Origin of the sequence: Acidovorax sp. GBBC 1281 (genome assembly GCF_028473645.1) — a bacterium.
In the GTDB taxonomy this organism is placed as follows: Bacteria; Pseudomonadota; Gammaproteobacteria; order Burkholderiales; family Burkholderiaceae_C; genus Paracidovorax.
In genome coordinates this window covers 1,233,186-1,346,666 of record NZ_CP097269.1, presented here as the reverse complement: position 1 = coordinate 1,346,666, position 113,481 = coordinate 1,233,186, and the positions used below count along the sequence as shown (strand labels likewise).

98 protein-coding genes and 4 pseudogenes (1 of these 102 cut by a window edge) are annotated in these 113,481 nt (G+C 67.7%); 43 read left to right on the top strand and 59 right to left on the bottom strand.

All coding sequences use genetic code 11. The annotated features are described in order from the left end of the window. The 23 genes from M5C96_RS06085 to M5C96_RS05975 all read right to left on the bottom strand — a co-directional run. On the bottom strand, positions 1-1,827 hold the 5' portion of the coding sequence (locus tag M5C96_RS06085) for a DUF3300 domain-containing protein (protein WP_272567888.1). It extends 69 nt beyond the left edge of the window; the window shows 1,827 of its 1,896 coding nt (coding positions 1-1,827); it begins with the start codon at positions 1,825-1,827; the stop codon falls past the left edge of the window. Positions 1,828-2,261: 434 nt separating this feature from the next. Continuing rightward, positions 2,262-3,425: a beta-N-acetylhexosaminidase gene (nagZ, locus tag M5C96_RS06080; protein WP_272567887.1), complete on the bottom strand. Its 1,164-nt coding sequence runs from the start codon at positions 3,423-3,425 to the stop codon at positions 2,262-2,264. 60 nt (positions 3,426-3,485) lie between these two features. After that, positions 3,486-3,878, bottom strand: a complete 393-nt coding sequence (gene acpS / locus M5C96_RS06075; protein ID WP_272567886.1) for a holo-ACP synthase — start codon at positions 3,876-3,878, stop codon at positions 3,486-3,488. A 57-nt stretch (positions 3,879-3,935) separates the two neighbouring features. After that, positions 3,936-4,715 (bottom strand): pyridoxine 5'-phosphate synthase, encoded by a 780-nt coding sequence (locus tag M5C96_RS06070; protein WP_272567885.1) that lies wholly within the window; start codon positions 4,713-4,715, stop codon positions 3,936-3,938. Next, positions 4,712-5,491, bottom strand: coding sequence for a DNA repair protein RecO (recO, locus tag M5C96_RS06065; protein ID WP_272567883.1), 780 nt, complete (start codon positions 5,489-5,491; stop codon positions 4,712-4,714). Before recO ends, M5C96_RS06070 begins: the two co-directional genes overlap by 4 nt. A gap of 146 nt (positions 5,492-5,637) precedes the next feature. Continuing rightward, positions 5,638-6,654, bottom strand: a complete 1,017-nt coding sequence (gene era / locus M5C96_RS06060) for a GTPase Era (protein WP_272567881.1) — start codon at positions 6,652-6,654, stop codon at positions 5,638-5,640. Next, on the bottom strand, positions 6,651-7,334 hold the full coding sequence (rnc, locus tag M5C96_RS06055) for a ribonuclease III (RefSeq protein WP_272567880.1): 684 nt from the start codon (positions 7,332-7,334) through the stop codon (positions 6,651-6,653). The genes era and rnc overlap by 4 nt, the downstream gene beginning before the upstream one ends. 3 nt (positions 7,335-7,337) lie before the next feature. After that, complete coding sequence (locus M5C96_RS06050; protein WP_272567877.1) at positions 7,338-7,703, bottom strand: DUF4845 domain-containing protein; 366 nt, start codon at positions 7,701-7,703, stop codon at positions 7,338-7,340. 53 nt (positions 7,704-7,756) lie between these two features. Beyond that, positions 7,757-8,731, bottom strand: coding sequence for a signal peptidase I (lepB, locus tag M5C96_RS06045; RefSeq protein WP_272567875.1), 975 nt, complete (start codon positions 8,729-8,731; stop codon positions 7,757-7,759). Position 8,732: 1 nt separating this feature from the next. After that, on the bottom strand, positions 8,733-10,541 hold the full coding sequence (lepA, locus tag M5C96_RS06040) for a translation elongation factor 4 (RefSeq protein WP_272567874.1): 1,809 nt from the start codon (positions 10,539-10,541) through the stop codon (positions 8,733-8,735). A 452-nt stretch (positions 10,542-10,993) separates the two neighbouring features. Next, complete coding sequence (locus tag M5C96_RS06035) at positions 10,994-12,475, bottom strand: DegQ family serine endoprotease (RefSeq protein ID WP_442867363.1); 1,482 nt, start codon at positions 12,473-12,475, stop codon at positions 10,994-10,996. A gap of 144 nt (positions 12,476-12,619) precedes the next feature. Next, positions 12,620-13,666, bottom strand: a complete 1,047-nt coding sequence (locus tag M5C96_RS06030; protein WP_272567873.1) for a MucB/RseB C-terminal domain-containing protein — start codon at positions 13,664-13,666, stop codon at positions 12,620-12,622. A 70-nt stretch (positions 13,667-13,736) separates the two neighbouring features. Next, positions 13,737-14,360, bottom strand: a complete 624-nt coding sequence (locus M5C96_RS06025; RefSeq protein WP_272567872.1) for a sigma-E factor negative regulatory protein — start codon at positions 14,358-14,360, stop codon at positions 13,737-13,739. 53 nt (positions 14,361-14,413) lie between these two features. Beyond that, positions 14,414-15,040: an RNA polymerase sigma factor RpoE gene (gene rpoE, locus M5C96_RS06020; protein WP_272567871.1), complete on the bottom strand. Its 627-nt coding sequence runs from the start codon at positions 15,038-15,040 to the stop codon at positions 14,414-14,416. 10 nt (positions 15,041-15,050) lie between these two features. Further along, the gene (locus M5C96_RS06015; protein WP_272567869.1) at positions 15,051-15,548 is read right to left on the bottom strand and encodes a hypothetical protein; all 498 of its coding nucleotides are present in this window, start codon (positions 15,546-15,548) and stop codon (positions 15,051-15,053) included. A gap of 54 nt (positions 15,549-15,602) precedes the next feature. Then, the gene (gene fabF / locus M5C96_RS06010; RefSeq protein ID WP_272567867.1) at positions 15,603-16,847 is read right to left on the bottom strand and encodes a beta-ketoacyl-ACP synthase II; all 1,245 of its coding nucleotides are present in this window, start codon (positions 16,845-16,847) and stop codon (positions 15,603-15,605) included. A 40-nt stretch (positions 16,848-16,887) separates the two neighbouring features. Further along, positions 16,888-17,127, bottom strand: coding sequence for an acyl carrier protein (gene acpP / locus M5C96_RS06005; protein WP_003058049.1), 240 nt, complete (start codon positions 17,125-17,127; stop codon positions 16,888-16,890). Positions 17,128-17,230: 103 nt separating this feature from the next. After that, positions 17,231-17,983, bottom strand: coding sequence for a 3-oxoacyl-ACP reductase FabG (gene fabG / locus M5C96_RS06000; protein ID WP_272567866.1), 753 nt, complete (start codon positions 17,981-17,983; stop codon positions 17,231-17,233). Beyond that, positions 17,980-18,939 (bottom strand): ACP S-malonyltransferase, encoded by a 960-nt coding sequence (gene fabD / locus M5C96_RS05995; RefSeq protein WP_272567864.1) that lies wholly within the window; start codon positions 18,937-18,939, stop codon positions 17,980-17,982. The genes fabG and fabD overlap by 4 nt, the downstream gene beginning before the upstream one ends. 50 nt (positions 18,940-18,989) lie before the next feature. Next, entirely contained in the window at positions 18,990-19,967 is a 978-nt protein-coding gene (locus M5C96_RS05990; protein ID WP_272567863.1) for a beta-ketoacyl-ACP synthase III, read from the bottom strand. Next, complete coding sequence (gene plsX, locus M5C96_RS05985; protein WP_272567862.1) at positions 19,967-21,019, bottom strand: phosphate acyltransferase PlsX; 1,053 nt, start codon at positions 21,017-21,019, stop codon at positions 19,967-19,969. Before plsX ends, M5C96_RS05990 begins: the two co-directional genes overlap by 1 nt. 108 nt (positions 21,020-21,127) lie before the next feature. Further along, entirely contained in the window at positions 21,128-21,310 is a 183-nt protein-coding gene (rpmF, locus tag M5C96_RS05980) for a 50S ribosomal protein L32 (protein WP_092744121.1), read from the bottom strand. A 98-nt stretch (positions 21,311-21,408) separates the two neighbouring features. After that, positions 21,409-21,960 (bottom strand): YceD family protein, encoded by a 552-nt coding sequence (locus M5C96_RS05975; RefSeq protein WP_272567859.1) that lies wholly within the window; start codon positions 21,958-21,960, stop codon positions 21,409-21,411. Positions 21,961-21,985: 25 nt separating this feature from the next. Between M5C96_RS05975 and M5C96_RS05970 the strand changes: the two genes are divergently transcribed. Then, positions 21,986-22,585, top strand: a complete 600-nt coding sequence (locus M5C96_RS05970) for a Maf family nucleotide pyrophosphatase (protein ID WP_272567857.1) — start codon at positions 21,986-21,988, stop codon at positions 22,583-22,585. Next, positions 22,582-23,361, top strand: a complete 780-nt coding sequence (locus M5C96_RS05965; RefSeq protein WP_272567855.1) for an SAM-dependent methyltransferase — start codon at positions 22,582-22,584, stop codon at positions 23,359-23,361. The genes M5C96_RS05970 and M5C96_RS05965 overlap by 4 nt, the downstream gene beginning before the upstream one ends. A gap of 93 nt (positions 23,362-23,454) precedes the next feature. On the opposite strand, the gene M5C96_RS05960 is transcribed toward M5C96_RS05965, so the two are convergent. The 5 genes from M5C96_RS05960 to M5C96_RS05940 all read right to left on the bottom strand — a co-directional run bounded on the left by M5C96_RS05960 (position 23,455) and on the right by M5C96_RS05940 (position 27,195). Further along, entirely contained in the window at positions 23,455-24,492 is a 1,038-nt protein-coding gene (locus tag M5C96_RS05960; protein WP_272567854.1) for a S49 family peptidase, read from the bottom strand. A 3-nt stretch (positions 24,493-24,495) separates the two neighbouring features. Further along, positions 24,496-24,870 carry a Rieske (2Fe-2S) protein gene (locus M5C96_RS05955; RefSeq protein WP_272567853.1) on the bottom strand — a complete coding sequence of 125 codons (375 nt, stop codon included), beginning with the start codon at positions 24,868-24,870 and terminating at the stop codon, positions 24,496-24,498. A 41-nt stretch (positions 24,871-24,911) separates the two neighbouring features. Then, the gene (locus M5C96_RS05950; protein WP_272567852.1) at positions 24,912-25,580 is read right to left on the bottom strand and encodes an HAD family hydrolase; all 669 of its coding nucleotides are present in this window, start codon (positions 25,578-25,580) and stop codon (positions 24,912-24,914) included. Positions 25,581-25,585: 5 nt separating this feature from the next. Then, positions 25,586-26,599 (bottom strand): RluA family pseudouridine synthase, encoded by a 1,014-nt coding sequence (locus M5C96_RS05945; protein WP_272567850.1) that lies wholly within the window; start codon positions 26,597-26,599, stop codon positions 25,586-25,588. A gap of 407 nt (positions 26,600-27,006) precedes the next feature. Then, positions 27,007-27,195, bottom strand: coding sequence for a hypothetical protein (locus M5C96_RS05940; protein WP_272567848.1), 189 nt, complete (start codon positions 27,193-27,195; stop codon positions 27,007-27,009). On the opposite strand from M5C96_RS05940, the gene M5C96_RS05935 reads away from it, so the two are divergent. The 4 genes from M5C96_RS05935 to queF all read left to right on the top strand — a co-directional run bounded on the left by M5C96_RS05935 (position 27,179) and on the right by queF (position 33,211). Further along, complete coding sequence (locus M5C96_RS05935; protein WP_272567846.1) at positions 27,179-30,418, top strand: Rne/Rng family ribonuclease; 3,240 nt, start codon at positions 27,179-27,181, stop codon at positions 30,416-30,418. The two genes, M5C96_RS05940 and M5C96_RS05935, sit on opposite strands and share 17 nt — an antisense overlap. 114 nt (positions 30,419-30,532) lie before the next feature. Further along, on the top strand, positions 30,533-31,309 hold the full coding sequence (yaaA, locus tag M5C96_RS05930; protein ID WP_272567843.1) for a peroxide stress protein YaaA: 777 nt from the start codon (positions 30,533-30,535) through the stop codon (positions 31,307-31,309). An 86-nt stretch (positions 31,310-31,395) separates the two neighbouring features. Next, entirely contained in the window at positions 31,396-32,292 is an 897-nt protein-coding gene (locus tag M5C96_RS05925; RefSeq protein ID WP_272567842.1) for a 2OG-Fe(II) oxygenase, read from the top strand. Positions 32,293-32,365: 73 nt separating this feature from the next. Then, entirely contained in the window at positions 32,366-33,211 is an 846-nt protein-coding gene (gene queF / locus M5C96_RS05920; protein WP_272567840.1) for an NADPH-dependent 7-cyano-7-deazaguanine reductase QueF, read from the top strand. A gap of 45 nt (positions 33,212-33,256) precedes the next feature. On the opposite strand, the gene M5C96_RS05915 is transcribed toward queF, so the two are convergent. Both M5C96_RS05915 and murJ read right to left on the bottom strand, forming a co-directional pair. Next, positions 33,257-34,111, bottom strand: a complete 855-nt coding sequence (locus tag M5C96_RS05915) for a SirB1 family protein (RefSeq protein ID WP_272567838.1) — start codon at positions 34,109-34,111, stop codon at positions 33,257-33,259. 73 nt (positions 34,112-34,184) lie between these two features. Then, positions 34,185-35,750, bottom strand: a complete 1,566-nt coding sequence (gene murJ, locus M5C96_RS05910) for a murein biosynthesis integral membrane protein MurJ (protein ID WP_272567837.1) — start codon at positions 35,748-35,750, stop codon at positions 34,185-34,187. A gap of 180 nt (positions 35,751-35,930) precedes the next feature. On the opposite strand from murJ, the gene rpsT reads away from it, so the two are divergent. After that, positions 35,931-36,230, top strand: a complete 300-nt coding sequence (gene rpsT, locus M5C96_RS05905; protein ID WP_272551520.1) for a 30S ribosomal protein S20 — start codon at positions 35,931-35,933, stop codon at positions 36,228-36,230. A 197-nt stretch (positions 36,231-36,427) separates the two neighbouring features. Here rpsT and M5C96_RS05900 read toward each other — a convergent pair whose 3' ends face one another. Next, the gene (locus M5C96_RS05900; RefSeq protein ID WP_272569877.1) at positions 36,428-36,697 is read right to left on the bottom strand and encodes a hypothetical protein; all 270 of its coding nucleotides are present in this window, start codon (positions 36,695-36,697) and stop codon (positions 36,428-36,430) included. Here M5C96_RS05900 and mqo point away from each other — a divergent pair. Beyond that, positions 36,579-38,250, top strand: a pseudogene (gene mqo, locus M5C96_RS05895) (malate dehydrogenase (quinone)). The gene M5C96_RS05900 and the pseudogene mqo sit on opposite strands and share 119 nt — an antisense overlap. A 252-nt stretch (positions 38,251-38,502) precedes the next feature. On the opposite strand, the gene M5C96_RS05890 reads toward mqo, so the two are convergent. After that, positions 38,503-38,835 carry a DUF3579 domain-containing protein gene (locus tag M5C96_RS05890; RefSeq protein WP_272567835.1) on the bottom strand — a complete coding sequence of 111 codons (333 nt, stop codon included), beginning with the start codon at positions 38,833-38,835 and terminating at the stop codon, positions 38,503-38,505. A 254-nt stretch (positions 38,836-39,089) separates the two neighbouring features. Between M5C96_RS05890 and M5C96_RS05885 the strand changes: the two genes are divergently transcribed. The 6 genes from M5C96_RS05885 to M5C96_RS05860 all read left to right on the top strand — a co-directional run bounded on the left by M5C96_RS05885 (position 39,090) and on the right by M5C96_RS05860 (position 43,670). After that, complete coding sequence (locus M5C96_RS05885; protein WP_272567833.1) at positions 39,090-40,286, top strand: aspartate aminotransferase family protein; 1,197 nt, start codon at positions 39,090-39,092, stop codon at positions 40,284-40,286. A gap of 10 nt (positions 40,287-40,296) precedes the next feature. After that, positions 40,297-41,220 carry an ornithine carbamoyltransferase gene (argF, locus tag M5C96_RS05880; RefSeq protein ID WP_272567832.1) on the top strand — a complete coding sequence of 308 codons (924 nt, stop codon included), beginning with the start codon at positions 40,297-40,299 and terminating at the stop codon, positions 41,218-41,220. 43 nt (positions 41,221-41,263) lie between these two features. Beyond that, positions 41,264-41,935 (top strand): HD domain-containing protein, encoded by a 672-nt coding sequence (locus tag M5C96_RS05875; RefSeq protein ID WP_272567830.1) that lies wholly within the window; start codon positions 41,264-41,266, stop codon positions 41,933-41,935. Positions 41,936-42,045: 110 nt separating this feature from the next. After that, positions 42,046-42,696, top strand: a complete 651-nt coding sequence (locus M5C96_RS05870; protein ID WP_272567829.1) for a peptidoglycan recognition protein family protein — start codon at positions 42,046-42,048, stop codon at positions 42,694-42,696. Beyond that, on the top strand, positions 42,693-43,154 hold the full coding sequence (locus tag M5C96_RS05865; protein ID WP_272567826.1) for a hypothetical protein: 462 nt from the start codon (positions 42,693-42,695) through the stop codon (positions 43,152-43,154). The genes M5C96_RS05870 and M5C96_RS05865 overlap by 4 nt, the downstream gene beginning before the upstream one ends. A gap of 90 nt (positions 43,155-43,244) precedes the next feature. Beyond that, positions 43,245-43,670 (top strand): DUF4087 domain-containing protein, encoded by a 426-nt coding sequence (locus tag M5C96_RS05860; protein ID WP_272567825.1) that lies wholly within the window; start codon positions 43,245-43,247, stop codon positions 43,668-43,670. A 29-nt stretch (positions 43,671-43,699) separates the two neighbouring features. Here the strand turns inward: M5C96_RS05860 and M5C96_RS05855 are convergent, their stop codons facing one another. From M5C96_RS05855 to M5C96_RS05845, 3 genes are read right to left on the bottom strand one after another with little or no spacing between them, the layout of a single operon-like run. After that, positions 43,700-43,939 carry a hypothetical protein gene (locus tag M5C96_RS05855; RefSeq protein ID WP_272567823.1) on the bottom strand — a complete coding sequence of 80 codons (240 nt, stop codon included), beginning with the start codon at positions 43,937-43,939 and terminating at the stop codon, positions 43,700-43,702. Positions 43,940-43,943: 4 nt separating this feature from the next. Further along, entirely contained in the window at positions 43,944-45,830 is a 1,887-nt protein-coding gene (gene feoB / locus M5C96_RS05850; RefSeq protein WP_272567822.1) for a ferrous iron transporter B, read from the bottom strand. Then, complete coding sequence (locus M5C96_RS05845) at positions 45,827-46,141, bottom strand: FeoA family protein (protein ID WP_272551506.1); 315 nt, start codon at positions 46,139-46,141, stop codon at positions 45,827-45,829. Before M5C96_RS05845 ends, feoB begins: the two co-directional genes overlap by 4 nt. 152 nt (positions 46,142-46,293) lie before the next feature. On the opposite strand from M5C96_RS05845, the pseudogene M5C96_RS05840 reads away from it, so the two are divergent. Next, a pseudogene (locus tag M5C96_RS05840) lies at positions 46,294-46,622 on the top strand (YkgJ family cysteine cluster protein). 41 nt (positions 46,623-46,663) lie between these two features. Here the strand turns inward: M5C96_RS05840 and M5C96_RS05835 are convergent. Further along, entirely contained in the window at positions 46,664-47,140 is a 477-nt protein-coding gene (locus M5C96_RS05835; protein WP_272551503.1) for an Lrp/AsnC family transcriptional regulator, read from the bottom strand. A gap of 104 nt (positions 47,141-47,244) precedes the next feature. Here M5C96_RS05835 and kynB point away from each other — a divergent pair, with 104 nt between their 5' ends. The 3 genes from kynB to kynA are packed head-to-tail and all read left to right on the top strand — an operon-like array spanning position 47,245 to position 50,131. Next, positions 47,245-47,886, top strand: a complete 642-nt coding sequence (gene kynB / locus M5C96_RS05830) for an arylformamidase (RefSeq protein WP_284424317.1) — start codon at positions 47,245-47,247, stop codon at positions 47,884-47,886. A gap of 46 nt (positions 47,887-47,932) precedes the next feature. Then, the gene (gene kynU, locus M5C96_RS05825; protein ID WP_272567818.1) at positions 47,933-49,240 is read left to right on the top strand and encodes a kynureninase; all 1,308 of its coding nucleotides are present in this window, start codon (positions 47,933-47,935) and stop codon (positions 49,238-49,240) included. A 3-nt stretch (positions 49,241-49,243) separates the two neighbouring features. Beyond that, the gene (gene kynA / locus M5C96_RS05820; RefSeq protein ID WP_272567816.1) at positions 49,244-50,131 is read left to right on the top strand and encodes a tryptophan 2,3-dioxygenase; all 888 of its coding nucleotides are present in this window, start codon (positions 49,244-49,246) and stop codon (positions 50,129-50,131) included. 40 nt (positions 50,132-50,171) lie between these two features. Here kynA and M5C96_RS05815 read toward each other — a convergent pair whose 3' ends face one another. The 9 genes from M5C96_RS05815 to M5C96_RS05775 form a co-directional block, all read right to left on the bottom strand. Beyond that, positions 50,172-51,173 carry a 2-hydroxyacid dehydrogenase gene (locus tag M5C96_RS05815; RefSeq protein ID WP_272567814.1) on the bottom strand — a complete coding sequence of 334 codons (1,002 nt, stop codon included), beginning with the start codon at positions 51,171-51,173 and terminating at the stop codon, positions 50,172-50,174. A 61-nt stretch (positions 51,174-51,234) separates the two neighbouring features. Then, positions 51,235-53,694, bottom strand: coding sequence for a penicillin acylase family protein (locus M5C96_RS05810; protein ID WP_272567812.1), 2,460 nt, complete (start codon positions 53,692-53,694; stop codon positions 51,235-51,237). Between the two features lie 107 nt (positions 53,695-53,801). After that, positions 53,802-54,857 carry an adenosine deaminase gene (locus tag M5C96_RS05805; protein ID WP_272567810.1) on the bottom strand — a complete coding sequence of 352 codons (1,056 nt, stop codon included), beginning with the start codon at positions 54,855-54,857 and terminating at the stop codon, positions 53,802-53,804. A 153-nt stretch (positions 54,858-55,010) separates the two neighbouring features. After that, entirely contained in the window at positions 55,011-56,177 is a 1,167-nt protein-coding gene (locus tag M5C96_RS05800; protein WP_272567809.1) for a BMP family ABC transporter substrate-binding protein, read from the bottom strand. 88 nt (positions 56,178-56,265) lie between these two features. Continuing rightward, a complete protein-coding gene (locus M5C96_RS05795) occupies positions 56,266-57,186 on the bottom strand; it encodes an ABC transporter permease (protein WP_272567808.1) in 921 nt (306 codons plus the stop codon). Then, positions 57,187-58,260 (bottom strand): ABC transporter permease, encoded by a 1,074-nt coding sequence (locus tag M5C96_RS05790; protein WP_272567806.1) that lies wholly within the window; start codon positions 58,258-58,260, stop codon positions 57,187-57,189. After that, a complete protein-coding gene (locus M5C96_RS05785; protein WP_272567804.1) occupies positions 58,247-59,848 on the bottom strand; it encodes an ABC transporter ATP-binding protein in 1,602 nt (533 codons plus the stop codon). The genes M5C96_RS05790 and M5C96_RS05785 overlap by 14 nt, the downstream gene beginning before the upstream one ends. 79 nt (positions 59,849-59,927) lie before the next feature. Next, complete coding sequence (locus tag M5C96_RS05780; protein WP_272567801.1) at positions 59,928-60,860, bottom strand: LysR family transcriptional regulator; 933 nt, start codon at positions 60,858-60,860, stop codon at positions 59,928-59,930. Positions 60,861-61,020: 160 nt separating this feature from the next. Then, entirely contained in the window at positions 61,021-61,659 is a 639-nt protein-coding gene (locus M5C96_RS05775) for a flavin reductase family protein (RefSeq protein WP_272567798.1), read from the bottom strand. A gap of 238 nt (positions 61,660-61,897) precedes the next feature. Here M5C96_RS05775 and xdhA point away from each other — a divergent pair, with 238 nt between their 5' ends. After that, the gene (gene xdhA / locus M5C96_RS05770) at positions 61,898-63,433 is read left to right on the top strand and encodes a xanthine dehydrogenase small subunit (RefSeq protein WP_272567795.1); all 1,536 of its coding nucleotides are present in this window, start codon (positions 61,898-61,900) and stop codon (positions 63,431-63,433) included. Then, entirely contained in the window at positions 63,430-65,874 is a 2,445-nt protein-coding gene (gene xdhB, locus M5C96_RS05765) for a xanthine dehydrogenase molybdopterin binding subunit (protein ID WP_272567793.1), read from the top strand. The genes xdhA and xdhB overlap by 4 nt, the downstream gene beginning before the upstream one ends. Here the strand turns inward: xdhB and M5C96_RS05760 are convergent. The 4 genes from M5C96_RS05760 to M5C96_RS05745 form a co-directional block, all read right to left on the bottom strand. After that, positions 65,862-68,000, bottom strand: coding sequence for a TonB-dependent receptor (locus M5C96_RS05760; RefSeq protein ID WP_272567791.1), 2,139 nt, complete (start codon positions 67,998-68,000; stop codon positions 65,862-65,864). The genes xdhB and M5C96_RS05760 overlap by 13 nt on opposite strands. A gap of 111 nt (positions 68,001-68,111) precedes the next feature. Then, a complete protein-coding gene (locus M5C96_RS05755) occupies positions 68,112-68,510 on the bottom strand; it encodes a hypothetical protein (RefSeq protein WP_442867362.1) in 399 nt (132 codons plus the stop codon). A gap of 79 nt (positions 68,511-68,589) precedes the next feature. Then, entirely contained in the window at positions 68,590-70,695 is a 2,106-nt protein-coding gene (locus M5C96_RS05750; RefSeq protein ID WP_272567789.1) for a sensor domain-containing diguanylate cyclase, read from the bottom strand. Between the two features lie 252 nt (positions 70,696-70,947). Then, the gene (locus M5C96_RS05745; protein ID WP_272567788.1) at positions 70,948-71,571 is read right to left on the bottom strand and encodes a Crp/Fnr family transcriptional regulator; all 624 of its coding nucleotides are present in this window, start codon (positions 71,569-71,571) and stop codon (positions 70,948-70,950) included. A gap of 253 nt (positions 71,572-71,824) precedes the next feature. Between M5C96_RS05745 and M5C96_RS05740 the strand changes: the two genes are divergently transcribed. Next, a complete protein-coding gene (locus tag M5C96_RS05740) occupies positions 71,825-72,853 on the top strand; it encodes a porin (protein ID WP_272567786.1) in 1,029 nt (342 codons plus the stop codon). 88 nt (positions 72,854-72,941) lie between these two features. Here the strand turns inward: M5C96_RS05740 and M5C96_RS05735 are convergent, their stop codons facing one another. Both M5C96_RS05735 and M5C96_RS05730 read right to left on the bottom strand, forming a co-directional pair. Next, a complete protein-coding gene (locus M5C96_RS05735; RefSeq protein WP_442867361.1) occupies positions 72,942-74,408 on the bottom strand; it encodes an aminotransferase class V-fold PLP-dependent enzyme in 1,467 nt (488 codons plus the stop codon). A 40-nt stretch (positions 74,409-74,448) separates the two neighbouring features. Continuing rightward, a complete protein-coding gene (locus tag M5C96_RS05730; RefSeq protein ID WP_272567784.1) occupies positions 74,449-74,919 on the bottom strand; it encodes a Rid family detoxifying hydrolase in 471 nt (156 codons plus the stop codon). Between the two features lie 590 nt (positions 74,920-75,509). On the opposite strand from M5C96_RS05730, the gene M5C96_RS05725 reads away from it, so the two are divergent. The 3 genes from M5C96_RS05725 (at position 75,510) to M5C96_RS05715 (ending at position 79,604) form a co-directional block, all read left to right on the top strand. Continuing rightward, positions 75,510-76,910, top strand: coding sequence for a cache domain-containing protein (locus M5C96_RS05725; protein ID WP_272567783.1), 1,401 nt, complete (start codon positions 75,510-75,512; stop codon positions 76,908-76,910). Beyond that, positions 76,907-77,557: a response regulator gene (locus M5C96_RS05720; RefSeq protein WP_272567781.1), complete on the top strand. Its 651-nt coding sequence runs from the start codon at positions 76,907-76,909 to the stop codon at positions 77,555-77,557. Before M5C96_RS05725 ends, M5C96_RS05720 begins: the two co-directional genes overlap by 4 nt. Before the next feature lie 94 nt (positions 77,558-77,651). Then, positions 77,652-79,604: a phosphodiesterase gene (locus M5C96_RS05715; protein ID WP_272567779.1), complete on the top strand. Its 1,953-nt coding sequence runs from the start codon at positions 77,652-77,654 to the stop codon at positions 79,602-79,604. A 17-nt stretch (positions 79,605-79,621) separates the two neighbouring features. On the opposite strand, the gene M5C96_RS05710 is transcribed toward M5C96_RS05715, so the two are convergent. Both M5C96_RS05710 and xdhC read right to left on the bottom strand, forming a co-directional pair. Continuing rightward, on the bottom strand, positions 79,622-80,872 hold the full coding sequence (locus M5C96_RS05710) for a urate hydroxylase PuuD (RefSeq protein ID WP_272567778.1): 1,251 nt from the start codon (positions 80,870-80,872) through the stop codon (positions 79,622-79,624). 222 nt (positions 80,873-81,094) lie between these two features. After that, positions 81,095-81,937, bottom strand: a complete 843-nt coding sequence (xdhC, locus tag M5C96_RS05705) for a xanthine dehydrogenase accessory protein XdhC (RefSeq protein WP_272567776.1) — start codon at positions 81,935-81,937, stop codon at positions 81,095-81,097. 144 nt (positions 81,938-82,081) lie between these two features. On the opposite strand from xdhC, the gene M5C96_RS05700 reads away from it, so the two are divergent. Next, positions 82,082-82,570 (top strand): hypothetical protein, encoded by a 489-nt coding sequence (locus tag M5C96_RS05700; RefSeq protein WP_272569618.1) that lies wholly within the window; start codon positions 82,082-82,084, stop codon positions 82,568-82,570. Positions 82,571-82,607: 37 nt separating this feature from the next. Here M5C96_RS05700 and uraH read toward each other — a convergent pair whose 3' ends face one another. Further along, a complete protein-coding gene (gene uraH, locus M5C96_RS05695; protein ID WP_272567775.1) occupies positions 82,608-82,958 on the bottom strand; it encodes a hydroxyisourate hydrolase in 351 nt (116 codons plus the stop codon). Positions 82,959-83,231: 273 nt separating this feature from the next. On the opposite strand from uraH, the gene M5C96_RS05690 reads away from it, so the two are divergent. Beyond that, positions 83,232-83,666, top strand: a complete 435-nt coding sequence (locus M5C96_RS05690; RefSeq protein ID WP_272567773.1) for a VirK family protein — start codon at positions 83,232-83,234, stop codon at positions 83,664-83,666. 142 nt (positions 83,667-83,808) lie between these two features. Here the strand turns inward: M5C96_RS05690 and M5C96_RS05685 are convergent, their stop codons facing one another. Then, a complete protein-coding gene (locus tag M5C96_RS05685) occupies positions 83,809-85,296 on the bottom strand; it encodes a cellulase family glycosylhydrolase (protein ID WP_272567770.1) in 1,488 nt (495 codons plus the stop codon). A 252-nt stretch (positions 85,297-85,548) separates the two neighbouring features. Here M5C96_RS05685 and ggt point away from each other — a divergent pair, with 252 nt between their 5' ends. Next, positions 85,549-87,360 (top strand): gamma-glutamyltransferase, encoded by a 1,812-nt coding sequence (ggt, locus tag M5C96_RS05680; protein ID WP_272567769.1) that lies wholly within the window; start codon positions 85,549-85,551, stop codon positions 87,358-87,360. Positions 87,361-87,502: 142 nt separating this feature from the next. Here ggt and M5C96_RS05675 read toward each other — a convergent pair whose 3' ends face one another. Further along, the gene (locus M5C96_RS05675) at positions 87,503-88,861 is read right to left on the bottom strand and encodes a glycerate kinase type-2 family protein (RefSeq protein ID WP_272567768.1); all 1,359 of its coding nucleotides are present in this window, start codon (positions 88,859-88,861) and stop codon (positions 87,503-87,505) included. Positions 88,862-88,945: 84 nt separating this feature from the next. Between M5C96_RS05675 and M5C96_RS05670 the strand changes: the two genes are divergently transcribed. From M5C96_RS05670 to M5C96_RS05640, 7 genes and pseudogenes are all read left to right on the top strand, one after another. Further along, positions 88,946-89,611 (top strand): GntR family transcriptional regulator, encoded by a 666-nt coding sequence (locus M5C96_RS05670; protein WP_272567766.1) that lies wholly within the window; start codon positions 88,946-88,948, stop codon positions 89,609-89,611. Positions 89,612-89,618: 7 nt separating this feature from the next. After that, the gene (gene puuE, locus M5C96_RS05665; RefSeq protein ID WP_272567764.1) at positions 89,619-90,602 is read left to right on the top strand and encodes an allantoinase PuuE; all 984 of its coding nucleotides are present in this window, start codon (positions 89,619-89,621) and stop codon (positions 90,600-90,602) included. A 5-nt stretch (positions 90,603-90,607) separates the two neighbouring features. After that, positions 90,608-92,383, top strand: a complete 1,776-nt coding sequence (uraD, locus tag M5C96_RS05660; protein WP_272567763.1) for a 2-oxo-4-hydroxy-4-carboxy-5-ureidoimidazoline decarboxylase — start codon at positions 90,608-90,610, stop codon at positions 92,381-92,383. Beyond that, positions 92,380-93,624, top strand: coding sequence for a M20 family metallopeptidase (locus M5C96_RS05655; protein ID WP_272567762.1), 1,245 nt, complete (start codon positions 92,380-92,382; stop codon positions 93,622-93,624). The genes uraD and M5C96_RS05655 overlap by 4 nt, the downstream gene beginning before the upstream one ends. A 212-nt stretch (positions 93,625-93,836) precedes the next feature. Then, positions 93,837-93,938 (top strand): annotated as a pseudogene (locus tag M5C96_RS05650) (IS5/IS1182 family transposase); the annotation flags it as partial. Positions 93,939-94,005: 67 nt separating this feature from the next. Continuing rightward, on the top strand, positions 94,006-95,100 hold the full coding sequence (locus M5C96_RS05645) for an IS630 family transposase (protein ID WP_272563777.1): 1,095 nt from the start codon (positions 94,006-94,008) through the stop codon (positions 95,098-95,100). Then, positions 95,097-95,948 (top strand): annotated as a pseudogene (locus tag M5C96_RS05640) (IS5 family transposase); the annotation flags it as partial. The gene M5C96_RS05645 and the pseudogene M5C96_RS05640, both read left to right, overlap by 4 nt. Before the next feature lie 18 nt (positions 95,949-95,966). On the opposite strand, the gene M5C96_RS05635 reads toward M5C96_RS05640, so the two are convergent. Further along, positions 95,967-96,242, bottom strand: a complete 276-nt coding sequence (locus M5C96_RS05635) for a hypothetical protein (RefSeq protein WP_336297883.1) — start codon at positions 96,240-96,242, stop codon at positions 95,967-95,969. A 74-nt stretch (positions 96,243-96,316) separates the two neighbouring features. Here M5C96_RS05635 and M5C96_RS05630 point away from each other — a divergent pair, with 74 nt between their 5' ends. The 6 genes from M5C96_RS05630 to M5C96_RS05605 all read left to right on the top strand — a co-directional run bounded on the left by M5C96_RS05630 (position 96,317) and on the right by M5C96_RS05605 (position 105,472). Next, the gene (locus M5C96_RS05630) at positions 96,317-97,402 is read left to right on the top strand and encodes an IS5 family transposase (protein WP_272569564.1); all 1,086 of its coding nucleotides are present in this window, start codon (positions 96,317-96,319) and stop codon (positions 97,400-97,402) included. A gap of 140 nt (positions 97,403-97,542) precedes the next feature. Next, positions 97,543-99,324, top strand: coding sequence for a methyl-accepting chemotaxis protein (locus tag M5C96_RS05625; RefSeq protein WP_336297900.1), 1,782 nt, complete (start codon positions 97,543-97,545; stop codon positions 99,322-99,324). A gap of 32 nt (positions 99,325-99,356) precedes the next feature. Further along, positions 99,357-100,052: a GntR family transcriptional regulator gene (locus M5C96_RS05620; protein ID WP_272567760.1), complete on the top strand. Its 696-nt coding sequence runs from the start codon at positions 99,357-99,359 to the stop codon at positions 100,050-100,052. 145 nt (positions 100,053-100,197) lie between these two features. Beyond that, positions 100,198-100,851 (top strand): TetR/AcrR family transcriptional regulator, encoded by a 654-nt coding sequence (locus M5C96_RS05615; RefSeq protein ID WP_272567759.1) that lies wholly within the window; start codon positions 100,198-100,200, stop codon positions 100,849-100,851. A 394-nt stretch (positions 100,852-101,245) separates the two neighbouring features. After that, positions 101,246-103,012 (top strand): methyl-accepting chemotaxis protein, encoded by a 1,767-nt coding sequence (locus tag M5C96_RS05610; protein WP_272567758.1) that lies wholly within the window; start codon positions 101,246-101,248, stop codon positions 103,010-103,012. A gap of 159 nt (positions 103,013-103,171) precedes the next feature. Beyond that, positions 103,172-105,472 carry an NADP-dependent malic enzyme gene (locus M5C96_RS05605; RefSeq protein WP_272567756.1) on the top strand — a complete coding sequence of 767 codons (2,301 nt, stop codon included), beginning with the start codon at positions 103,172-103,174 and terminating at the stop codon, positions 105,470-105,472. 3,353 nt (positions 105,473-108,825) lie between these two features. Here M5C96_RS05605 and M5C96_RS05600 read toward each other — a convergent pair. After that, positions 108,826-109,590, bottom strand: coding sequence for a M91 family zinc metallopeptidase (locus tag M5C96_RS05600; protein WP_272567755.1), 765 nt, complete (start codon positions 109,588-109,590; stop codon positions 108,826-108,828). A gap of 284 nt (positions 109,591-109,874) precedes the next feature. On the opposite strand from M5C96_RS05600, the gene M5C96_RS05595 reads away from it, so the two are divergent. The 3 genes from M5C96_RS05595 (at position 109,875) to M5C96_RS05585 (ending at position 112,654) form a co-directional block, all read left to right on the top strand. Continuing rightward, a complete protein-coding gene (locus tag M5C96_RS05595) occupies positions 109,875-110,906 on the top strand; it encodes an ABC transporter substrate-binding protein (protein WP_272567753.1) in 1,032 nt (343 codons plus the stop codon). A gap of 150 nt (positions 110,907-111,056) precedes the next feature. Continuing rightward, complete coding sequence (locus tag M5C96_RS05590) at positions 111,057-111,881, top strand: ABC transporter ATP-binding protein (protein WP_272567752.1); 825 nt, start codon at positions 111,057-111,059, stop codon at positions 111,879-111,881. Next, positions 111,878-112,654: an ABC transporter permease gene (locus tag M5C96_RS05585; RefSeq protein WP_272567750.1), complete on the top strand. Its 777-nt coding sequence runs from the start codon at positions 111,878-111,880 to the stop codon at positions 112,652-112,654. The genes M5C96_RS05590 and M5C96_RS05585 overlap by 4 nt, the downstream gene beginning before the upstream one ends. Before the next feature lie 75 nt (positions 112,655-112,729). Here M5C96_RS05585 and M5C96_RS05580 read toward each other — a convergent pair whose 3' ends face one another. Further along, entirely contained in the window at positions 112,730-113,347 is a 618-nt protein-coding gene (locus M5C96_RS05580) for a hypothetical protein (RefSeq protein ID WP_272567748.1), read from the bottom strand. Between the last annotated feature and the right edge of the window lie 134 nt (positions 113,348-113,481).

The window sequence follows — 113,481 nt, the reverse complement described above, 5'->3', positions numbered from 1 at the left end:
CGCTGGCGCCGGCGAGGAATGGGGCGGCTGCACGGCGACAGGTCGGGGTGCGGCCGGCTCGTGCGGCATCGCAGGCATGGGCCTCTGCATGGCGGGTGGCGGCATGCTGTGAGTGGCACGTTCCGCCGCGCCCTGAGCCGGCCCTTGCGGCGCCATGTGCTGAACATGCTCGGGCCTCGGCACGGCCCGCTGCGCCTGTGCCTGTGCCTGTGCCTGTGCCTGTGCCTGTGCCTGTGCCTGTGCCTGTGCCTGTGCCTGTGCCCCGGGACCAGCCCCCATCTGTACGCGAGGATTCTCCCGGTGGGGCTCCCGGCTCGAAGCGCCCGGCACCGCCCCTGGTGCGACCAGTGCGTGCGGCGCCATCCCTTCCGGCCTGTTGGACGGCAACGCCACCTCGCGATGCGGCTGTGCTGCCCCGGGCACTGCCCGCGGGTCTTCAGCATGGGTCTGCATTGGGGGTTGGCCAGGAACGCTGGGCAGCGCTGCCCGCGAAGCCTGCACACGCTCCTCCGCACGCCCAGCGTTCTGGAATTCACGCGCCCCCTGGGGTCGCTGCGGAGGCACCATGGCCTGCGGCGATGGCATCACAGCGGACTGGCCTGGCGGCACAAGATGCCGGTCCTGGCCCGGAGCGTGCGGCAGCATGGCCGCCTGCGCCATGGCGTGGTGGTCGCGGTCCGGCGGGACGCGCGATGCCATCGGATTCATGGCCGGCATCGAAGCGGCCAGCGCTGTCGGCATCGCGGCCGCCACGGCCGCAGGACGGCCGCCGTCCGGTGCACGCTCGTAGATGTTGTTCGCGGTGACGCGGTTGTGGATGTTCTCCACCACCGTGCGGGACTGCGAGATGTAGGTGTTGCCCCGGTACACCACGGCGGGACGCACCACCGGCGGCGGCGGCAAGGGCGCGCCCTGGACCCAGGCCGCGCGCTCCGGTGGCCGACCCCAGTTGACGCCCCAGGCATCCCAGCCCCAGTGGTGGTGGTGCGATGCGACCGCGCCCACCAGCACGCCGGCGCCGAAGGCCAGCGCGCCCACGGCCACGGGGTCGGGCCCCACGGCCACCCCCGACGAATAGACCGGTGCGGGCGCGGCCCAGCGATAGCTCGAGTACAGCGGCACGGGCGTGCCATAGACCACCTGCGGGTCATAGCGCGGCACGTACACCGCCTGGATGTCGGCCGGTTCGATCGAGATGTAGGTGGGCGGCGGCACCACCACCGTGGGCCCGCTATACACGGCCACGGGTTGCTGCAGGTCCGCCGGCGGCGGTGGGCTCGGCAACGCGGCCGTGACGGTCTCCACGCGCAGGTGCGGCGAGCTTTTGAGCGTGCCCGCCTTGCTGGCGCGCGAGCGCATGACCTGGATGGCATTCATCACGTCCGTCGGGTCGTTGTAGTAGGCCTTGCCCAGCGCCACCGTCCAGGGCAGGTTGGAGGCCATCTGCTCCAGCACGTTCGGGAAGGCCGTCAGCGATTTGATGCTCGGGTCCCACGGTTGCTGGTCTACCGCATCCGTCAGCGCGGCGGCCTTCAGCGACGGGTTTTGCCCCAGCCAGGTTTCCGCGGCCGTGACCTGGTCGGGGTAGGTCGCACCGGCCAGCACCTGCGCCACCAGCTTGTCCGGATACAGCGCGATGGGCGCGACCATCTGGTAGAGCGCATCCGCGCTGGGCGGCGTGTAGCGGACGGCCACGGGCGCGGCCTCCGGCGCCGGTGCAGCCGCGGGCGCTGCAGCGGCGGATGGCGCGGGCGGCGGCACCCTCGGAGAAGCGTTCTGGCGATTGCAGGCGGTCAGGGCACAAACGGCGATGAGCGACAGCGCCATGCCGCGCGATGCACGCCGCAGACCCGCAGCGCGGAGGGGTCTGGGCGCGGTCGCCGCCGGTTGGAGCGGCGAGGCGGCGTGGGTTGGGGAAGCACGGGGGTCTGCAAGGGGCGCCATGGTTTTTCTCCTGAACCATCCACCGTGGGCCGGTGCGAAAACCCGGTCCGGCGTGCGTCGGCACCTCGTCGGCAGATGGTCTCTTCAGAACGGCACGTTATGCCTCGCGTTGACCGCCAGTTGTAGGCCAATGTTCGTCACGCGCTGTCGGCCCTCGCCCTGGTCCCAGTCACTGCGAAGGCTGGAAACAGCGTTTTTCGCAGTTAATGGCATTGCGGGAGGCGACTTTTCCCCGTTGAAGGCACCCAGCCAGCCACCGAACGCAGCGGTGGGCCGCACAACGATTGGTTACCAATGCGCCGAAAAACCCGCCCCGCTCACGGCAACAGTTCGAGCGCCTGCAGGTAGGCGGGCTGCAGCATCAGTTCGTCCCACGGCTGGGGCAGCGTTTCCGGCAGCAGCGCCACGCGGCGGGATTCGCTGTCGGGGCTGGCATGCCAGCGGCCATCGTCACGGGCCTGCTGCAATCCCGCCAGCAGTTCGTCCAGCGCTTCGCCTTGGCGGTCGCCCTCGCCCACGAGGCTCTGGTTGCACAGCAGCACCAGGTCGCAGCCCGCATCGAGCGCCGCCACGGCCGCATCGGTGTAGCTCACCGTCTGGCCGTCGATGCGGCGCGCGCCTTCCATGCTCAGGTCGTCGCTGAAGACCGCCCCGTCGAAACGCAGTTGCTGGCGCAGGATGTCCTGCAGCCAGCGCCGCGAAAAACCCGCCGGCCGGCTGTCCACCTTGGGGTAGATCACGTGGGCAGGCATCACGCTGGTGAGCGTGCTCGACAGCCAGGGGTACGGCGCCGCGTCGTCAGCCAGCAGGGCTTTCAGGCTGCGCGGGTCCACGGGAATGTCCGTGTGCGAATCGGCGCGAACGAAGCCATGCCCCGGAAAATGCTTGCCGCAATTGGCCATGCCCGCCTGCAGCAGGCCGTGCATGAGGCTCTTGGCCAACAGGGCCACCACGCGTGGATCGCGGTGGAAGGCCCGGTCGCCGATCACGCTGCTGCGGGAAACACCAGGCCGCTGCACGCGTCCCGCGCTGCCTCGGGGCGCCTCATCGGACCAGTCCAGGTCCAGCACCGGCGTGAAGCTGAAGTCCACGCCGCATGACCGCAGCTCGCTGCCCAGCACGTAGCCGGCGGCGGTCGCCGCATTGGTGGCGCGCAGCGCGCCGCTGCCGGGCACGGCCTTGGCGCCCCGGCCGTCGCCCTGCATCCACAGCTCGCCGAACGCCCGCATGGGTGGCAGCTGGGTGAAGCCATCGCTGCGAAAGCGCTGCACGCGGCCGCCTTCGTGGTCCACGCAGATCAGCAGATCGTCCCGCACGGCCTTGATGGCGCTGGTGAGCGCCAGCAGCTGCGCGCGGTCCTGCCAGTTGCGCGTGAACAGGATCACGCCGCCGGTGAGCGGGTGCGCCAGGCGGCGGCGGTCCGCCGCGGTGAGTTCGGTGCCGGCAACGTCGAGGATGAGGGGGGCGTGTTCGAAAGTCATGGCCAGGGGTTCACTCACTTTTTAATAGCAATCCAGGCAATACCGCATTGCGGTGGGGCCTTAGTTCTTTTCAACCACGCAAAAGCTCGCCGCGTAGTCGGATTCGTCGGTCACGCTCAGGTGGCACTGCAGGCCCTGGGCCTCGAACCATTCCTTGAGCGCGCCGTGCAGCACGATCACCGGCTGCCCGCTGGGCAGCTTGGCCACCTCGCAGTGCCGCCAGGTCATAGGCATGCGCATCCCCATGCCGATGGCCTTGCTGAAAGCCTCCTTGGCCGAGAACCGGGTGGCAAGGTAGCGCACGCCGCGTTCGGGCCAGCGCGCGCCGCGCTCGCGCCAGGTGGACAGCTCGCCCTCGGCCAGCACCTTCTCGGCGAAGCGATCGCCGTGGCGCTCCAGGCTGGCGCGAATGCGGCGGATGTCGCAGATGTCGGTGCCGATGCCGTAGATCATGTTTCAGGGTCCAATCTGCCTCCAAGGCATGAAAATCGCCGGCATATTGCTATCAAATCAGGAGCAATTTGCCGCCATGCCTTCGTCGATGCAGCGCTGGTAGGCCTGCACCGTGGCGGCATAGCCCAATTCCAGCGCATCGGCGATGAGCGCGTGCCCGATGGACACCTCCAGCAGTCCCGGCACGCCCTGCACGAAGGCGGCCAGGTTGTCGCGGTTCAGGTCGTGCCCGGCGTTCACGCCCAGGCCGGCATCCAGGGCGGCCTGGGCCGCCACGCGGTAGCGCTCCAGTTCGGCGGCCTGGCGCCCGGTGCCCCAGGCGGCGGCATAGGGCTCGGTGTACAGCTCCACGCGGTCGGCGCCCACGGCGCGGGCGGCGGCCATCTGGGCGGGCAGCGGGTCCATGAACAGGCTCACGCGCACGCCCAGTCGGCGGCATTCGGAGATCAGCGGCGCCAGCCGATCGGCATCCTGCGGAAAGCTCCAGCCGTGGTCGCTGGTGAACTGGTCTTCGCTGTCGGGCACGAAGGTGGCCTGCTGCGGCCGCACCTCGCGGATGAAATCCATGAGGTTCTGCGACGGGTTGCCCTCGATGTTGAATTCGCGGTCGGGCCAGTCCTTCATCAGCGCGGCCAGGTCGTGCACGTCGCCCGCGCGGATGTGGCGCTCGTCCGGCCGCGGATGCACCGTGATGCCCTGGGCGCCCGCCTGCAGGCACAGCAGCGAAGCGCGCGTGACGCTGGGAATGCCCAGGTGGCGCGTGTTGCGCACCAGGGCCACCTTGTTGACGTTGACCGACAGGGCGGTGCGGGCGGAAGCGGCGGAGGAAAGGGTCATAGCGATTGCAGGTCCATCATGAGCTGGCGCGTGCGCAGCACCGGGCTGCCGCAATGGTATTGCAGCAGCGTGCGCAACTGGGGTTTGAGTTCGGCCGCCATCGGCGTGCCGGCCTGGGCGATCACGCGCAGCGTGGCGGTGTAGCTCGCGCCCTCGCCCGCCTCCAGCGCGCGCTGCAGCGCCAGCCACTGCGCGCCGGCCAGCGTGGCCCGGTCGGTGGCCGTCGCGGCGCGCAGCCCGGCCTCGGGCACCAGCGTGTACCGGGTGGGTGGCTGCAAGGGCGACAGCGTGACCGTTTCGGCCCCCAGGCTGGGCAGCAGTCCGATCTCGCGCAGCAGCAGCAGTTCGAAGCTGCGCAGCACGGGTTCGAGCGCATCGCCGTGCTCGCTGCCGAGCACCCGCACCACGCCGGCATAAGCGTCGAACAGGGGCGCATGGGCATCCTCGCGGGCCATCAGGCGCATCAGCAGTTCGTTGAGGTACAGGCCCGACAGCAGCGCATCGCCCGTGGGCATGACGTGCCCGCCCACCCACTCCGCGCCCTTGAGCGCATGGATCTCGCCCTGTCCGTCGCCCGACAGGGTGTAGTTGACCCGCAGTGGTTGCAGCGGCAGCAGCACGGGGCGAAAGTTGGAGGTGGGCTTCTTGGCGCCCTTGGCGACCAGCGCGACCCGGCCATGGTGCCGCGTGAACACGTCCAGGATCAGGCTGGACTCGCTCCAGTCGTAGCGGTGCAGCACATAGGCGGGTTCGTCGGCAATACGGCGCACAGCCATGGTTTGCTATTCTTTCAATAGCGACCAGTGCTTGATGGACAAGCGCTGGATGAGGGTTTTCTTTGGGTCGGGCACCCGGCACACGGGTGCGCCGAGCCCCGGGGTGGCCCACGGCGCCGCGGCCGCCGAAGCAGCGCAGGGTCGATTCACTCGTAGCCGAACGAGCGCACGCGCGCTTCGTCGTCGGCCCAGCCCGAACGCACCTTGACCCAGATCTCGATGAACACCTTGGCGTCCATGAGCTTTTCCAGCTCCTGCCGCGCCTCGGTGCCGATGCGCTTGAGGCGCTCGCCCTTCTCGCCGATCACCATGGCCTTGTGGCCGTCGCGCTCCACCACGATGGTGGCGGCGATGCGGATCATGCGGCTCTTGGTCTTGCCCTTTTCTTCCTCGAACTTGTCGATGACGACGGTCGAGGTGTAGGGCAACTCGTCCCCCGTGAAGCGGAACAGCTTCTCGCGCACCGTCTCCGAGGCCAGGAACTTCTCGCTGCGGTCGGTCAGCTCGTCCTCGGCATACCACCAGGCCTGCTCGGGCAGGTACTTGGCGCAGATGCCGAACAGGCGCTCGATATCGCCCTTGTTCTTGGCCGACATGGGCACGAACTCGGCGAACGGATGGCGCTCCTGCATGCCCTTGAGCCACGGCGCGATTTCCGCGCGGCGGTGCACCGTATCGAGTTTGTTGGCGATCAGCAGCGTGGGGATGCCGGGCTTGAACAGCGACAGCACCTTGGCATCGGCCAGCGTGAAGCTGCCGGCCTCGACCACGAAAAGAATCAGGTCCACATCGCCGATGGCGCCCATCACCGTCTTGTTGAGCGACTTGTTGAGCGCTGTGCTGTGCTTGGTCTGGAAGCCCGGCGTGTCGACGAACACGAACTGCGTCTGCTCCATCGTGCGGATGCCGGTGATCCGGTGGCGCGTGGTCTGCGCCTTGCGCGAGGTGATGCTGATCTTCTGCCCCACCAGCGCATTGAGCAGCGTGGACTTGCCCACATTGGGCTTGCCCACGATGGCGATCAGACCGCAACGCTGGCCGGTGGCATCTGCCGGGGCGCTGGCCGGCTTGGCGGCTGCCAGCATCGCTTCCAGGTCATTTTGGCCGCCAGCGCTAGGTTCATCTGCGCCACCAGCTACATTTTTTGTAGCATCTTCATTCATGGATTCTTCGCTTTCAATAGGACCAGCATGGCCGCCGCCGCCGCCTGCTCGCCTGCCCGGCGTGAGCCGCCGATGCCGCGCTCGGTCAGGCCCAGTTCGGAGATTTCGCACTCCACATCGAAGGTCTGGCGGTGTGCAGCCCCCACCGTACCCACCACCCGGTACTGCGGTAACTTCATTTTGCGACCCTGCAGCCACTCCTGCAACGCGGTTTTGGGGTCCTTGGCGGCCGCCTCCATCTGCGGGTTGATCTCCACGCCCTGGAAGAGCCGGTGCACCAGGGCCTCGGCCTGCAGGTACCCGGCATCGAGGTACGCCGCGCCGATGAGCGCCTCCAGCGCGTCGGCCAGGATGGATGGCCGCAGCTTGCCGCCCGATTTGGCCTCGCCCTCGCCCAGGCGCAGCACGTCGGGCAGCTTCAGGCGCAATGCCAGTTCATGGAGGGTTTCCTGCCGGACCAGGTTGGCCCGCACCCGGGACAGATCGCCTTCGGGCAGATCGCGCAGGCGCTGGTACAGCAGGCTGGACACCGCCAGGCTGAGGACGGAATCGCCCAGAAATTCCAGGCGCTCGTTGTGGTCGGCGGAAAAGCTGCGGTGCGTGATGGCGCGCTGCAGCAGCGAAGGATCGGAGAAAGCATGCTGCAGGCGGTCCTGCAGTGCGGAAAGGCTGGGTTGCACCGACTACTTGGTCTGTTCTTGGAATCGATACACGAGATAGGCCGGGCCGGCCAGGGCGATCTCGCGCGAGTAGCTGAAGGACACGACGATCTTCTCGTTGCGCTTGGTCACCTCGAGGTCCTTGCCCTGGACCGAACTGATGTTGTCGATCGACGCGGCACGGTCGAAGATGGCTCGCACGTCCGGCACCGAACCGCCTTCCCGCGCGGCCTTGTTGGCGGCCTTGCTGATGGCCTGGTACTCCAGAAAGATCGGCACCGACTGCCCGCCGATGGCAAAGGCGGCCACGGCCAGCAGGCCGATGAAAATCAGTCCGATGAACGACAGGCCGCGCTGGCGCGCGCGGCTGGCGGTACGGTGCAATGCCATGGTGATCTACCCCTCTTTGGTATTGGCGGTGGTGAAACGTGCGAAGCCGATGCTCAGCGGAACGGGCCGATGCGCTTGAGGTTGCCGAAGTTCATCCAGACGAAGAAGGCCTTGCCCACGATGTTGGCGTCCGGCACGAAGCCCCAGTAGCGCGAATCGAGGGAGTTGTCCCGGTTGTCGCCCATCATGAAATACTGGCCCTCGGGCACCTTGCACAACACACCCTCGACGCTGTAGCGGCAGTTCTGGCGGTTCGCGAAATCGCTGGCGCCCTGGACGAAGGCCGGCACGTCGGGGTTGTTGATCATGCGGTGGCGGTGGTCGCCCAGCTGCTCTTCGAACTGCTTGAAGTAGCGCATCGTGTCTTCGTCGAAGAAGTCCGGCACGGCGGAGGTTTCCACCACCTGTCCGTTCACCGTGAGGCGCTTGTTCAGGTAGGCCACTTCGTCGCCCGGCACGCCCACCACGCGCTTGATGTAGTCCATGCTGGGCTGGGGCGGGTAGCGGAACACCATCACATCGCCGCGCTGGGGCGCGTTGCCCTGCGTGAGCTTGGTGTTGATGACGGGCAGGCGGATACCGTAGGTGAACTTGTTCACCAGGATCAGGTCGCCCACCAGCAGCGTGGGAATCATCGAGCCCGAGGGAATCTTGAACGGCTCGAACAGGAACGAGCGCAGTAGGAACACCACGGCGATCACCGGGAACAGGCCGGCGGTCCAGTCCAGCCACCAGGGCTGCATCAGGATGCGGTCCTTGGCCTCCTGCACGTCGCCATCCACCTTCTGGATGCCCATGCGGTCCAGTTCGGCGCGCCGCTGCGCCGCCGCATCTTCGATCGCCTGGGCCGCCTTTCGGCGGCGTGGCAGGAAGACCAGCCGCTCGGCCAGCCAATAGGCGCCCGTCACCACGGTGGCCAGGAACAGCAGCAGGGCGAAGTTGCCTTCGATCGCCCCCATGTACCAGGCCCCGACATAGGCCACGAAGGCGGCGAGGATCACGGAGGTCACGTATTGCATGGCCTGCATCTCAGTCTTCCACCTGCAAAATGGCCAGGAACGCTTCCTGGGGTACTTCCACCGAACCGATCTGCTTCATGCGTTTCTTGCCTGCTTTTTGTTTCTCGAGAAGCTTGCGCTTGCGGCTGATGTCGCCGCCGTAGCATTTTGCCAGCACGTTCTTGCGCAGCGCCTTGATGGTTTCGCGCGCGATGATATTCGCGCCGATCGCAGCCTGGATGGCCACGTCGTACATCTGGCGGCTGATGATCTCGCGCATCTTGGCCACCACGGCACGGCCGCGGTACTGCGACTGCGAGCGGTGCACGATGATGGACAGCGCATCGACCTTCTCGCCGTTGAGCAGGATGTCCACCTTCACCACGTCGGAGGCGCGGTACTCCTTGAACTCGTAGTCCATCGATGCATAGCCGCGCGACACCGACTTGAGCTTGTCGAAGAAGTCCAGCACGATCTCGCCCAGCGGCATCTCGTAGGTCAGCATGACCTGGCGGCCGTGGTAGGCCATGTTCATCTGCACGCCGCGCTTCTGGTTGGCCAGCGTCATCACCGGGCCGACGTAGTCTTGCGGCATGTAGAGGTGCACCGTCACGATGGGCTCGCGCACCTCCTCCAGGCGGCCCTGGTCGGGCATCTTGGAGGGGTTCTCGACCATCACCACTTCGCCGTCGGCCTTCACCACCTGGTAGACCACGCTGGGCGCGGTCGTGATCAGGTCCTGGTCGAACTCGCGCTCCAGGCGTTCCTGCACGATTTCCATGTGCAGCAGGCCCAGGAAGCCGCAGCGAAAGCCGAAGCCCAGCGCCTGGCTGACTTCGGGCTCGTAGTGCAGCGAGGCGTCGTTGAGCTTGAGCTTCTCCAGCGCGTCGCGCAGCGAGTCGTACTCGCTCGCCTCGGTCGGGTACAGGCCGGCAAACACCTGGGGCTGGATTTCCTTGAACCCCGGCAGCGCTTCGGTCGCCGGACCGGCATTGTTGGGCAGCTTCTTTTCCAGCGTGATGGTGTCGCCCACCTTGGCGGCCTGCAGTTCCTTGATGCCGGCAATGATGTAGCCCACCTGGCCAGCGTCGAGCGAGTTGCGCGATTCGTTCGCGGGAGTGAACACGCCCAGGTTGTCAGCGTTGTACACCGCGCCGCTGGCCATCATCTTGAAGCGCTCGCCCTTCAGCAGACGGCCATCGACCACGCGCACCAGCATCACGACGCCGACGTACGGATCGAACCAACTGTCGATGATCATCGCGCGCAGCGGGCCATCGGCCTGGCCGCGCGGCGCCGGCACCTTGGCCACAATGGCTTCGAGAATCTCGTCGATGCCCATGCCCGTCTTGGCAGAGCAGGGAATCGCATCGGTCGCATCGATGCCGATCACGTCCTCGACTTCGGCCTTCGCGTTGTCGGGATCGGCGTTCGGCAGGTCCATCTTGTTCAGCACGGGCACCACCTCCACACCGAGGTCCAGCGCGGTGTAGCAGTTGGCCACGGTCTGGGCTTCCACGCCCTGCGACGCATCGACGACCAGCAGCGCACCTTCGCAGGCCGAGAGCGAGCGCGAGACTTCATACGAGAAGTCCACGTGGCCCGGCGTGTCGATCAGATTGAGGTTGTAGATCTGGCCGTCTTTGGCCTTGTATTGCAGCGCCGCAGTCTGCGCCTTGATGGTTATCCCACGCTCTTTTTCGATGTCCATCGAGTCGAGCACCTGGGCTTCCATATCACGCTCGGCAAGCCCGCCACAGCGCTGAATCAAGCGATCCGCCAAGGTCGATTTGCCGTGGTCGATGTGCGCAATGATGGAAAAATTTCTGATGTGGTTCATCAAGGGAAAGCGACAAGTGATTGAATTAAAACGGAGCGCACAAGAAAAAAGGGCGCGTCAAATGGTGACGCGCCCTGAACCAACAATCATTTGGCAACTGCGATGGTTGGAACTTCATTGTAGGCAAAAAGGCCGAGAGGGAAAGTCCGCCCGACAAGGTTCAGAGGGCGTTGCCGCCTTGCAACGCGTATTTTATACACAGCTTATTCACAAAACGCTTTCGACTTTCGGAATAACTTGTGGGCACACTGTGGATCACCTGTGCATGGTTCAACACCATCCCACATGGTGGCGCAGAATTGAGCCGATATGCAGTTAAGTGGTGAAAATCAGGCGCCATTCTATCGAAAACGATCAATGGAAATGCCGCGCAAAACGTGGAGAGACCGAACCGGATTTCTGCGCAAAGGCCCCAAACCCCACTTTGGGATGGGGCTTTGTGAGGCCACCGGTCAACGTGCCGGACGGATCAACGCGTATTGGGCCCATTCGCCACGGCGGAACAGCACGTTGATGGGCTTGCTCTTGTCCGCCTTGGCCAGGGCCGCCTCGAAGTCCTTCAGGTTGGCCACTTCGATATTGGCGATGGAAAGAATCACGTCGCCTTCGCGCAGGCCGGCACGCGCGGCCGAATCTGTGGCCGCGTTGACACGCAGCCCACCCTTGAGCTTCAGCTCCTTTTTCTGGGCGTCGGTCAGCTCGGCAACCGCCAGGCCCAGTTGCTGGGCGGCTGGAGACGGCTTGGGTTTTGCGCTTTCACGCTCGCCGCCTTTGCTCGCCACCGGCTTGTCGTCCGGCTCGATCTCGGCCACGGTGATGGAGAGATCCTTGCTGGCACCGCGGCGGAACACCGTCACCGTGCTCTTGTTGCCCGGCTTGGTATTGCCCACCAAGCGCGGCAGATCGGCGGTTTTTTCGATGGTCTTGCCGTCGAACTTCGTGATGATGTCACCCGCCTCCACGCCCGCCTTGTCGGCAGGAGACCCGGCCTCCACCCCACTCACGAGCGCCCCCTGGGGCTTGCCCAGACCGATCGACTCGGCCACATCCTTGGTGACCTGGCCGATCTGCACGCCGATGCGCCCGCGCGTCACGCGACCCGTGGCGCGCAACTGGTCGCTGACCCGAATGGCCTCATCCATCGGAATGGCGAAGGAGATCCCCATGAAGCCGCCCGAGCGAGAGTAGATCTGGCTGTTGATGCCGACGACCTCGCCACGCATGTTGATCAGCGGCCCGCCGGAGTTACCTGGGTTGATCGCGACGTCCGTCTGGATGAAGGGCAGGTAATCGCCCGTGTCGCGCTGCTTGGCACTGACGATGCCCGCGGTCACAGAGTTTTCAAGCCCGAAGGGCGAGCCGATCGCCATGACCCACTCACCGACCCGCAGCCGGTTGAGATCGCCCACCTTGACGGCCGGCAATCCGGTGGCTTCGATCTTGACCACGGCCACATCCGTGCGCTTGTCGGCGCCCACGATCTTGGCTTTGAACTCGCGCTTGTCGGTCAGGGTGACGATGACCTCGTCCGCGCCCTCCACCACGTGCGCGTTGGTCATTACATAGCCGTCTTGCGTGAGGATGAAGCCAGAGCCCACGCCGCGTGGCTGCTCTTCCTCGGGCTGTGCCCGGGGGCGCTGCTGGCGCTGCGCATTGGGCGGCACGGGCACACCGAAACGCCGGAAGAACTCGAGCATCTCCTCGTCCATGGCATTCGGGCCGGCACGCTCCGCGGCTTTTTCCAGCGTGCGGATGTTGACCACCGACGGCCCGACCTGATCCACCAGGTCCGTGAAATCCGGCAAACCCCGGACCGTGGGCGGCGGCGTTTGCGCCAACACACTGACGGGCACAGCCGCGGAGGCAGCGGTCAATGCCATCGCGACGGCCACCGCGCACGATTGCAGATTTTTCCAGTTCGTCGTCATCAGCATCATCGTTCTTTCAAAATTCAGAGGAGACATCGGGAGCAGCAAAAGAACTTCGTATTGCAAGCTTCACATTTGGTTCCCGCAACACCACCGTCAGCAGTTCATGCATCCGCCCCGGTGGGGCGGCTTGGGCAGCGGAGGCGCCGCTCAACGGGCGTATTCCAGTTGCTCGGCCACCAGCCGCAAGGTTTCCTGCGGCACCTCGCCCACCGCCGTGAGCCACATGTTGCCTGAAACGCGTTGCGCCAGGGTCTGGGTCGCCCCCATGCTGCCCGCGCTCGGGCCGGCAGCATGGCGGGAGGCGTCGTAACGCTCCAGGAAGAGCGAGACCGTCGCCAGTCCATCCGAGAGCAGGCAATGCAAGGGAAGGCCCGTCTGCGCAGCAGACGCATCCTCTTGCTTATAGCAATCCCCAGGGGTGAACCCACCCACCGGCGCACGCAGGCGCCAACCTTCGGCTTGTGCCGTGGTCTTGCGCATGGCAACCGTGACCACACGGAAATCGCGCACGTCATCCATCATGCCGACGAGGCGCGCAAATGGCACCGCGTTATCCAGCTCCAGCTGAGAAAACGCCGCCTGCTCCAGCACACGTCCCCGCAGGTCGAGGGTCTGCAGCTTCAAGATCAAGCCCGAGGCTTCGGCCACCCACATGCGGTAACCGAATCGCAGCCCATCCTTGGGTCGCAGCCAGGCCACTTCGCTTTCGTGGCCCGCAACGCGTTCACTTCCCAATGTCTGCACCGTGTAGTGCGCATCCAATCCGCGATCGGCCGTTTCAGGCAACCGCGGGAACAAGCTGGGCATGTCGCGGCGATCCTCGCGCACCATGCGTGCCTGGGGCAAGAAGGTGCGGACGAGCCCCTCTCGGCGATAGACCACGCGGGGAGACCCGTTCAATGCCTCGATGCGCTCGATCTGGTCGTTTCCGTCGGCCGCATGCCAGATACGGGAACTGACCATGGCACCCGATGCGGACAACACCACGAAGGTACCGCTGTAGCTGTGCTCGCGGGAGGCACGATGGATACGCTCCAGCCATCCGGAAATGGAGCGTGTGTCGCCAGGCACCGCGGCATTGGATGCAGCAACGGCGGGCGACGGCCCGGCCAGCGCATGACCCGAAGCGGCCACGACCAGCATCCACGCCAGAGCGTGGCGCATCGAAGCCACCTTGCTCAGGTAGCCCGCCAAGGCGCGAACACCTCTGACTCGAGGCTGGTGAGCGGCGTACAAGGGGCCTTCTTGGCCTGTCTTCACGATCTCAGCGCGCCGGAGCCTCGAAGGTGGCATTGCGCAGGAAACCTGCCGGCATTTGCAGCGCCGACGTATTGCCAAACTGTTTGTGTGCCGCCAGCAACTCATCCAGCCGCGGATCGCGGATCATGACCTGCGGTGCGCTCCCTTCCGTTGCGTCTGCCACAGCCACGGCTGCAGGAGCGGCGGTCACGGGCACAGCGGAAGCCATCTGCGCACCTTCGGCGCCGGACTGAATACCTGTCATGGCCGTCCATCCAATCGCCCCAACGGCGGCGAGCGAAGCAAAACCCGCAGCCATTTTCCAGCGAAACACGGAGGCATTGGCGGCCACGGCAGGCGTCACGACCTCCGCGACAGCTCCTTGAACGACGGCACTGGCCACCAACGGAGGGCGCTGAATGCCCTCCGCTTCGATCTGGCTGCGAAGCCGATCCACCAGTGAGGAATTCACCGGGCGCGCCAACTCGGAGGAGCGAAGCACGTCGCCGATCAGGTGATACATCTGCCACGTTTCGGAGCCGTCCGCATTGCTGCTGGCGTAGTCCACGGCTTGACCAAACTCCTGGCCTCGCAACTGTCCATCCGCGAGGGCAGACAAATGTTCACGCATTTTCAGATCGTCATTCATGGTCGTTCCCCAGCCATCACGTTTTGCTTCACTGCTCTGCCATTCACACCACGCTACCAGCGCTTGCCCGACTGCTTCTCCAACAAAGGGCGGACACGGGCCGATATGGCTTCCCGCGCTCGAAAGATACGGGAACGTACGGTGCCGATGGGGCAATCCATGGCAGCCGCAATCTCCTCATAGGTCAACCCTTCGATCTCACGCAATGTCACCGCCTGGCGCAAGTCTTCAGGCAGCGCATCCATTGCCGCATTCACCGCCACCGCGATTTCCTGGGCGGCAAGCACCGTCTCGGGCGTTTCGTCGGTGGTTAGTTCATGACCCAGTCGGGAAGTTTCATCGTCGTCATCACTTCCTCGCAAAGCATTTTCCGAGATGACGGGATTGCGCTTCATGTCGACCAGCGCCTTCTTGGCGGTGTTGACCGCAATCCGATAAAGCCAGGTATAGAACTGCGCCTCTCCCCGGAATTGGTGCAGTGCGCGATACGCGCGGATGAACGTTTCCTGGGCAATGTCCTGCACGAGATCCGAGTCGCGGACCATGCGGCCAATGAGCCGCTCGATGCGCCGCTGGTACTTGATCACCAGCAGTTCATACGCCTTCTGGTCACCCGCAACCGTGCGCTCCACAAGCTGAAGGTCACTGTCGGCGGAAGGCGGGGGCATGGAAGCAGTCATGAAAAAGGGCTCACGCGTCGCCGCGCCGGACAGAGAACATGCCGTCGGCACGGGGCTCTGGCTTGGGGCGCGAATATACCGCACGGCGTAGCGCTGCCCAGGCCTCCCGTGGCCCCACACGCTCGAGGCACAGCCAGCGGGTTCGGCCATCAACGCCATGCAATTGCAGCAAGAGAAAAGACTGGAAATCCGCATGGACCACCAATTCACCTGCAACCGGTACTCCTGCACTTTGATTCAACGACCAATGCAAGCCGTCCCAATACAGGACACCTTCAGGTAGACGGAACCAAAAGCGCCAAGCCAGTCCGGCAGACGTGATCCAAAGGACGAAAAACACAGCGCTTCGAAACAGGTCACTTCCAGCAGAATGCGTGATCCACACCGCAAAGGCACCAAGACCTGCAAACAGCACACCCGCAATGAACCAGCCCAACCGGCGGCTCCTCGCCACCTCATGGCGGGTGGCTGGGGCATGAAAGGACTTGGCCGAGCGGGTCATCAACACGCCCATGCCATCACAGGTGACCGACTGGCGCCGCGCAGCGGTCTGACCACCCCGTCAAACGCGCTTGAAAACCAGCGTGCCGTTGGTGCCGCCAAAACCAAAATTGTTCTTCACCGCGATGTTCATCTTCATGTCGCGGGCGACATTGGCGCAGTAGTCCAGGTCGCATTCCGGGTCTTGCTCGAAGAGGTTGATGGTTGGGGGCGCCTTCTGGTCACGCAACGCCATCACGGTGAACACGCTTTCGATCCCACCCGCACCGCCCAGCAAATGGCCGGTCATCGACTTCGTCGAGCTGATCACCGTCTTTTTGGCATGCTCGCCCAAAGCGGCCTTGATTGCATGGGTTTCGTTCAAATCGCCCAATGGCGTGGAAGTGCCGTGGGCATTGAGGTAATCCACATCCTCGGCGTTGACGCCGGCATTGCGCAGCGCGGCCTGCATGGCGCGGCGAGGGCCGTCCATGTTGGGCGCCGTCATGTGCCCTGCATCGGCGCTCATGCCATAGCCGGACAGTTCCGCGTAGATCTTGGCACCGCGGGCTTTTGCGTGCTCGTACTCTTCCAGCACCAGCACCCCGGCACCCTCGCCCAATACGAAGCCATCGCGGCCTTTGTCCCATGGGCGGGAGGCAGTCTTTGGATCATCGTTGCGAGTGGACAAGGCGCGCATGGCCGCAAAGCCACCCACACCCAGGGGAGAAACCGTGGCTTCCGTGCCGCCAGCGACCACCACATCGGCGTCGCCGTACTCGATCTTGCGCGCCGCCTCGCCGATGCAATGCAGGCCCGTCGTACACGCCGTCACCACGGAAAGGTTCGGGCCTTTGAAGCCAAAGCGCATCGATACATGCCCCGCCACCATGTTGATGATGGATGCGGGAACGAAAAAAGGCGTGATCCGGCGGGGACCCCGGCTTTCCAGTTCTGCATGGGTGTTTTCAATCAGCGGCAAACCACCGATCCCGGATCCGATGATGCAGCCAATGCGCGTCGCCAGTTCTTCGTCCAGCGCCTCGCCGGTTGGAAGGCCGGCATCCCGCACCGCCTCATCCGCTGCAGCGATGCCGTAATGGATGAAGGTATCCATCGTGCGTGCATCCTTGGCGCTCATGTAGGCGCCAAGATCGAATCCCTTGACCTCGCCCGCGATCTTGCAGGCAAAGTTCGAAGCGTCGAACTTGGTGATGAGGTCAATGCCGGATTGACCGGCCAGGATGTTGGCCCAGGCATCTGCCACCGTGTTTCCGACGGGGGTGATGCAACCCAGGCCGGTCACGACGACGCGACGACGGCTCATGCGCTAAGACTTTCTACGGATCTGTCTGAACTGAAGGCGCTCAGGCCTTCTGATGGGTATTGGCGTAGTCGATGGCGTTTTGCACCGTGGTGATCTTCTCTGCATCTTCGTCAGGAATCTCGATGCCGAACTCGTCTTCCAGCGCCATCACCAGCTCCACCGTGTCCAGCGAGTCAGCGCCGAGGTCGGCCACGAAAGCCTTTTCGTTGGTGACTTGCGATTCTTCAACGCCGAGTTGTTCGGCAATGATCTTTTTGACACGTGCTTCGATATCGCTCATGGTTTCCCTTTGAGGGTTGTGAATGAATCCGCGATTCTAGCTGCTTCGGGATCAGTCCCCTACCAGCCCGCCGTCGCGATGAATCGGCGCTAACTTTGCTCAATTACATGTACATGCCGCCATTGACATGCAACTCCTGGCCCGTGACATAGCCTGCCTCTGCCGACGCCAGATAGGCGACCGCATGGGCAATGTCTTCCGGGCGGCCCATGTGGCCCATTGGAATCTGCGATTGCAGCGATTGCTGCTGCTCGGTAGGGAGTTGCGCCGTCATGTCGGTCGCGATGAAACCAGGAGCCACGCAGTTCACCGTGATGCCCCGGCTGGCCAGTTCACGGGCAAGGGCACGCGCCATGCCTGCCACGCCCGCCTTCGCTGCCACATAGTTGGCCTGGCCTGGATTGCCTGCCGAACCCACCACGCTGGTGATGTTGATGATGCGGCCGAAGCGCTGTTTCATCATGGGTCGAATGACGGCGCGGCTCACCTGGAACACGGCCTTCAGATTGGTGTCGATGACCGCATCCCAGTCGTCGTCCTTCATGCGCATGGACAACGTGTCGCGGGTGATGCCAGCATTGTTCACCAGCACATGCAAACCGCCGTGCTGCTTCACGATGGTGTCGATCAACGCATCGACAGCCGCCACATCCGTGACGTTCAGATTCACACCCTGACCGCCGCCGGACGACAGGGCCTGAGAGATGCGCTGAGCGCCCTCATCCGTCGTCGCGGTACCGATCACCAAATAACCACGGGACGCCAACACGGCCGCGATGGCAGCGCCGATGCCGCGCGATGCGCCAGTGACCAGCGCTACCTGGGGCTTTTCATTCAACGAAGGGGTATCGCTCATGCCAACAATGCTCGTATTTCGGCCAGCGTGGCCGGGTCATAAATAGAAGCAGCGACCAGTTCGGGGTCGATGCGTTTTGCCAAGCCCGTCAGCACCTTGCCTGGGCCGCACTCCACCAGATGCGTCACGCCGTGGGATTTGAGCGCCTGCACGCATTCCACCCAGCGCACCGGACCGAAGGCCTGGCGGTACAGCGCATCGCGAATGGCATCTGCCTCCTGCCGGACCGCGACATCCACGTTGTTGACGACTGGGATCTGCGGGGCCGCCAAGGACAGCGCCGACAGGGCCTCCCGCAATTTCTCGGCCGCCGGCCTCATCAGGCTGGAGTGAAAAGGAGCGGATACCGGCAAGGGCAACGCACGCTTGGCGCCAGATGCCTTCAACAGTTCGCACGCCTTGTCGACGCCGGCTTTCGTGCCCGCAATCACGGTCTGGATGGGGTCATTGAAATTCACGGCCTCCACCACTTCACCGCCATCCGCACCGAAGGATGCTGCCGCCGCAGCGCAACCTTCGATCACTTTATGCGCATCCATGCCCAGAATGGCAGCCATCGCGCCCACGCCGACGGGAACCGCTTCCTGCATGGCGGCAGCACGCAGACGCACGAGTGGCGCGGCCTGCGCCAGCGTCAGCACCCCTGCAGCCACCAACGCCGAATATTCGCCGAGCGAGTGGCCGGCCACCGCAGCCGGGACGTTGCCGCCCTCCGAGATCCACGCACGCCACGCGGCCACGCCAGCGACGAGCATGACCGGCTGGGTGTTGGTCGTCAGCGAAAGCGCTTCTTTCGGGCCCTCATGAATCAAGCGTGCGATGTCTTCGCCCAGGGCGTCGGAAGCCTCCTGCAGGGTTAGCGCCACCACAGGGTGGTCGCCCCATGCATCCAGCATGCCGACCGACTGGGATCCCTGGCCGGGAAAAACAAATGCAAAAGATTTTTTGGTCGTCATAAACGAATGGTCAAAACCGCCTTCACCGCTTAATTTTTCAGCGTTTCAAGCTACAGCTTCAGGAGCACCGCACCCCATGTAAAACCGCCTCCCACGCCCTCCAGAAGCAACGTCTGTCCGGGCTTGGCCTGGCCGGTGCGAACCGCATGATCGAGTGCCAGGGGAATCGACGCCGCCGAAGTGTTGCCATGTTGGTCTACGGTGACGACCACCTTGTCCATCGACAGGCCCAGCTTCTTCGCCGTACTTTGCATGATGCGGATGTTGGCCTGGTGAGGGATCAGCCAGTCCACGTCCGCATCGGTCAGGCCGGCCTTCTCCAGGGCAGCACGGGCTGCTTTTTCCAGCACACCCACAGCCAGCTTGAAAACGGCCTGGCCATCCATCTTGAGCAATGGGTCACCCAGAATCTGCCCGCCATAAACGTTGCCCGGCACACACAGAATGCCCACATGCCGGCCATCGGCATGCAGATCGCTCGACAGGATGCCAGGAGTTTCCGACGCTTCCAGCACCACGGCGCCTGCGCCGTCACCAAACAGCACGCAGGTGGTGCGGTCATCAAAATCGAGGATGCGGCTGAACACCTCCGCACCCACGACGAGGGCGCGGCGGGCGCTGCCGGACTGGATCATGGCATCTGCCACGGTCAGCGCATACACGAAACCACTGCAGACGGCCTGCACATCGAAAGCCGGACATCCATTGGCCCCCAGCTTGTTTTGCAAGATGCAGGCGGTCGAAGGGAAAACCATGTCCGGCGTGGACGTGGCGACGATGATCAGATCGATGTCCTGCGGCTGAACCCCTGCCGCCTCCAGCGCATTGCGAGAAGCCTCCAGCCCCAGATCGCTGCTGCAGACATCGCGCTCCGCGAAGTGGCGGGCCCGGATGCCGGTGCGCTCGACGATCCACTCGTCCGATGTTTCCACACCGCGCTGAGCCAACTCGGCCACGAGGTCGGCATTGGTCAGACGACGAGGAGGAAGGCTGCTGCCAGTGCCTGTGATGCGGGAGTAGCGTCTCATCAATATGGGGACCCGACGGCGGTATTGACAGGCTGGGCATCCGATGGCGCCAGCAAGGGCGCAGCATGCGCCACCCGCGTCCGGACGCGGTCGAGCAGGTTGTTGCGGGCTGCATCATACGCCCGGTTCAAAGCCTGCTCGAAGGCCATGGCGTCCGCCGATCCATGACTCTTGAACACCAATCCGCGCAGCCCGAGCAATGCCGCCCCGTTGTAGCGACGGTGATCCATTCGCTTCATAAGTGCAGATAGCACCGGATAGGCCACAACTGCCGCCAGTTTGGTAAAGATATTGCGCTTGAACTCCTGCTTGAGTCCACCGACGATCATGGAGGCCACACCTTCGCTGGCCTTGAGCGCCACATTGCCCACAAAACCGTCACAAACCACGATATCGACCGTGCCCTTGAAAATGTCGTTGCCTTCCACATTGCCAAAAAAGCGAAGATCACCTGAATTACCCACCGTACGCAACAGTTCGCCTGCTTTTTTGATCACTTCACTGCCTTTGATCGCTTCCTCGCCAATGTTGAGCAAGCCGACGGTGGGCTCCGAGCCCTCTTGAAGCGCAGACACCAGCGCCGACCCCATCACTGCAAATTGCAGCAGATGCTCGGCACTGCAATCTACGTTGGCGCCCAAGTCCAGCACGGTCGTAGCACCGCCCTTGGCATTGGGTATCTGTGTCGCAATCGCGGGGCGGTCGATTCCGTCCAGGGTTTTGAGGAGATAGCGAGCGATGGCCATCAAAGCGCCCGTGTTGCCCGCAGAAATGGCGGCTTGTGCGGCCCCATCCTTGACCTGCTGAATTGCAACGCGCATGGACGAATCCTTTTTACGGCGCAAGGCAATCTCCACTGGGTCGTCCATGGTGACGACCTCGCTGGCAGGCGTGACAGCGGCCCGATCGTGCTTGAAGTCCTTGAGGCTTTCGGGCTGGCCGACAAGGAGCAAACGGGCTTCGGGATGGTTTTCTAGGAACTGGCGGCACGCCGCTAGCGTGACGCGGGGGCCGTGATCGCCCCCCATGCAGTCAACAGCCAGTGTGATCATGGGCGACTTGTCCGACCGCAGAAAACGACCGGAAATGAAAATACAGCGAACAAAACAAAGGCCCGCGCTACCAATTTCGTAGCAGCGGGCCTTGGCGCGCGAGTTAAATCAGGCTTCAGACTTGTTCTTCAGCACTTGGCGGCCACGGTAAAAACCGTTGGGGCTGATGTGGTGGCGCAGATGGGCTTCGCCGGTGGTGGGCTCGACAGCCGTGCCAGGCACGTTGAGAGCATTGTGCGAACGGTGCATGCCGCGCTTGGAAGGGGATTTTTTGTTTTGCTGAACAGCCATGGTGGCTCCTGAGTCTTGAAGGGTTGGTAAAAACGCGATCAGCCCATAAAGACACGAGGGGATTCGCGCGAAGCCCTCGATTATAGCCCAAACGGTTTTCAGTCTTCCGCTTTGTCTTTTCGCAAGGCGGCCAGTGCCGCGAAAGGGTTGGGCTTTTGCGCGCTGGCCTCTTCGAAATCCTCGTCGCTGGACTCCATCGGCACGGGGGCCGGGCATTCGTCGTGCCGCGGTACCAGGGGCAATGCCATGAGCAACTCGTCTTCGATCAATTCCCGCAGATTGAACTCGCGGCTCAAGGCCAGCAGGTCTTCATCGCTCTCGTCGTCCAGCGCTTCCGCCGTGGCCTCATCCGCCACGAAGCGGAACTCACGCTGCACCTGAAGCGGCACATCCACCGATCCGAGGCAGCGCTGGCACGTCATGGGAAGCGCTGCGTTCACCGTGAGCCGCAGCCAGATCTGTCCGCCGATGCCATGCGTGCTGCGCACTTCGCCGTCGACCTGCCAATCCACCATGAGATCGGGGTGCAGGCCTTTAGCCTCCTGGGCCAGGCGTTCGTACTTCAAAAGGGAGTCATGGCCGGACAGGTGACCGCCCGCCTGCGCGAAGGCTTTGACATCGAGGCGCTGAGGGGAGAATTCCTTGGTCATGGCGGCAGTGTAAGAGAATCAGCGCATGCCTCAATCCCCTTCCCTGCCCCGCCGTCTGGTGCTGGGCTCGACCTCCCGTTATCGGGCCGAACTGCTCTCCCGCCTGCGCCTGCCTTTCGATGTCGCAGCGCCCGATGTCGACGAAACGCCCCACGCCGGCGAGGCGCCCAGCACCCTCGCCTTGCGGTTGGCCATGGCCAAGGCCCGCGCCGTCTCTGCAGCCCACCCTGACGCCGTGGTGATCGGCTCCGATCAAGTAGCGGATCTCTTGGGACAACCGCTGGGCAAGCCCGGCACGCACGAGAAAGCGGTTGCCCAACTGCAACAGATGCGTGGCCACAGCGTCGTGTTCCAGACCGCGGTGGCGGTTGTCTGCGCCGCCGCGGGGTTTGAAAAGGTGGAGTTGGCCCCGGTGGAGGTTCGCTTCCGCGACCTGTCCGATGCGGAGATCGAGCGCTACCTGCGCGCCGAGCAACCGTACGACTGCGCCGGCAGTGCCAAAAGCGAAGGATTGGGCATCAGCCTGCTCGACAGCATCCAAAGCGATGACCCGACAGCGCTGATCGGCCTGCCGCTGATCCGCACCTGCCGCATGTTGCGCGCTGCTGGAATGGAACTGCCATGACAGCCGCATCGACCGGCACGCTCTACCTGGTGCCCGCGCCGCTCGACTTCGGCTGCGACACCCAAGCCCCCCTGGACCAATCCCTGCCTGCCGCGACATTGCAGGCGGCGTCGCAAATCACCCACTGGATCTGCGAGAACGCCAAGAGCACCCGCGCCTACCTCAAGCGCGTCGATGTGCTGTTCCCCCTGAAGCTGCCACTGCAGTCGCAGCAGATCGACGAGTTGCCGCGCGAAGTGCACAAGAAAGGCGACCATGGTGCAGACGGCCATGTGACCTTTGATGCCCGCACGTTGCTGACGCCCGCTTTGGCGGGCAACGACATGGGCCTGGTGAGCGAGGCGGGCATGCCTGCAGTGGCGGACCCTGGCAGCTCGGTGGTGCGTGCCGCACACGATTGCGGGCTGAGGGTGGTGCCACTGGTGGGCCCCGTGTCGCTCTTGTTGGCGCTGGCGTCGAGCGGTCTCAATGGACAGGGTTTTTCTTTTGCAGGCTATCTGCCGCAGGATTCGGCCCAGCGCACCCAGCGCATCCGCGAACTGGAGGCCCTGGCGCTCAAGCAAGGGCAAACGCAACTGTTCATCGAGACCCCGTACCGCAACGCCGCGCTGTGGCAGGCCCTGGTGCAAACCTTGCAGCCCAATACCCGGCTGGCGATTGCCAGCGGGCTCACACTGCCGCAGGCGCGCACGGCAAGCCGGCTCGTGCGCCAATGGCGACAGCAAATTGAAGTGCCCGATAACCGGATACCGGCCGTCTTTGCCATCGGGCGTTAGGCCCGATCAACAGATCTCAGGGATTCCAACCGCTGATCCGGACCACCGGGCACCGAGCCCGGGCCGGCGGCAGCCCCCCCGGATGGCGAGCCCTCAGCGGATGGCCGGTGCGCCCTTGATGGCCTGCACGGCCGTCTGGCCCATGGCAGCGCCGAATTTTTTGACCAGCCGCTCGGCGACGTTGTCGCGGCGGGTGTAGTCGATGATGTCTTCCGCCTTGACGACCTCGCGTGCCACATAGTCGAGGTTGCCCAGGTGGTCGGCCAACCCCATCTCCACCGCCTGCTGGCCGGTCCAGAACAGACCGCTGAAGGTGTCCGCCGTGGGCTTGAGCCGATCGCCGCGCCCTTCCTTGACCACATGAATGAACTGCTGGTGGATCTGGTCCAGCATGGCCTGCGCATAGGCACGCTGCTTTTCGGTCTGCGGGCTGAACGGGTCGAGGAAGCCCTTGTTCTCGCCCGCCGTCAGCAGGCGACGCTCCACGCCCAGCTTTTCCATCGTGCCGGTGAAGCCGAAGCCATCCATCAGCACGCCGATGCTGCCGACGATGCTGGCCTTGTCCACGTAGATCTCGTCGGCGGCGGCGGCGATGTAATAGGCGGCCGATGCGCAGGTTTCCTCCACCACGGCATAGACGGGCTTGTTGTACTTGGCCTTCAGGCGAATGATCTCGTCATTGATGATGCCGGCCTGCACCGGGCTGCCGCCCGGCGAGTTGATGAGCAGCACCACGGCCTGCGATCCGGAGTCTTCGAAGGCACTGCGCATGGCCGCCACCACGAACTCGGCGCTGGCTTCGGCCCCCGCGGCGATCTCACCCTTGATGTCAACCACCGCCGTGTGGGGCGTGCTCTTGCTCGTGCTGGTAGCGTCGCGCGCCAGCAACACCCAGGCCACGGCAATCAGGAAGACCAGCCACGCCAACCGGGTAAAAATGCGCCAGCGGCGTGCGGAGCGCTGCTCGGACAAGGTCGCGAACACCAGCTTTTCCAACACGTCACGCTCCCAGCCTGGCGCTTTCGCAGGGTCTTTTGCTTCTTTTTCAGTAGCATTCTGCGCCCACAGGTCGGGCGCTGGCGGGGGGGTCTGCCCAGAACCAGAGGGTTCGGGCCGGGTCGGTTCGGTCATTTGTCAGAATTCGACAGGTTGCAAGTGGGAGTCAGTATGCCAGCGCACTACGCCCTGGCCTTCGGAGAGTTGGATCTTCACCAGGCCACCGCGGCACGGGCCACCTGCGCAGGCGCCTGTGTCGGGCCGATAGGCGGCGCCGTGCGTGGCGCACAGCAGCCACTGGCCGGTGTCGTCGAAGAAACGGTCCGGCTGGTAATCCATCTCCATCGGCACGTGCGTGCACCGGTTCAGATAGGCACGGGGCCAGCTTTCGAAGCGCACGGCAAAGGCGCGGCAGGCCTGGCCGGCATACAGGACGTCGAAGGCAACGGCCTGTCCCCCGTCCACCAGATCAGCGCTGGGGCAAAGGTCGATGGGTTGCGAGGAAGAGGCCATGGCAATTACCGGCGATGGGCTGTAGCGTGCAGCGGCCAGCGTCAGGCGTGCCGCAAAAGCCAGGTGTGCAGTTCCGGCACGGAATGCATCACGGCCAGGGGTTGGAGACTTTCGAACTCACCGGGCTCGTGCGCTCCGTAGCTCACCCCTACACTGGAGCACCCGGCCGACAGGGCCATCTGCAGATCGTGGGTGGTGTCGCCAATCATCAACACGCGCTCCGGCGCCACATCGAACTCGGCCATCAACTCCTGGAGCATGAGCGGGTGTGGCTTGCCGGCGGTTTCGTCGGCCGTGCGGGAACCATCGAACATGCCCCGCAGCGCCACCGTGTGCAGCACCTCGTCCAGGCCGCGCCGGCTCTTGCCGGTCGCCACCGCCAGCAAGTGGCCTCGGGCGCGCAGGTCTTCCAGCATGGGCAACACGCCGGAAAACAGGCTCAGATCGTCCTGGTGCTTGAGGTAGTGATAACGGTAGCGGTTGCCCAGTTCGGCGTGTTTTTCCGGTGGCACATCGGGTGCGGCGTGGGTCAGCGCCTGCATGAGGCCCATGCCGATCACCCAGGCTGCGGCCTGATCGGTCGGCACCGTGCCACCGACGTCGCGTACGGAGTCCTGAATGCAGCGCACGATGATGGCGGTGGAGTCGTAGAGGGTGCCGTCCCAATCGAAAGCGATGAGGTCGAAGCGGCGGCGTGGGGTCGTGGGCATGGTGTTCAGGCAGTGGCGGCGGTGAATTGCGCCAGGTCGGGCGGCAACTCTGCGCGCAGTTCGATACGCTCGCCGAGGGAGGGATGGGAGAACTGTAACCGCCACGCATGCAGGAACATGCGCTTGAGGCCGTGCTTGTGCAGCCGCTTGTTGAGTTCGAAGTCGCCGTATTTGTCGTCGCCCGCGATCGCATGGCCCTGGCTGGCCAGGTGCACGCGGATCTGGTGGGTGCGACCGGTCTTGATGGTGACTTCCAGCAGGCTCATGGCCGGTAGCCCCTCGGCCGCGCGCGCCGGCAGGTGGCTGCGCACTTTCACGAGGGTGATGGAGCGCATGCCGTCCGGGTCCTCCGGCGTGGTCACCCGAACCCGCCGCTCACCATCGGCCTGCAGGTACTTGTGCAAGGGCGTGTCGATCACTTTCTTGTTGGCGGCCCAGGTGCCGGGCACCAGGGCCAGGTAGGTCTTGCCGGTCTCCCGCTCCCGGAACTGGTCCTGCAGGTGCGTGAGCGCGGAACGCTTCTTGGCCACGAGGAGGATGCCCGAGGTTTCCCGGTCCAGCCGGTGCACGAGTTCCAGGAACTTCGCCTGGGGACGGGCCTGCCGCAACTGCTCGATGACGCCGAAGCTCACGCCGCTGCCGCCATGCACCGCCACGCCCGCGGGCTTGTCGATGGCGATCAGGTGGTCGTCCTCCAGCAGGATGGGGAATTCGCGGGCCGGCGCCGGGCGCTCGGCCTTCTCGGCCACCTTGTCCGAGATGCGCACGGGCGGCAGGCGCACCTGATCGCCCGTGGCGACCCGGGTGTCCGCGCTGGCACGGCCCTTGTTGATGCGCACTTCGCCGCTGCGAATGATGCGGTACACGTGCGTTTTGGGGACGCCCTTCAGATGGCGTATCAGAAAGTTATCGAGCCTTTGGCCGGCAGAGTCCTCGTCGACTTCGACGATGCGGGCTGCAGCGGGGGCGGGGTTTGGGGCACGGTCCGTCGCCGGTTTGCCCCCTATAATGTGTTTCACCTGCGCGATGTTCTGTAAGTGGTTGATTTGTCTGGAGTTTAGTCCACGCAACCTTGCAAGCCGCGCAGGCAGGTCGATGCCAACGGGTGTCGTGTGCGCAGATTGCAGGCCAGATGCCTGTGGTGGCTCCCACGCCGCGCGGCCGGCTGACAAATTGAAACACCGAAACCGGAATCCCCAGTCCGCAGGCCGCCCAACAGGCAGGTTCTGCGGGCGGATCAAAGCGAAAACATGTGGGCATTGTTGGCATGGATTGTGACCCTTTGGCGAAGGCGCCTGCCTTCGGCATGGGCTCCGCAATCGCCGGCATCGCCCGTGCAGCCCGCGCCATCAGCCAAGTCTTTCATGGCAACGCTGCACACATTTCCCCTCGCCCCCATCCACGCGCCCCCGCCACGACTGCGAAGCTAGTGCTTCGCAGCCGCGTGGCTTTGCGGCAATTCCCTTCGTTTCAACGCGTCGGCCCTGGCATCCATGGCTCCTGAAGAGCCTGTGTCATTGGTTTGAATGGTCGGGACGCGCGCCGATGCAGCTTTTTCGCTGCGCGCCGCCCGGCCGACAACGAAAAGGAATCCCATCATGAAGCGGATGCTCATCAACGCCACGCAGCCCGAAGAACGCCGCCTGGCCATCGTCGACGGCCAGAAGCTGCTGGACTACGAAATCGAGATCGAAGGGCGCGAGCAGCGCAAGGGCAACATCTACAAGGCCGTCGTCACCCGCGTCGAGCCCTCGCTGGAAGCCTGCTTCGTCGACTACGGCGAAGACCGCCACGGCTTCCTGCCCTTCAAGGAAATCTCCCGCCAGTACTTCGCCGAAGGCGTTTCGGTCAGCCAGGCGCGCATCAACGACGTGATCCGCGAAGGCCAGGAACTGCTGGTGCAGGTCGAGAAGGAAGAGCGCGGCAACAAGGGCGCAGCCCTGACCACCTTCGTGTCGCTGGCCGGCCGCTATGTGGTGCTGATGCCCAACAACCCGCGCGGTGGCGGCGTGTCGCGTCGCATCGAGGGCGAAGACCGGGCCGAGCTCAAGGAGGCGATGGACCAGCTCGAATACCCCAAGGGCATGAGCATCATCGCGCGCACCGCCGGCATCGGCCGCACGGCGCCCGAACTGCAGTGGGACCTGAACTACCTGCTCAAGCTCTGGACCGCCATCGACGGCGCGGCCAAGGGGGGCAAGGGCGCCTTCCTGATCTACCAGGAGTCGAGCCTGGTGATCCGCGCGATCCGTGACTATTTCAACGGCGATATCGGCGACATCCTCATCGACACGGACGACATCTACGAGCAGGCGCACCAGTTCATGGCGCACGTTATGCCCGAGCATGCCGGCAAGGTCAAGCGCTACCGCGACGACGCCGCGCTGTTCAGCCGCTTCCAGATCGAGCACCAGATCGAGTCGGCCTACGCCCGCACCGTGACCCTGCCCTCCGGCGGCGCCATCGTGATCGACCACACCGAAGCGCTGGTGAGCGTGGACGTGAACTCCGCCCGCGCCATCAAGGGCGGCGACATCGAGGAAACCGCCACCCGCACCAATCTGGAAGCCGCCGACGAAGTGGCCCGCCAGATGCGCCTGCGCGACCTGGGCGGCCTGATCGTGATCGACTTCATCGACATGGAAGAGTCGAAGAACCGCCGCGAAGTGGAAAACCGCTTGCGCGACGCCCTGCGCCAGGACCGCGCCCGCGTGCAGTTCGGCACGATCAGCAAGTTCGGCCTGATGGAGATGAGCCGCCAGCGCCTCAAGCCCGCGCTGAGCGAAGGCTCCTCCATCCCCTGCCCCCGTTGCGGCGGCTCGGGCCACATCCGCGACACCGAATCGTCGGCGCTGCAGATCCTGCGGATCATCCAGGAAGAGTCCATGAAGGACAACACGGCCGCCGTGCACTGCCAGGTGCCGGTGGAAGTGGCCTCGTTCCTGCTCAACGAAAAGCGCCCCGAGATCGCCAAGATCGAACTCAAGCAGCGCGTGACCGTGCTGATGGTGCCCAACAAGACCCTGGAGACGCCGAACTACAAGCTCGAGCGCCTCAAGCACGACGACCCGCGCCTGGATCACATCGACGCCAGCTACAAGCTCGTCGAGGAAGTGGAAGACCCCACCGCCGTCACGCGCCGCTCGCAGGAGCCCACCAACAAGCAGACCCCAGTGATCAAGGGCGTGCTGCCCGACGCGCCGGCGCCGATCGCCGAGCCCCGTCCGGAAGGCGCGGCCCGCAACCCGTCGCACAGCCGGCCCGCGGCAGCGGCCGCCGCTGCGGCTGCGGCGGCCACCCCGGCTCCGGCACCCGCGCCGGCCGTGGCGCCCGCGCCCCAGGAGCAAGGGTTCTTCGCATGGCTCAAGAGCCTGTTCGGTTTCGGCGAGCCCCCACGCGCCCCGGCGCCTGTGGCCGCGCCGGCACCGGCCCCGGTGGCCGAACCCGCACGGGAAGGCCGGCGTGAAGGCCGTGGCGGCGAACGCGGCCGCCGCGGTGAGCGCAACGGCAGCGACCGCAATGGCTCGCGCGACGGCCAACGGGAAGGCAATGGCGAAGGCCGTGGCCGCCGCGATGGCCGTGACGGCCGCGCGGAGCGCCCGGAGGGCGAAGCACCACGCAACGGGAACGGCAACGGCCGCGGCCCCCGCGACGGTGAAGCACGTGGTGGCCGGGAAGGCCGCGAGGGCCGTCCGGAAGGCGAACCCCGCAATGGCGGGCGCGAGCCCCGTGAAGGCCGCGAACCCCGCGAGGGCCGTGAACCCCGCGAGCCACGCGAAGGCCGCGGCCGCGGTCGGGACGGCGAGCCCCGCCAGGCCCCGCTGAACGCCGAAACCGGCGCAGCGCTGCCAGCGACCGCTTCCGTCACCCTGGACGGTGCCGGCGAACCCGTGGAAGCCGCACGCAGCGAGCGCGGCCCCCGCCGCGAACGCGGCGAGCGCGGTGGCCGCGGCGAGCGTGGCGGGCGTGGTGAACGCGCTCCCCGCGTCGACGAGGCCACCGGCGCAGGCCAGGGCCCCGTGGCGGACTTCGTGGACACGTCCCCCATGGCGTCCCTGCCCGACCTGGACCTGACCGGCAACGACGCCGCCCCGGCCGCACCCGCCGCCGGAGGCGATGAGCGCCGTGAACGCCGGTCGCGCGACCGTTACGGCCGTGATCGCCGCGAGCGCGGCGAGCGGGCTCCGCGTGAAAACGGTGCGGAGCAGGAGCAGCCTGCCGGCAACCTGATGGACTTCGATGTCAGCGCGACGGCCCCTGCCGACAGCGCGTCCGCCGAAGCCTCGCAGGAACCCGCACGCCGCAGCTACTTCAACGCGTCCGCTGCCGCCGCGCCGCAGGCCCACGAGCCCGTCGCCGCACCAGCCACCGATGCGCCCTTGGAATCGGCGGTGCCCCGCGCGCCTGCCGTGGAGCCGGTGGCCCCTGCGCCGGTGGCCCCGCGTCCTGTGTCGGCACCCGCTCCGGTAGCGGCCCCGGTCGCGCCGGTGGCGCCAACGCCCGTGCCGGCCCCCGTGCTGCAGCCTGCTGCCGCCGCTCCAGCCCAAGCCGCAGCCCCTGCCCAGCCCAATGGCGCCATGCCACGGGTCCAGGCATTCACCCTGCCGGTGGACGAGCTGAACCAGGTCGCCCAGACCTCGGGCCTGCAGTGGGTCAATTCCGATGCGGAGAAGATCGCCGCCGCGCAGGCCGCCATCGCGGCCGAACCGCGCCCGGTCCACGTGCCGCGCGAACGCCCCCCGGTGGTGGCGATCGATGAAGGCCCGCTGGTGCTGGTGGAAACGCGCCGCGACCTGCGCGACCTGACGCTGCCGTTCGAGCAGCCGCCCGCCGCCTGATGCGGCGCCGCCGGCCCGCGGTGCAACGCCCGGGCCGGTTGTCGTCTTTGCCGGAAAGCCCGCTGCCGGGCTTTCCGCTTCCCCCTCCGAGGTCACCGGACCATCGCGACTCCCATGCTGTTCCTGCTGTCTCCCGCCAAATCCCTGGACTACGACACGCCCCTGCCCGAAGGCGTCGGGCACACGCTGCCGCAGTTCGTCCCCCAGTCCACCCGGCTCATCGAAGTGCTGCGGCAGAAGTCGCCGCAGGACGTTGCCGCCCTGATGGGCATCAGCGACCCGCTGGCCGCGCTCAACGTGGCGCGGTATGCCGCATGGCGGCCGAAGTTCACCGCGGCCAATGCGCGCCAGGCCGTGCTGGCCTTCAACGGCGATGTGTACGAAGGCCTGCAGGCCCGCTCGCTCACGCTGGATGAGCTGGACTGGGCTCAGCGCCATGTCGCCATTCTGAGCGGCCTGTACGGCGTGCTGCGCCCGCTGGACCGCATGCAGCCCTACCGCCTGGAAATGGGCACCCGGCTCGCCACCGATGCGGGCGCCAACCTGTACCAGTTCTGGGGCGCGTCGATTGCGGAGCACCTCAACCGGCAACTGGCGGCCGACGCCACGCCGGTGGTCGTCAACCTGGCGTCACAGGAATACTTCAAGTCGGTGGACCGCAAGGTGCTGAAGGCGCGCGTCATCGAGTGCGTGTTCGAGGACTGGAAAGGCGGGGCCTACAAGGTCATCAGCTTCCACGCCAAGCGGGCGCGCGGGCTCATGGCACGCCATGCCATCCGGCACCAGGTGGCCACACCGCGCCAGCTCGAGGGTTTTGACCTGGAAGGCTATGCTTTCGCCAGTGCCGCCTCCACGCCGGAGCGGCTCGTGTTCCGCCGCAAGGCCGCCTGAGGGCGGATAGCCCCGCACCTCCCGGCCCCGACGATCGACTGGATTCCTCTTCCCGAAACGCCAACGCCACTGACGCCCACCACGCCATGCCCGCACGTTCCCGCCAGACCACCTCCTCCGCCCCGGCCGATGCCCCGTCCCAATCCGTGACGCCGGAACTGCGCGAATGGATCATCGCGCAGGCCCAGGCCGGTTTTCAGGCGCCGGTGGTGCTCCAGTCCATGCTCGACGCAGGCTGGCGGGAGGACGTGGCCGCGCACGCCATGGAGCATGTGCTTCGCGACCACCTGGAAGCGCTGGCGGTGCAGCAGGGGCAGCCTCCTGCCTCGCGCGTGCCCGAGCCGGCCGTGGGCGAATCGCCGCTCTTCATCGACGTGGGCGACCGCCAGGTCGAGGTGCTGATGTCCATGGCCAAGCCGCGCGTGGTGCTGTTCGGCAACCTGCTCTCGCCCGAGGAGTGCGAAGCGCTGGTGGCCGAAGCCGAGCCGCGCATGGCGCGCTCGCTCACCGTGGCCACGCGCACGGGCGGCGAAGAGGTGAACGACGACCGCACGAGCGACGGCATGTTCTTCCAGATCGGCGAGAACGCGGTGGTGCGCCTCCTGGAAGAGCGCATCGCCAAGCTGGTGAACTGGCCGCTGGAAAACGGCGAAGGCCTGCAGGTGCTGCACTACCGCCCGGGCGCGGAATACAAGCCCCACTACGACTACTTCGACCCTGCCGAGCCCGGCACGCCGACCATCCTGCGCCGCGGCGGGCAGCGGGTGGCCACGCTGGTGATCTACCTGAACAACCCGGACAAGGGCGGCGGCACCACCTTCCCCGACGTGCACCTGGAGATCGCGCCGCGCCAGGGCAACGCGGTGTTCTTCAGCTACGAACGCCCCCACCCGTCCACGCGCACGCTGCACGGCGGCGCGCCGGTGATCGCCGGCGAGAAGTGGATCGCCACCAAATGGCTGCGCGAACGCAAGTTCGAATGAAATCGGCTTGACGCCCTAGTTCTCATTGCCTCCATAGCTATTAAATCAATAGCAAACAGAAACACGGAGTTCCATGAACACCCCCGAACAATCGCAGCTGGGCCGTGCATCCGCCTATGCGGACCAGTACGACGCCGCCCTGCTCTTTCCGATCCCCCGGGCCGGCAAGCGGGCGGAGATCGGCATCGGCGACACGCCGCCCTTCTTCGGTGCCGACCTGTGGACGGCGTTCGAGCTGTCCTGGCTCAACCCGCGCGGCAAGCCGCAGGTGGCGATCGCCCATGTGACGGTGCCGTGCGAGACGCCGAACATCGTCGAGAGCAAGTCGTTCAAGCTCTACCTGAACAGCTTCAACAACACGCGCTTCACGGACGCCGCCGAGGTGCAGGCCCGCATCCGCGCCGACGTGAGCGAAGCCGTCTGGCGCGGGGCGCCCCACGCAGGCACGGTGGGCGTGAAGCTGCTGCAGCTCGAGCTGTTCGACCGCGAGCCCGTGCAGGAACTGGACGGCCTGCTGCTCGACCGCCTGGACGTGGAATGCACGCAGTACACGCCGGCCCCCGAGCTGCTGTCGGCCAACCATGCCGAGACGCCGGTGACCGAGGCGCTCACGAGCCACCTGCTGAAAAGCAACTGCCTGGTGACCGGCCAGCCGGACTGGGGCAGCGTGCGCATCCACTACAGCGGCCCGCAGATCGACCAGGCCGGGCTGCTGCAGTACCTGGTGAGCTTTCGCAACCACAACGAATTCCACGAGCAGTGCGTGGAGCGCATCTTCATGGACGTGTGGACGCGCTGCAAGCCGATCAAGCTGTCGGTGTATGCGCGCTACACGCGCCGCGGCGGGCTGGACATCAACCCGCTGCGCACCAGCCACCCGCAAGCCCTGCCACCCAACGTGCGCACGGCGCGCCAGTAAGAGCGCCCAGCGGAGCCCTTCCAGCGCCGCTGGCCGCACTGCGCCTCAGTTGCTGGCGCGGCGCAGCAGGCTCACGCGCTCGGCGATGGCGTCGATGTCGAGCCCGTCTTCCACGCGCGCCAGGTACGTCTCCAGGTCGGCCACGGCCAATGCCGTGTCACCCCGCTCCGCATGGGCCAGGCCCCGGTCCCGCCACTCGCCCCAGGCGTCGGGCAGCAGCACGATGAGCCGGTCCTGCACGGCCACCAGCCGCGCCCAGTCCTTTTGCGAGCGGTGGATCTCCTTGAGGTTGCGCAGCATGCGCGCGATCACGTCACGCGGCGGCGCCGCCTGCAGGTACAGGCCCAGCGGAATGTCGTAGTCGTCCACCAGGCCGCTGCTGCGGTGCCGGTAGGGTTCGAGCCGCTCGGACAGCTCTTCTCGCGACAGCGACTGGCCCGTGGTCGGGTCCATCACCACCTGCCCTTTGGGCAACAGCACCTTGATCATGAAGTGCCCGGGAAACGAGACGCCGCGCGCATGCAGGTCCAGCCCCTGGGCCAGTTCCATCCACACCAGCGCCAGCGAAATCGGAATGCCCCGCCGCGTGCGCAGCACGGCATTGAGGTAGCTGTTCTCGGGGTCGTAGTAATCGTTGACGTTGCCCGCGAAGCCCAGGTCGCCGAAGAAGAACTGGTTGAGCGAGCGCAGGCGCTGCAGCGACGACGCATCGGCGGGCAATCGCCGGCGCAGCCGGGCGAGCAGCTGATCCACGTCGCCGAGCAGTTGCTGCACGTCCAGCTCGGGGTACTCGTCCTGCGCGATGGACGCCGCCGCCTCCAGCAGGGGAAACTGGTCGTCGCTGCGCACCAGCGTGGCGAAGTACTCCAGCGAAGTGGGAAGGGAATAGCTCAGGGCCATTGGAGGGTTGTAAGGGGCGTGCCGGGCGGCGTCAAGCGGGGTTCCGAAGGGACGAAACCCGGCGCGAAGGCGGTCAGCGGCGCAGCAGTTCGCGCAGCTTGAGGCCCGCTGCCCAGAGCGCCCCGAAATACAGCAGTGCCGCGCCGCCCATCAGCAGGGCCAGGAGCCCGGCGCGCTGCCCCTCGTGCGCCCGCAGGGCCAGCCAGTCGAAATGGCGCGATCCCCACATCAGCAGCACCGCCAGCAGGGCGCTGGCGGCCACCACCTGCAGCGCCAGCCGGGCCCATCCGGGTTGGGGCTGGTAGGTGCCGCGCCGCAGCAGGCCGATCAGCAGCCACAACGCATTGATCAGCGCCCCGAGGCCAATAGACAGCGCAAGGCCCGCATGGTCGATCAGCGGCACCAGCGCGGCGTTCAAGAGCTGCGTGACCACCAGCACCACGATGGCGATGCGCACCGGCGTGCGGATGTCCTGGCTGGCGTAGTAGCCGGGCGCCAGCACCTTGATCGCCACCAGGCCCAGCAGCCCCGCACCGTAGCCGGCCAGGGCCAGGGCGATCTGGCCGACGTCGCTGTCCTGCAGCGCGCCATGGTGGAACAACGTGGCCACCAGAGGCTCGGCAAAGGTGAGCAGGCCCACCGCGCACGGCACGGACAGCACCACGACGATGCGCAGCCCCCAGTCGAGCATGGACGAGTAGCGGGCGGCATCGCCAGCCGCCTTGGCGGCCGCCAACTGCGGCGTCAGCACCACGCCCAGCGCCACGCCCAGCAGCGAGGTGGGGAACTCCATGAGCCGGTCGGCGTAGAACAGCCAGGTCACGCTGCCCGGCGCGAGGTACGAGGCGATCTGCGTGTTGATCATGAGCGAGATCTGCGCCACGCCCACGCCCAGCAACGCCGGGCCCATCAACGTGAGGATGCGGCGCACGCCCGGGTCGTGCCACGCCGTGCGAATGGCCCCGGGGGTGAGCCCGATGCGCGGCAGCAGGCCCAGCCGGAACAGCGCGGGCAGTTGCACCGCCAGTTGCGTGATGCCGCCCAGCATCACGCCGCCGGCCATGGCATAGATGGGCTCGATGCCGCGGGCAGCCAGCTGCGGCGCGCCCAGCCAGGCGGCGGCGATCATGCAGACGTTGAGCAGCACCGGCGTGGCCGCCGGCACGGCAAAGCGCTTCCAGGTGTTGAGCACGCCGGCCGAGAGCGCCACCAGCGACATGAAGCCGATGTAAGGGAACATCCAGCGCGTCATGACCACGGCGGCATCGAACCCGCCGGCGCTCTGGCGCAGGCCGCTGGCGAGCAGCCACACCAGCAGCGGCGCCCCCAGCACGCCCAGCACGCAGGTCAGCAGCAGCACCCAGAACAGCACCGTCGCCACGCTGGCGATGAGCCGGCGCGTGGCCTCGTCGCCGTGCTGGGCCTTGTGCGCCGCGAGCACGGGCACGAAGGCCTGGCTGAAGGCCCCTTCGGCGAACAGCCGGCGAAACAGGTTGGGAATGCGGAAAGCGACGTTGAAGGCATCGGTGAGCGCATTGGCCCCGAACAGCGAGGCCATCAGCAGATCGCGCACCAGGCCCGTCACGCGGGAGGCCAGGGTCAGCAGGGAAACGGTGGAGGCGGCTTTGAACAGGGACACGGCCGCGAGTGTATGCGCTGCGCCGCGGCCGGCACCGGTCCGCGGAATGCCTGCCCCTCGGACCTCACCGAAGGGAGCCGCCTGCCTGCGTCGAAGCGACCCTGCGGCCCCGCCCAAGTCGCTGGGCTATAATCGCGGGCTTTGCTGACATCATCCTCAGACACTTAAGGAAAATTTACCATGGCATCTGCCAAGCCCAAGAAAAAGAACCCCCGTCTCGCCTCCGGCCGCAAGCGCGTCCGCCAGGACGTCAAGCTGAACGCCGCGAACACCTCGCTGCGCTCCAAGTACCGTACCGCGGTCAAGAATGTCGAGAAGGCCGTCCTGGCCGGCGACAAGACCAAGGCCACCGAACTGTTTGCGAAGATGCAAGCCGTCGTCGACACCATCGCCGACAAGGGCATCTTCCACAAGAACAAGGCCGCTCGCGACAAGAGCCGCCTGTCCGCCAAGGTGAAAACCCTGGCCCTGGCCGCCTGACCTTTCAGGCAAACAGCCCGGACGGCCCTGCCGTCCGCCGTTTGTAACGGGTGCGCTGTCAGCAAAACGAAAGAACCGCCTTCGGGCGGTTTTTTTGTGCCCAAAACACGGCCAACCCAATATCCATGTGGGTTTGCGGCTGGTGAGCCTGATTCTCATCGGCCGATTTCGTGAAACTTTGATGTTTGTCAGGGTATTTACTTAATGGGACAATTCCCGATGTCAGGGAGCTTCAATTTTTGATACGCGTGAAAGCCTGCCGAGTCCGCGCAGGCTTTTTCAATTGCAATCAGTCCAACCAAATCTATGAGAAAGTCGATCAAAGCATTGTTCGGCGCCGTTGTGGTGCTGATCCTTGCGGCCGTACTGTTCCTGTACTGGCCGCTCTTTCCCCGCTCCGTTCCTCCTGCCGAGAACGACCAGCCCGTCGACGTCGTGATGGTGGGCGCGGGCTTGATGAGCGCCACGCTCGCCACCTACCTACCTGCAGGAGCTGCAGCCGGACTGGAAGATCGAGGTGTTCGAGCGCCTGGACGGCGTGGCGCTGGAAAGCTCCAATGGCTGGAACAACGCGGGCACGGGCCACTCGGGCTTCGCGGAACTGAACTACACGCCCGAGCTGCCCGATGGCACGATCGAGACCAAGCGCGCCGTCGGCATCGCCGAGCAGTTTGAGGTGTCGCGCCAATTCTGGGCGCACCAGATCGGCTGCGGCAACATGCAGTCGCCCGAAACCTTCGTGAACCCGACGCCGCACATGAGCTTCGTCTGGGGTGACGAAAACATCGAATACCTGCGCAAGCGCCGCGAGGCTCTGATCAAGAACCCCCTGTTCTACGGCATGGAGTACTCGGAAGACCAGGCGCAGATCCAGAAGTGGGCGCCCCTGATGATCGAAGGGCGCGACCCCAAGCAGAAGGTGGCCGCCACCTTCATGCCCCTGGGCACCGACGTCAACTACGGCGCCGTGACCAGCCAGCTGGTCCAGGGCCTGCGCAAGAGCCCCAACTTCCAGCTGCACCTGCAAAACGAAGTGCGCGCGCTGCGCCAGAACGACGACAAGACCTGGAACGTGACCGTGGCCCACCTGGGCGACGGCGGCAAAGAACGGACCGTCAAGGCCAAGTTCGTCTTCGTGGGTGCCGGCGGCGCCGCGCTGCAGTTGCTGCAGGCCTCGGGCATTCCCGAATCGAAGGACTATGCGGGCTTTCCAGTCGGCGGCCAGTTCCTGTCCATCGAGAACGCCGCCCTGACCGCCCGCCACACGGTGAAGGCCTACGGCAAGGCCGCCACGGGTTCGCCCCCGATGTCGGTGCCCCACCTCGACGCCCGCAACATGGACGGCCAGCCCGTCGTGCTGTTCGGACCGTTCGCGCTGGCCACCAGCAAGTTCCTCAAGCAGGGCTCCTGGTTCGACCTGTTTTCGTCCGTCACGCACGACAACCTGGTGGGCATGCTGCGCGTGGGCATCCACAACCTGGACCTGGTCAAATACCTGCTGCAACAGGCCGAACTGACCGACGACGACCGCCAGCGCGCGCTGCAGGATTACTTCCCGAACGCCAAGCGCGAAGACTGGAAGCTCATCACCGCGGGCCAGCGCGTTCAGGTCATCAAGCGCGACCCCAAGGAAGGCGCGGTGCTGCAGTTCGGCACCGAGATCGTGTCCGACAAGGACGGCACCATCGCCGCCCTGATGGGCGCATCGCCCGGTGCCTCCACCGCCCCGCACATCATGCTGAACCTGATGGCCAAGGCCTTCCCCCAGCAGATGACGGACACCGGCTGGAAGGCGCGCCTGAAGGAGATCATTCCTTCCTACGGCCGCAAGCTCAATGAAGACCCGGCCCTGACCAACGAGATCCGCCGCATGACCAGCAGCGCCCTGCACCTGCCCTACCTGGACGTGCCGGCCACTCTGGGCAAGACGGCGGCAACGCCGGCCGGCGCAGCGCCCGCGCAGCCCAAGGCGCCGGAGGCCGCAGGCCCCAAGACGAACAAGGAAATGCAGGCGCTCTGACGCCGGCGCCCCACCTGCGCGGCCGCGGCCGCGCCTGATCGCCCCGCTACTGCGACGCCGCAGTGCGGGGCTTTTTCATGGCGGCGCAGATCATCTGCGGTGGGTCGGCTCGGATTGGGTCGGGCCTCGAAATCGCGGATCGGGAGGCGCTCGCCAGCCCGTCTTCCGACGCCCATGAAAAAAGCCCCCGAAGGGGCTTTGGCCATTCATTCGTTCGCGCCGCCAGCGCCAAAGCGCTGCGACATGGCGCCCTCAGCCTTTGCGGGCGGTGTCAGGCGCCTGGTCGGGCAGAAGGCAGGCCTCGGCCACCTGCAACTGGTTGTCGCGCGCGAAGTTCATGACGAAATCCCAGGCCATGGGTTCGTGGCCCTGCAGGTCGCGGTGCACGATCACGCACTTGATGCCATTGAGCGTGGTGGGCACGCACCAGGGCGAATAGCTCAGGTGGCTACCGGGGCGGGCGCCACCGGGGCGGAACTGGCTCATCACCCCCGCCAGGCGCTCCGCCCAATCGCTGGGGCGGAAGGTTTTCCCGTCAAGGGTGATGCCCTGGATGAAAACTTCTTTGGAGGTGGGGGAAACCATCAGGATCGGGGGTCGTTGGGGGGAAGTCGCCGCAGGATCGCCGCATGGCGCGCCACAGGCCGGCATTCTAACTCTTATATAAGAGCTAACCCATCCAAAGACCCCTGGATCGGCGCTGGACGGCGCATGGCTGTGATGCGCAATCGTCAACAGCCATGCAAAGCCCTGCCCCTAGAATCGTGCTTCGTTTTGCCGGCCACGAGCCGGCTCAGCCCCCTCCCCCTTTCGCACTGCCCTTCTCTGGAGATTTCCGCATGACCGCTTCCGCCCCGGCCGCCTCGCCCCACGTGATGAACACCTACGGCCGCCTGCCGATCGCGCTGGAACGTGGCCAGGGCGTGCGCGTATGGGATGTGGACGGCAAGCAATATATCGACGCGCTCGGCGGCATCGCGGTCAACACGGTGGGCCACAACCACCCCAAGCTGGTGCCCGCGCTGCAGGAGCAGATCGCCAAGCTGATCCACAGCTCCAACTACTACCACGTGCCCCTGCAGGAGCAACTGGCCGCCCAACTGGTCGAGCGCTCGGGCATGACCAACGTCTTCTTCTGCAACTCGGGGCTCGAAGCCAACGAAGCCGCGCTGAAGCTGGCCCGCAAGTTCGGCCACGACAAGGGCATCGACAAGCCTGTGGTCGTGGTCTACGAAAAAGCCTTCCACGGCCGCTCGATCGCCACGCTGTCGGCCACCGGCAACCCCAAGGTGCAGGCCGGGTTCGGCCCGCTGGTGGAGGGCTTCATCCGCGTGCCGATGAACGACATCGACGCCATCCGGCAAGCCACCGAAGGCAACCCGAACGTGGTGGCCGTGTTCTTCGAGACCATCCAGGGCGAAGGCGGCGTGAACCCCATGCGCATCGACTACCTGCAGCAGTTGCGCAAGCTCTGCGACGAGCGCGACTGGCTCATGATGATCGACGAGGTGCAGTGCGGCATGGGCCGCACCGGCAAGTGGTTCGCGCACCAGTGGGCCGGCATCGTGCCGGACGTGATGCCCCTGGCCAAGGGCCTGGGCTCGGGCGTGCCGATCGGCGCCGTCGTGGCCGGCCCCAAGGCCGCGAATATCTTCGCACCCGGCAACCACGGCACCACCTTCGGCGGCAACCCGCTGGCCATGCGTGCCGGCGTGGAAACCATCCGCATCATGGAAGAGGACGGCCTGCTGCAGAACGCCGCCGTCGTGGGCGCGCACCTGAAGGCCGCGCTGGAGCGCGAGCTGGGCGGCCTGCCCGGCGTGAAGGAAATCCGCGGCCAGGGCCTGATGCTCGGCGTGGAACTGACCAAGCCCTGCGGCGCGCTCATGGGCCGCGCGATGGAAGCCGGCCTGCTGCTGTCCGTGACGGCCGACACCGTGATCCGCATGGTGCCGTCGCTCATCCTCACCCAGGCCGAGGCCGACGAAATCGTGGCCCTGCTGGTTCCCCTGGTCAAGGCGCTGCTCGCCGAATGAACGTTCCGTTATGAAGCATTACCTGCAATTCAACGATCTCACCGCCGACGAGTACGCCTACCTGTTCAGCCGCGCGGCCGTCATCAAGGGCAAGTTCAAGAGCTACGAGAAGCACCACCCGCTGACCGACCGCACACTGGCCATGATCTTCGAGAAGGCCAGCACGCGCACCCGCGTGAGCTTTGAGGCCGGCATGTACCAGCTGGGCGGCAGCGTGGTGCACCTGACCACCGGCGACAGCCAGCTGGGCCGCGCCGAGCCCATCGAGGACAGCGCGAAGGTCATCAGCCGCATGGTGGACTTGGTGATGATCCGCACCTACGAGCAGACCAAGATCGAGGCCTTCGCCGCCCACTCCCGCGTGCCGGTCATCAACGGGCTGACGAACGAGTTCCACCCTTGCCAGATCCTCGCGGACATCTTCACGTACATCGAGCACCGCGGCACCATCCGGGGCAAGACCGTGGCCTGGGTGGGCGATGGCAACAACATGGCCAACACTTGGCTGCAGGCGGCCGAGCTGCTGGGCTTCACCGTCCACGTGAGCACACCGCGCGGCTACGAAATCAATGAGAAATTGGCCCTCGGCGCAAATGGTTCTAGGGCAGATAGCTATAAATTTTATAGCAACCCGCTCGAAGCCTGTGCCGGCGCCGACCTGGTGACCACCGACGTGTGGACCAGCATGGGCTACGAGGCCGAGAACGAAGAGCGCAAGAAGGCCTTTGCCGACTGGTGCGTCGATGCCGAAATGATGGCGGCGGCCAAGCCAGACGCCCTGTTCATGCACTGCCTGCCCGCCCACCGTGGCGAGGAAGTCGAGGCCGACGTGATCGACGGCCCGCAGTCCGTGGTGTGGGACGAGGCCGAAAACCGCATGCATGCGCAGAAGGCACTCATGGAATACCTGCTGCTCGGCCGCATCACCAGCTGATCGCCGAAATCGCCACGCCCTCCTCCGCCCCAGCCGCTGCCGCATGAAGTCCAGCCAAGGTGAACTGCTGGCGCGCTGGGAGGCCCTGGGCACCGCGCTGGAGCGTGCCGGCCCCGCATGGACCGCCGAGTGCCGACGCCTGCTGCGCCACTGGAGCCGCTGGCCCCGCGCCTACCACGACACCCGCCACCTGCACGCCTGCCTCCTGCACCTGGAGGCCATGCAGGCCGCCCAACCGACGGCCCTGCAGCAGCCGCACGCGGTCGAACTGGCCCTGTGGTTCCACGACGCGATCTACTGGCCCTGGAGCGGGCACAACGAAGAACGCAGCGCGCAATGGGCGCGTCGGTTCCTGCTGTCCCAGCGGTTGCCCGAGGGCCTGGTGCAGACGGTGGAGCGCCACATCATGGACACGCGCCACACCCCCGATGCGCCACTGGAGGGCGACGCGTGCTGGGTAGTGGACATCGATCTCGCCGTGCTGGGCGCCCCGCCCGAGGTGTATGGCGAATTCGAGCGCAACGTGCGGCGCGAATACCGGTTCGTGCGCTGGCCGCGCTACGTGGCGGGGCGCACCGCGGTGCTGCGGTCGTTCATGGATCGGCCACACGTCTACGCGACCCCCTGGTTCAGGGCGCAACGCGAAGCACAGGCACGTGCCAATCTCCAGCAGGCCGTTGCGGCGCTCGGGCGGGATGTGCTGTTCGGCGAATGATTTGTGTGACGCGAGTCCGTTTGCTTACGCTTACACATTGAGTCCAAATCTGGCGTCGCAAATCAGAATGAAGTCCTTGCAGTTCCACTACCATTCCGCCAGGAGGAAACATGCTCAATATCGATGCTCAAGGGATGGTCAGCGGAAACTCGAAAATCAAGGCACGCAGGTTCTCATCGATCGAACGATCAGAAATGAACAAGGTCTCTGGAATCATCGTCCATCAAACAGGATCCCCAACAGAGAACTCGACGTTCAATAGTTATCGAAGCGCCAACGCAAACGGTGCGCACTTTTTGATAAGCAAAGAGGGATCCATTTATCAGACGGCCTCGATTCTTCGTCGAACAAACCACGTAGGTCCGCTGAAAGCGCGCTGCTTGGCCGAACTCCGATGCAGTCCTGCCGAGATCGCCCAATACAAAAAAGCCAGTCCAACCACTATGCACAAAGCGGAAATGACCAAAGTGGTTCCAGGACGCTATCCGTCCAACGCAGACAGCATCGGTATTGAAATCGTAGGCATGGCTTCACTGCCGCCTGGAATCAAAATGCCTGCAGGATTGAGCACGGAGCAACAGCGCGCGTTTTTAGGAAACAACGCGGTTTATGAGGCGCTGACCAACCACCAGCAGGTCGCCCTTCAATACCTGATCGATGCGCTTTCCGAAACACTGCACATCTCGAAAGCCGAGGTGCATCGTCATCCTGAGGTGAGCCGGAAAAATGCTACGGAAGCTGCCACGGCGACATGGCAATGACCATCAAGCACTTCCTTGCTTCTGCCCTTTTTGCAGGCGCAGGCATCGCTTCGTTCGCCTCCCCCACGAGCGATTTCGACAAGACGCTCCAGCCCAAGAAATACCGTCTCGGCCCGATCAAGTCAGTCGTGGTGCAGGACCGCACTGCCAAGGGTTTCGGCGCGGAGGCCGACTGCGGACACCTGGCGATCGACGAGAAAAGGGTGCGCTTCTTTTTGGCGAATGCCCGGTTCCGCAGCGAGTATCAATACAGCCAGGAACTGCAGACCGGCGATTGCAACGCACAGGCCAGGGTGCTATTCCAGGATGGCCGAACCGCCAAAGTCTCCATCGACAACTGGACGGGGTGGGGCGCGATCACGGCCCGGGGAACGACCTACTTTCTGCGGTGCGAAGCCTGCACCGACATCCTGGAAAGCAGCTTTCCATTCGATGCCCGCAAGCCGGCCCGGCCCTGAGTCGGTCTGGAGGTCTAACGCACCAAAGCATTCCTTCGAATGGCTTGCCAGAAAAGCGCATCGGACCGGGGCTGCCATCACCATCACACCATGACCATTTGCCTGCCGAAACGCTTGCATCACGCAAAAATCGCAGCCTTCATTTCGATGCCTGCATTGGCGATTGCCTGCAACGTTGCAACCGCAGCGCCACAGGCCACGGCCACCCGCTGTGGTTGGTTCGATCAGCCGACACCCGGAAATGCAACGCTCATGGACAAAGCGGGGGAATGGACGGTGGGAATGCAGGGCGGCTACCAAGCCGAAGGTGACTGGCCCGTTTTTCCCCAAAACAGGTGGGTGGCAACCGGATCGGGCAGCGCAGGATACGGTTGCGCTTGCCTCGACAGCAGCACGCGCGCCGATACGAAGGAAGTGACCCGAATCGTATCGTGGCGTGCGTTGCCCCTGGAGACCTGCCGACGCGACAAGGCACTGATGGGAAAGGAGCCGGAAAACCCTCTGCGCCAGCCATGAAATATGGGGGCGTTCCGCCGATGCCCGCCCTACTTCGGCACCGAAGATCGGCTGCCCGGCATCTGCACGACCTGCTCCTGCCCGACCGCACCGCCGCCCGTTCCGCAGCCACCCGAATCGCAGCTGCTGCAGCCTCCGCAGCTGGTCGACTGCGCCAACGCCGGATGCACGCGGTCCAGGCGGGCGCGCCAGCGGGCGGGCATCCACTTCCACACCATGTAGGCCACGGCGAGAGCGACGATCACGCCGACGATGATTTCCTGGGCCATGGGCTCAGCCTCCTCCCAGCGCCAGGGCCAGGCGATACGTGATGAAGCTGGCGGCGTACGCCAGCGCGAACAGGTAGCCGGTCATCAGCAGCGGATAGCGCCAGCTGTTGGTCTCGCGGCGCACGGCGGCGATGGTCGAGATGCACTGCGGAGCGAACACGAACCACGCCAGCAGCGACAGCGCTGTGGCCAGCGACCAGCTCTGGGCGATCAGCGGCCCCAGTTGGGTGGCCACTTCCTCGCCGGTGGCCGAGAGGGCATACACGGTGCCCAGCGCCCCCACCGCCACTTCGCGCGCGGCCATGCCGGGCACCAGAGCGATGGCGATCTGCCAGTTGAAGCCGATCGGCGCCACCAGCACCTCCAGCACGCTGCCGATGCGGCCGGCGAAGCTGTACTGGATGGCCGCGCCCGTGGCGCCCTCGGGCGGCGCGGGATAGGTGGAGAGGAACCACAGCAGGATGGTGACGGCCAGGATGATGCCGCCCACGCGGCGGATGAAGATCAGCGCGCGCTCGTACAGGCCCTGCGCCAGGCTGCGCACGCTGGGCCAGCGGTAGGCGGGCAGTTCCATCAGCAGCGGCGCGTGGCCGGCGCCCCGGCGCGCGAGGCGGGCGACCGCCGCCACGGCCATGGCGCTCACGATGCCGCCGAAGTACAGCGCGAACAGCACCAGGCCCTGCAGGTTGAACACGCCGCCCACGGTCTGCTCGGGGATGAACGCGCCGATGAGCAGGGCATACACCGGCAGGCGCGCGGAGCAGGTCATGAGGGGCGCGATCATGATCGTGACCAGCCGGTCGCGCCAGTGGGTGATCGAACGCGTGGCCATCACGCCGGGCACGGCGCAGGCAAAACTCGACAGCAGCGGAATGAACGACCGCCCCGACAGTCCCACCGTACCCATGACGCGGTCGAGCAGGAAGGCCGCGCGCGGCAGGTAGCCGGAGTCTTCCAGTGCCAGGATGAAGAAGAACAAGATCAGGATCTGCGGCAGGAACACCAGCACCCCGCCCGCGCCTGCCAGGATGCCGTCGGTGAGCAGGCTGCGCAGCACGCCATCGGCCATGTGCGCATTGATCCAGGCCGACAGCCCGTCCACGCCGGCCTTGATGGCGTCCATGGGCATCGCGGCCCAGCTGAACACGGCCTGGAACATGAGGAACAGCGTGACGGCCAGCAGCAACAGGCCCCACACCGGGTGGAGCACCACGGCGTCGATGCGATCGTCGTTGCGCAGGCTGACCGCGGGCTCGCGCACGGCGGCGGCCATGATGCGGCGCACTTCCTGGTGCAGTTGCAGCACCTGGGCGCGCAGGTCCACGCCCACCGCCCGGTGCACGGACGCCGTGCCCGCCAGCGCCTGCGGCGCCTGGGTGTCGAGCCACTGCAGCAATTCCTGCGCGCCGTCGCTGCGCACGCCCACGGTGGACAGCACCGGCATGCCGAGTTCGCGCGACAGCGCTTCGCGGTCGATCTCGATGCGCTGGCGTGCCGCCATGTCGCTCATGTTGAGCACCAGCACCATCGGCAGGCCCAGCGCGCGGGCCTCCAGCACCAGGCGCAGGTTCAGGCGCAGGTGGGTGGCATCGGTCACGCAGACCAGCAGGTCGGGCACGGCCTCGCCGGGCCGCTCGCCGGTGACGATGTCGCGCGTGACGGCTTCGTCGGCGCTGTGGGCGTTCAGGCTGTAGGCACCGGGCAGGTCCAGCACGCGCACGCGGCGGCCGCTGGCGGTGTGCAGCAGGCCTTCCTTGCGCTCGACGGTCACGCCGGCGTAGTTGGCCACCTTCTGGCGGGCGCCGGTGAGCAGGTTGAACAGCGCGGTCTTGCCGCAGTTGGGATTGCCCAGTAGCGCGATGCGCAGGGGCGACGTAGCGGCCCCGCTCATGCGGGCGCTCCGGCCTGCACATGCACCAGCGCGGCCTCGTGGCGGCGCAGAGCGAAGGTGGCCTGGCCCACGCGCACGGCCAGGGGATCGCCGCCGGGGAAGCCGCTGGCCACCACGCGCACAGGCTCGCCGGGCAGGAAGCCGATTTCCATGAGGCGCTGGATCACCGCGCGTTCCTGTTCGTTGCGGGCCGGCTGCAGCGCCGTCACATGGGCGTGCACCTGCCGCGGGAGGCGGTCCAGGCCCGTGGCGGCGGGCAAGGCAGTGCCTGGGGCCAGCGCAGGGCCCGAAGATTCTTCAGTCATCTTCATCGGATTGTTATGAATGAGTTTAGTTCTCATTTTAGGCCGCATCCTTTCGGCCGGCTTGAGGCGCATCAGCCCCGGATGCGATGCGCTGCAGGGCCAACCCGTTCGCGCCCGCTCGCACAATGCGGGTTTTGCTCCGATGTGCACCGCCTGCCATGACCCATCCCTGCCTGAGCTGCGGCGCGTGCTGCGCGAGTTTCCGTGTCGATTTCTCGGTGCATGAATCGCAGGAGACGGGCGGCAGCGTGCCGCAGGGCCTGGTGGTGGAAGTGACCGACCAGTTGCGCCGCATGCGTGGCACCGACCACGCGTCGCCGCGCTGCGCTGCGCCGCGCTCACCGGCACCGTCGGCGTGCGCGCCGCCTGCGGCATCTACGAATGGCGGCCCTCCCCCTGCCGCGAGTTCGAGGCGGGCAGCGATGCCTGCCGCCGCGCACGCCAGCGCCATGGCATGGCGGCACTGCCGGACAGCGCGATCCACTGATTGGGGATGGATCGCATCGGCCGCGGCGCAGGCCGCTGGTGCTACGCCGGCACGGGCAGGCCGCCGACCTGGCCCTTGAACTCCTGCAGCGAAAAATACGAGTGCATGTGCCGCACGCCCGGCAGGCGGTGCAGGCGGCGCTGCAGCAGCTCGGAATAGGCGTCCAGGTCTTTCGCGACCACGACGAGCATGAAGTCCTCCGGGCCCGAGATGCCGTGGAACATGACCACCTCGGGGATGGCGCACACCGCCTCCTCGAAGGCCTGGGACGAGATCTCGGTCTGGTGGTCGATGCCCACCATCACGAACGCCATCACCCCGAACCCCAGCGCGCGCCGGTTGAGGCCCGCATGGTAGCCGCTGATGACGCCGTCGTCTTCCAGCCGCTTCACGCGCCGCCAGCACGGCGACTGGGACAGGTGTGCCATCTGCGCCAGTTCGCCCGAGGTGAGGCGGGCATTGCCCTGCAGGGCTTCGAGCAATTGCTTGTCGGTGCGATCAAGGGAGGCGGCCTGCATGATTTGTTCTGTTTTCGGGTTTAAAAGAATGGATTATTCAATTTTTACCAGTACAGAGGATAACCCCTTGGGAAATCACCCCCGATGCGCATAGCATGCGCCCCATGAACACGAATTCACCCCGGCTGTGGGACATTTCGGCACCGGTGCATGCCGCCACGCCGGTCTTCCCCGGCGACACGGCCTACACGCAGCAGTGGTGCGCCACCATCGGGCCCGGCTGCCCGGTGAACGTGAGCGCCATCACGCTGTCGCCCCATGTCGGCTCGCATGCCGATGCCCCGCTGCACTACGACCCGGACGGCGCTTCCATCGGCGAGGTGCCGCTGGACGCCTTCATCGGCCCCTGCCGCGTGATCCATGCCATCGGCGCGGGGCCGCTCATCGAATGGGCGCACCTGGCCCACGCCGTGCAGGACCTGCCGCCGCGGGTGCTGGTGCGCACCTACCAGCGCATGCCGGTCGATCGCTGGGACGGGGCCCTGGCCGCCTACGCGCCCGGCACCATCGAGCGGCTGGCGGATCTGGGCGTGGTGCTGGTGGGCATCGACACCGCCAGCATCGACCCGGCCGACAGCAAGACGCTGGACAGCCACCAGGTGATCCGCCGCCGCGGCCTGCGGGTGCTGGAGAACCTGGTGCTCGACGAGGTGCCGGAGGGCGACTACGAGCTCATCGCCCTGCCTTTGAAGCTCACTACGGCCGACGCCTCGCCGGTCAGGGCCATATTGCGCCCATGCCGTTGATTTCATTGTCCTGATTACTATCATTTTTGATTAAACCGAGCTTTCCATGACCACCTTGCAAGACTGCCGCGCACTCGATGCGCAGGACCCCCTGGCCCCGCTGCGCGCGCACTTCGACCTTCCCCCCGGCGTCATCTACCTGGACGGCAATTCGCTCGGCGTGCTGCCCCAAGCCACGGCGGCCCGTGTGGCCGACGTGGTGACGCGCGAGTGGGGCACGGACCTGATCCGTTCGTGGAACACGGCCAGCTGGTTCGACCTGCCCCAGCGCCTGGGCAACCAGCTCGCGCCGTTCATCGGCGCCGGTGCCGGCGAGGTCGTGTGCACCGACAGCACGTCCATCAACCTCTACAAGGTGCTGAGCGCGGCACTCAACATCGCCCGTGAAGAGAGCCCGGCCCGCCGGCGCGTGGTGAGCGAGCGCAGCAACTTCCCCACCGACCTCTACATCGCCGAAGGGCTGTGCAAGGAGCGCGGCCTGGAACTGGTGCTGGTGGAGCCCGAGGAGATCGCCGCCTCGCTCACCGGCGAGGTGGCGGTGCTGATGCTCACCCACGTGAACTACCGCACCGGCGCCATGCACGACATGGCGGCCCTCACGGCGGCGGCGCATGCGGCCGGCATCCTCACGGTGTGGGACCTGGCGCACAGCGCCGGCGCGGTGCCGGTCGACCTGCAGGGCGCCGATGCCGACTTTTCCATCGGCTGCGGCTACAAGTACCTGAACGGCGGCCCCGGCGCCCCGGCCTTCGTGTGGGTGCACCCGCGCCATGCCGACCGTTTCTGGCAGCCCCTGTCCGGCTGGTGGGGCCATGCGGCGCCGTTCCAGTTCACGCCCGGCTACCAGCCCGCGCCCGGCATCACGCGCTACCTGTGCGGCACGCAGCCCATCATCAGCCTGTCGGCCCTGCAATGCGGCCTGGATGTGTTCGATGCGGCACAGCCGCTGGGCGGCATGGCCGCGCTGCGCGCCAAATCGCTGGCGCTGACGGACCTGTTCATCCAGCTGGTGCAAGCGCGTTGCGGCGACCATGGTCTGGGCCTGGCGACCCCGCGCGAACACGCCCGGCGCGGCTCGCAGGTGTGCCTCACGCGGGACGAAGGCCAGGGCCTCCACGGCCAGGGCAGCGGGGCTTATGCGATCGTGCAGGCGCTCATCGCGCGCGGGGTGATCGGCGACTTCCGCAAGGGCGACGGCGGCCAGGGCCCGCACAAGGACATCCTGCGCTTCGGCTTCACGCCGCTGTACATCGGCTTCGAAGACGTGTGGAATGCGGTCGAACACCTGCGCCAGGTGCTCGACGGCGCCGAGTGGCAGCGCGCCGAGTTCAACCAGATCAACGCGGTGACCTGAGCCATGTGCCCCCATTCCCAATCCCCCGCGCCCGCCGGCAGCGAAGCGACCGCAGGCAAGCCCGAATCCATCGTGCACGAAGAGCGGGCCCAGCTCGACTTCAGCCAGAGCATGAGCTACGGCGACTATTTGTCGCTCGATGCCATCCTCACCGCGCAGAACCCCCGCTCGCCGGCGCACGATGAAATGCTGTTCATCGTGCAGCACCAGACCAGCGAGCTGTGGATGAAGCTCATGCTGCACGAACTGCGCGCGGCCATCGCGCTGGTGGCGCAGGACGAGCTGCAGCCGGCCTTCAAGATGCTGGCGCGCGTGTCCAAGATCATGGAGCAGTTGGTGCACGCCTGGGACGTGCTGGCCACCATGACGCCGCCCGAGTACAGCGCCATGCGGCCCTACCTGGGCAGCTCCAGCGGGTTCCAGAGCTACCAGTACCGCAGCATCGAATTCGCGCTGGGCAACAAGAACCGCGCCATGCTCCGCCCGCACGAGCACCGCGCCGACCTGCTGGCCCAGGTGCAGGCCGCCTACGAGGCGCCCTCGCTCTACGACGAGGCCCTGCGCCTGCTGGCGCGCCGCGGCATCCCGGTGCCGGACAGCCACACCGCCCGCGACTGGACCCAGCCCTACGAGGAAAGCGATGCCGTGGAGCAGGCCTGGCTGGTGGTGTACCGCGACCCGCGGCAGCATTGGGACCTGTACCAGCTGGGCGAAGAACTGACCGACCTGGAAGACGCCTTCCGGCTCTGGCGCTTTCGCCACGTGACCACGGTGGAGCGCGTGATCGGCTTCAAGCGCGGCACCGGCGGCACGGGCGGCGTGAGCTACCTGCGCAAGATGCTGGACGTGGTGCTGTTCCCCGAGATTTGGAAGCTGCGCACCGACCTTTGAAACCAAGCGGTGGCGGGCCCCGAAGGGCCGGCCAAGCGGCTCACACCGGCGCCACGACCCCGGTGCCCGCGAAGTGCCCGCCGGCGTTGGCCAGGAACTGGTTCACGCTGGCCTGCACGGCCTCGGGTGACCAGCCCGCCACGTGCGGCGTGAGCAGCACGTTGTCCAGCCCGATCAGCGCCTCGGGCGGGTGCGGCTCGCTTTCGTAGACGTCGAGCCCCGCGCCGGCGATGCCGCCCACGCGCAGGGCCGAGGCCAGCGCCTCGGTGTCCACCACGCTGCCCCGGGCGATGTTCACCAGGTAGCCCAGCGGGCCCAGCGCCTGCAGCACCTCGGCATTGACGGCATGGCGCGTGGCCGCGCCGCCCGGCGTGGCGCACACCAGCACGTCGCACCATTTCGCCAGTTCCAGCAGGCTGCCGAAGTACTCGTAGGCCACGCCGTCGCGCGGCTTGCGGTTGTGGTAACCCACGGCCATGTCGAAGCCCGAAGCGCGGCGCGCGATCTTCTGGCCGATGGTGCCCAGGCCGAAGATGCCCAGGCGCTTGCCCGACACGTTGGGCGGCAGGCCGATGGCGTCGCGCCACACGCCTTCGCGGCACAGGCGGTCGAGCGGGCGCAGGCCGCGCACCGCGCCGATCAGCAGGCCGAAGGCGTGATCGGCCACGCAGTCGTCGTTGGTTCCGGCGCCCGAGGCCACCACGATGCCGCGGGCGCGGGCCGCGGCCAGGTCCACGTTCTCATAGCCGGCACCCAGCACGCAGACCAGCTCCAGCGCCGGCATGGCCTCGATCTCCTGGGCGCTCAGGCCCAGTGAGCCAATGGTGAGCACCGCCCGGAACCGCCCGCCCTGGGTCACGATGGCCGCGGTGCGGTCCGCCGCCGTGGGGGCGTAGTGCAGGTCGTAAAGGGCCGCGATCTGGGCCTGGCTCTGCGGGGACAGGTGGTTGAGAACGAGCAGGGGGATGCGAGGACTGGACACGACAGGATGCTTCCATATTGATAGCTGAACGGGCAGGCGGATCAAGCGCTGCCGCCCCATTTTGCGCCAATCGACCGGGGCGCGCCACCGGGTTGCGTCACCCCCCGGGGCGCGCGGCCGATCATTCCCTCACGGTGACGGTGCTGTAGCCCGCGCTCGATGTGATCTCCGATTCCGAGAACGGCAGGCGCAGCCACTGCTTGGCCCCGTAGGCCCGGGTGTAGTCGCCGTTGCGGCTGGAGGCCGGATCGTCCGACAGCGAATAGGTGAGGAACGTGTGCGCCTCCACCCCGCCGGCCGGAAAACCCACCACCTGCATGTAGCTGTTGCCGTGCGGCTGTCCGTCCATGCTGTAGCCGCCCTGCTCGATCGGGTTTTCCGAGCAGTTGATGGTGAAGTAGCCCGGATCGCCGCAGCCGCCGTAGAGCGCGATCTTGCTGCCGCCGCGCGTGGCGAACAGCACGTCGCCGCGCGGCGCATCCAGCGCGAAGCCGCTGCGCTGCACGCTCAGCACGGCGGCGCCGAAGGCCTGCCGCAGCGCATCGGCAGCGCTGGCGCGCAGCTCGCGCGGCGTGTTCAGCGGGTCGGCGGCGCTGAACGGCACGGCATAGAGCTGAGCGGCCGGCACCTTCACGCGGTTCCAGAACTCGTCCCACACATGCGAGCCCCGCGCCGTGGCGTTGCCGGTGTTGTTCCAGGCGCGCAGCGTGGCGCAGGCGGCGGCCACGTCCACCGTCCGGCCCTCGGCCGCGACCGTGATCTGGGGCGCCACGCAGACCAGGGACAGGGCCTGGTCCTTGAAGCGCTCGGCGCTGAACACCCGGCTGTCGAGCACCATCTGCCGCACGATGGCGCTGGTGGCCTGCTGGCCGGCATAGGCATCGGTTCCGGCCAGGCGCTCCAGCGCCATGGTGTGGCCCATGCGCGTACGCAGGCTCTGCGCCTGCGTTCCGGCCGGGCCGAAGATCGCCGGAAAGCCCGTGAGCGGCGCCTTGGCGTTGGCCAGCCAGTAGCTGTCGTTCATGTTGCCCACGTAATCGTCGCGCAGCAGGCTGGGCATGCGCGAGGCGCCGATGGTGCCCTTTTGCGCCGAGTCGCTGTCGGTCTGCCAGTCGCAGGCGCTGCGCGAGCCGTCGAAGAACGGCACGTTGGGCAGGGCCGCCGCCATCGCCTTGCCGAAGCCCGTGGTGCAGGTAGCCACCTGCTCGGTCGACACGTTGGGCACGGCGCCGATGTCGGCATACCAGGCGCGCGGGTTGCCGCGCCCCACGGCCACGGTGTTGACCCAGGGAATGGCCGATTCCTGCTTCTGGATGGCGATGAACTCGTCCAGCGAGGCCGCCTGGTTCCAGCGCATCCAGTTGCGGAAGGTGCGGAAGTTCTCGCCGTTGACGTCGCGCATGGCGAACGCCGTGGTCTGGCTCCAGGCCAGCGCCGGGTTGAGGCCGCCCAGGTTCACCACCGGCCCGTACTCGGTCTTGTAGAGGGTGCGCGTGACATCGGTGAGCGCGCCGGAGGCGCCGCGCACCTGCACGGTGATGGGGGTGGCGGCCATCTTCACCGCCTTGCCATCGCGCACGTAGGTCGTGCGGTCGCCATCGGCCAGCTGCAGCTGGAAGACGCCGAAACGCCGCGCGGTGGAGACGGTGTGGCTCCAGGCCACGTTGTCGTTGAAGCCGATCAGCACCACCGGCACGCCCAGGAACGACGCGCCGCTCACGTTCAGCTCGCCGGGAATGGTCAGGTGGGCCTGGTAGAACCGGTCGGGCCCCTTCCAGTACCAGTGCGGGTTGCCGAAGAGCAGGCCGCTCGACTCGCCGGTGGCGGCGGTGCCGAAGCCGTACATGTTGCTGCCGATGCCCGCGGTTCCGCCCACCTGCAGCCGGGGCGGCTGCGTGCGTGCGGGATCGAGTTGCGCCACCTTCTGGGATGGCGACGCGGGCGTGGTGGCCCCGGCCGTCGCGCTGGCGGCCGCACTGGGCAGTGTGGCATTCGCCAGCGGCGCCACGAAGTTGCTGTAGCCCCCGGCCAGATTGGCCGCGACCATCCGCCGCCAGATGTCCCGCGCGGTGACGGGCTGCACCCATGCCGCCGTGCGGCAGGCCGCATGGGCGGTGCCACCGGCCTGGGCCTCGCGCACATAGCGGTTGTAGCCGGCGGCGAAGCCCTCCACCATCTTCTTGAGGTTGTCGGGCTGGGCCGCCACCATGGCGTCCACCACGTCGCTGGAGATCACGTGGCGGTGGAAGAAATCGGAGTCGAGATTGCGCGGACGGTCGATGGTGCTTTCGTACACCAGCAGCGCATCGCCCCCGAAGTAGCGCGAGCGCTCGCCCCGGTAGGTCACGAACGAATCGGCCATCGTGCACAGGTTGTCCTGCGCCTGCGCATAGCCGTATCCGAAGCCCGCATTGCCCCAGTTGGAGGCCTTGATATGCGGCACGCCCATGGCCGTGCGCCGGATCTCCGCGCTGTAGCGGCCGTTGTCGCCGCCTTCGCCGCCGCCCCCGCCGCAGGCAGCCAGCGCCGACAGCGCCAACACGGAAAGCGGCAGGCTGCCGCGCCAAAATCTCTCTCTCATGGCCTTGTCTCCTTGGGATGAGCCGCCTTTTGGATGCGGCGAACGGGCCCCAAGGATAAGCGCAGTGCGTACAGTGCTGTACGCATCCCCTGCCGGCGACAGGGGCGTCAGTAGTCCTGCTCGACGCTTTGCTGAAAGCACACCTTCAGCCGGTGCTCCCAGTCGTGCTTGTCGGCCTCGGGGACGAAGCTCGCCTCGAAGCTGTTGAAGGCCAGCTGGTAGGCGTGGCGCGCCGTGAGCTGCGGATCGGCCGCGAACAGCTGCGTGAAGTTGTCGTTGATGTAGCCGCCGAAGTACGCCGGGTCGTCCGAGTTCACCGTGGCAGCCAGCCCGGCATCGAGCAGCTGGCGCAGGTTGTGGTCGGCCAGGTCGGGAAACACGCACAGCTTCTGGTTGGACAGCGGGCACACCGTGAGCGCGATGCGCTCCTGCGCCAGCCGCTGCATCAGCGCCGGGTCGTGCACGGCCTGCACGCCGTGGTCGATGCGCTCGGCCTTCAGCACGTCGAGCGCGCTCCAGATGTACGCCGGCGGCCCCTCCTCGCCCGCATGCGCCACGCGCCGCAGGCCCAGTTCGGCGCAGCGCGCGAACACGCGCGCGAACTTCTCCGGCGGGTGCCCGACTTCGCTGCTGTCCAGCCCCACGCCGATGAAATGCGCGCGCAGCGGCAGCGCCGCCTCCAGCGTGGCCAGGGCGTCTTCCTCGCTCAGGTGGCGCAGGAAACACAGGATCAGCGCGGACGAAATGCCCAGCGTCTGGCGCGCATCGGTGCAGGCCCGGTGCAGGCCGTGGATCACGGTCTCCATCGGCACGCCCCGCGCCGTGTGCGTCTGCGGATCGAAGAAGATTTCGGCATGCACCACGTTGTCGGCCGCGGCGCGCTGCAGGTAGGCCCAGGCCATGTCGTAGAAGTCCTGCTCGTGCAGCAGCACGCTGGCGCCGGCGTAGTAGATGTCGAGAAAGCTCTGCAGGTCAGTGAACGCGTAGGCATCGCGCAGGGCCTGCACGCTCGCGTACGGCAGTGCCACGCCGTTGCGCTGCGCCAGGGCGAAGATCAGCTCGGGTTCGAGCGAGCCTTCGATGTGGATGTGCAGCTCGGCCTTGGGCATGCTGCGCAGCAGCGCGGGCAGGCGCTGGGCGGGAATGGGGGGGACCTTGAACATCGGCGGACTCCAGAAAGGGATGCCGCGCGCCCGATCGGGGCGGCGGTAGGGCAATGATGCCTTGTCCGCGGCCCGCCGCCATCGGCGCCTGCCCCGGGCCAGGCAGGCCACGCCAGGCCGGCACGCGCCGGCCTGGGTTCGCAGGGGGATTGCTTACTTCTTGTCGCCGCCCGGCACGGTACCTTCGACGCCCTTCACGTAGAAGTTCACGCCGCCCAGGAACTTGTCGTCGGCCACCGCGTCCTTCGCCAGCACTTCCTTGCCGGTGTTGTCGGCGATCGGGCCCTTCCAGATCGAGAAGCTGCCGTCCTTGAGGCCGGCCTTCACCTGCTCGACCTTGGCCTTGGTGTCGGCGGGCACGTCCTCGGCGATGGAGACGAGATCGATCGCGCCTTCCTTCACGCCCCACCAGCTCTGGCCGGTCGTCCAGGTGCCGCCCAGCGCATCCTTGGTGGCCTTGATGTAGTAGGGGCCCCAGTTGATCACGGCCGAGGCCAGGTGGGCCTTGGGACCGTAGGCGGTCATGTCGGAATCCCAGCCGAAGGCGCGCTTGCCTTTTTCCTGCGCGGTCTTGAGCACGGCGGGCGAGTCGGTGTTCTGGAACAGCACGTCGGCGCCACCGTTGATCAGCGACGTGGCGGCTTCGGTTTCCTTCGGGGGGCTGAACCATTCGTTCACCCATACCACCTTGGTCTTGATCTTGGGATTGACCGACTGCGCGCCCAGCGTGAAGCTGTTGATGTTGCGGATCACCTCGGGAATCGGCACCGAGCCCACGACGCCCAGCGTGTTGGTCTGCGTCATGGCGCCGGCGATCACGCCGGCCATGTAGGCGCCCTCGTAGGTGCGGCTGTCATAGGTGCGCACGTTCTCGGCCGTCTTGTAGCCGGTGGCGTGCTCGAACTTCACGTCCTTGAAGTCGGGGGCGATCTTCTGGATCGACTCCATGTACCCGAACGTGGTGCCGAAGATCAGCTTGTTGCCCTGCGAGGCCATGTCGCGCAGCACGCGCTCGGCGTCGGCCGACTCCGGCACGCTCTCCACGAAGCTGGTCTGCACCTTGTCGCCGAACTCCTTCTCGATCGCCTTGCGGCCGTTGTCGTGCGCGAAGGACCAGCCGCCGTCGCCCACCGGGCCCACGTAGGCGAACGCGATCTTCAAAGGCTCGGCCTTCGCGGCGGGCGCGGACGCAGCGGGCGCCGGAGCGGCGGCCGGTGCTGGCGCGGGCTCGTCCTTCTTGCCGCAGCCGGCCAGGGCGGCGGCGGCCACGGCGGAAAGCGCGGCCACCTTGAGCAGCGAGCGTTTGTGCAGATCGGTCATGTCGGTTCCTTCGAGGAAAAAAGTGAGGGGAGAGGCAACGAAAAATAAATTATCGGGGGCCCGTGCAGCATCGCGCGGGCCGTTCGGGTCACGACCCGGGATGGAACGGCTTGCCGAGCGAGGCCGGCATGTTCACGCGGATCCAGGCCGGGGTGCGCGAGATCAGCGCCAGCACCACGATGGTGGCCACGTAGGGCAGCATGCTCAGCAACTGGCTGGCCACCTGCACGCCCGTGGCCTGCAGGTGGAACTGCAGCATGGTCACGCCGCCGAACAGGTAGGCACCAAGCAACACCCGTGCCGGCCGCCAGGTGGCGAAGGTGGTGAGGGCCAGCGCGATCCATCCGCGTCCAGCCACCATGCCCTCCACCCACAGCGGCGTGTAGACCGTGGAGATGTACGCGCCCGACAGCCCGCACAGCGCCCCCCCGGCCACCACGGCCGCCAGGCGGATGCGCCGCACCGGATAGCCCAGCGCATGGGCCGACTCGGGCGACTCACCCACCGAGCGCAGCACCAGGCCGGCGCGCGAGCGGTACAGGAACCACACCAGCCCCGCCACCAGCGCCATGGTGAGGTACACGAGGGGGTGCTGGCGGAACAGCGCGGGCCCGACGATGGGCAGGTCGCCCAGCCCGGGCACGGCGTACTTGGGCAGCTCCGGCAGCTTGGCCTGCACGTAGCGGATGCCCGCGAAGGCGGAAAAGCCCACCCCGAACAGGCTCAGCGCCAGGCCCGTGGCGTACTGGTTGGTGTTGAGCCAGATCACCAGCACGCCGAAGATGGCCGCCAGGAACGCCCCCGCCGCCATGCCGGCCGCGAAGCCCAGCCAGGTGTTGCCCGTGTGCACCACGGTGGCGAAGCCCGCGATGGCCGCGCAGAGCATCATGCCCTCGGCCCCCAGGTTGACGATGCCGGCCTTCTCGTTGATGAGCAGGCCCAGGGCGGCGATGGCCAGCACGGTGCCCGCGCTCAGCGTGGCGCCCAGAAGCAGTGCGTACGATTCCATTTAAGCGGCCCTCCCCTGGGACCCGACCCACCGCACGCGGTAGGCGATGAGCGTGTCGCACGCCAGCAGCGTGAACAGCAGCAGGCCCTGGAACACGCCCGTGAGCGACTTGGGCAGGCCCAGGCGCGACTGCGCCAGCTCGCCGCCGATGTAGAACATGCTCATCAGCACCGCCGAGAACACCATGCCCACCGGGTGCAGCCGCCCCACGAACGCCACGATGATGGCGGCGAAGCCGTAGCCCGCCGGCACGTAGGGCGTGAGCTGGCCGATGGGCCCCGCCACCTCCAGCGCGCCCGCCAGGCCCGCCACGCCGCCCGAGATGAGCAGCGCAGTCCACAGCGCGCGGCGCGAGGAAAAGCCCGCGTAGCGCGCCGCCGCCGGGGCCAGGCCGCCCACCTGCTGCGCAAAGCCCGCCCGCGTGCGGAACAGGAACACCCACAGCGCCGCGGCACCCGCCAGCGCCAGCAGCAGGCCGATGGACACGCGCGAGCCCTGCATGAGCCGCGGGATCTGCGTCACGCGCTCGAAGGTCTTGGTCTGCGGGAAGTTGTAGCCCATGGGGTCCTTCCACGGCCCGTAGACCAGGTAGCCCAGCACCAGCGTGGCCACGTAGACCAGCATCAGGCTCACGAGGATCTCGTTGGCGTTGAACCGGTCGCGCAGCAGCGCCGTGATGCCGGCCCAGGCCATGCCGCCCAGCACGCCGGCCAGCAGGATGGCGGGCACGATCCACGGGCCCGTGGTCTGATCGGCCAGCAGCGCGATGCCGCCGGCCGCGACGGCACCGATCACGAACTGCCCCTCGGCGCCGATGTTCCACACGTTGGAGCGAAAGCACACCGCCAGGCCCAGCGCGATCAGCAGCAGCGGCGTGGCCTTGACCATCAGCTCGCCGATGGCGTACTGGTTCTTGACGGGCTCCCAGAAGAACACCTGCAGCCCGCGCACCGGGTCCTTGCCCAGCGCCGCGAACAGCGCCAGCCCGATCAGCACGGTGACGGCCAGCGCCAGCAGCGGCGAGCCGTAGGTCCACCAGCGCGAGGCCTGGGGTCGGGCTTCAAGCTTGAGCATGGGCCGCCTCCGTTTGCGCGCGCGCCGCTTCGGCCCGGGCGAGGTGCGACTGCACGTCGGCATGCCAGAGCCCGCTCATCCATTCGCCGATGCGCTCCACCGTGGCCTCGGCGCGCGGCACCGAAGGCGACAGGCGCCCCTTGGCCACCACGTGCAGGCGGTCGCAGATTTCGAACAGCTCGTCCAGCTCCTCGCTGAGCACCAGCACGGCGCAGCCGGCATCGCGCAGCGCCAGGATCTCGCCGCGGATCTGCGCGGCCGCGCCCACGTCCACACCCCAGGTCGGCTGCGAGACGATGAGCAGGCGCGGGTTGGCATCGATCTCGCGGCCCACGATGAACTTCTGCAGGTTGCCGCCCGACAGCGACCGCGCCGCCGCATGGGGCCCACCCGCCTTCACGTGGAAGCGTTCGATGATGGCGCGGGCGTGCGCCTGCAGCGCGCCGGTGCGGATCCAGCCGCCCGGCCCCACGCAGTTGCTGCGCGTGAGCAGCAGGTTGTGCGCCAGGCCCATGGTGGGCACGGCCCCGCGGCCCAGCCGCTCCTCGGGCACGAAATGCAGGCCCAGCGCGCGGCGGCGGCGCGGGTTCATGCGCCCGGCGGCCTGGCCGGCCACCTGCACCATCGCGGGCTGGGCGCGCGTGTCCTCGCCCGACAGGGCATAGAGCAATTCCTTCTGGCCGTTGCCGGAGACGCCGGCGATGCCCAGCACCTCGCCCGCCCGCACCTCGAAGCCGAGGTCGACGAGATCGACGCCGAACGGGTCCATGCGCGGCAGCGACAGGCCCTGCACGCGCAGCACCGTCTCGCCCAGGTGCGCGGGGCGGTGGGTGAGCGCCGGCGGCTCGGCACCGATCATCAGGCGCGACAGCGAGGCGTTCGACTCTTCGGCCGGGTTGCACACGCCCGTCACCTTGCCGCCGCGCAGCACCGTGCAGGCGGTGCACAGCGCGCGGATCTCGTGCAGCTTGTGGCTGATGTAGAGGATGCTGCAGCCCTGGCTGGCGAGCTGGCGCAGCACCACGAAGAGCTTTTCAACCGCCTGGGGCGTGAGCACCGACGTGGGCTCGTCCAGGATCAGCAGTTGCGGATGGGTGAGCAGCGCCCGGATGATCTCCACACGCTGCATCTCGCCCACGCTCAGGGTGTGCACGGGGCGCAGCGGGTCGATGTCCAGCCCGTACTCGGCCACCGTGGCGGAGATGCGGCGCGTGACCTCGGCCAGCTGCAGCCGCTTGTCCAGGCCCAGCCACACGTTCTCGGCCACGGTGAGGGTGTCGAACAGGCTGAAATGCTGGAACACCATGGCAATGCCCAGCGCCCTCGCCTCCTGCGGGTTGCGCACCGCCACCGGCTGGCCGTTGAAGTGCAGGCTGCCCTCGTCGGGCTTGACCGCGCCGTAGATGATCTTCATCAGCGTGGACTTGCCTGCGCCGTTCTCGCCCAGCACGGCGTGGATCTCGCCGGGCTGCACCGTGAGGGACACGCCGCTGTTGGCCACCACGGCCGGATAGCGCTTCGTGATGCCCGCCAGCTGCAGGCGCGGCACCGGCGCCGCGGCGGCAAGGGAGGTGTGGGAGGAATTCATGCGGGCGATTGTCTCTTGATTTTCAAAGGGGGTTGGGCACGAAACCGGAATGCTGCGCACGTCCTTCATGCGTTGGCCGCTATGGTTTTCGTAGCGATGCCGCCACGGTGCGCACGCTGTCGCGCAGCCACATGGCGGCGGCCGAATGGTGGGTGCGGGCATGCCACAGCTGGTAGTACATCAGGCGCGGGAAGGGCACCGGGCACGGCAGCACGGTGAGCGGCAGGCGGTCGGTGAAGCGTTCGCAGAACTGCCGCCCCGTGGTGAGCACCAGCAGGCTGGCGGCGACCATCTCCGGGATCAGGCTGAAATGGGCACAGCGCGCGGTCACGCGGCGCTGCAGGCCCAGGGAGTCGAGGTGCGCGTCGATCACGCCGCGCGCGCCGGGGTGCGTGGGCGTGGGGGCGATGTGCTCGGCGGCCAGCCACTCGTCCGTGTCCCAGCCGCGGCGCACCGCGGGGTGCGCGGGGCTCACGAGGCAGACCACCTCGTCGCCGAAAAGCCGCCCCATGTGCAGGTCGTCGGGCGGCTGGGGCCAGTTGCCGATGACCACGTCCACCTCGCCCTGCGCCAGGTGCGCGTGGTAGTGCGCGTCCGCCGACAGCGGCAGCACCTCGACCGGGCACAGCGGGGCCTCGGCCTTGAGGCGGGCCACCAGGCGCGGCAGGAAGAGCGGGTCCAGGTAGTCGCTCGCGGCGATGCGGAAGGTGCGCGTGGCGGTGCGCGCGTCGAACCCGCGCGCATCGGAGAACAACGCCTCGGCCGACCGCAGGATGGCGCCCGCCGGCTCCACCATGCGCAGCGCGGCATCGGTGGGCAGCATGGCCGCGCCCGAGCGCACCAGCAGCGGATCGCCCGCCAGGTCGCGCAGGCGGCGCAGCGCCGCCGACACGGCCGGCTGGTGCATGCCCAGCCGCACGGCGGCCCGCGATACGCTGCGTTCAGTCAACACGGTGTGCAAGACCCTTATGAGATGGAGGTCTATCTTGTCGAAAAGGGCTTGGTCTCTCATAAGGGTCGGGGCATTCCAGCCATACGCCATCGCGTATGGCACGCCGGGCCTGCCGGTGGCGGAGCAAGGGCGCAGTGAAGAAGGCAAGGGGACATCGCACTGTAGCGCCGAGGACGCGCGACCGCGAGCCAGGCAACTACCGAGGCGGCGTCGCGGGTGGTCAGATCTCGTCGATGGCCGTCGAACGCGCGGCGCCCGGCTGCGGCGCCGGGTCGAGCGAGAAGCGGTCGCCGGTCGTCACGTAGAAGCTCGCGCCGAACCGCCCCACCGGGTGGTAGTCCTGCAGCCGCACGCGCCAGCGCGCGGTGTCCACCAGGCCCTCGCGCGCGCCCAGCCACTGCACGCGGCCGATGAAGACGTAGCGGCTGGCCGTTTCCATGGTTTCGTGCAGCACGCATTCGAACGCCACGGGGGCCTCGGCGATGCGCGGCGGGGCCACGCTGCGCGAGGGCACCGGGGTGAGGCCGGCATGCACCAGTTCGCTCTCGTGCGACGGTAGCGCGTCGCCGCAGTCATGCATGCGCTGGGCCATGGCCTCGTCGGCGATGTGCACCACGAACTCGCCGGTGCGCAGGATGTTGGCGGCCGTGTCCTTGAGGCGGCCACCCTGCAGCCGGTTGATGCTCACCATCAGCACCGGCGGGTCCTCGCCCAGCATGTTGAACATGCTGAACGGCGCGGCGTTCACCGTGCCGTCCTCCCCGAGGGTGGTGATGAGCGCGATCGGGCGCGGCACGATCAGGCTGGCCATCAGCTTGTAGCGCTCGTAGGCGCCGAGTTGCGAGAAATCGATGTCCATCCGGTGTCCTTGGGGTCTGCGGCCTGCCACTTTGCCGTGGCGCCACGAAGGGACGCAGCATCCGTGCCAGGCGAAGGCAGGAAAGGGGTGCCAAAGCAACGGCCGGTGTGCGGGCATGGCGCCCGGCGCATGGCCGTTATACGCTCGCCCATATGCGCCGCCACCCCCCGGGCCCCTACCCTGTCCCGACATGGCGCACACACTGGCCCCAACGACCGAACCCTGCCCTGCACAACGCATGACCACCTCCCGCCCGCTGCGATTCATCCGCCGGGGCCAGCCCGTGACGCTGGCCCATGTCCCCCCCGACCGCACCCTGCTGGAGGTGCTGCGCGAAGACCTGGGCCACACCGGCACCAAGGAAGGCTGCGGCGAGGGCGACTGCGGCGCCTGCACCGTGGTGCTGGGCGAGGCCGTGGACGGCCGCGTGCGCTACCGGGCCGTGAACAGCTGCATCCGCCTGGCCCACTCCATCGACGGCATGGCGCTGTGGACGGTGGAAGACCTGGACCAGGACCCGCTGGTCCAGCCAGCGCCGCCCGCCGCCCCGTCCTCCAGCGGCGCCCCCTCCAGCGCGCCGGGCCTGCACCCCGCCCAGGAAGCCATGGTGCAGTGCCACGGCTCGCAGTGCGGCTTCTGCACGCCGGGCTTCGTGATGAGTCTGTTCGGCATGTACCAGAACCACGTGTGCCAGGGCCGCGCGGTCACGCGCGAGCAGGCCGTGCACGACCTGTCGGGCAACCTGTGCCGCTGCACCGGCTACCGCCCCATCCTGGACGCGGCCGAGCGGATGGCCGCCCTGCCCCGCATGCAGGTGGACGAAGCGCAGTTGCTGCCGCAGTTGGCATCGCTGTCCCGGCCGGAGCCCGCCACCAACGACGCCTACCTGGCCCCCGCCACGCTGGCCGAGTTGCTGGCCGCGCGCGCCGCGCACCCCACCGCCCAGGTGGTGGCCGGCGCCACCGACGTGGGCCTGTGGATCACCAAGCAGCACCGCCAGTTCGCGCAGATGCTCGACGTCACGCGGGCGCAGGAGCTGCGCCGCATCGGCACGCAGGGCGGGCGGTTGTCCATCGGCGCGGCCGTGCCGCTGGCCGACGCGTTCGATGCGCTGCACGCCCACTGGCCCGTGCTGCACCGCTTCGCCGCGCGCTTCGCCGGGCTGCCCGTGCGCAACTCCGGCACGCTGGGCGGCAACGTGGCCAACGGCTCGCCGATCGGCGACTCCATGCCCCTGCTGATCGCGCTGGGCGCCAGCGTGGTGCTGGCCAGCCTGCGCGGCGAACGCACGCTGGCGCTGGAAGACCTTTACACCGGCTACCGCCAGAACGTGATGGCGCCGGACGAGTTGCTCGTGCGCATCGAGGTGCCGCTGCCCGCGCCGGGCGAATCGCTGGCGGCCTACAAGGTGTCCAAGCGCTTCGACGACGACATCTCCGCCGTGTGCCTGGTGCTCAACCTCGACATCGCCGACGGCCGGGTGCGGCGCGCCCGCATCGGCGCGGGCGGGGTCGCCGCCACGCCCGCGCGGGCCCGGCAGACCGAGGCCGCACTCGCCGGCCAGCCCTGGACCGTGGAGACGGTGGAGCGCGCTGCGGCCGCCCTGCAGGCCGAGTTCCAGCCCATTTCCGACATGCGGGCGAGCGGCGAATACCGCCGTGCCGTGCTCGCAGGGCTGCTCCGCCGCTTCTGGCTGGAGCGCCAGGGGCCGCAGGCCACGCCCCTGCCCGTTCCCGTGTCGCTGGAGCAACTGCGCCCGGAGGCCCTCGCATGAAACGGCACGACGACGCCCCTTTGAGCCGCGACGCCGAAGACGACCCCGTGGCCATCGCCGCCAACGCGGCCGGTGCCGCCGGCCCGCAAACGCCCCAGGCGCGCCCACCTGAGGGCGCGCCCGCGCCGGCCCGCGCCATGGGCCGATCGCATCCCCACGAAAGCGCGCGCGCCCAGGTGGCGGGCAGCGCCCATTACATCGACGACCTGCCCGAGGTGAAGGGCACGCTGTATGCCGCGCCCATCCTCTCGCCCGTGGCGCACGGGCGCCTGAACGGGGTGGACACCCGCGCGGCGCTGGCCCTGCCCGGCGTGCACGGCGTGGTGCTCAGCGCCGACGTGCCGGGCGACAAGCTGCTGGCTGCCTTTGCGCACGACGAGCCCGTGTTCGCCATCGACACCGTGCAGCACGTGGGCCAGGTGATCGGCCTGGTGGTGGCCGATTCGGTCATGCAGGCCCGCCGCGCCGCGCGCGCCGTGGTGCCGGACATCACCCCCCTGCCCGCGGTGCTGACCGTGCACGAGGCGCTGGCCGCCGAAAGCTACGTGCTGCCGCCCGTCTTCGTGCGCCGCGGCGATGCCGACGCGGGCCTGGGCCGCGCGGCGCACCGGCTGCAGGGCCGCTTCGAGGTCGGCGGGCAGGAGCATTTCTACCTGGAGGGCCAGATCGCCTACGCGCTGCCGCTGGAGCAGCGGCAGTGGTGGATCCACTCCAGCACCCAGCACCCGGGCGAGGTGCAGCACTGGGTGGCGCACGCCCTGGGCCTGGAGAACCACGCGGTGCGCGTGGAATGCCGGCGCCTGGGCGGGGGCTTCGGCGGCAAGGAAACACAGGCCGGCCACCTGGCCGTGTGGGCGGCGGTGGCGGCAAACAAGCTCGGCCGCCCGGTCAAGCTGCGGCTGGACCGGGACGAGGACTTCATGGTCACCGGCAAGCGCCACCCGTTCGCCTACGAATACGACGTGGGCTTTGACGGCACGGGCCGCATCACGGGCCTGCGGCTGCGCATGGCGGCCAACTGCGGCTTCTCGGCCGACCTGTCGGGCCCCGTGGCCGACCGCGCCGTGTTCCACAGCGACAACGCGTACTTCTTGGAAAACGTCGAGATCGCCTCGTACCGCTGCAAGACCAATACGCAGAGCCACACGGCCTTTCGCGGCTTCGGCGGGCCGCAGGGCGTGATCGCCATCGAGGCCATCCTGGGCGACATCGCACGGGCCCTGGGATGCGATGGGCTCGCGGTGCGCATGCGCAACCTCTACGGCACCACCGACCGCAACGTCACCCACTACCAGATGCTGGTGGAGGACAACATCCTCCACGATCTGCTACCAAAACTAGAGCAATCCAGCCAATATAAACGCCGGCATGAGGCCATTTTGGCCTGGAATGCGGCCAGCCCGGTGCTCAAGCGCGGGCTGGCGATCACGCCGGTGAAGTTCGGCATCAGCTTCACGGCTACGCTGTTCAACCAAGCCGGCGCGCTGGTGCATGTCTACACCGACGGCAGCGTGCAGGTGAACCACGGCGGCACAGAAATGGGTCAGGGCCTGCACACCAAGGTGGCGCAGATCGTGGCCGACGAGCTGGGCGTGCCGCTGGCGCGCGTGCTCGTGACCGCCAGCGACACCAGCAAGGTGCCCAACGCCAGCGCCACGGCGGCGTCCAGCGGCACCGACCTGAACGGCCGCGCTGCCCAGTTCGCCGCGCGCCACGTGCGCGACAACCTCGCCGCCTTCGTGTGCGGGCTGGACCACTGCGGCGCCGGCGAGGTGCAGTTCGCCGGCGGGCAGGTCATCACGCCCCACGCGGCGCGAGACTGGGGCGACGTGGTCAAGGAGGCGTATGCCAACCGCATCCAGCTGTGGAGCGACGGCTTTTACCGCACGCCCAAGATCCACTACGACAAGGCCACCCTCACCGGCCGGCCGTTCTACTACTTCGCCTATGGCGCCGCCTGCACCGAGGTGGCCATCGACACGCTCACCGGCGAGAGCCGCGTGCTGGCCGTGGACATCCTGCACGACGTGGGCCGCAGCATCAACCCGGCCATCGACATCGGCCAGATCGAGGGCGGCTTCGTGCAGGGCATGGGCTGGCTCACCACCGAGCAGCTGGTGTGGAACGACCAGGGCCGGCTCACCACCCACGCGCCCAGCACCTACAAGATCCCGGCCACCGGCGACATCCCCGAGCGCTTCACCGTGGCGCTGTGGCACGAGGCCAACCGGGAAGACAACGTGGGCGGCAGCAAGGCCGTGGGCGAGCCGCCGTTCATGCTGGCCATCAGCGTGTACGAAGCCCTGCGCAACGCGATTGCCGCGGCGCGCCCGGCCGAAGCGGCCCGGGAGCCGGTCACGCTGACCGCGCCCGCCACGGCCGAGAACGTGCTCCGGGCGCTGGGCGGAATGGACCGGGCGGCGGACGCTCAGAAGCGGTAGGTGGCCGAGACGAACGCGTTGCGCCCCTGCCCCGGCGTGATCCAGCGGCTCACGTGCAGGTGGCTCGACACGAAGTAGTGTTGGTCGAACAGGTTGCGCACCGTCGCCTGGACCTCGACGCTTTGGCCGTTGGCCCGCTTCACCGTCCAGGTCTGGCTCAGGTCGAAGCGCGCGTAACCCGGCAGCACCGTGGTGTTGGCCTCGTCAGCGAAGCGCCGGCTTTGCAGGTACAAGCCCGCGCCCGTCTTCCACTGCGCGTTCCAGGCGTACTGCGCCCACAGCGTGGCCGCATGCCGGGCCACGTTGGGCACGGCCATGCCGCCGTACACGGGGTTCTGCAGGTACTTCGCATGGGTGAAGGCATAGGTGGCGGCCACGGTCACCCGGTCCGTCACCTGGCCGGACAGCGACGCCTCGATGCCCTGCGACCGCGCGCTGCCGGCCGTGGTGAAGTCGAAGTTGTTCAGCGGCGTGCTCAGGTCGGACGCGATCATGTTCTTCTGATCGAGGCGGTACACCGCCAGGTCGCTGACCACCGCGCCGCCGCGCCACAGCGATTTCCAGCCGGCTTCGACCTGTGCCGAACGGCGCGAGGGCAGGGACTGGTTCGACGACGAAGCCACCTGGTTGGGCGAGGTGCCGGTGGACACGTTGGCATACAGCGTATCGGTCTCCGACAGCCGGCGCAGCACCGCCAGCTTCGGGTTCCACCGCGACTCCTCCACGGGCAGCACGCCGGCCGTGCCGTACAGGAAGCGCTGGCGCGTGAAGCGCAGGCCCGCCACCACCGACCACGCGCCGAAGTCGATCTGGTCCTGGGCGGAGGCCGACACGGATTCGAGGTCCTGCGTCGTCAGGCTCTGCGCCAGCACCGCACCGGCCGGGGGCGCGGTCACCCGCCCGTAGACCGGGTTGAACACGTTGATGCTCGGGCTGGTGGACGCCGGCACCGACAGCGCGGGCTGGTTCAGCACCTCCTTGTAGTAGTCGGCCCCGAAGTACAGCTGGTGCGTCACCGCGCCGGTGCCCTGCGTGCTGGAAAGCGCGGTCGAGAACGAGTCGATGCGGCGCTCGGTGCCCGGCTCCCAGGCCGAGACCCGGGCATAGGTGCCGGCGGGCTGGCCCGCCAGCGGCGAGCCGTTCAGCAGGTTCTTGATGGAGGTCGAATGCGCCTCCAAGTGCGTGAAATCGGCCGACCAGCGCGTGTGGGCCGACAGGGCGATATCGCCGTGCAGGTCGTAGATGCGGTTGTCGGTGGTCGAGTCGCCGAACGGCTCGCCGAGCTGGCGGTCCCGTGGCACGGCGACCGGCCGCCCGCCCAGCGCGGGAAGTCCATAGTCCGGCTGGTAGGTCTGGTTGGTGGCCTCCACGTTGGCACGCAGGTGGTAGCGGTTGCCATCGCTTTGCGCCAGGCCCAGCTTGATGCCGTCGAGGCGGTCTTCCACATGCCGCCATTGGCTGGCCTGGGACCGCGTGGCCGTCACGCGGGCGGCCAGTTCGTTCTCCGCCGACAGCACGCGGTTCAGGTCGATGGATGCCTCCAGCGCGCCGTGCGCGCCCGCGCCGAGCGAGGCGCTGCCGAAGTTCGCCAGCTGCGGCTGGCGCGTCACGAGGTTGACGGTGCCGCCCGGTTCGCTGCGCACGCCGAGGGCCGCGCCGGGTCCCCGCAGCACGTCCACGCTTTCCACGAACGCCGGGGTGTAGGGGTAGTTGGACAGCCGCACGCCGTCGCGCAGCACGCGGTTGGAGCCGGTGCCGCTGTCGGTCACCGCGCCGCGCAGGATGAAGAACTGCGTGTGCGACCCGTTGAAGCCCGAGTCGGCCTGCGCGCCGGGCACGTTGCGCAGCGCGTCCTGCAAGGTGGTGCCGCCCTGCTGGCGGACCAGTTCAGCGGGCACGGTGGTGACGGAAAACGGCGTGTCCAGCGACGATCCCGCCGTGCCGGTGGCGAGGCGGGAGCTGCGCTGCGCCGCTGGCACGGCGGGCGCCGTGACGGTGACGGAAGGCAGCGCCGGACTGCGTTCGGCAGCCGGGTTGAAAGGGGTGGACGCCTGGGCGGTGGCGGCCAGGGGCAGCCAGGCCAGGGCCATCCCAAGCGCGACGGGCCGTGCAATGGTTGGGTGCATAAAAAGGGGCTCTCTGTGGCGCCCCATGGGGCGCCGCTGATCGGTGCGAAAAACATCGCGTCGCGTGGCCTGCCGCAGGGGCTGGCCCGCGCTGCGAAATCGAAGGGCGGATCAGGAGAGCGGCGGCGGCCCGCGGGCCGGAAGCGGCGCCGCGGTGGCCGCGGCGATGCGCGCGGCCGCAATGGACTGCACCGCGCGCGACAGCGGCAGCACGACCGGCAGGGCGACCGCCGGCGGCTGCGCCGGGGGCGCGGCAAGAAGGCACAGCGGGCAGTCCCCGTGCGCCAGGCCCACGGGCTGCACGCCGTCATCGGCATGCACGACGGCCTTCACCGTTCCGACGCCGGTGCAGACCCACTCGACCACCTGGGGGTGCACGATGGGCGAGGCCACCGCCACGCCCAGCGACAGCACGAACCACGCCATGACCCAGCGCACGCGGGCTTGCCAACGCGCCAGCCCGCCATGGAAAGCGGGGGGGTTGCGCAGCGGGCGATGGGGTTGGGGCACGGGGCGATTATCGGCAAACCAATGGGTTGAAGGCGAAGCATGCGGCGGTGATGCGGCGGCAGCGGCGCACAGCCCGCCTTCACGCCGCGCGCACCTGCGACCGCCCACCCCGCACCGAGCGCACCTCGACCCGGTCGCGACCCGCGCGCTTGGCCTCGTAGCACGCCATGTCGGCCGCGTGGAGCACCGCGGTCACGTCGTACACGCTGCTGTCCAGCGGCACGAGACCGATGCTCACGCCCAGCGTGTAGCTGCGGCCCTGGTACGAGGGTTCCCACGCCCGCACGGCGGCGCACAGCTGCTCGGCGATGGCCAGCCCGCGCCCCAGCGGGCAGCCGGGCAGCACCACGGCGAACTCGTCGCCGCCCAGCCGCGCCGCCCAGCCCACCGACCGCACCTGGGTCTCGATGAGGCGGCCCACGTGGCGCAGCACGTCGTCGCCCGCGTCATGCCCGGCGATGGCGTTGACCACGGTGAAATGGTCCAGGTCCAGGAACAGCACCACGCCCTCGCCCGCCTCCTCGCCCGGGCGCGCCTGCACCGTGTCGGGGCGGGCCGCGCGGTCGGCCAGCAGCGCATGCAGGCGCTGGCTGAACGCATCGCGGTTGGCCAACTGCGTGAGGGCGTCGAGCCCGCCCGCCCAGTCCTCGCGGCGGCGGGCCTCGCGCGCGGCGGTGAGGTCCTCCAGCATCCAGACCGTGCCCGCATCGCCCGAGGCGTTCCGCACCGAGCGGCCCAGCACCCGGGCCCACACCGCGCTGCCGTCCTGGCGCAGGAAGCACACGTCGCCATCGAAGGTGCCGTGTGCCGAGAACTCCGCCCGCACGCGCCGCTTGAGGTGCTCGTACTCGGCATCGCTCACGTAGAGCACGCGGGCCAGCCGCCCCTGCAGCTGCGCCGGTTCGTAGCCCAGCATGCGGCCGGCCTGCAGGCTCACGACCTGCAGGTTCTCACCGCGCGTGATGATGATGCCGGTGGGTGCATGGTCCAGGATGGACTGCAGTTGCCCCCGCAGCAGCCCCATCTGCGACTGCGTGCCGGTGCGCTCGTCGAGCAGTCCGCGGCAGGCCGCCACCAGCCCGTCCACCTCGCCGGCGCCCTGCGGCCAGGGCATGTCTTCATGGGCGCCGGGCGCGCGGGCGCCCAGGTGCGCGGCGCGGTGGCACAGCCGGGCGAGGGGCTGCGCCAGCCAGGCCATGCAGGCCACGGCCAGCAATGCGGCCGCGCCGATGAGGGCGGCCGCCAGCCAGGCGGCCCGGCGCTGCGCGCCCTCCAGCGGCGCGAGCAGGGCCTGTGCATCGTTCACGCGCGCCACGGTCCACTGGGTCATGGGCATGCCGGCCAGGCTGACCACATGGCCCGGCAGCCGCTCGGTGAAGCCACGCCCCATGACCGGCTGGTCCCTGTCGCCCGACCGCGCGAACACCTGCGACAGGCCGGCCTCGTCGCGCACGCTGCCCATCACCCGCGCGGGGTCGGGGTGCGACAGGATGGTGCCGTCGCGCGTGAAGACGATGAGCCGGGAGTCCTTGCGCGCCGGCAGCGACATCGAGGGCGGCAGCAGCCCCTGCGACTGCAGGCGCAGCACGCCCGAGACGGCGCCCACCACCGTGCCCTCGTCCCGGTGCAGCGGGATCGTGAACATCACGCGCGCCTCGCTCGGCCGCCCGCCGATCAGGCCCGACACCAGCGGCTTGCCTTCCAGCATGGTGCGGCGCAGGCTGTCGCGCTCGGCCGGATCGAGGCTGGAGCCGCTGTCCAGGCGGCCGTATTGCAGGTTGATGGCCACGGTGCCGTCCTGCCGCACCACCTGCATGGCATCGAAGAAACGCACCGCCGGCAGGCCCTGCTGCAGCAGCCACCCGAGGGACGAGGGCGAGTCGAGCATGACGGGCTGGATGCCCTCGGCCACGGTGCTGAGCACCTTCTGGCTCTGCTCGATCTTGCTGGCCAGCAGCCGCGCGACCACTTCGACCTCGTCGGTCTGCTGGCTCACGAGGCGGCGCATGGCCTCTTCGCCGGCCGCGCGCGACACGGTCCAGGCGGCCATCGCCCCGGCGAACACCACCGCCAGCACGGCCACCAGCATCAGGCGCTGCACGAGACGGCCCGGCAGCAGCCAGCCGGGCGTGTCGCCCGCCGCGTCCCGCTCCGCCTCGAGCGCCTCGTGCGAGGGCGGCGTCATCGGCGCTCCGTGGACGAAGCACCTCTGGCAAAGGGGCGGCGAAAGGCGCAGGGCATGCTGTCAGGCGGAATGTGCAATGGGGTGCGAACGAATATACGCAGCCCCCTGCGGGCGCGGGTTGGGTGGAACCCTCGGTCGGTCCGGGGGAAACCCTGAGCCCTTTCGCACCGCCGCGCCATGGCCGCGCCGCCCGATCGGCCGCGCGTTGCAGCCGCCCCGCCCCCGCCCCTTGCGCGGGCGGCCGAACGCGCTTCAGCCGACCCCGGCCACCACCTGCAGCGCGCCGGGCCGCGGCAGATTGAGCACATTGCCCGTGCCCGAAATGAGCCCGTGGTCGCGCAGGTGGCGCAGCACGCGCGACAGGGTCTCCGGCGCGATGCCCAGCTGCGCGGCGATGAGCCGCTTGCGCTGGTGCAGCGTCACGCGCATCGTGCCCGCATCGTCTTGCTGGGCGTGCCGCAGCAGCCACTGGGCGCAACGCGCCTCGGCGTCCTGCGCGAGCCGGCTCACGGCCAGCTCGGTCTGCTGGCAGTAGCCCCGCGCCATGTCGTACACCAGCGCCCGGGCGGGCGACGGCAGCGATTCGAAGCCGGATCGGAAGGCCTCCAGCGGCATGCGGCGCAGCAGCACGCGCGTGTCCGCCACCATGTCCACCATGCACGCCTGGCCGAGCAGCGCGGGTGCGGCATCGAGCCAGCACGGCCCCTCCACCGCACCCAACTGGTGCCGAAGCTGCCCATCCTCGCGCACCCCGAGCAGCACGCGGCCGCTGTCCAGGTACAGCACGCTGGCCGGACGCTGGTGGCGCTCGCGCAGCACCTCGCCGGCAAGGGCCTCAGTCTTGGTCGGTGCAGGGGTGCAAGAAGAGGGAAACATAGAGCCGCCACTGTGACCGCAGCACCGCCGCGCGGTGTTGAGCAAAGTCAAAAGCGGTGCGCTCTGGCCGCAGCTACCGCGCCCGGTTGCCGCGAGCGCCGCATGCCCCCACAGGCCGAATGGTGAAGGCACGGTCCTTGCTTGGAGCCCTTTGCAAATCGACACGTTTTTCCTGGCCCGTTGAAAGGCCCGTGTGCACCGCCGAGCCATCGGCACCTTCCCTTCCCCCCCTCTTCCCTTTCGCAGGAGTCGTATGAAAAAGAATTGGATCGCGTTGGGCGCAGCGCTGCTTTGTTCCGCCGGGGCGCAGGCCCAGAGCTCCGTGCAGCTCACCGGTCTGGCCGACGTGTTCGCCGGGTCCATCAAGATGGCCGGCGATGCGGGCCGCAAGTCGGTCGTGGACAGCGGCGGCCTCACGACCTCGTGGTTCGGCTTCAAGGGCACGGAAGACCTCGGCGGCGGACTGAAGGCCAACTTCCAGCTGACCTCGTTCATCAAGGTGGACAACGGCTCGCAGGGGCGCTTCGCCAACGACACGTTCTTCTCGCGCGATGCCAACGTCAGCCTGTCGGGCGACTTCGGCTCGGTGATGCTGGGCCGCTGGATGGCGCCCAACTTCCTGCCCTCGGTGGTGGGCAATCCGTTCGGCGATTCGTTCACCTTCTCGCCGCTGATCCTGCACATGAACGTACCGCTGTTCAACGGCACCGGCTGGGGCGCGACCACGCCGTCCGACACGGGCTGGAGCAACCAGATCGTCTACAGCACGCCGAAATTCGGCGGCTTCTCGGCCAACATCCAGTACCAGTTCGGCGAGCAGCCGGGCGACAACGGCAAGAAGAACTTCGGCGCGAACTTCTTCTACTTCGGCGGCCCCGTGACGCTGACGGGTTTCTACGAGCGCGACCAGATCAGCAACCCCGCCGTTCCCAATGCCTACCTGGGCACGAAGAAGACCGACTGGATGCTGCTGGGCGCCTACGACTTCGGCCTGGTCAAGCCCTTCGTGAGCTACGGCGAGGCCAAGGCCGACAACACCACCAACAAGGCCAAGACGGTGCAGTTGGGCGCCTCGGTGCCGGTCGGCCCGGCTGGCAAGGTGCTGGTGGAATGGGTCAAGACCGAGATGACGCAGACCGACATCGACCGCAAGACCTTCACGCTGGGCTACGACCACTTCCTGTCCAAGCGCACCGACGTGTACGCCATGCTCATGAACGACCGCATCACGGCGCAGACGAAGGGCAACAGCTTCGGCGTGGGCATCCGCCACCGCTTCTGATCGCCGCACGGCGCGCAGGGCGCCCCCAAAGAAAAAGCGCGGGAGTCGCCTCCCGCGCTTTTTTTATGAATGCGGCCGCGCTGCCGGATCAGATCTTGCGCGGCAGGTCCCACATGGCGTCGACCAGCAGGTCGATGTCGCGCGCGTCGTGCCACAGGTGGGTGGAGATGCGCACGCCGTAGTGGTTGGCCGGCGCGCCGATGACGGGGAAGTCGGCGTTGCGGATCACGAAGCCCTGCGGGTATTCGCTCAGCATGCGCGCCACGAAGGCCGTGGATTTCTGCGCGTTCATCACGTCGTCCTTGTTGGGAAACGGATTGAACGAGGTGAGCGCGGAAAGCAGCTTGGGGTCGTCCTTGGGCGAATACAGCGCATCCACGCCCCAGCGCTCGGCGATCTTTTCCTTGAGGTAGGACGACAGCGTGAGGTCGTAGGTCTCGATCTTCTTGCGCCCGATGCCGTCCCACTGCGCGCAGGCCTGGGCCAGCGCCATGAACATGGGCGTGTGCAGGCTGCCGCAGCTGGTGATGGTCGCAGCGATGTCGTAGGTCTCGGTGCCGTTGGTGGTGCGGTCCTTGGCGGCGTAGGAGCTGGTGTGCACCGGGAACCACCTGGGCAGCGGCAGCGGGTTGGAGGCGCGCATCTTGTTGCGCACCACCAGGATGCCGGTCGAGCCCGGGCCGCACTGCCACTTGTGTCCCGCGCCGGACATGAAGTCCATGCCCAGCTCCGCATAGTTGTAGGCCATCATGCCCGGCAGGTGGGCGCCGTCCACGATGCTGATGAGCTCGTGCGCCTTCACCACCGCCATCAGCTCGGCGATCGGCAGCATGGTGCCGGTCTTGTACGTGGGCGAGGACCACATCATGGCGCGCACGCGCTTGCCCTGGGCCTTGAGCGCGCGGATGCGCTCGTCGAACAGGTTCACGTAGGTGGCGGCCGTCTGGTTGTTGCCCACCGGCAGCGCAATGCGCGAGACCTCGATGCCGTAGCGATCGGTGGCGATCTTGAGCGGCGTGTCGCCGCCGCCGTGCTCGTGGTTGGTGGTGACCACCACGTCGCCGCGCTGCCAGTCCAGCCCCAGGATGGCGTGGCACATGCCCGAGGACGTGTTGGCAGAGAACGCGAGTTCGTCCGCATCCACGCCGAAGCCCGGGGCCACCTGCTTGCGCAGGTCCAGCAGGTTGCCATAGCCGCTGCCGGAATCGGCCGCCTTCTTGCGGTTCTCGGCATCGAACGTTTCCAGCACCAGCTTGGGCATGGAGCCGCCGGTGCCGATGTTCATGTAGGTCTTCTCGGGCTTGAGCACGAACATGCCCTGCACGCCCGTCCAGAACGCCTCGTCGCGCATGAGCTGCTCGCGCAGGGCTTCGGCCTGGGTCTGTGCGCCGCTGCTGCCGCACGCGGCCACCAGGGGCCCGAGCGTCGCGGCGCCGGCGCCATAGCCGAGCACGCGCAGAAAATCGCGGCGCTTGGCGCTCCAGCGCGACACCGCGGACAGGTCCAGGGGAGCGGCGGCGCCGGGCGCGGCCATCAGGGGGGTGGCTTCATTCATGGGAAAACTCCTTGGGGCGTGGAGGCAGGACCACAGCGGTTCAGCGGCGGCCGACGATGGCCGAGATTTCGATCTTCACGTCGCGCGGCAGCCGCGCCACCTCCACCGTGGCGCGGGCCGGCGCAGCGGTGCGGAAGTACTCGCCGTACACCTTGTTCATGGCGGCGAACTCGTTCAGGTCCTTCATGTAGACCGTGGTGGAGAGCACGTCCTCGTGCGACAGGCCCTGCGAGCGCAGCTTGGCGCCCATGAAATCGAGCACGGCGCGGGTCTGCTCCTCGATGGTGGTGCCGTTGACCGCATTGCCCGCCGCATTGAGGGGCAGGACACCCGAGAAATACAGCGTGTTTCCGTGGGCCACCATTTGCGAATACGGCCCGATGGCCGGGTAGATCTGCGTGGTGGACAGCACCTCGCGCTTGGACGGCGCGGCGCAGCCCGTCATCAGCACGCAGGCCGCCAGGGCAGCGCCCGCCCAGGCCACGCGGTGGCGGTGGATCCGATTATTCATGGAATGTCCTTTGCAACGACTTGAATATGACGATGAAAATGATTCGACCCATGCGCGGATAAACCGGCAGGCCCCATCCATTTCCATGCGACCGCGTTTCCCATAATCTTCCGGCGCGCCTTCTTCTGTCCTGGAAATCCCGATTCGCGAAAGAATTTTAGGCAGTACCACCCGCTAAAACGAAGCACCTTTTTCCCTTACGCAGTAGTACGCAGACCCGCCTACGCAGGAGTACGCAGACCACCGCCTCGCCCATGTCTGGCATGGCTTCTGCTGCACAGGCCTTGCTGCGGTGCGGATGCTGCGGTAGCAAGCACTCACAAGGTGCGCACCAAGCCGGTGCCGATGCCCAGCCAGCAGCGCCGCCCGGCACCACCGGGGTGATTATGGGATCTGCCTTTCCATAATCCACCGCCAGGCCGCCCCGACGCATTTTGAGTTTTGGTGATTCTCCGCCGCACTCGATCGCACCGACCGTCTTTACATATGCTCACGGATTCCCGGAATATCCCATGATCCCTCGAAACAACCCGCTTGACATTGGCGTGCGGCGGCAGATAGTCATCGCTTTCCTATCCAAGAAACCCTTCATGCAATTGCGACTCAAGCTTTTGCTGCTGTCGACCATTCCCATCCTGGTGGCGCTGGGTTCCGTGGCCGTCACCGTGCGCCACCAGACCCTGAAGCTGGCGCACCAGGAACGGGAACTGGTCGAATCCGCCTACCTGCACAGCAAGGAGACCGAACTGCACCATTACGTGCAGCTGGCCCAGAGCGCGATGGCACGCATCGCGGCCGACGTGGCGGACCCGGCGGCGCGCCACCAGCAGGCGCTGGCCCTGCTCTCGCGCATGCAGTTCGGCAAGGACGGGTACTTCTTCGTCTACGACCGCCAGGGCAACGTGCTGCTGGACGCGCAGCAGATGGGGCTGGCCGGCGTGGACCTGTGCGACCCGTCCAACCCGCAGAGCGAGGCGCCGGCCAACCTCATCCTCGCCAAGGCGCGCGAGGGCGGCGGGCTCGTGCGCTACCTGTGGCAAAAGCCTTCATCGCAGCAGACGGTGCCCAAGCTCGCCTACGTGATGACGCTGCCCGGCTGGGAATGGGTGATCGGCACCGGCCTGTACCTGGACGACGTGCACGACACGCTGCGCCGCATCGACCTGCGCGCACAGGAGAACATCGACGGCACGCGCCGGCGCATCTACGGCATCGCCGCGCTGTGCATCGTGCTGATCGGGCTGGCCGGGCTGGCGCTGAACCTGAGCGACCACCGCGTGGCCAGCGCCAAGCTGCGCCGGCTCGCGCAGCGGGTGGTGCGCTCGCAGGAGGAAGAGCGCGTGCGCGTGGCGCGCGAGCTGCACGACGGCGTGGTGCAGGTGCTGGTGTCCTCCAAGTTCCTGCTGGAAACCGCCCAGGTGCAGTGGGCCGAGCGCGCGGCGCACGGCCCGCACCACGTGCTGGACCAGGGCCTGGACCGGCTCAACCATGCGCTGCTGGAGATCCGCCGCGTCTCGCACGGCCTGCGGCCCGCGCTGCTGGACGACCTGGGCCTGGCGCCGGCCCTGGCCCTCATGGCCCAGCAGGTGCAGGAGCACACCGCGCTCGGCGTGGGGTTCGTGCTGCGCGGCACGGCGCACCCGCTGCCCACCAGCCATGGCACCGCGCTGTTCCGCGTGGCGCAGGAGGCGCTGACCAACGCCCAGATGCACGCCCACGCGACGCAGGTGGAGCTGCTGCTGCGCTTCGGCCGCCGGCGCGTGAGCCTGTCGGTGATCGACGACGGCCGCGGCTTCGACGTGCAGCGCGTGCAGGCCGACGGACAGGGCGGCATCGGCCTGCGCAACATGCGCGAGCGCATCGAAGGCCTGGGCGGCACGTTCGGCGTGGCTTCCAGCCGCCGCGGCACGCGCGTGCTGGCCGTGCTGCCCCTGCAGGGCGACACCGACGCGCCCTGCCCCGGGTTCGAGCCGTCGCAGGTGCCCGCATGAGCAGCGGCGCCCCCATCCGCGTGCTGCTGGTGGACGACCACCCGCTGGTGCGCGACGGCGTGCGCATGCGGCTGGAGGCCACGGGCCACATCCGCGTCGCGGGCGAGGCGGGCGGCGTGCAGGAGGCCGTGGACCTGGCCGCCGCCCTGCTGCCGGACATCGTGGTGACCGACATCCGCATGCCGGATGCGAGCGGCATCCACCTGGCCACGGTGTTCCGCGACCGCTTTCCGCAGGTGCACGTGCTGGTGCTGTCCATGCACCACGATGGCGAGTACGTGCGCCGCGCGGCCGCGCTGGGCGTGCGGGGCTACGTGCTCAAGGATGCGCCGGCACGCCAACTGGTGGAGGCGATCGAGGCGGTGCACGCCGGCGGGCGCTACTTCAGCGAAGGCGTGCAGGCCCTGCTGTGCGAGGCGCCGCCCGTTCCGGCCCCTTCGGGCCGCGCGCTCACGCCGCGCGAGGCCGCGGTGCTGGAGCTGCTGGCCGAGGGCCGCTCCAACAAGGACATCGCCCAGCGCATGGGCACCTCGGTGCGCACGGTCGAGACCCACCGCCTGCACCTGCGCCGCAAGCTGCGCATCGAGGGCCAGGCGGCGCTCGTCAAATACGCGGTGGACTACGCCGACCTGCGCAGCGACCCGTGAGCGGCGTGGCCGATCCCCGACGGCATGGCACCTGTCATTTCGCTGTCATGGCGCACGACTATGGTCCGCGGTGAAATTGTGTAAGGTTGTAACCATGATCGATGCATCTCCCCGGGGCCGGCGCGATGCCTTGCTGGCGGCGTTGTCGCCCGGGGTGCGCAACGGCCATGGGCCGCTGGCGCAGCTCATGCGCGGCGACGGCCTGCACTGTGTCTTCCAGCCCCTGGCCGATCTGCGCGAGGGCGGCATCTACGCGCACGAGGCGCTGATCCGCGGCCCGGAGGGCACGCCCCTGCACACGCCCGATGCGCTGCTGCGCTGCGCGGGCGAAGAAGGCCTGCTGCAGGACTTCGAGCTGCTGTGCGTGTTCATCGCGCTGCAGCAGTGGGGCGTGCTGGGCGCGGCCGGCCGCCTGTTCGTGAACATCAGCGCCGATGCGCTGGTGCGCGGCGTGGCGCTGTGCGGTGGCGCCTCGCTGGCCGAGGCCGCGCAGGCGATGGGCGTATCGGCCCGCATGGTGGTGCTGGAGATCACCGAGCACGAGCGCGTGACCGACATGGAGCCGCTGCGCCACGCGCTGAAGGAAGTGCACGCCAGCGGCGCACGGCTGGCGCTGGACGACTTCGGCGACGGCCGCTCCAGCCTGCGGCTGTGGTCCGAAGCCAAACCCGACTTCGTCAAGATCGACAAATACTTCGTGCGCGACCTGGGCGCGCACCCCGAGAACCTGCAGATGCTGCAGGCCATCAAGGGCATCGCCGACGTGTTCGGCACCACGCTCATCGCCGAGGGCATCGAGACGCAGGAAGACCTGCGCGCCCTGCGCGACCTCGACATCCCCTACGGCCAGGGCTACCTGCTGGGCCGCCCGGCCCCGCTGCCCCGCGACACCATCCTGCTGCCCGCGCTCGATGCGCTGCGTGACCGCCGCGTGGCCGTGCTGCCCCACCTGGGCCAGAACGTGCGGCCGGGCATCCTGCGCAACCTGCTCGTGGTGCAGGCGCCCACGGCCACGCCGGAGACCCGCAACGACACGGTGGCCGGGCTGTTCAAGGCCCATGCCGACCTGCACGCCATGGCAGTGGTGGACGGCACGCGGCCCGTGGCGCTCATCAACCGCCAGCAGTTCATGAACCACTACGCCACGCTGTACTTCCGCGAGGTGCACGGGCGCAAGCCCTGCATGGCGTTCGCCAACCACGCACCGCGCGTGGTGGAGCTCGACTGCGACGTGGACCAGCTCGTGGGCATCCTCACCTCGCAGGACCAGCGCTACCTGAACGACGGCTTCATCGTCACCGACAACGGCCGCTACGTGGGCCTGGGCACGGGCGACCAGCTGGTGCGCAGCGTGACCGAGGCGCGCATCGAGGCGGCGCGCCACGCCAACCCGCTCACCTTCCTGCCGGGCAACATCCCCATCAGCCTGCACATGCAGCGGCTGCTGGACAGCGGCACCGAGTTCGTCGCCTGCTATGCCGACCTGAACCACTTCAAGCCGTTCAACGACTACTACGGCTACTGGCGCGGCGATCAGATGATCCGCCTGGTGGCGCGCCTGGCGGTGGCCCACTGCGATGCGCAGCGCGACTTCGTGGGGCATGTGGGCGGCGACGACTTCATGCTGCTGTTCCAGAGCACGGACTGGCTGCACCGCTGCCAGCGGATCGTCGACGAGTTCGCGCAGGAAGCCCTGGCCCTGTTCGACGATGCCTCGCGCAAGGCCGGCGGCATCTGGGCCGAGGACCGGCACGGCGTGAAGCGCTTTTTCACCTGCACCACGCTGTCGATCGGCGCGGTGCGCATCACGCCCGGCACCATCGCGCATGCGGAAGAAGTGGCCAACCTCGCGGCCCTGGCCAAGCACGATGCCAAACTGGCCGCAAGCGGCCTGGCGTGGCGCGACGCGGCGGACGACTCGGAGGCGGACGGCCACGATCGCGGCCCGGCCCGCATCGGCGGGATGGGCGCAGACCGCGCCATCGCCCCCCGGTCGGGCGCCCCGCTGGGCGCACGCAAAGCCGCCGCCCGCGTCGCGACGGACTGAGCGCCCCCGGGCCCGCGTCAGGGCACCGGTGCGCCGCCTTCGAACCAGCGCCGCACCACGTCGCGCTCCTCGTCCGTCATGCCGGTGGCGTTGTTCATCGGCATGAGCTTTTGCACCACGGCCTGCTGGTAGATGGCCTGGGCGTGCTGTTTGACGGACGGGGCCGAATCGAGCCGCAGGTTCTTCATCTGCACCTGCTCGCCGTGGCACAGGAAACAGCGCTGCGCCAGCACGGGCTGCAGCTTTTCGTAGCCGATCGTGCCCGATGCCGGCGGATTGCTTGTTCCTTTAGCTATCAAATCAGTAGCATTTCCTGCAGCCACCGGGGTGGTGGCCGGTGGCACAGGCCGCATCCACATGATGGCGCCGACGATGGCCGCCACGCCCACCAGCGCGTAGGGCAACGGGTTGCCGTTGCGCCCGAGCTTGTGGCCGTGGCGCATGACGAAGAACTGCCGGATGGCCGCGCCGGCGAACATCATCACGATCAGCACCAGCCAGTTCTGCGGGTGGCTCCAGGTGAAGCTGTAGTGGTTGGACAGCATGGCGAACAGCACCGGCAGCGTGAAGTACGTGTTGTGCACGCTGCGCTGCTTGCCGCGCTGACCGTGGACCGGGTCCACGGGCTGGCCGGCCTGGATGGCGGCCACCATCTTTTTCTGCCCCGGAATGATCCAGAAGAACACGTTGGCGCTCATGGCCGTGGCGATCATCGCGCCCACCAGCAGGAAGGCCGCCCGGCCGGCGAACCAGTGGCAAGCCAGCCACGAGGCCACGCACACCAGCCCGAACACGAGCGCGCCGACGATGGCGTCGCCGTTCCTGCGCTGCCCGAACAGGCGGCACACGGCGTCGTACAGCAGCCAGAAGACGACCAGGAAGCCCAGCGCCGCGCCGATGGCCGCAGGCGGCGCCCAGTCCATGCGCGATTTGTCGATGAGGTAGGTGCCGGCGCTCCACAGGTACGACACGGTGAACAGCGCGAAGCCGCTCAGCCAGGTGCTGTAGCTTTCCCAGTAGAACCAGTGCAGGTGCGCGGGCAGTTTCGGCGGCGAGACGGCGAACTTCACCGGGTGATAGAAGCCGCCGCCGTGCACGGCCCAGAGCTCGCCGCTCACGCCCTGCTTTTTCAGGTCGTCGTCGACCGGCGGCGTGAGGCTGCTGTCCAGGAAGACGAAGTAGAACGACGAGCCCACCCAGGCGATCGCGGTGATGACGTGGACCCAGCGCAGCAGCAGGTTGGCCCAGTCGAGGAGATAGCTTTCCATGTGTCTCAGCCTCGGCGGCGCACGAAGGCGCCATGGGGGCGGCGCGCGGCGCACCACCCGGTCAACCTGCTCACCACTGCGGGCGCTCTGAGCAGAAGAAAAGGCCGCGCACCTGGGGGCTGACGACACGCATCGGCTCCGGGCACCGCTGCGACCTGTGCCGCGAGTGTATGCAGGAATCGTTCCTGCCGAACGCCCGGCGCGGCACGGCGGCGTGCGGATTTACCCGGGCTGCGCGGGGTCCGGCGGCACCGGCAGGGCCAGCAGCTGCGCCGCCACCGACACGGCGATCACCTCGGGCTCCTTGCCCGCGATGCCGGGCAGCCCGATGGGGCAGGTGACCCAGGCCAGTTCGTCGGGCGCAAAGCCCCGCGCGGCCAGCCGGTGCGAGAACGTCGCCCACTTCGTGCGGCTGCCGATGAGCCCGATGAAGGGCAGGTCGCCCCGTTCGCGCTGGCGCAGCAGGCAGGCGGCCACCACGTCCAGGTCCTCGGCGTGGCTGAAGCTCATGATGAGCACGCGCGAGCCCGGCGTGAGCGACGGCACGGCGGCGTGCACCGGATCGGAGTGCTCGCACGCCACGCCTGGCGGCGCCTCGGCCGGGGCCACGGGGAATGCGGGGAACACGCTGTCGCGGCTGTCGATCCAGGTCAGGGCGAACGGCAGGGCCGACAGCACGCGGACCAGCGCATGCCCCACATGGCCCGCGCCGAACAGCGCCACGGGCGTGCGCCGGGGCGCCAGCCGCTGCGCCAGCGCGGCACGCTCGCCCGCGCCCACCACGGTGAACCGCAGGAACACCACACCGCCGCAGCACTGCCCCAGGCTGGGCCCGAGGGCGAACCGCAGCACGGCGCCCCCCCCCTCGCCCGCCAGCCGGCGACGCGCCTGCGCGATGGCATCGAACTCCAGCCGCCCGCCGCCGATGGTGCCGGCCAGGCCATCGGCCAGCACGGCCATCCACGCACCGCTTTCGCGCGGCACCGAGCCTTGGGTAGACTCCACCTCCACCATGCAGGCCGGGCCGTGCGCCAAGCCCTCCAGCAAACGATGCAACGCCGCCATCACCATCCGAGTCCTCCGGTACGCCCCGCGCAACGGCAGCACGGGCACCGCACAGCATAGCCACAGCGAGACCTGCCCATGCCCACCCCTTCTCCTGAACGGCCCCACCGCCGGCCGCGCGGCCGGTGGCTGGCGGCCAGCGTCATGGCCGCCCTGGCATCCCTCATCGCGGCCTGCCGGTCGTCGGGGCCGGAACCGGCGCCCCCGCCCGCCAAGGCCGCGTCGGACACCAGCAGCCCGCTGGAGAAGGAGGTGGTGGGCCCGGTGCCTGCCGAGCAAGGCTCCGCGCGCCCCTCGGCCGCCGAAACGCCCCGCGCCTACCGGCAGGACGCCGCCACCCACCTGTACGGCCTGAACGCCCACCGCATCTACAAGGGCAAGCTGCCGCCCTTGCTGTACGCCATCGGCACGCTGCAGGTGGACATCGACCGCGCCGGCCGCGTGACCCGGCTGAACTGGATGCGCGCGCCGCGCCATGCGCCCGAGGTCATCGCCGAGATCGAGCGCACCGTGCGCGCCGCCGCGCCCTACCCCGTGCCTTCGCGGATGGGCAAGGTCACCTACACCGACACCTGGCTGTGGCACAAGTCCGGGCGCTTCCAGCTCGACACGCTGACCGAGGGCCAGCTCTGAGCCGGGCCTGCGCCCCGGCCCGCCCGGCGGCCCGCGCTCAGGAGCCGCGGTAGGTGGAGTAGCTCCACGGGCTGACCAGCAGCGGCACGTGGTAGTGCTGGTCCGCGTGGGCCACGCCGAAATCGAGGCTCACCTGGTTCAGGAAGTTCGGCTCGGGCAGTTGCACCCCCCGGCTGCGGAAATAGCCCGCCACGTCGAACGTGAGGCGGTAGGTGCCCGCGCGCAGGCTGGCGTTGTCGAACAGCGGCGCATCGGTGCGGCCATCGGCGTTGAGCAACAGCCGCTGCAGCAGCGTGGTGGCCTCGCCATGGGTGGCATACAGGGCCACGGCCATGCCCGCCGCAGGGCATCCGTGCATGGTGTCGAGAACGTGGGTGCTGAGGCCCATGGGCCATCTCCTTGGGGTGGATTGAAGGGATCGGAAACCGCCCCCGCCGGCAGCGCGGCGAGCGGACGACCCGCCGAGTATGCATGGCCGCCATGGCCCGCACGGCGCGCCTGCCTCATACCCCAGGCAGTTTGTCCGAATATCTTTCGGACATTTACAAAAATGCTTTTTGGCATACAAATCCGGGCGATTTCCCTGCCATGGCTTGGATATCATCGCCACGCTTGAATTTTCAAGCCGAGATATTCAAAACCATGAATGGAGGTTTTTCCAATGCAACGCCTTGCTGCCGTTTTGCTGGCTTCTTCGTTTTCCCTGATGGCCCTTCCGGCCAGCGCCAGAAGCCGGCTCGATAATCCGGCCGACATCCAGCAGGCGCTGGCCGCCGGGGACGCGGTATCGGTCACCATCGACCTCTCGCTGTGCACCCCCAACTCCGCCAACGCCACCCCGAGCCGCACGCGCGGCGGCCTGCGCATCGAGGCCTACCGCATCGTCGAAGACGGCACGCTGTCCTTCAGCGACGCCCATTTCACCGTCGCCCGCGACGGCCTGCCGATCCAGCAGCTGCTGCGCTACCAGGTGCGCCCGGACGGCACCATCGATTTCACCATGTTCGTCTTCGACCTGCCCGGCTACCAGCAGCGCGCCGAACCGCTGGCCTACCGCTGCGCGATCAACCAGGGCCTGCGCTTTCACGCCGATTAATCCAACCAAGGATTGACAAAGCACACCGCCCCGCCGATCCAAACGATTGGCGGGGCGGTGCAGGGTGATTTTAAAACCGCTGCCGCCCCATATTCAGGGTGGCATTTTTTCGGATTATCGAAGCCGTTGAAGGCCCGCCGCGTCAGCGCGCCGCGCAGAAACCGAATTCCGCCTTCGCGCCCGGGGCCAGCGTCTTGTTCCAATCCACGCCCGAAGCGTGGAGCGTGCTGCCCGATTGCGACCACACGGCGTTCCAGAGGTTGTTCACCGTGCCGGTGATGGTCAGGTCCAGGGCCCAGTCGCCCGCCGCGCCGCCGGTGTTGGTGACCTGCACGCGCTCGCAGTAGCCGGTGTTCCATTCGCTGTCCACGATGACCTGGGTGCTGAAGCTGGCGCCGCCCGTGGGAGGGGTGGTCGGCGGCGTGGTGGGCGGAGTCGTCGGGGGCGGAGTCGTCGGGGGCGTGGTTGGAGGGGTGGTGGGCGGTGTGGTCGGCGGCGTCGTGGGAGGGGTGCTGGAGCCGTCGCCCCACAGGCGCTGGAGCAGCGTGACCTTGTCGGTCCGCACCGTCGTCCAGTCGTCGTTCAGGATGCCGCCCGTGTCGCCGCTGTTGGAGTTCCACGACCAGTAGAAGCCGCTGCGGATGCCCTTGCCGATGAGGTAGTCCACCAGCTTGTTCTGCCAGGCCACGTCGCGGGCATCGCCCTGGCCGAACTTGCCGCCGAACTCGCCCAGCAGCACGGCGTGGCCGGCCTGCACGAAGCGGCCGAAGTGCTGCTCCCAGATGGCGGGCATGTTGTCGGGGAAATTGGAGGCGCCGAAATACGGCTGGCCGTACACGTCCGGGCCATAGGCGTGCGGGGCGAGCAGCAGGCGGTCGGCCGGAATGTTCAGCGGCGTGCACTCCAGCGGCTCCAGGCTGCCGCCCCACCAGTGGCCGCCGCTGCTGGAGCAGCTGGGGTTCTCCGCCACGCCTTCCACCACGATCAGCCAGCGGGGCGCCACCTGCAGCACGGCGGCCGAGGCGCGCTCGGCCGCGCGGTTCCAGTCGGTGGCGGCATTGCCGGTGCCCCAGGTGGCGGCGCCGTGCGGCTCGTTCTTGAGGTCCAGGCCGATGACGCCGGGCACGCTGGCGTAGCGCTGCGCGACGAAGGTCAGGTCTGTGATCCACTGCTGCTCGCTGTACGAGCCGGTGTACCAGAGCTCGGAGATGCTCTGGCAGTCGGGCGTGTGGTGGTCCAGCAGCACGTACATGCCGCGGCTGCTCAGCTCGTTCACCACCTTGTCCAGCACCTGCAGCGCGCTCAGGCCCTGCAGGTCGGCGTTGCGGCCGTAGTCGATGCTGTTGGGCGGCGTGCCGCGCAGGGTCTGCGGGCAGAACGGCAGGCGCACGGCATTGAAGCCCTGGCCCTGCATCTGCGTGATCATGTCCTTCCAGTTGCGCGCCCACAGCCCGTGGACCACGTTGGTGTTGGTCTCGAAGCCGAACCAGTTCACGCCGCGCAGCTGCACGGCATTGCCGTTGTCGTCCACCACCTTGCCGGCATTGATCGCATAGCTCCAGGACAGGCTGCTGGCCGCCAGCAGGCAGCCGCCCAGCACGAGCTTCTTCAGTAAGGATTTCATCGCCATGTCGCACCTCCGTGGTTGAAAGGAAGGCCCGCCGGAGGGCCGTGACCACGGCCAACATTCTTCCTGGCGGAAACCGGCTGACATGCTAGGGCCAGAGTTCCCTGTCAAAGTGCAACTTTTCAGCGCAGACGTTCGCAAATGCAAATGGGAGGTGCGCCGACAGGCGCTGCCGCAGGGAAGCGGCAGGCAACTTCTCTACACTCGCCACGGCGCCGCCGCTGGGCGTCCACCGATTCATAACGAGGAGAGAGCATGAACCCCATCCAACGCACGCTGCTGGCCAGCAGCCTGGCCCTTGCCCTGGCCAGCCTGGCTGCCTGCACCAACGTGCCCACGGCCGGCCCCGGCAGTGCCGAGGGAGCGCCCGCCGCCGCGCCGCAGGCCGTGCAGCAGACGGCCGCGGCCCGCGCCGCCAGCAATTCCTACGATTTCGACATGGATGTGTTCCACCCGGTGGTGGCGCGCAACGGCATGGTCTCCACCGAACAGGAGCTGGCCTCGCGCGTGGGCCTGGACATCCTCAAGGCCGGCGGCAATGCGGTGGATGCGGCGGTGGGCGTCGGCTTCGCGCTGGCCGTGGTGCTGCCCAATGCGGGCAACCTGGGCGGCGGCGGTTTCATGATGGTGCACGACGCCAAGACCGGCAAGGACGTGGCGCTCGACTTCCGCGAAGTGGCGCCGCAAAAGGCCACCCGCGACATGTACCTCGACGCCAGCGGCAACGTGGTGGACGGCAAGTCGCTGTACACGCCCTACGCCGTGGGCGTGCCAGGCACGGTGGCGGGCATGGAGCATGCGCTCAAGAACTGGGGCACGCTGCCGCTGTCGCGCGTGATCGCCCCGGCCATCGCGCTGGCGGACAAGGGCTTTCCCGTCAGCCTCACCCTGGCCAAGACGCTGCACCAGGAAAAGGCCAACATGGGCAAGTGGCCGGCGACGCGCCAGATCTTCTGGCGCGGCGACAGCCCGCTCAAGGTGGGCGACCGGCTGGTGCAAAAGGACCTGGCGCAGTCGCTGCGGCTCATCAGCCAGCAGGGCGCCAAGGCGTTCTACCAGGGTCCCATCGCGCGCCGCATCGCCGCCGAGATGGCGCCCCACCCCGGCGCTCTCACGCTGCAGGACCTGCGCGACTACAAGGTGGTGGAGCGCGAGCCGGTGCGCGGCACCTACCACGGCTACCAGATCGTGACCATGCCCCCCCCGTCCTCCGGCGGCGCGCACCTGGTGCAGATGCTGAACATGCTGGAGCAGTGGCCGCTGTCGCAGTGGGGGCAGAACAGCGCGCAGACCATCCACTACATGGCCGAGAGCATGAAGCTCGCCTACGCCGACCGCTCGGAGTACCTGGGCGATCCGGACTTCGTGAAGATCCCGCTCAAGGGCCTGACCTCCAAGGCCTATGCGCAGTCGCTGGCCAAAGGCATCAGCCCCACCACGGCGCGCCAGGCCAAGGACATCAAGCCCGGCCAGCCCCAGCCGTACGAGAGCGACCAGACCACCCACTACTCGGTGGTGGACAAGGCGGGCAACGCCGTGGCGGTGACCTACACGCTCAACACCAACTTCGGCAGCGGCATCGTCGCCAAGGGCACCGGCATCCTGCTGAACAACGAGATGGACGACTTCTCCGCCAAGCCCGGCGTGGCCAACACCTACGGCCTGGTCGGTGGCGATGCCAACGCGGTGGCGCCCAACAAGCGCCCGCTGTCGTCGATGACGCCCACCATGGTGCTCAAGGACGGCAAGCCCATGCTCGTGACCGGCAGCCCCGGCGGCGCGCGCATCATCACCACGGTGCTGCAGACCATCGTGAACACCATCGACTTCGGCATGAACCCGGCCGAGGCGGCCTCGGTGCCGCGCGTGCACCACCAGTGGACACCCGACGAGCTGCGCGTGGAAAAGGGCCTCAGCACCGACACCCTGTCGCAACTGCAGGCCCGCGGCCACAATATCGCCGTGAAGCCTTCGATGGGCCGCACGCAGACCATCCAGTTCCACGACGGGCTGCTGTACGGCGCCTCCGACCCGCGCAACCCCGACGGCGAGACGCTGGGCTATTGACGCTGGGCTGCCGACCCGCGGCGTTCCCCGCCCTGCCAGGCCGCGCTCCGCAAGGGGCGCGGCCTTTTTTCATGGGAGCGTGGGCGCGGGGGAAGCTTCAGGCCAAAAAGGCCTGCAGCGCATATTCCACTAGGGCATACCGCTATTGAATCAATAGCACCCTGAAATCGTTCACATTGGTGTGCGTGGGCCCGGTGACCACCAGATCGCCCAGCGCCGAGAAGAACCCGTAGGCGTCGTTGCGGTCCAGGTGGCGGGCCACGGCCAGGTCGGCCGCCCGGGCCCGTGCCAGGGTGTCGGGCGTGACGATCGCGCCGGCGTTGTCCTCCACGCCGTCGATGCCGTCGGTGTCGGCCGCCAGCGCCCACACGCCCGGCTGTCCCTGCAGCGCCTGCGCCAGGCCCAGGCAGAACTCCCCCGCCCGGCCGCCCCGGCCCCGGGGCACGCCCTCGGTGCGCGGGCGCACGGTCACCGTGGTCTCGCCGCCCGACAGGATGACGCAGGGGCGCGCGAACGGCTGGCCGCGCTGCGCCACCGAGCGTGCCAGCGCCGCATGCACGCGGCCCACCTCGCGCGACTCGCCCTCCATCTCGTCGGACAGGATGTACGCCGCCATGCCGGCCGCGCGCGCCGCCGCCGCAGCGGCCTCCAGCGACTGCTGCGGCGCGGCGATCAGGTGGACCGCGTGGCCGGCGAAGGCCGCGTCGCCGGGCTTGGGGGTCTCCAGCGCACCGGCCTGCAGCGCCGCATGCACCGGCGCGGGCAGGTCGATGCGGTATCGCGCCAGGATGTCCAGCGCCTCGGCGCAGGTCGTGCCGTCGGGCACCGTGGGGCCGCTGGCGATCACGGCGGGGTCGTCCCCCGGCACGTCGCTGATGGCCAGGGTCACCACGCGGGCCGACGCGCAAGCGGCCGCCAGCCGGCCGCCCTTGATGCGCGACAGGTGCTTGCGCACGCAGTTCATCTCGGCGATGCCGGCGCCGCTCTCCAGCAGCGCGCGGTGGATGCGCTGCTTTTCCGCCAGCGTCAGGCCCTCGGCGGGCAGGGTGAGCAGCGCGGAGCCGCCGCCCGAGATCAGACACAGCACCAGGTCGTCGGCCGTGAGCCCCTGCGCGAGCGCCAGCATGCGCTCGGCCGCGGCCAGACCCGCCGCATCGGGCACGGGGTGCGCGGCCTCCACGATCTCCACGCGCTGCGGCAGCCCGGGCGGCCGCTCGGGCACATGGCCGTAGCGGGTCACGACCAGGCCCGACAGCGGCGCATCGGCCGGCCACAGCGCCTCCAGCGCGTGCACCATCGAGCCGCCCGCCTTGCCCGCCCCGAGCACCAGCGTGCGCCCGCGCGGCGGCGGGGGCAGGTGCGCGGCCAGGCCATGGGCCGGCAACGCGGCGTGCACGGCCACGTCGTACAGATGGCGAAGGAACGCGGCCGGCTGGCTGGCCGGCGGCGACACGGGCAAGGCCGGCAGGCCGGCGGCGGCAGGGGTCTTGGGGGTGGTCATCCCCGGATTCTGGCCGAACAGGTAGGCACCACATCGTCCACCAAAACTGTATACACGTTGCCGGGCCACGGCTATCATGCGCCGATGGAAACCTCCACCACCAGTGCCATCGTCGGCGACCTGACGCGGGCCATCGTCGAGCACCGGCTGCTGCCGGGCGCCAAGCTGGCGGAGCAGAAACTGGCCGACCATTTCGGCGTCTCGCGCACGCTGGTGCGGCAGGCGCTGTTCCAGCTGTCGCAAAAGCGGCTGGTGCACCTGGCGCCCGCGCGCGGCGCCTTCGTGGCCGCGCCCTCCGCCGACGAGGCGCGGCAGGTGTTCGCCGTGCGCCGCATGCTGGAGGCCGAGATGACCCGCGCCTTCGTGCGCGAGGTCACCCCCGCCCGCATCCGCGCCCTGCGCGAGCACGTGGCCCGCGAGAAGGCCGCCGTGGACGGCGCCGACGTGCAGGACCGCACCGAACTGCTGGGCGACTTCCACGTGCGCATGGCCGAGCTGATGGGCAACCAGGTGCTGGCACAGATGCTGCAGGAGCTGATCTCGCGCTGTGCGCTCATCACGCTCATGTACCAGAGCGCCGACGAGGCCGCGCACTCGCACGACGAGCATGCCGAGATCGTCAAGGCCCTGGCCGCGCGCGACGAGGAGCGCGCCGTACGCCTGATGGACGCGCACCTGCTGCATGTGCAGGACAGCCTGATGTTCGACCGCAAGCTGCCCCCCAACGACATCTCCATGGCTCTTTCGTGAGGACCCGATGACCGCCGCCCCGATCTACGACGCCACCCTGCCCTACCCCCGCGACCTCGTGGGCTACGGGCGCAATCCGCCGCACGCGCGCTGGCCGGGCCACGCCCGCATCGCCGTGCAGTTCGTGCTGAACTACGAGGAAGGCGGCGAGAACGCCGTGCTGCACGGCGATGCCGGCAGCGAGCAGTTCCTGTCGGAAATGTTCAACCCGGCCAGCTACCCCGACCGGCACATCAGCATGGAGGGCATCTACGAATACGGCTCGCGCGCCGGCGTGTGGCGCCTGCTGCGCGAGTTCGAAAAGCGCGGCCTGCCGCTCACCGTGTTCGGCGTGGCGACGGCCCTGCAGCGCCACCCCGACGTGACCGCCGCCTTCATGGAACTGGGCCACGAGATCGCCTGCCACGGGCTCAAGTGGATCCACTACCAGAACGTGCCCGAGGCCGTGGAGCGCGCCCACATGGCCGAGGCCCTGGCCATCTTCGAGGCGCTCACGGGCCAGCGGCACGGCGCACTCGGCACGCTGCACGGCGCGGGCTGGTACACCGGCCGCGACAGCCCCAACACCCGCCGCCTGGTGGCCGACCACGGCGGCTTCGCCTACGACAGCGACTACTACGGCGACGACCTGCCCTTCTGGATGAAGGTCGGCCGCACCGACGGCAGCACGGCCCGGCAGCTCATCGTGCCCTACACGCTCGACTGCAACGACATGCGCTTCGCGCTGCCCCAGGGCTACTCGCACGCCGACCCGTTCTTCCAGTACATGAAGGACACGTTCGATGCGCTGTACGCCGAGGGCGACCCCGCCGGCGACGACCGCCCCAAGATGATGAGCATCGGCATGCACTGCCGGCTGCTCGGGCGCCCGGGCCGCATCACCGCGCTGCAGCGCTTCCTGGACCACGTGCAGCGGCACGACCACGTGTGGGTGTGCCGCCGCATCGACATCGCACGCCACTGGGCCGAGACCCATCCCTGCCCGGAGTGAACGCCATGCCCCTCACCCTCGAACAACTGAATGCCGCCGCCCCCGAAGAGGCCGCGCGCCTGCTGGACGGCCTGTACGAGCATTCGCCGTGGATCGCCACGCAGGCGCTCGCCGCGCGGCCCTTCCGCTCGCTCGCGCAGTTCAAGCACGCGATGGTGCGCGTGCTGGCCCAGGCACCGCGCGAGGCGCAGCTGGCCCTGGTGCGCGCCCACCCGGAACTGGCGGGCAAGGCCATGGTGGCGAACGCGCTCACGGCCGCGTCGGCCCGCGAGCAGGGCACGGCCGGCCTCACGCAGTGCACACCCGAAGAGTTCGCGCGCATCCAGCAGCTCAACGCCGAGTACAACGCACGCTTCGGCTTCCCGTTCATCCTCGCGGTGCGCGGCCCGCGCGGCACGGGGCTGCCCCGGCAGGACATCATCGACACCTTCGCGCGCCGGCTCACCAACCCACCGGACTTCGAACTGGCCGAGGCGCTGCGCAACATCCACCGCATCGCCGAGATCCGGTTGAACGACCTGTTCGGCTTGTCGCCCGTGCTGGGCAACGGGGTGTGGGACTGGCAGGAAACCCTGGCGCAGCACAGCGACCCGGGCTTTGCCGAGAAGGGCCAGCTCACCGTCACCTACCTGACCGATGCACACCGCGCCTGCGCGCAACGCATCAGCCACTGGATGCGCGACTGCGGCTTCGACGAAGTGGCCGTGGACGCGGTGGGCAACGTGGTGGGCCGCTACCACGGCGCCACGCCCGATGCGCCCCTGCTCATGACCGGCAGCCACTACGACACCGTGCGCAACGGCGGAAAATACGACGGCCGGCTGGGCATCTTCGTGCCCATGGCCTGCGTGCGCGAGCTGTACCGCCAGGGCCAGCGCCTGCCCTTCGGCATCGAGGTGGTGGGCTTTTCGGAGGAGGAAGGCCAGCGCTACAAGGCAACGTTCCTCGGCTCGGGCGCGCTCATCGGCGACTTCGACCCGGCGTGGCTCGACCAGAAGGACGCCGACGGCGTGACCCTGCGCGAGGCCATGCAGCATGCCGGCCTGTGCATCGACGACATTCCGAAGCTGAAGCGCGACCCGGGCCGCTACCTCGGTTTCGTCGAGGTGCACATCGAGCAAGGCCCGGTGCTCAACGAACTGGACCTGCCCCTGGGCGTGGTCACCTCCATCAACGGCAGCGTGCGCTTCGTGGGCGAGATGCACGGTATGGCCAGCCACGCCGGCACCACGCCCATGGACCGCCGCCGCGATGCGGCTGCGGCCGTGGCCGAACTCATCCTCGCGGTGGAGGCGCGTGCCGCGCGCGACGGCGACTCGGTGGGCACCGTGGGCCTGCTGAACGTGCCCGGCGGCTCCATCAACGTGGTGCCGGGCCGCTGCCAGTTCAGCCTGGACCTGCGCGCGCCCACCGATCCCCAGCGCGATGCGCTGGTGGCCGACGTGCTGGCCGCGCTGCAGTCCATCGCCGCGCGGCGCGGCCAGCACTACACGCTGGAAGAAACCATGCGCGCCGCCGCCGCGCCCAGCGCACCCGCGTGGCAGCAACGCTGGGAACGCGCCGTGGACGCACTGGGCGTGCCGGTGCACCGCATGCCCAGCGGCGCCGGGCACGACGCCATGAAGCTGCACGAAATCATGCCGCAGGCCATGCTGTTCGTGCGCGGACTGAACAGCGGCATCAGCCACAACCCCCTGGAAAGCACGACCAGCGACGACATGCAGCTCGCCGTCGACGCCTTCTCCCATCTTCTGAACCAACTGGCCACCGAAACCCCATGAGCAGCACCTACCAATCACTGGACGCCTGGATCGACCAACATTTCGACGAAGAAGTGCGCTTTCTGCAGGCGCTGGTGCGCGTGCCCACCGACACGCCGCCCGGCAACAACGCCCCGCACGCCGAGCGCACGGCCGAGCTGCTGCAGGCCTTCAGCTACGAGGCCGAGCGCCACCCCGTGCCCGATTCCGAGGTCAAGGCCTACGGCATGGAATCCATCACCAACCTCATCGTGCGCAGGCCGTATGGCGAGGGCGCCACCGCCGCGGGCGGCCGCACCGTGGCGCTCAATGCCCACGGCGACGTGGTGCCGCCCGGCGAAGGCTGGACGCACGAGCCCTATGGCGGCGAGATCGTGGACGGCAAGATCTACGGCCGCGCCACCGCGGTGAGCAAGAGCGATTTCGCCAGCTTCACATTCGCCCTGCGCGCCCTGGAGGCCGTGGCGAAGCCGACCAAGGGCGCGGTGGAACTGCACTTCACCTACGACGAAGAGTTCGGCGGTGAACTGGGCCCGGGCTGGCTGCTGCGCCAGGGCCTGACCCGGCCCGATCTGCTGCTGGCCGCCGGCTTCAGCTACGAGGTCGTCACGGCGCACAACGGCTGCCTGCAGATGGAGGTGACCGTGCACGGCAAGATGGCCCATGCCGCCATTCCACACACCGGCGTGGACGCGCTGCAGGGCGCGGTCGCGATCCTGAACGCGCTCTATGCGCAGAACGCCCGGTACCAGCAGATCACCTCGAAGGTGGATGGCATCGAGCACCCCTACCTGAACGTGGGCCGCATCGAAGGCGGCACCAACACCAACGTGGTCCCGGGCAAGGTCGTGTTCAAGCTCGACCGCCGCATGATCCCCGAGGAAAACCCGGCCGAGGTCGAGGCAAACATCCGCCAGGTGATCGCCGAGGCGGCCGCGGGCTGCGCCGGCATCACGGTGGACATCAAGCGCCTGCTGCTGGCCAACGCCATGCAGCCCCTACCGGGCAACGCCCCGCTGGTGGCCGCGCTGCAAAAGCACGGCGAGGCACTCTTCGGCCAGCCGATCCCGGCCATGGGCACGCCGCTGTACACGGATGTGCGCCTGTACGGCGAGGCTGGCATTCCCGGCGTGATCTACGGCGCCGGCCCGCGCACCGTGCTGGAGTCGCACGCCAAGCGCGCCGACGAACGCCTGGACCTGGAAGACCTGCGGCGCGCGACCAAGGTGGTGGCGCGGACGCTGCACGACCTGCTGGGGTGAAGAGAGGACGGCGGCTCGCCGGTCAGGGCATGACGGCGGAGTCGGGCAACCGGGGGCAGTCAGTGCATTCGGGCGGGATGTTTTCGAACACCGCATCCCGCCCGACCTGCACCGCATTCACTGGTGGATTGAGCCACCAGTAAATCTCCCCGTTGAGCCAGAGATCGGCTTTGTTGCACAAATCGCGATGCTGATGCCCGTAGACTGACTGCGTGACAGAGACGAAGAACAGGCAGCGGAGCAAGTACCGCACGACGAACTGGAAGGCGTACAACGCGGCGCTGAAAGCGCGAGGCTCGTTGACGATGTGGCTAGTGTCCTGTCCCGTTAATTCGCAGGCACGATAGCTGCATGGTTTCGGGCCATCCTTGAGGTGCCGCCATGCCCAATGCAACGACCCGAACAGAAATTGCGCTTAGTGAAGTGGAGCGCGCGGAACTGACGTCCATGGCGCGATCACGTTCGCTGCCAGCGGCGTTGTCGCTCAGGGCGCGCATCGTGCTGACTTGCGAAGGCACAGATAAAGCCAGCACCGCGGTTGCGCAGGCTCTGGGGATCAGTCGTAGCACTGTCACCAAGTGGCGCGGGCGCTATGCGCGCCATCGCATTGCAGGGCTTTACGACGAGTTGCGCCCGGGTCGCCCCCGCACGGTAGATGACGAGCGTGTTGCTGAGTTGATTACCAAGACGTTGCACACCAAGCCTGCTGATGGGGGTACCCACTGGAGCACCCGCACGCTGGCCGCCGATACGGGCATCAGCAAGAGCACGGTGGCGCGCTATCTGCAGACCTTCAACCTCAAGCCGCACCGGGCCGACAGCTTCAAGCTGTCGACCGATCCGCTGTTCATCGAGAAGCTGCGCGACGTTGTGGGGCTGTACCTGAACCCACCTGACAACGCGCTGGTGCTGTGCGTGGACGAGAAGAGCCAATGCCAAGCTTTGGAGCGTACGCAGCCGATGCTGCCAATGGGGTTTGGCTATGTCGAAGGTGTCACGCACGACTACGTGCGCCACGGCACCACCACCTTGTTCGCGGCCCTGAACGTGATGAATGGCCAAGTGATCGCGCAGTGCCGGCCCCGGCATCGTCATCAAGAGTTCCTTGCCTTCCTGCGCGCCATCGACAAGGCAGTGCCCGACGAACTGGATGTGCACTGCATAGCTGATAACTACGCCAGCCACAAGCATCCAAAGGTGCGCGCTTGGTTGGCCGAGCGGCCTCGCTGGCACATGCACTTCGTTCCGACCTATTCAAGCTGGCTCAATCAGGTCGAGCGCTTCTTCTCGATCATCACCACGCGGGCAATCCGCCGTGGCTCGTTCACCAGCGTGAAGGATCTGATCAACAAGATCGACACATTCATCGCGAATTACAACCAGTCCTGCCAGCCGTTTACTTGGACAGCTACAGCAGACTCCATCCTCGAAAAACTCGCCAGACTATGCGGGCGAATTAACGGGACAGGACACTAGATGAGGGCATGCAGTGGTTTGGCACGCCGACCGGCAGGCGTGGACGCAGCCGAACCTTCTCGGACGCAGCAATCCAGTTCTGCCTGAGCATCAAGTGCCTGTTCGGCCAGCCCTTGCGACAGGCGCTGGGCATGGTGCAGAGCCTGCTGCGGCTGGCAAAGCTGGACTGGCCGGTACCTGACTTCAGCACTGTTTGCCGGCGCCAAAAGACCTTGCAGGTCGAACTGAGCTACCAGCGAACCAACTCGCCGCTGCAGTTGCTGGTGGACAGCACCGGCATCAAGTTCCTGGGCGAAGGAGAGTGAAAACGCAAGAAGCATGGTGCTGAATACCGGCGCGAATGGCGCAAGGTCCATCTGGGCATCGACGCGCAGACGCTGGAAATACGCGCCATCGAGGTGACCAGCAACGCCATTGGGGATGCGCCGATGTTGCCCGGGTTGCTGGCTCAGATTCCCACTGACGAATCCATCGAAAGCGTCAGTGCCGATGGCGCCTACGACACGCGCGCCTGCCTGGACGCCATTGCCGAGCGGCACGCGATGGCGGTGATCCCGCCCCGCAAGAACGCCAGCCATTGGAAGAAGTCGAGTCCGGGCTCGGCGCATCGTAATGAGGCCATTCGGGCGTGCCAGCGCCTGGGTCGCGGCATTTGGAAGAAGTGGAGCGGCTACCACCGGCGCAGCCTTGTGGAGACGAAGATGCACTGCTTCAAGCGACTGGGCGAACGGGTGATCGCGCGCACGTTCGACCGCCAGGTTGTGGAGCTGCATGTCCGCGTGGCCTTGCTCAATCGGTTCAGTCAGATCGGCCGTCCTCACACCGTGTCGGTGACTGCTGTGGCATAGGTCCGTCTGGGGTTGGGGTCATGCCGTCTGCAATTCGATTTGTGCAACAGCGCCCCAGAGATCCACCACCTCGCTTTCGCCCAACAGGGTTTCCGGCTGGATACGATACAGGCGGATGACATGCGGATAGTGCATATCCCAGTGCGCAAGTCGCTGCAGCCATGAGACTTCGTAGTAATCCAGTCGATAAACATGCCGAGGGCTGAAGTGGCTGCGATCGTATCTTGGGGAAAGTGCATGCCAAAGGGCACATGACAGTAACAACACTGCCGCGATCCACAGGGTTTTCTTCAAGGGGCTAAAGGGAACCTCTCAAAACCCATCCGGTCCCTTGTTGATCGAGAATGCGTGCTCCATCCTTTGCCATGATCACTCCCCGTAGCGCCCTGAAGTTCGACCTGTTCGCTGAGGCCTCGCGCCAACACAAGAGAGATGAGGTGGGCGATCCGCTGCAGGTGATCGCGCGGCACATCGACTTCGCAGAACTGGCCCGGCTGGTGGATGCCTTGATCGAACGCGGGGGTGGCCGCCGGGGCGGTCGGCCCGCCTACCCCACCGAGGTGATGGTGCGCATCCTGGTGTTGAAGCGGCTGTACAACCTGTCCGATGAGCAGATGGAGTATCAGTTGCTGGACCGGGGGAGCTACCAGCGGTTTTGCCTGTTGCAGGATGCGATGAACGTGCCGGACCGCAACACGATCTGGCGCTTTGGCGAGCGCCTTGGCGTGGGCGGGGCAACGGCCTTGTTCCAGGGGGTGGATGCCCAACTGCAGCGCCACGGCTACATCGCCCGGGGCGGGCAGGCCATTGATGCCACGCTGGTGCCCGCGCCCCGACAGCACATCGGCCAGCAGGAGCGGCGAACGCTGGCACAAGGCGGGCAGCCGGACTGGAGCCAAGCGCGACGCAGGCAAAAGGATGTGGAGGCCACGCACACGAAGAAGCACGGCAAAAGCCACTTCGGCTACAAGCTCAGCGTGAGCGTGGACCTCAAGCACGGCTTCATCCGCCGCCTCGCCACGGGCACGGCCAGCGAGCACGACGGGCACCACTTCGATGAGGTGCTGGACATGCACAACACCGGGCGGGCAGTGCATGCGGACAAAGCCTACCCGAGCCGCCAAAGGTGCCAGATGCTGAAAGTGCTGGGATTCGTGGATGCGATGCAGCGCCGTGCGCAGGCGGGCCGACCACAGAGCGAATGCCAGAAGGGGCGCAACCAGCGCATCGCAAAGAAACGAGCCAAGGTGGAGCACGTGTTCGCCGGTATCCGCCACCTGGGGGGCAAGTTCGTGCGCACCATCGGACAGGCGCGCGCCACGGTGGGGATGACGATGATGGCCGCCTGCTACAACATGAAGCGACTGGCCTGGTTCCTGCATCGGGGCGTGGATGCTTTCTTCAAGCCCGCCACTGGCAAGGCACAAGTGCGCCTGCAAACGGTGAAAGCCTGAGCCACCGGGCCTGCAAGGCCCCTCATGCACCCAGGCGCAGACCGTTGCTGGGCCTCATCACGCTCAAACGGCTACTGGCGCCCACTCCTCCCTATTCGGATTCGTCAAACATGGGGTTGTGAGAGGCTCCCGTCTGTGCCCTGGCGGTGACCGGTGCCGCCACCTACTCCATCACCCGCGCCAACACGTTCGAGACCATCGAGCAGGACCTGGACGCCATCACGGCGGGCAACACGATGGCCATCGACCAGTGGGTGTCCGCCAAGGCGGCCGCCGTGAACGCCACCGCGGCGGTCGTGGAGCAGGGCGATCCGCAGGGCTTCGTGGCCCTGATGGGCAAGGCCAACGGGTTTCCGATCACGACCGTGGGCTGGGAGGACAAGACCTTCAAGTCCACCACGCAGACCCCCGCCGGCTATGACCCGACGGCACGCCCCTGGTACAAGGCGGCGGTGCAGGCCGGCAAGCTCACGGTGACCAAGCCGTACGGCGACTCGTCCACCGGGGTGCCGTACGTCGCCTTCGTGGCGCCGCTGCTGCGCGCGGGCGCACTGCAGGGCGTGGTCAATGGCGCCGTGCCGCTGGAGGGCGTGCGCGAGGTGGTGGCCGCGATCCGTCCCACGCCGAGCAGCCTGGGTTTCGTGGTGAACAGCGACGGGCAGATCCTGGCCCACGCGGACGCCAAGCTCAGCCTCAAGCCGGTGTCCGAGCTGTCGCCCCTGCTCACCCCCGCCGCCGTGGCCTCGCTCGCCAACGCCACGCGGCCCATGGAGGTGGAACTCAACGGCAGCGCGAAGCTGCTCAAGGCCCGCCCGGTGCAGGGCACCGACTGGTCGCTGATCGTGGCGCTGGACAAGGCCGAGGCGACCACCGGCCTCAAGAGCGTGCTGCAGACGCTGGCCGTGGCCATCGTGTTGCTGGCGGTGCTGGCCGCGGCCGTGGGCGCGATGCTCACCGCCAAGTCGTTCCGCCGGCTGTCCGAGGTGCGCGATGCCATGGACGAGGTGGGCTCCGGCGGCGGCGACCTGACGCACCGCCTGCCCGTCTCCGGCAACGACGAGGTGGCGCAGATCGCCTCGTCGTTCAATGCCTTCGTGGACAAGATCAGCACCGTGCTGCAGGACGTGCGCCACGGCGTGGAATCGATGAAGACGGCGACCGACGAAATCAAGGCAGGCAACCACGACCTGTCCAACCGCACCGAGACTTCGGCCAGCAACCTGCAGGAGACCTCGGCTTCGCTGTCGCAGTTGACCGTCACCGTCAAGCAGTCCGCCGAGGCGGCGGCGCAGGCCACGCGCCTGGCCACGTCGGCCAGCGCATCGGCGAGCAAGGGCGGCGAGGTGGTGGCCAGCGCGGTCAGCACCATGGACGAGATCTCCAAGGCCTCGTCCAAGATCGGCGAGATCATCGGCGTGATCGATTCCATCGCCTTCCAGACCAACATCCTGGCCCTGAACGCCGCGGTGGAGGCCGCCCGTGCCGGCGAAAACGGCCGGGGCTTCGCGGTGGTCGCGAGCGAGGTGCGCAGCCTCGCGCACCGCAGCGCCACGGCGGCCAAGGAGATCAAGACCCTCATCGACGCGTCCGGCGTGAGCGTGACGACCGGCACCCAGCGCGTGCGCGCGGCGGGCGAAACCATGGGCGAGATCGTGGACAGCATCCAGCGCGTCACGCAGATCATCGGCGAGATCAACAGCTCGATGACCGAGCAGAGCGCCGGCATCGGCCAGATCAACCAGGCCGTCGCCGAGATGGACCGCGCCACGCAGCAGAACGCCGCGCTGGTCGAGGAGTCCACCGCCGCCTCGGGCGTGCTCAACGAGCAGGCGCACAACCTCTCGCGCACCGTGGCCGGCTTCACGCTGGACAAGCACGCCGCAGGCCACGGCGGCGCGACGCCCCTCGCCCTGCCACGCTGAAAAGCGACGGCCGGCACCGCCCCTTGCCCACCATGAACGGTGCCAGCAGCCAGACCCAGATCGCCCAGCAGGTGGTGGAATCCATCCTGGCGCAAAAGCTCGCCCCCGGCGAGCGGCTGGGCGAGCAGGCGCTGGCCACCCTGTTCGGCGTGAGCCGCACCCTGGTGCGCGAGGCGCTCATGCAACTGCAGGCGCGCGGCTTCGTCGAGGTGCGGCCACGCCGGGGCTGGTACGTGGTGGAGCCTTCGGTGGAAGACGCCCGCGATGCCTTCTCGGCGCGGCGCATCGTGGAATCCGGCATTCTGGCCGAAGCCGGGCGGCCGCTGCAGGCGGTGGTGCGCCGGCTGCGCCAGCACATCGCGCAGGAGCAGCAGGCCATCGACGATGCGGATGCCGCCACCCGGGCTTTTCTGCTGGCCGACTTCCACGTGTGCCTGGCCGAAGCCCTGGGCCACCGCAGCCTGAGCGGCATCCTGCGTGACCTCACCGCGCGCACCACGCTGGCCGCCTCGCTCTACCAGTCGCGCCACGAGGCCAGCCAGTCGTGCGCCGAGCACGCCGCCATCGTCGAGGCCCTCGAGCGCGGCGACACGGCCCTGGCGCGCGAGCGCATGCTGGCGCACATCGGGCATGTGGAGCAGGCGCTCGATTCGCAGGCGCCCCGCACGCACGACCGCCTGCGCGACTCGCTGGCGCCGCTGCCGGCGCGGGACGGCACGCGGGGCTGATTCCCGGGGCTGATGCGCACTCGCGAGCCCACCGGGCGCGCCACCGGTTCGCCATCCCATCTCCGTTTAGAGGCAGTTCCCCAGGCGGCATGGGCGGCGCGGGCGTAGCATTCGTGCCCCACAGCGACAGACACGACCCGCCACCATGCCCCCCACCGAAGGTCGCGCCCCGTCAGTCGGCCGCTCCCCCCTCGGACGCCCCAGCGTCCAGCGCGCGCAGGAACTGCGCCAGATCATTGTCGATGTCGCGTCCGCCCTCATGCTGGAGCATGGCTACGCGGGCACCAGCATGGAAGCCATCGCCACCGCGGCAGGCGTGACGAAGCGCACCATCTACACCCGATTCGAGTCGAAGGAAAACCTGCTGCGCGAGGTGCTGGCGACCGCCGCGCTGCCCGCATTGCAGCTCGATTTGCAGTTCGCGCCCGGCCTGGCCCTGCAGGACAAGCTGGTGCGGATCGGCCTGGAAATGAATGCCACGCTGCTGCACCCGGGCATGCAGAACTGGCTTCGGTTCGCCATCCACGGCATCGCGCTGCACCCGGAGCTGGCCCCGCTGGTCCATGGATTGATCGAGCAATACCTGGCGCTTCTGGCACAGCATCTGGCGGCTCTGTTCGCCAGTGAAGCCATGGTGGTGGATGACTTGCCCACCCTGGCGAAGGTGTTCGCCAGCCTGATCTCGTCGCCGGCGCAGAACCTGGCGGCCTTCGCGATGCATCCCGGATCGCCCGAAGAGCAGGCGCATCTCATGCACCGGTCCGTGGCGGTTTTCCTGGCCGGCTGCCGCGCCACCTGATCGCCGGCGACCTGTCGCGGCAACCGCTGCGGCCTTTCCACGTGCGCCTGTGCGGGGCGCACCAGGACTTCAACCGCTTCCGTTTGTTGCTCCGTGCTGACAGGCATTGCCATTAATGACACCAATCGGTTTCATTTCTGATAGGATTTGAAACTATTGGTTACGCAGGCATTGGCACGGTCCCGCGATGTGTCCCTGCAAGGCTTTGCCATCGGCTCCAACAACGACAAAAGACAAAAGCGGCTCTCGACCTTGCTTGCACGAGGCGCGTCACGGCGCCTCGTGAATCAACGCCCCTCCACCCAGTGCTCACGAGGCCTGGGCCATTCCTGCGGCAATCCAATGCGTCGCCAGCGCCACCGCTGGTCTTTGACAATCCCAACGGACTCCGAAAATGGAATGGTTTACACGAATGAAGGTCGGCACCAAGCTGACCGCTGGCTTCCTGGCAGTCGCGGCGATCGGCGCGTTGATCGGCACGACCGGCATCCTGCGATCCAGTGAGATCAATGACCTGGCCGACCTGATGTACGAGCGCGAGGTGGTCGGCCTGTCCCATGCGGCGGACGCCAATATCCAGCTCATCGCTGCAGGCCGGGCAATTCGCAATGCCCTCCTCGCATCGACGCAGGAGGAGCGGCGTACCCACACGGAATCGGTGCAGGCCCGCTTGAAGGCGATGCACGAATCGCTGAACAAGACAGGCAACTTCTCCGTGACGGAACAGGGCAAGGCCCTGGTGGCCGAGAGCCAGAAAGCCGCCAAGGCCTACGACGATGGCATTCAATCCGTCCTCGCGCTGCTGCAGACGGAAGAATTGGCGAACACGCGCGCCTCGGTGACCAGAATCCACGAAGTCAGGCAGCTCGCCGACAAGGCCGACGAGCTGCTGGGACAGATCGTCGAACGCAAGCGCAGCAATGCCAAGAGCCTGAACGACAAGACGACCGAGATCTACCTCCAGGTGCGCCTCATCCTCATCTGCCTCACGATCGGCGGCGTGGTCCTGGGCATCCTGATCGGCGTCCTGCTCACGCGGGGGCTCACGCGCCAGCTGGGCGGCGAGCCCGCCGATGTGGCAGGGGTGGCCGGTGCCATCGCGCAGGGAAATCTGACCTTCCCCATCGACACCTCCCGCGCCGCCCCGGGCAGCGTGGTGGCGGCCATGCAGACCATGCAAACCTCGCTGCGCGAGGTGGTCGGCACGGTGCGCGCCAGCAGCGGCAACATCGCCGTGGGCGCGCCCCAGATCGCCACCGGCAACGCCGACCTGTCGCAACGCACCGAAGAGCAGGCGAGCAACCTGGAGGAGACCGCCGCCTCCATGGAGGAGCTGACCAGCACGGTGATGAGCAGCGCGGACACCGCCAAGCAGGCCGCGCAACTGGCCCAGTCCGCCAGCCAGGCCGCGCAAAAGGGTGGCGAAGTGGTCGGGCAGGTCGTGTCGATGATGGGGGAGATCAACCACTCGTCCCAGCGGATCGCCGACATCATCGGCGTCATCGACGGCATCGCGTTCCAGACCAACATCCTGGCCCTCAATGCCGCCGTCGAGGCGGCCCGGGCCGGCGAGCAAGGCCGCGGTTTCGCGGTGGTGGCCAGCGAGGTCCGCAGCCTCGCCCAAAAGAGCGCCGAAGCCGCCAAGGGGATCAAGACGCTCATCAACGACAGCGTGGACAAGGTGGCCAACGGAAGCCAGCTCGTCAATGCGGCGGGCACCTCCATGGAGGACATCGTCGGACAGGTCCAGCGAGTGAGCCACCTGATCCAGGAGATCACGTCGGCGACCCAGGAGCAGACCTCGGGCATCAGCCAGATCAACGAAGCCGTGATGCAGCTCGACCAGGTGACGCAGCAGAACGCGGCCCTGGTGGAGGAATCCGCGGCAGCGGCCGACAGCCTCGACCAGCAGGTCAAGCAGCTGGTGGCCGCCGTGGGCGTCTTCAAGCTCGACGAAGCCGCGCCCCTGCCTTCGGCACCGCCGGCTGCGGCCAAGGCGCATGCCCCGCTCCTGCGCCCGCGCGAGGCGCCTGTGCATCGCAGCCAGCCGGCCCGCGCCCTCCCCCACGCCAGGGCGGCGGCACCACGGCCTGCGCCGGCACGGGCCGTGCCGCGCGCACTTCCCCCGAAAGGCAGCCAGGAAGAGTGGGAAAGCTTCTGAAGCAGTGCGATGGCGGCGCGATGTCGACACCATGGCGGCGCCATCGCGCGGGCCTTTGCGAACGCGTTGCACGCCATGCGCAATCCGCATTGGCAGGGAGGATTTCCGCGCCCCGCTTGGAGTAAGCTCCCTGCGCATTTCTCCCTAGGATCTCCATCCATGACACAACACACACTGTCCGCAGCCGAGCAGGCCCTGCGCGAAGCCGCGCTCGAATACCACCGCAACCCCAGCCGCGGCAAGATTTCGGTCACGCCGACCAAGCCGCTGTCCAACCAGCGCGACCTGTCGCTGGCCTATTCGCCGGGCGTGGCCTACCCCTGCCTGGACATCCAGGCCGACCCGTCGCTGGCGTTCGACTACACGGCGCGCGGCAACCTGGTGGGTGTGATCACCAACGGCACGGCCGTGCTGGGCCTGGGCGACATCGGTCCGCTGGCCGGCAAGCCGGTGATGGAAGGCAAGGGCTGCCTGTTCAAGAAGTTCGCGGGCGTGGACGTGTTCGACATCGAGCTGGCCGAGCGCGATCCCGACAAGCTGGTGGAGATCATCGCGTCGCTGGAGCCCACGCTGGGCGGCATCAACCTGGAAGACATCAAGGCGCCCGAGTGCTTCTACATCGAGCGCGAACTCTCCAAGCGCCTGAACATCCCGGTGTTCCACGATGACCAGCACGGCACGGCCATCATCTCCAGCGCCGCGCTGCTGAACGGCCTGGAACTGGTGGGCAAGGAGATCGGCGCGGTGAAGGTGGCCGTGTCGGGCGCGGGCGCCGCCGCCATCGCCTGCCTGGACGTGATGGTGGGCCTGGGCGTGAAGCGCGAGCACATCTTCGTGGTGGACTCCAAGGGCGTGATCCACGACGGCCGGACCCACCTCGACGAATCCAAGGCCCGCTACGCGCAAAAGACCGAGGCCCGCACGCTGGCCGACGTGGTCAACGGCGCCGACGTGTTCCTGGGCTGCTCGGCCCCCGGCGTGCTGACGGCCGAGATGGTCAAGACCATGGCCGACAAGCCGATCATCCTGGCCCTGGCCAACCCCGAGCCCGAGATCCGCCCCGAGCTGGCCAAGGCCGTGCGCCCCGACTGCATCATCGCCACAGGCCGTTCGGACTACCCGAACCAGGTCAACAACGTGCTGTGCTTTCCGTACATCTTCCGCGGCGCGCTCGACTGCGGCGCGACCAAGATCACGCAGGAGATGAAGCTGGCCTGCGTGCGCGAGATCGCCGACCTCGCCAAGGCCGAGATGAGCGACGAAGTGGCCGCAGCCTATGCGGGCCAGGAGCTGTCGTTCGGCCCCGACTACCTCATCCCCACGCCCTTCGACGTGCGCCTGATCCTGCGCATCGCCCCGGCCGTGGCCAAGGCGGCCGAGGCCTCGGGCGTGGCCACGCGGCCCATCCAGGACTACGCGGCCTACCGCGAAAGCCTCACCCGCTTCGTCTACCAGACCAGCATGTTCATGCGCCCGGTCTTCACCGCCGCCAAGGCCGCGCCCCAGCGCGTGGCCTATGCCGAGGGCGAGGACGACCGCGTACTGCGCGCGGCGCAGGTGGCGGTCGACGAAGGCCTGGCGCGCCCGATCCTGATCGGCCGCCCCGCCGTCATCGCCACGCGCATCGCCAAGGCCGGCCTGCGGCTGCAGCCGGGCAAGGACGTGGAGATCTGCAACCCCGAGGACGATCCGCGCTTTCGCCAGTACTGGGAGGCCTACCACCAACTCATGGGCCGCGACGGCATCACGCCCGAGGCCGCCAAGGCCGCGGTGCGCCGCTCCAACACGCTGATCGGCGCGCTCATGGTGCGCCTGGGCGACGCCGACGCGCTGCTGTGCGGGCTGGTGGGCCGCTTCGACCACCACCTGGAGCATGTGCGCCAGGTGATCGGCCTGAAGGAAGGCACGCCGGACTTCGCCACGGTGAACGCGCTCACGCTGGACCAGCACACGCTGTTCATCGCCGACACGTACATCAACGAGGCGCCCGATGCCGAGCAACTGGCCGCGATCGCGCTGATGGCGGCCGAGGAAGTGCAGCGCTTCGGCCTGCCGCCGAAGGTGGCGTTCCTGTCGCACTCCAACTACGGCTCGTCCACGCGCCCCTCGGCCCGCAAGATGCGCGCGGCACGCGACCTGTTCGTGGAGGCGGCGCCCCACATCGAGTGCGACGGCGAACTGCACGGTGACTCAGCCCTGTCGGAAAAAATCCGCCACACCGCGCTGCTGGAAGGCACGCTGTCGGGCTCGGCCAACGTGCTGATCTGCCCCAACCTGGACGCGGCGAACATTCTGTTCAACGTGCTCAAAACCACCGGCAGCCACGGCACCACCATCGGCCCGATCCTGCTGGGCGCCGCGGCATCGGCCCATGTGCTGACGCCCTCCTCCACCGTGCGCCGCGTGGTCAACATGACCGCGCTGGCCGCGGCGAACGCGGCAGCGGCCAAGAGCCGCTAAAAAAAGTCCACCTCGCCAGGCCGGCCCCCACCCCGGGGGCCGGCCTGGCAAGGTGGCAGCCGATGCCTGCACAAGGCATGGCGCAAACCACGGCACGTCCAGGCGGTTGTCGATGTGCGAGGCCTCGGCCGCCTCCACGCTCGCCAACTGCACCACCACTTCCACGCCCTGCGTCTTCTGCACCATGTTGCGCTGGTAGGAGCGCAACGAATAGGGCTGCTTGGCCGCCGGGTCCTTCCACTGCGCTTCGACCGTTTCGGCCAGCGCGGAGATGGCCTGCGGCAAGCCGCTCGGGTGCTTCGCGCACAGCTGCATGGACGAACGGTAGGCATCGTCCCGCGCGCGGGCCTCGGGCGTCACGATGTGGCGTGCCGCGAAGCTGTGGGTGGGCGCCGCATCGCCGCTCATGTCGTTCAGCAGGCCATCGAGGCGCGCAGGGTCGGCACCAGCGTCCACCCACGCGTCCCTCTGCGGCTTCATCGACTCCATGAAGGCGTCGACCTTCTGGTATTCCGTCTCGACGAACGACAGCGGATGCAGGCGGCCGTCCTCGTACACGGCCTCCCGCCGGTGGGACACGCCCGAGAGAATGTGTTCCGCGCCCACGCCGAACTGCACCGCGGCGAGCGACACGTCGACCTTGCCAGAAAACGAGGTGTCCGACGCGACGGTGGCGGACGGGCCAGCCGACACCTTGGCACCAACCCCGGCGCGCAGGTTGTTTCCCTGGATCGATCGTTCCACGCGCATGCGCCCGGTGGCGTCGGCGTAGTGCTTGGTGACATCGCGCTGGGCCTCGACGAAGCCGCCGACACCGGCACTGACCTTGGCATGCCACTTCCCGATCGATCCCATCAGGTCCGCACCCAGCCCATGCCGGCGGCGGCCATCGGCGGCCAGGCCGACACGGTTGACCGTGAGGTCAGGAAACTCCTGTAGCAGCCGCTGCAGGAGATCAGTGGGGTCATCCGCCTGCGCCCCGCCTTCGCTGCCGTCGAGCAGCGCGTCCACCAGCGCCGAGAACTCGGCCCGCAGTTCGGGCACCGGCCGGCCGATGCGCGGCAAGCGCAGGGAGATGCCCTGCATCTCGGCGTCCTCCCTTCCGTACAGCACCGTATCGACGTTCACCCCCGCCTTCGCCACGCCGATGTCCGGACCGACGAACGCGCCGACCCCCACCTGCTTAGCCACCTGGCGCTGCGATCCCAGCACCAGCTCCATGTCGTAGGGCGGCATGGCGATTTCGAACACCGCCTGGCGGCCGCGTTGCGCCCGGCCATCGATCCGGCCCCGCAGGAAGAAGGCGCTCGCCACCGCGCTGATCGATGACGTGATCTGCCGCAGCCCCACGCCGACCAGCCCGCCGCTGCTCAGCCGCAGCCGCGACGAGCCCTCGATGTTGGCGATGATGTCCTTCAATGCCGAACGCACGGTCTCGCGGGTGATCACCGGCACCCGGGTGTCGCGGCCTTGCACCTCTTCCTCGGCCCGCGCCAGGGCCTTGGAGACGGCCTGCACCCAGGGCACGTTTTGCCGCTCCAGCGCCTGGACATTGCCGGTCGCCTCGCGGGCCTCGGAAAACCATTGGCCCATCGCCTCGGCGTCCAGGCGCAGGTCGGCCAGCGCCAGCAACTGCGGCGATTGTGCCAACTGGTGCGCCAGGCCCGGCCTGGGGTCCCGCGACAGAAGGAGCGCCAGGCGGTCCGCGATGTCGGCACAGGCCGCCTCATCGAAGCCCGCCCGTTCGAACGACTGCGGTACCGGCGTCTCCAGACAATGCCGCAGCACCGCCGCGCGCAGCAACGCCTCGGGCACCCGGCCGGGGCCCGGCGAGCGCAGGTGCGGTGCGGCGTCGATCAATTGGTCCTGCAAAGCGGCGGCGGCCTCGCGCAGCGCCGTCTCGCGCGCCAGCCGGTGGCGCGCGACGGCCGGGCCCCGCTCTACGTTCTGCGTTCCGTGGCGCAGGGCCCGGAAAGGCGACTTGCCGAAGATCGGATTGCGCAGCAGGCGCCCACGTTCCGGCGTGGCACGCTCGATCCAGCGGCCGGTTTTCATGAGACGGCCGTTGATGGCCGAAAAATCTGTGCCCGGCCCGGTTTCGAACAGGTCGTTGCGCACGGCGGTCAGCGCCCACTGGTGGGGCAGGGCCGCGGCCACATCGCCCACCATCCGCGCCGCGGCACAAGCGACGGCCTTGCCCGTCAGCGTGTCCAGGGCCGGCTCGCTGGCCAGGATGGCGGCAGGGTCGCCCCGCTCGGCGCGCCCGGGCGGCATCGCCGTTGCGGCCTTGAGCAGCAGCGCGAAGTCCCGGCTGTGCGCCGCATCCACAGGGCGTGCCACGACGGCCTGGAGTACGTCCAGGCCCATGGGCGTGTCGGCCAGGGCGGCTGCCACCTGCCACATCGCCCGCCGTGCCGCCAAGGTGGCATCGCTCGGCAGGCCCGCATCGGAGCGCCGCGGCGAGCCCGGCAGCGACCGGTCAGGGCCGCCATCCAGCGAAGCCGAGGGCGTGTGATAGACCGAACCCCCTTCCATCGACGAGGCCGATGGCGAGCGCGAGACCGGGCGCGACAAGGGAGCCGGCTCCTCGTCGCCCCCATGCAAGGAGCCTGCGGGCGTGTAGAAGACCGAGGCTGCGTCGTCGTCCGGCGCACCGGCCCGCTGCTGCCAGGCCGCGGCGATTTCCTGCTGCGGATCGAACTCCTGCAGGAGTTCCAGCGCGCCCAGCGCCAGTGGTGCGTCGCCGCCCGTCGCGGCGGCCAGGGCTTCGGCCAGGATCACGGTGGGCGCGCCAGGAAGCCCCGGAATCGGTGCCATGCCCGAAAAATCCATCTCGGTCAGCGCGAGCGCGAGATCCGCCGCCACGCCGAAACGCTGCCCGCCCGGTCCGAACAGCGCCTTCATCAACGCGGAGCCGTCGGGCTCGGCCTGTGCCATGGCATCGAGCAGCACATGGGTGGCTTGGGGCTGGGCGGCAGCGGCCTGCGCGGCGGCCGGGGCGTTGGCGTGGCCAGCGGCCTCATTCCTGTCCGGCAAGGCGCCACGCGGCGGCAGAGTCGATGCCGCCGCGTGGGCGCGCCGGCGCGCCGGGCCGTCCAGGGGCGGCCGCACCGCGGCACTGGGGATCGATGGCGTCTGCTGTTTCTGGCCCACGGGCGTATCAACGCTGAAGCGGGCCAGACCGAAGCGGTTCGAGAGTTTGGAGAGCAATGACATGCGTGGCATCGTCTTGCCCCGCCCGCCGGCTTTTTTTGGAAGTCCCGAAGCCCCCGCCCGGGAAGCGAATCCACTCCCTGGTGAAAAACCGCATTTCGATATACGGAAAACGTTGGCAATCCACGCCCGGCCGCTTTTCAGACGGACTTGTCCTGCGTTTTCCCAGGCGTCGCAGCCGATACCGATACCGCCACGTCGCCGTGGCCATCCGTGGTGAAGCCGTGGTAGCTGGGGCGCTGCGTGAGCCCTTGTTCGGCTCGAATCGTGTTTTCCGTGGGCTCGGCGCCGGCATAGGCGCCAACGCCGACCGTGCGCAGCTCTGCGGGCAGCAGTGAACGGGGGATCGGCGATTTCGCGACAGGATGCAGGTAAAGGGTTTCGTCGGCCGTGCGCGCGGGATGGATGCCGTGCAGGCTGTCTCGGGCATGAATCAACTCATGCGCCAGCGTGGCGACGTAGTCCTCGGGGCTGGGCTCTCCTTCGCCGGACTCCGGCGTGGGATACCGCCATGCGACCTCGGGGTCTGTATAGACCCACGCTTCATCGGCACCGGGCGTTTCACGGCCGGGCAAAGGCGCCGCCGCCACGACCGGCATGAACGCACTGGGCGCGCGCCGCTCGCTCAGGTAGGCGTCGATGTCCTCCAATTTGTTCAAGCCGATACGTTCCTGCGTGGCGTCGTCGCGCCGGAACGAGCGCACATGGACCTTGCCATTCTGGGCAGGGGTCAGGACCACCCGCTTGCGCGGAGCCATTGCGGTGATGGCCTCGATCTGCCGCAGCAGCGCACGACCCGAATCCCGCGAGGCCAGTTGCTGCAGCGCGGGGCCGCTTCCATCTTGGGTCGCCCTCGTCGAGGTGCGGATGAATATGCCAGGAAAGGCACTCGGCTGGATGGGCATGGCTCCCCTCGCTCGAAAAAGGGCAAATTGAAACGCCACGGGGTGATACCGGTCACCACGAATGCGAACGCGCCGCCGGAATGCCGAACCCGGCTCTGCCCGCCTTCCTCCCGCCCTGCGACCGTGCCGGCAGGGGCTCCGACCGCCGGGCACCACTGTGGAGACCCTCCCGCAGCATGCACCGCATTGGTTCATGCCCGCACCGCCCCGCCGGGGGCAGAGCCTGGAACCGGGCATCGATCTTGCTGATCGGGATGCCATCGACCGACACGACCGGAGACCCCATGCACAAACGTTCCCTCCTGAAAGCCGTGGCGGCACTGGCCGCCGCCAGCGCGTTCACCCTGGCCCAGGCCCAGACCTTGACGCCCATCAAGTTCCAGCTCGACTGGCGCTTCGAAGGGCCGGCCGCGTTCTTCCTGCTGCCCACGGCCAAGGGCTACTTCAAGGAGGCCGGGCTGAACGTGACGGTGGACGCGGGCAACGGCTCCGGTGGCGCCGTGCAGCGCGTGGCCTCGGGCACCTACGACATGGGCTTCGCCGACCTGGCCGCGGTGATGGAATTCCACGCCAACAACCCCGACGCGCAGAACAAGCCCGTGGCCGTGATGATGGTCTACAACAACACGCCGGCCTCGGTCATGGCGCTCAAGAAGAGCGGCATCGCCAAGCCCGCCGACCTGGCCGGCAAGAAGCTGGGTGCCCCGGTGTTCGACGCCGGCCGCCGCGCCTTCCCCATCTTCGCCAAGGCCAACGGCATCGGCAACGTGCAATGGACCGCCATGGACCCGCCGCTGCGCGAGACCATGCTGGTGCGCGGCGACGTGGACGCCATCACCGGCTTCACCTTCACCTCGCTGCTGAACCTGGAAGCGCGCGGCGCCAAGGCCAGCGACGTGGTGGTGCTGCCCTATGCCGACTTCGGCGTGAAGCTGTACGGCAACGTGATCATCGCCAGTCCCAAGCTGGTCAAGGAGAACCCCGAGGCGATCCGCGCCTTCCTCAAGGCCTTCACCAAAGGCGCGAAGGAGGTCATGGCCAACCCGGCCGCCGCCATCGCCTCCGTGAAGGAGCGCGACGGCATCGTGAACGTGGCCCTGGAAACCCGCCGCCTGCAGCTGGCCATCGACACCGTGGTCAACAGCGCCGACGCGCGGGCCGAAGGCTTCGGCCAGGCGAAGCCGCAACGCCTGGCGCTGATGGCCTCGCAGGTGTCCGACGCCTTCGCCACCAAGTCCCGCGTGAACGCCGAGACGGTGTGGAACGGCAGCTTCCTGCCGCCGGCGGCCGAGCTGAACATCCTGCCCAGGAAGTGATGGCACCGGAGGCCGGCCCATCGGGGTCAGCCCCCCGGCCCTCCCGAGCCCGCCACACGCCAACCGGCAATTGCTACAAATTTAATAGCAATATGCCCTAGTACTGATTGTGCTGGCGGCCCTTTTCACTCCGAACCCTTCTTTCATCCCATGCAGGCCGACGACACCTATTTCGTGGATTTTCGCGATGTCTGGCTCGCCTACAACGAAGAGTTGCTGCGCGCCAACCACTTTGCGGTCGAAGCCATCGACCTGCAGGTGCGCCGCGGCGAGTTCATCGCCATCGTGGGGCCCTCGGGCTGCGGCAAGTCCACCTTCATGAAGCTGGCCACCGGGCTGCGCATGCCGTCGATGGGCAAGATCCGCATCGACGGCCAGCCCGTGACCGGCCCGCTCAAGATCTCGGGCATGGCCTTCCAGGCGCCCTCGCTGCTGCCCTGGCGCACCACCGTCGCCAACGTGTTGCTGCCGCTGGAGATCGTCGAGCCGCACCGCAACCAGTTCAAGGCCCGCCGCAAGGAATACGAGGCCCGCGCGCGCGCCCTGCTGCAGAAGGTGGGCCTAGCCGGCTATGAAGACAAGTTCCCCTGGCAGCTGTCGGGCGGCATGCAGCAGCGTGCCAGCATCTGCCGCGCCCTCATCCACGAGCCCAAGATGCTGCTGCTGGACGAGCCCTTCGGCGCGCTCGACGCCTTCACGCGCGAGGAGCTGTGGTGCATCCTGCGCGACCTGCAGGCCGAGCAGCAGTTCAACGTCATCCTCGTCACGCACGACCTGCGCGAGAGCGTGTTCCTCGCCGACACCGTGTACGTGATGAGCAAGAGCCCCGGCCGCTTCGTGGTCAAGCGCGACATCGAGCTGCCGCGCCCGCGCGAGCTGGAACTGACCTACACCAAGGAATTCACCGACATCGTGCTGGAGCTGCGCGGCCACATCGGCGCCCTGCGCAAGACCGGCGGGGAGATCACGCAATGAACGCGCTGCACAAGAAACGGGTGGAGCGCTGGTCGCCCTGGGTTTTGCTGTTCACGGTACTCGTGCTGTGGCAGGTGATCTGCTCGGGCCTGGGCGTGTCGGAGTTCATCTTCCCGAGTCCCTGGGCGATCTGGACGCAGTTCGTGGAGTTCAAGTGGATCATCGCGGGCCACGCCTGGCGCACCTTCTGGGTCACCATGGCCGGCTTCGGCATCGCCATCGTGGTCGGGGTGCTGCTGGGCTTCGTCATCGGATCGTCGCGGCTGGCGTATGCCGCCGTCTACCCGCTGATGACCGCCTTCAACGCCCTGCCCAAGGCGGCCTTCGTGCCCATCCTCGTCGTGTGGTTCGGCATCGGCGTGGGGCCGGCCATCCTCACGGCTTTTCTCATCAGCTTCTTTCCGATCATGGTCAACATCGCCACGGGCCTGGCCACGCTGGAGCCCGAGCTGGAAGACGTGCTGCGCGTGCTGGGCGCCAAGCGCTGGGACGTGCTCACCAAGGTCGGCCTGCCGCGCTCCCTGCCGTACTTCTACGGCTCGCTCAAGGTGGCGATCACCCTCGCCTTCGTGGGCACCACCGTGTCGGAGATGACCGCTGCCAACGAGGGCATCGGCTACCTGCTGATCTCCGCCGGCTCGTCCATGCAGATGGGCCTGGCCTTCGCCGGCCTGATGGTGGTGGGCGCCATGGCGATGGTGATGTACGAGCTGTTCAGCGTGCTGGAAAAGCACACCACGGGCTGGGCGCACCGGGGGTCGCAAGGGGAGTGAGGCCGCCGCGCAGCACCGAGCCGACCGTAGGGAGCGATGTGCATCGCTCTGCGCAGGCCAATGAAACCCGTCTGCTTACGCGTTGGCCCTGGCGTTGACCATTTGGGCAAAGACGGCATTGGTACGCCTCCATTGCTCTGCGCTCAATCCGCTGTTCTGGATCGCGGAATCGATCTGCAGCAGCAACTGCTCACGGTCAGGATGGTTTTGAAGAGGTTGAACCGCGTGCCGCGCAGCCACCAGCAGCCTGCCCCGGTCGGTCCATCCCGAATGGTTTTGTGCTGCGTGGATAGCGCGGCCAATGGCCAATGAAACTTCGTCGTTTGGCGTGCCTGGATTGATACCCAGCAAGGCATGAACCCCCTCGATGGAATGCATGACATCGCGTTCGCCACGGGGCAACGCCTGATGGAGGGTTTGCGAAGCCTGACGAAGCGCCGAACGCCCCGTCCTGGGCAGCAAGCTGCCGATGTGGTGCTGCACCTCGCCAGGCAAACGGTTGAAAGGCCCGCTTTCCTCACTACCGCCACTGCTGCTGCGCCTGGGACTGATCGGCAATGGGGTTGCATTGGCGTGGCTGCTACTGCTGCGCCGCGGCTCCTCAGCAGAAGGCCGAACCGATTCGGCGGAAGAGTTCTGGCGGCTGATCCGGCCACTGCCAGATACCGTAGGCGTGCAGCATGCGTTTCCCATTTCGATTCCTCAAAGCAAAGGGAATACCTTATCCCAGCCCTCATCTTGGACATGGGCAAAGGCGAACCATTCGCACGCCATCCGAAACCGGGAGGGGCGAGGTATCCGCTGGCCCCGGCAATCTGCAGCTTTCC

Excerpts from the sequence above, each read along its gene's own strand:
- nagZ (WP_272567887.1), bottom strand. The coding sequence starts at position 3,425 with ATGACTTTCGAACACGCCCCCCTCATCCTCGACGTTGCCGGCACCGAA.
- acpS (WP_272567886.1), bottom strand. The coding sequence starts at position 3,878 with ATGATCTACGGCATCGGCACCGACATCTGCGACATCCGCCGCATTCGC.
- M5C96_RS06070 (WP_272567885.1), bottom strand. The coding sequence starts at position 4,715 with ATGACCCTTTCCTCCGCCGCTTCCGCCCGCACCGCCCTGTCGGTCAAC.
- recO (WP_272567883.1), bottom strand. The coding sequence starts at position 5,491 with ATGGCTGTGCGCCGTATTGCCGACGAACCCGCCTATGTGCTGCACCGC.
- era (WP_272567881.1), bottom strand. The coding sequence starts at position 6,654 with ATGAATGAAGATGCTACAAAAAATGTAGCTGGTGGCGCAGATGAACCT.
- M5C96_RS06050 (WP_272567877.1), bottom strand. The coding sequence starts at position 7,703 with ATGGCATTGCACCGTACCGCCAGCCGCGCGCGCCAGCGCGGCCTGTCG.
- lepB (WP_272567875.1), bottom strand. The coding sequence starts at position 8,731 with ATGCAGGCCATGCAATACGTGACCTCCGTGATCCTCGCCGCCTTCGTG.
- lepA (WP_272567874.1), bottom strand. The coding sequence starts at position 10,541 with ATGAACCACATCAGAAATTTTTCCATCATTGCGCACATCGACCACGGC.
- M5C96_RS06035 (WP_442867363.1), bottom strand. The coding sequence starts at position 12,475 with ATGCTGATGACGACGAACTGGAAAAATCTGCAATCGTGCGCGGTGGCC.
- M5C96_RS06025 (WP_272567872.1), bottom strand. The coding sequence starts at position 14,360 with ATGAATGACGATCTGAAAATGCGTGAACATTTGTCTGCCCTCGCGGAT.
- rpoE (WP_272567871.1), bottom strand. The coding sequence starts at position 15,040 with ATGACTGCTTCCATGCCCCCGCCTTCCGCCGACAGTGACCTTCAGCTT.
- fabF (WP_272567867.1), bottom strand. The coding sequence starts at position 16,847 with ATGAGCCGTCGTCGCGTCGTCGTGACCGGCCTGGGTTGCATCACCCCC.
- acpP (WP_003058049.1), bottom strand. The coding sequence starts at position 17,127 with ATGAGCGATATCGAAGCACGTGTCAAAAAGATCATTGCCGAACAACTC.
- fabG (WP_272567866.1), bottom strand. The coding sequence starts at position 17,983 with ATGAGCGATACCCCTTCGTTGAATGAAAAGCCCCAGGTAGCGCTGGTC.
- fabD (WP_272567864.1), bottom strand. The coding sequence starts at position 18,939 with ATGACGACCAAAAAATCTTTTGCATTTGTTTTTCCCGGCCAGGGATCC.
- M5C96_RS05990 (WP_272567863.1), bottom strand. The coding sequence starts at position 19,967 with ATGAGACGCTACTCCCGCATCACAGGCACTGGCAGCAGCCTTCCTCCT.
- plsX (WP_272567862.1), bottom strand. The coding sequence starts at position 21,019 with ATGATCACACTGGCTGTTGACTGCATGGGGGGCGATCACGGCCCCCGC.
- rpmF (WP_092744121.1), bottom strand. The coding sequence starts at position 21,310 with ATGGCTGTTCAGCAAAACAAAAAATCCCCTTCCAAGCGCGGCATGCAC.
- M5C96_RS05975 (WP_272567859.1), bottom strand. The coding sequence starts at position 21,960 with ATGACCAAGGAATTCTCCCCTCAGCGCCTCGATGTCAAAGCCTTCGCG.
- M5C96_RS05970 (WP_272567857.1), top strand. The coding sequence starts at position 21,986 with ATGCCTCAATCCCCTTCCCTGCCCCGCCGTCTGGTGCTGGGCTCGACC.
- M5C96_RS05965 (WP_272567855.1), top strand. The coding sequence starts at position 22,582 with ATGACAGCCGCATCGACCGGCACGCTCTACCTGGTGCCCGCGCCGCTC.
- M5C96_RS05960 (WP_272567854.1), bottom strand. The coding sequence starts at position 24,492 with ATGACCGAACCGACCCGGCCCGAACCCTCTGGTTCTGGGCAGACCCCC.
- M5C96_RS05955 (WP_272567853.1), bottom strand. The coding sequence starts at position 24,870 with ATGGCCTCTTCCTCGCAACCCATCGACCTTTGCCCCAGCGCTGATCTG.
- M5C96_RS05950 (WP_272567852.1), bottom strand. The coding sequence starts at position 25,580 with ATGCCCACGACCCCACGCCGCCGCTTCGACCTCATCGCTTTCGATTGG.
- M5C96_RS05935 (WP_272567846.1), top strand. The coding sequence starts at position 27,179 with ATGAAGCGGATGCTCATCAACGCCACGCAGCCCGAAGAACGCCGCCTG.
- M5C96_RS05940 (WP_272567848.1), bottom strand. The coding sequence starts at position 27,195 with ATGAGCATCCGCTTCATGATGGGATTCCTTTTCGTTGTCGGCCGGGCG.
- yaaA (WP_272567843.1), top strand. The coding sequence starts at position 30,533 with ATGCTGTTCCTGCTGTCTCCCGCCAAATCCCTGGACTACGACACGCCC.
- M5C96_RS05925 (WP_272567842.1), top strand. The coding sequence starts at position 31,396 with ATGCCCGCACGTTCCCGCCAGACCACCTCCTCCGCCCCGGCCGATGCC.
- queF (WP_272567840.1), top strand. The coding sequence starts at position 32,366 with ATGAACACCCCCGAACAATCGCAGCTGGGCCGTGCATCCGCCTATGCG.
- M5C96_RS05915 (WP_272567838.1), bottom strand. The coding sequence starts at position 34,111 with ATGGCCCTGAGCTATTCCCTTCCCACTTCGCTGGAGTACTTCGCCACG.
- rpsT (WP_272551520.1), top strand. The coding sequence starts at position 35,931 with ATGGCATCTGCCAAGCCCAAGAAAAAGAACCCCCGTCTCGCCTCCGGC.
- M5C96_RS05890 (WP_272567835.1), bottom strand. The coding sequence starts at position 38,835 with ATGGTTTCCCCCACCTCCAAAGAAGTTTTCATCCAGGGCATCACCCTT.
- M5C96_RS05885 (WP_272567833.1), top strand. The coding sequence starts at position 39,090 with ATGACCGCTTCCGCCCCGGCCGCCTCGCCCCACGTGATGAACACCTAC.
- argF (WP_272567832.1), top strand. The coding sequence starts at position 40,297 with ATGAAGCATTACCTGCAATTCAACGATCTCACCGCCGACGAGTACGCC.
- M5C96_RS05875 (WP_272567830.1), top strand. The coding sequence starts at position 41,264 with ATGAAGTCCAGCCAAGGTGAACTGCTGGCGCGCTGGGAGGCCCTGGGC.
- M5C96_RS05870 (WP_272567829.1), top strand. The coding sequence starts at position 42,046 with ATGCTCAATATCGATGCTCAAGGGATGGTCAGCGGAAACTCGAAAATC.
- M5C96_RS05865 (WP_272567826.1), top strand. The coding sequence starts at position 42,693 with ATGACCATCAAGCACTTCCTTGCTTCTGCCCTTTTTGCAGGCGCAGGC.
- M5C96_RS05860 (WP_272567825.1), top strand. The coding sequence starts at position 43,245 with ATGACCATTTGCCTGCCGAAACGCTTGCATCACGCAAAAATCGCAGCC.
- M5C96_RS05855 (WP_272567823.1), bottom strand. The coding sequence starts at position 43,939 with ATGGCCCAGGAAATCATCGTCGGCGTGATCGTCGCTCTCGCCGTGGCC.
- feoB (WP_272567822.1), bottom strand. The coding sequence starts at position 45,830 with ATGAGCGGGGCCGCTACGTCGCCCCTGCGCATCGCGCTACTGGGCAAT.
- M5C96_RS05845 (WP_272551506.1), bottom strand. The coding sequence starts at position 46,141 with ATGAAGATGACTGAAGAATCTTCGGGCCCTGCGCTGGCCCCAGGCACT.
- M5C96_RS05835 (WP_272551503.1), bottom strand. The coding sequence starts at position 47,140 with ATGCAGGCCGCCTCCCTTGATCGCACCGACAAGCAATTGCTCGAAGCC.
- kynB (WP_284424317.1), top strand. The coding sequence starts at position 47,245 with ATGAACACGAATTCACCCCGGCTGTGGGACATTTCGGCACCGGTGCAT.
- kynU (WP_272567818.1), top strand. The coding sequence starts at position 47,933 with ATGACCACCTTGCAAGACTGCCGCGCACTCGATGCGCAGGACCCCCTG.
- kynA (WP_272567816.1), top strand. The coding sequence starts at position 49,244 with ATGTGCCCCCATTCCCAATCCCCCGCGCCCGCCGGCAGCGAAGCGACC.
- M5C96_RS05815 (WP_272567814.1), bottom strand. The coding sequence starts at position 51,173 with ATGGGGCGGCAGCGCTTGATCCGCCTGCCCGTTCAGCTATCAATATGG.
- M5C96_RS05810 (WP_272567812.1), bottom strand. The coding sequence starts at position 53,694 with ATGAGAGAGAGATTTTGGCGCGGCAGCCTGCCGCTTTCCGTGTTGGCG.
- M5C96_RS05805 (WP_272567810.1), bottom strand. The coding sequence starts at position 54,857 with ATGTTCAAGGTCCCCCCCATTCCCGCCCAGCGCCTGCCCGCGCTGCTG.
- M5C96_RS05800 (WP_272567809.1), bottom strand. The coding sequence starts at position 56,177 with ATGACCGATCTGCACAAACGCTCGCTGCTCAAGGTGGCCGCGCTTTCC.
- M5C96_RS05795 (WP_272567808.1), bottom strand. The coding sequence starts at position 57,186 with ATGGAATCGTACGCACTGCTTCTGGGCGCCACGCTGAGCGCGGGCACC.
- M5C96_RS05790 (WP_272567806.1), bottom strand. The coding sequence starts at position 58,260 with ATGCTCAAGCTTGAAGCCCGACCCCAGGCCTCGCGCTGGTGGACCTAC.
- M5C96_RS05785 (WP_272567804.1), bottom strand. The coding sequence starts at position 59,848 with ATGAATTCCTCCCACACCTCCCTTGCCGCCGCGGCGCCGGTGCCGCGC.
- M5C96_RS05780 (WP_272567801.1), bottom strand. The coding sequence starts at position 60,860 with ATGAGAGACCAAGCCCTTTTCGACAAGATAGACCTCCATCTCATAAGG.
- M5C96_RS05775 (WP_272567798.1), bottom strand. The coding sequence starts at position 61,659 with ATGGACATCGATTTCTCGCAACTCGGCGCCTACGAGCGCTACAAGCTG.
- xdhA (WP_272567795.1), top strand. The coding sequence starts at position 61,898 with ATGACCACCTCCCGCCCGCTGCGATTCATCCGCCGGGGCCAGCCCGTG.
- xdhB (WP_272567793.1), top strand. The coding sequence starts at position 63,430 with ATGAAACGGCACGACGACGCCCCTTTGAGCCGCGACGCCGAAGACGAC.
- M5C96_RS05760 (WP_272567791.1), bottom strand. The coding sequence starts at position 68,000 with ATGCACCCAACCATTGCACGGCCCGTCGCGCTTGGGATGGCCCTGGCC.
- M5C96_RS05750 (WP_272567789.1), bottom strand. The coding sequence starts at position 70,695 with ATGACGCCGCCCTCGCACGAGGCGCTCGAGGCGGAGCGGGACGCGGCG.
- M5C96_RS05745 (WP_272567788.1), bottom strand. The coding sequence starts at position 71,571 with ATGTTTCCCTCTTCTTGCACCCCTGCACCGACCAAGACTGAGGCCCTT.
- M5C96_RS05740 (WP_272567786.1), top strand. The coding sequence starts at position 71,825 with ATGAAAAAGAATTGGATCGCGTTGGGCGCAGCGCTGCTTTGTTCCGCC.
- M5C96_RS05735 (WP_442867361.1), bottom strand. The coding sequence starts at position 74,408 with ATGAATGAAGCCACCCCCCTGATGGCCGCGCCCGGCGCCGCCGCTCCC.
- M5C96_RS05730 (WP_272567784.1), bottom strand. The coding sequence starts at position 74,919 with ATGAATAATCGGATCCACCGCCACCGCGTGGCCTGGGCGGGCGCTGCC.
- M5C96_RS05725 (WP_272567783.1), top strand. The coding sequence starts at position 75,510 with ATGCAATTGCGACTCAAGCTTTTGCTGCTGTCGACCATTCCCATCCTG.
- M5C96_RS05720 (WP_272567781.1), top strand. The coding sequence starts at position 76,907 with ATGAGCAGCGGCGCCCCCATCCGCGTGCTGCTGGTGGACGACCACCCG.
- M5C96_RS05715 (WP_272567779.1), top strand. The coding sequence starts at position 77,652 with ATGATCGATGCATCTCCCCGGGGCCGGCGCGATGCCTTGCTGGCGGCG.
- M5C96_RS05710 (WP_272567778.1), bottom strand. The coding sequence starts at position 80,872 with ATGGAAAGCTATCTCCTCGACTGGGCCAACCTGCTGCTGCGCTGGGTC.
- xdhC (WP_272567776.1), bottom strand. The coding sequence starts at position 81,937 with ATGGCGGCGTTGCATCGTTTGCTGGAGGGCTTGGCGCACGGCCCGGCC.
- M5C96_RS05700 (WP_272569618.1), top strand. The coding sequence starts at position 82,082 with ATGGCCGCCCTGGCATCCCTCATCGCGGCCTGCCGGTCGTCGGGGCCG.
- uraH (WP_272567775.1), bottom strand. The coding sequence starts at position 82,958 with ATGGGCCTCAGCACCCACGTTCTCGACACCATGCACGGATGCCCTGCG.
- M5C96_RS05690 (WP_272567773.1), top strand. The coding sequence starts at position 83,232 with ATGCAACGCCTTGCTGCCGTTTTGCTGGCTTCTTCGTTTTCCCTGATG.
- M5C96_RS05685 (WP_272567770.1), bottom strand. The coding sequence starts at position 85,296 with ATGGCGATGAAATCCTTACTGAAGAAGCTCGTGCTGGGCGGCTGCCTG.
- ggt (WP_272567769.1), top strand. The coding sequence starts at position 85,549 with ATGAACCCCATCCAACGCACGCTGCTGGCCAGCAGCCTGGCCCTTGCC.
- M5C96_RS05675 (WP_272567768.1), bottom strand. The coding sequence starts at position 88,861 with ATGACCACCCCCAAGACCCCTGCCGCCGCCGGCCTGCCGGCCTTGCCC.
- M5C96_RS05670 (WP_272567766.1), top strand. The coding sequence starts at position 88,946 with ATGGAAACCTCCACCACCAGTGCCATCGTCGGCGACCTGACGCGGGCC.
- puuE (WP_272567764.1), top strand. The coding sequence starts at position 89,619 with ATGACCGCCGCCCCGATCTACGACGCCACCCTGCCCTACCCCCGCGAC.
- uraD (WP_272567763.1), top strand. The coding sequence starts at position 90,608 with ATGCCCCTCACCCTCGAACAACTGAATGCCGCCGCCCCCGAAGAGGCC.
- M5C96_RS05655 (WP_272567762.1), top strand. The coding sequence starts at position 92,380 with ATGAGCAGCACCTACCAATCACTGGACGCCTGGATCGACCAACATTTC.
- M5C96_RS05645 (WP_272563777.1), top strand. The coding sequence starts at position 94,006 with ATGCCCAATGCAACGACCCGAACAGAAATTGCGCTTAGTGAAGTGGAG.
- M5C96_RS05620 (WP_272567760.1), top strand. The coding sequence starts at position 99,357 with ATGAACGGTGCCAGCAGCCAGACCCAGATCGCCCAGCAGGTGGTGGAA.
- M5C96_RS05615 (WP_272567759.1), top strand. The coding sequence starts at position 100,198 with ATGCCCCCCACCGAAGGTCGCGCCCCGTCAGTCGGCCGCTCCCCCCTC.
- M5C96_RS05610 (WP_272567758.1), top strand. The coding sequence starts at position 101,246 with ATGGAATGGTTTACACGAATGAAGGTCGGCACCAAGCTGACCGCTGGC.
- M5C96_RS05605 (WP_272567756.1), top strand. The coding sequence starts at position 103,172 with ATGACACAACACACACTGTCCGCAGCCGAGCAGGCCCTGCGCGAAGCC.
- M5C96_RS05600 (WP_272567755.1), bottom strand. The coding sequence starts at position 109,590 with ATGCCCATCCAGCCGAGTGCCTTTCCTGGCATATTCATCCGCACCTCG.
- M5C96_RS05595 (WP_272567753.1), top strand. The coding sequence starts at position 109,875 with ATGCACAAACGTTCCCTCCTGAAAGCCGTGGCGGCACTGGCCGCCGCC.
- M5C96_RS05590 (WP_272567752.1), top strand. The coding sequence starts at position 111,057 with ATGCAGGCCGACGACACCTATTTCGTGGATTTTCGCGATGTCTGGCTC.
- M5C96_RS05585 (WP_272567750.1), top strand. The coding sequence starts at position 111,878 with ATGAACGCGCTGCACAAGAAACGGGTGGAGCGCTGGTCGCCCTGGGTT.
- M5C96_RS05580 (WP_272567748.1), bottom strand. The coding sequence starts at position 113,347 with ATGGGAAACGCATGCTGCACGCCTACGGTATCTGGCAGTGGCCGGATC.